The following is a 115343-nucleotide window of genomic DNA, read 5'->3' as shown; positions in this document are numbered from 1 at the left end:
GCGGCAAAATTGATCGTCGGCACCAGAGAGCCGAAGAAGCCGACCGTGCCCTTGGTGAAATTGAGCCTTTTTCCGAGCACCGAGAGCCGGCCGCGCCGAAGCGTGAACTCGCCGACCGCCTGAGGCTCGGCCGACGAACCGGTCAGCCGCAGCGTGCCGCCGAGTTCGGCGTCGAGGCCGCGCCCCTGGACGAAGATCTGGTTGGGGGCATTGACGGTGACGTCGAGCGTCAGCGCGCCGCTGCCGCCGCTCGCCTTCTCGGCGGGGCGCATGGCGTCCTGCTGCGCGATGACCGCCTTGGGCGCGTTCTTGTGCTTGACGTCCACCGCCGTCAGCCCGCCGGGGAACTTTTCCGGGATGTTGATGACCGTCCGCGCCAGATTGATAGTTCCCGACAAAACCGGCGCCGAGACCAGCGGCCCCTTGATGACGATGTTGCCGCCGAGATTGGCGGTGACAACGCGGCCATCGGTATAGCGGCCGTCTGTCAGCCGGATCGCGATATCGGCTGGGAAGCCCCTGGCCGCATCGATGCCGACCGTTCCGCTGGCCGACAGCGAACCGCCGGTCGAGATCTTGCCGGTGAGCCTGTTGATGCGGGCGACGCCCGAGGCGATGCCGACATCGAGATTGATGTCGTTGATGGCCAGGCCCATCTGCGCGGCGAGCAACCGCGCGCCGGACGAGCGCACGGTGCCGCCGATGACGGGTGCGCTGGCGGGCCCGCGCACCTGGATATTGACGTCGGCGGCGCCGGTGAGCTGCAGGCCCTGGGCGGCGAGCGTCCGCGTCAGGAAGGCAAAGGGGACAGGCCCCGTGAAATTAAGGTCGAGCGTGATCGGCGCGTTGGTGACGACGGTTCCGCCGCCGCGCAGCGCCAGCCCCGCGCGATCGGTGATGGTCGACTGGAAGGTCAGCCTGCCGCCCGAGAAGGTGCCGGTAGAGGCGATGTTCATCGCGCCGAAGCCGGCGCTCGTCGTCTGCGAAACCGCAGCACCGGTGACGTTGAGATCATAGGCAACGGTCGGGTTGGCGGCCGCACCGGTGACATTGACCGTGCCGGAGATCGTGCCCGCCGCGCCGAGGCCGGGCGAAAAAGCGTTGGCCAGCGATGCCGGCACATTCGCCAGCGTGGCGGAGAGGTTGAGCGTCGAACCGGCCGTGCCCGAAACGGTGGCGGTGCCGCCGCCGAGATTAAGCGTCAGCCGGTCGAGCGTCGTCGTGCCGCCCGATATCTGCACCGTGCTCGGACGCGCCAGCGCGGCGCGGATGCCGCGGAAGGTGCCCTCGCCCGAGGCAAGCTCGATGGTCGTATTGCCGCCTGCGATCTTCAGCCGTCCGGCCGCCTTGGCCGGAATGTCGGCAACGGTCGCGCCGCCGGAGAAGCCGGTCCACTCGCCGTCGCGCTTGAGGTCGACGTCGATGCCCTTGATGACGGTCTTGCCCGAGGTCAACGACTGGGCCCTGATCGTGCCGGAGATCGCCGGCGCCTTGAGGTAGTTGAGGATGTCGGCATTGACCGCAACCGCATTGGCCGAAATGTCGCCGCGCCTGAGCTTGGCCGTCGTTGCCTCGACCGTCAGCCTGGGGACATCGCCGCTGCGGGTGAAGTTGATCTTGCCGCGCACGTCGCCTTCAGCCGTCTCGAGCGCGAGGGCCGCGAGCGGGCCGATGTCGGGCAGGTTGAAAGTGATGGTGCCTTCGGGCACGAAATTGCTGTCGAGCACGAGGTCGCCCGAAAGCTTGTTCTGGCCGAGCGACAGCGACAGGCCCTTGACCTCGCGCGTGCCATCGGTGGTGCGCAGCACGGCGTTGCCCTCGAGCTTCTGCCCCGCGACATTGCCTGACAGCGCGACGTTTGCGGCGGGATTGGCCGGGTCGACGGTGCCGGAGGCGGTGAGGTTGGGCCCGGTGATCTCGCGCGACGCCGCCTCGATCCGGTCGCTGGTGACGGTGAGCTTGACCTCCGGCGCGGTGCGCGCGCCGCTCGCGGTCAGCGCGAAGTCGACAGCACCCTTGGCTTGCTTGGACAGCAGCGAGATGTCGGCGAAGGAGCCCTTGAGGTCGGCGTCGATCTCGCTGCCCTTCATGCGCGCGGTGCCCTCAGCCTTCAGCGCACCGGAGGTGAGTTCGATGGCGTTGGCAGCGATAGCGCCTTCGGCATCGCGGCTGGCGGTCGCCGAAAACTGCGTCCGCTCGGCAAGCGCTGTGCGGACCGGCGCCGGCAGCGCGCTCGAGAGCACGTCAGCCTTGAGGCCGAGTTCCACCGCGAGGTCGGTGAGGTTGACGCTGGCGTTCAGCTCGCCATTGAGCGCGTCGCTGCGGATCGCACCCTGATCAACGACGATCTCGTTCTTGCCAATCGAACCGGCCATGTCGACGGCCACGCGGCCGGCAACCAGCGGCGCAAGCGTGGCGACATCGGTCTTGAGCTCGCCGATGCCGAGATTGATGGCGACCGGGCCGGTGCGGGAAGCGATGTCGAAAGCGTCGGAATGCGCTGTCGCCTCGATGTCGCGCAGCTCGGTGTTGCCGGCAATGACCGAGACCAGCGAGGCGGCGAAATCGACTGCCGGTGCCTTGCCGTCGCCAAAGGCGCGCAAGGTCGCGCTGTCGACGGCAACCGTGACCGGCTGGGCATCGCTGCCCAGGCTGAGCACGATCGGGCCGGCATTGGCCATGACGTCGACGGACAGGTCGGCGGCACCTTGCGGGTTGAGCGAACCGGCGGCCGATGCGGTCAGCGCCTGGCTGGCAAGCGTGGCGCGCTCGATGTCGATGCCGCCTGACGTCGTGCGGGTGCCGGCGATGTCGAAGGTGGTGTTGCCGGCGAGCAGCGGCTTGAGCGCCGCAGGCAGGAAGCTTTCGAACACGCCATCGCCCTGGGCGGTGATGACATTGCCCTGGTCGGTGAGCCGGTGCGTGCCGGAAATGCGGGTGACGACGGTGCCGTCGACCGCGAAAGTGGCCTTGCCGCTCCAGTCGGCGGCAGGGCCCTCGCCCTTGACGACCAGTTCCACGGCGGGCTGGCCGGGCAGCTTGAGCATGTTGGCGATGATGCCGCCTGCCGGCTCGGCCGCGCGCAAGTTGAGCGTCAGGCGATTGTCGGCGGGTGCAAAGGCGATATCGGCATCGACCGAGCCCTGCTTGCCGTCGCTGCGCGAGACATGGAGCCTGGTCGTGATGGCAAGCGGCGAACCGCCAGCGCGCAGCATGCCGTTGGCAGACAGCTCGGCAATACCGGCACCTGCAAGCTCTTCGCCGAGCGCGATCTCGGGCAGGTCGATTTCCTCGATGTCGAGGGAGACCGGCAGCGAGATGCCGCCGCCGCTCGATTTGGCGCTCGACGCGCCGGCCCTGGGCAGACGGGCCAGTTCGATGCGATCGACGGCGACGCGCTCGGCGCGGAAGGTGGCGGAAAACAGCGCCAGCGGCGACCAGTCGACCGACACACCGCGCAAGGCGAGCCAGGCGCCCTGGCTGTCCTCGACCACGACGTTGTCGAGGGTCAGATTGCCGGTCCAGATGCCGTCGATGCCGGTCAGCCTGACCTTGCGGTCGTCGGTCGAGGCAACGCTGGAGATCAGGCCATCCAGGTTCTCACGGCCCTTGGCGGTGAGCGTGAACACGCCGACCGCGCCGACGACCAGGGCCAGCGCCACGAGCACTGCGAAGGACAGGATACGCAGGATTTTCTTGAGCATGGCCATCGTCGTCAGAATGCCTGGCCGATGCCGGCGTAGATGCCGTAGTGCGGATCGCCGGGGCGTCGATTGAGCGGCATCGCGACGTCAACGCGCAGCGGGCCGAAAGGCGTCAGATAGCGGACGCCGACGCCGGCGCCGACGCGCACGGTGCCGAAATCGGGGAATTGCTTGGTCGAGACCGTGCCGGCATCGACGAACGGCACGATGCCGATCTTCTCGTTGACGGCGTAGCGGATCTCCGCCGAGGCCTCGGCATAGGACAGACCGCCGATCGGCTTGCCGTCGATTTGCGGGCCGATGCCCTGGTAGGGATAGCCGCGCACCGAGCCGCCACCGCCCGCATAGAAGCGCCGGTCGGCCGGCACCTCCTCAAGGCTGGCGCCGAGAATCGAGCCGAGCGCGGCGCGGCCGGCGAGCACGATGCGGTTGTTGGCGCCGAGCCCGTAATAGGTTGCGCCCTCGCCCTTGAGCTTGACGAAGGCGTTGGAGTTGAGCGCGTCGTAGGTCGGCTCGACATAGGCGAGCGCGCGGAAGCCGCGCGTCGGGTTCAGCTTGTTGTCACGATTGTCGAATGCATATTGCAGCGGCACCGAGACCAGCAGGTAGTCCTGGCCTCTAGGGTTGAGCGCGTCCTCGATCTTGGAATAGTCGATGGAGAGCTCGGCCGAGACGCGTTGCTCCTTGGTCAGTTCATAGGACAGGCCGGCGCCGCCCTTGACCGAGAATATGTCGTAGGCGTCGGGATGGTCGAACGCCACCTTGGCATTGGCGAAGAACTTCGACGCGGGGCCGATGACGCCGGGCTTCTCGAACATGATGCCGGCATTATAGTTGAGCTTGCCGAGATTGGCAGTGTCGCTGATGCGGCCGATCGAACCGCTGATGCGCAGTTTTTCGGCGCGGCCGAACAGGTTGCGGTGGCCCCAATAGCCTTCAACGCCGGCGCCATCGATGCTCGAATAGGTCACGCCGCCGCCGAAATAGCGCATCTTGCGCTCGCTGACCTTGACGTCGATCGGGATCATGCCGGCGGCGTCGAGGGCTGCCGCCTCGCTGATCGCAACGCTGCTGAACACCTCGAGCGCCAGGAGCCGGGTGCGCGCGTCATCGATCTCCTTCGGCGAATATTGCCGGCCGGGTTCGAGGCCGGTCATGTAGACGGTGAAGTCGCGGTCGACCGCCTGGGTGCCTTCGACATTGGTGTCGCCGTAGCCGGCGATCGGGCCGGCGGCGACGTCAAGGGTGACATCGAGCGTGGTGGTGGCGTGGTCAGCGACGATGGTGCGGTTCGCGATGTGGGCTAGCGGCCTGCCCTCTTCCTTGAGCGCGCGTACGATGGCGGCCTCGGCCTTGAGGATGGCGTCGGAACTGGCGTCGCCGCCTGATATCAGGCCGAAATGAGCGCCCATGATCTTCGCCCCGTCGCTCTTGAGGGCGACGTCGCCGAGGGTGAATTTCGAGCCCGGCTCGATCGTCACCGTGACCGGGATAGGCTGCAGGCCGGTAAAGACCGCATCAGGCTGAAGATCGTCGAGCCGCTTGCCCGCGATGGCGATGTTGACGACACCGTCGTAGCGCGCCTTGGAAAAGAGTGCGGCGACCAGTCGCTCGCGATCGTTGCGCGCCTTGGCAAGCAGGCCGAGCGAGCCGGAGACGGGGCGCTTTTCTTCCGATTTCAGCAGGGAGGCCCGTTCGAGCGCCTTGCGCAGCTCGTCGTCGGCGCCGACGACGTCGAAAGTGACGCTGTAGCGTAGCGGATCGACGATGTCGGCATCCTCGTTGCTGGCCGAGCCCCACAGCCGGATGCCGAAGATCGAGAAGGCCGCGGCGGAACGCATTTCGGCGGCGAGCATGGCGGTCGACAAAAACGCTGCCATACCCGCGCGCAACAGCACGCGGGCGCTTGCAGGACCGACTTTTCCACGCATACGCCGCACAAACATTACGCCAAGCTAACCGCCAATCCTAAAATTGGAATGAAGTTTCCTGGTATTCGTAAAGCAGCTATAATTGAAATGTTAGAATTCATTGGTCCAATGGATGAGCGCCGCGTTAGGGATTCGGGTATGGTCATCGAGGCAACCCGCATGGCTGGGGGCAATACCATGCACAGCGTCCAAGACAAGCATTAAGGTTGCATTCAGGCGTACGGATTCTCGCATTGACTGTGCGGGACAGGGCCTGAACATGGCTACAGCGCCGCGCGTCCTTTGGGACGCGCAAAGGACGCTGTAGCACTTTGAATTGGTGCATGATCCTTCCCGAAAATCGATTCCGATTTTCGGGAAGGATCATGCACTGGCCGAAGCTGAACACGACTTGAACGGCGGCGACACAGGTGGAGAGACAGATGATGCGTGCGGTGCGCGGTTTTCCGGTAGTTGTTGTTCTGATTCTCGCCTGGACGGTCGCTGCGTTGGCAGCCGAGCCGCGCCGGGTGGTGACGAGCGAGAACGGCGACTATTTCGGCTTCGACCTGCGGTCGGAGCAGAATGTGACGCTCGACCAGTGCCAGACCACGTGCCTGGGCGATCAGGGCTGCCGCGCCTTCACCTACAACACCAAGGCGAAATGGTGCTTCCTCAAGTCCGACTTCGCCACGATGAAGCCCTTCGTCGGCGCGGTCGCCGGCAAGGTCGTCGCCGCCAGCGGTGATCCCGACATCGGCGCGCCGGGCGCGCTCGCCTACTTCCCGGCCGGAATGGTCGAAGAGGCCCGCCAGTACCGCACCGGCCTCACCAACGGCTCGGTGGCCGTAGGCGAGGAAGGCCTTGCCGCCCTGACCGATGCAGGCGAGACCGCCCTGCAGGGCAACGACGGCCGCACGGCGATGCAGAAATTCCGTTCGGCCGCAGCCATCCTGCCCGACGACGTCGCGATCTGGACCCGGCTTGCCCGCGCCGTTCTGGCGGTGGAGCCGGCCAATGGCGACGAAGGCGCCACCCTGCAGCGCGACGCCACCTCGACGGCCTACAATGCCTATCTGCTTTCGCGCACGGCCGCCAACCGGGCCGAAAGCCTGGCGCTGCTCGCCCGCGCGCTCGACCGCCGCGAAATGTTCCGCCCGGCGCTCCAGGCCTATGAGGCGAGCCTGACACTCGACAATTCGCCCGCCATCCGCGCCGAATATGAGGACCTCAAGGCGCGCAAGGGCTTTCGTATCGTCGAGCACACGATCGACGCCGACAACACCTCGCCGCGCGTCTGCGCCCAGTTCTCCGAAGCTTTGGTCAAGGCCGGCGTCGACTATGCCCCCTTCGTGACCGTCGACGGCGCCGCCCCCAGGGGCATCGAGGCCAAGGACCAGCAGATCTGCATCGAGGGACTGGAACACGGCAAGCACTACCGCGTCACCTTCCGCTCCGGCCTGCCGGCGGCAATCGGCGAGGTGCTGCAGGCCCCCGTCGTGCTCAGCGTCTATATCCAGGACCGGGCGCAGTCGGCCCGCTTCACCGGCGAGAGTTTCGTGCTGCCTTCGTCGGCGCGCCGCGGCATTCCCGTGGTGACCGTCAACATGGATGCGGCAGAGATGAAGCTCTACCGCATCGGCGACCGTTCGCTGGCGCAGCTTCTCTCCGGCTACCAGTTCCTGCGACAGCTCGACGGCTATGATCTCTCCAACATCTCCGACCAGATGGGCGAGCCGATCTGGCAAGGCCAGATGACCGTCGCCAACGAGCTCAACAAGGAAGTGACGACCTCCTTTCCGGTCGACACCGCGCTGCCCAACCGCAAGCCCGGCGTCTATGTGCTGACCGCGCAGCCGGTGAACGACAAGAGCGAGACCTGGAACTCGCGCGCCACGCAATGGTTCGTCGTGTCCGACATCGGGCTTTCGACCTATACCGGCCAGGATGGGCTCAACGTCTTTGCCCGCTCGCTGGGCTCGGCCAGGCCGCTCGCCGGCGTCGAGTTGACATTGCTTGCCCGCAACAACGAGATTCTGGGCACGGCGAAGGCCGACGCCGACGGCCGCGCCACCTTCAATCCGGGCCTTGCCCGTGGCGAGGGCGGCCAAGCGCCGGCGGTGCTGATGGCCCGGCAGGGCGATGCCGACTTCGTCTTCCTCGACATGACCCGCGCCGGCTTCGACCTGTCCGACCACGGTGTCACCGGCCGCGCCGCGCCTGGCGCGCTCGACGTCTATGCCTGGACCGAGCGGGGCATCTACCGCGTCGGCGAAACCGTGCATGCGGCGGCTCTGGCCCGCGACGATAGGGCACGAGCGGTGGACAGCCTGCCGCTAACCTTCATCTTTACCCGGCCCGACGGCGTCGAGGACCGGCGCATGGTGAGCCAGAGCGGCAAATCAGGCGGCCACACCGTCGACCTGCCGCTGTCCAGCTCCGCCATGCGCGGGACCTGGACCCTTGCGATCCACACCGACCCCAAGCAGCCGGCGGTTGCCAGCCAGATGTTCCTGGTCGAGGACTTCGTGCCGGACCGCATCGAGTTCACGCTGACCGCCGACGCCAAGGAAATGACCGTCGGCGAAACTGCCAACGCCACCGTCGACGGCCGCTTCCTCTATGGCGCGCCGGCCGCTGGCCTCGAACTCGAAGGCGAACTGACGCTTTCGACCAAGCGCGAATGGGACGCCTTCAAGGGCTATTATTTCGGCCTCGCCGACGAGCAAGAGGGCGAAGCGACGCGTATCCCGCTGAGCGACCTGCCGGTGGTGGGTGACGACGGCAAGGCGACCTTCCCGGTCAACGTCAACCAGCTGCCCTCGACGACGAGGCTGATCAATGCGGCGCTGACTGTGCGCATGCGCGAGAGCGGTGGCCGCGCGGTCGAGGAACGGCTCGACATCGGCATCCGCCCACAGGCCACCATGATCGGCATTCGTCCCGACTTCTCGGGCAACGAGGTACCGCAGGGCGGCACGGCCAAATTCGGCCTGATCGCCGCCCAGCCCGACGGCCGGCGCACAGCTCTTTCCGGCGCGCAGTGGTCGCTGGTCAAGGTCGAGCGGAACTATCAATGGTACCGCTCGGGCAACTACTGGAACTACGAGCCGGTGACCTTCACCAAGTCGGTGGCATCAGGCCAGGTCGACATATCGACCGATGGCAAAGCCACCGTGTCGCTTCCGGTCGACTGGGGCCGCTACAGGTTGGAAGTCGAGACCGCCGATCCCACGGGACCGGCGTCGAGCTACGAGTTCGACGCCGGCTGGTATGTCGCGGCGACCTCAACGGAAACGCCAGACGGCCTGGAAGTGGCGCTCGACAAAGAAAGCTACAAGGCAGGTGAGATAGCCAAGCTGCAGGTGTCGCCGCGCTTTGCCGGCGAACTGCTGGTCGCCATCGGCTCCGAGCGACTGCTCAAGACCATCACCGCCAGCATCCCGGCTGAAGGTGGCACCGTCGACATTCCCGTCGGCGACGACTGGGGTGCGGGCGCCTATGTAACCGCAACTCTCTACCGGCCCGGCGATGCGCAGGAATCGCGGATGCCGGCGCGCGCCATCGGCCTGAAATGGCTTTCGGTCGACCCGGCGGAGAAGAAGCTGAACGTCGCGCTGGCGCTTCCCGAGAAGACCGTACCGCGCAAGGCGCTGTCGATCCCGGTTTCAGTCACCGGCGCCAAGGAAGGCGACAAGGCCTATGTGACCGTTGCCGCCGTCGACGTCGGCATTCTCAACCTCACCAGCTACAAGGCCCCGGATCCGGAAAACTGGTACTTCGGCCAGCGCATGATGGGGCTCGAACTGCGCGACCTCTACGGTCGGCTGATCGACGGCTCGCTGGGAGCCATGGGCAAGCTGCGCACCGGCGGCGACGGCGCGGCCATGACCTCGCAGGGCAGCCCACCCAAGGAAAAGCTGGTCGCCTTCTTCTCCGGCATCGTCGAGCTCGATGCCGATGGCAGGACGACGGTCGAATTCGACATTCCGCAGTTCAACGGCACGGTGCGGGTGATGAGCGTGGCCTGGACCAAGGACGCAGTTGGCCATGCCAGCGGCGACGTGATCGTGCGCGATCCGATCGTGCTGACCGCCGGCCTGCCGCGCTTCATGGCGCCAGGCGACTTCGCGCAGATGACGCTCGACATCGCCAACACGGATGCACCATCAGGCGACTACAAGCTGTCGATCGACACGACGGGCGACCTTTCGACAGGCAACGCCGCCCTGCCCGAAAAGGTGACACTGGAGCCGGGCAAGCGGCAGACGATCTCGATCCCGCTGATGCCGCTGACGGCGGGAACCGCTGGACTGACGGTCCGGCTCGCCAATGCCGATGGGCTCACCGTCGAACAGGAGCTTTCCTTCCCCGTGCGGCCCGGCCAGTTGCCGGTGACCACGCGCATGGTGGTGGACCTCGCGCCCAACGCATCGCTGCGCATCGACAGGGAATTGCTGGCCGCCAGTCTGCTCGACGACGCCCATGTCAGCATCGGCGTGTCGCAATCCTCGGCCTTCGACGTGCCGTCGATCCTGATGACGCTCGACCGCTACCCTTATGGCTGCGCCGAGCAGACCACCAGCCGGGCCCTGCCGCTGCTCTATGTCAGCGAGCTCAGCGCTGAGGCCGGCATGGCCGACGATCCGGCCCTGCGCGAGCGCATCCAGGGCGCGATCTGGCGCGTGCTCAACTACCAGTCCTCGTCGGGCAGCTTCGGCCTATGGTCGCCCGGCTCGGGCGACCTCTGGCTCGACGCCTATGTCTCGGATTTCCTGACCAGGGCGCGTGAAAAGGGCTTCGAGGTGCCACAGCAGGCGATGATGCAGGCGCTGAACAATTTGCAGAACGCCATCGGCTACGACGTCGATGTCGAGGACCGGGGCTCGGAGATCGCCTATGCGCTCTACGTGCTGGCGCGCAACAAGAAGGCCTCGGTCGGCGACTTGCGCTACTTCGCCGACACCAAGATCGAGGCTTTCAAGAGCCCGATGGCGGTGGCGCAGCTTGGTGCGAGCCTGGCGCTCTACGGCGATGGCCAGCGCTCGGGCCAGGCCTTCGATACTGCCCTGCAGCTCGCCAGGGCAACGCCCGAACACAACTGGTACCGGTCGGACTACGGCTCGCGCCTGCGCGACGGGGCGGCGATGCTGGCGCTGGCGGCCGAGAGCAAGCCCGTGCCCTCAGTGGTGCCGGCGCTGGTCAAGATGGTGGCGGACGACCGGGCCGCGGCCAGGTGGACCAGCACGCAGGACGACGCCTGGATGCTGCTGGCCGCACGGGCACTGAAAGCCGGCAACGACGCCATTGCGCTCGACGTCAATGGCGCCGCCCACAATGGGGCCTACTCCGAGCGGATCGACGGCGCCGACCTGCTCATCAACCCGGTGACCATCGCCAACCGGAGCAAGGATCCACTGCAAGCGGTGGTGACGACGGTCGCAGCCCCTGTCCAGCCGCTGCCCGCCGGCGGCGACGGGTTCGAGATCAGCCGCGCCTACTACCGGCTCGACGGCAGCGAAGCCAATGTCACCGAGGTGAAGCAGAACGAGCGCTTCGTAGTCGTGCTCAAAGTCAAGGAACTCAACGACTGGCCGGCGCGGGTCATCGTCGCCGACATGCTGCCGGCCGGTTTCGAGATCGACAATCCGGGGCTGGTGTCCAGCGCCGAGCTGTCCAACTTCTCCTGGCTGGCGCAGACGGAGGCCGCGCATCTCGAATTCCGCGACGACCGTTTCGTCGCCGCCATGGACCGCGGCGGCGGCTCGGGCCAGGAGTTCACGCTGGCCTATGTCGTGCGCGCGGTCACGCCTGGCGTCTACGCGCACCCGGCGGCGAATGTGGAGGACATGTACCGGCCGCAATATCAGGCGCGGACGGCAACCGGCATGATGGAGGTGAAGGCGGAGTGATCCGCCTTCGGATGCCATGACACGGTTACGGCGCATCGCCATTGTCGGGACCGCGGGTGCGGCGCTGGCCGCCCTCGCCGTCGTCGGTCTGCTTGCGCTCGACCGCGCCTATCCGCCGCCGTTGCCCGAGAAGATGATCGTTTCCGCCGAGGTGGTGGACCGCGACGGGCAACTTCTGCGCGCCTATGCGACGGCGTCAGGGCACTGGCGCCTCGCCGTCCAGCTCGACCAGGTCGATCCGCAGTTGCTAAAAATGCTGGTCGCCTATGAGGACAAGCGTTTCTGGGAGCATGAGGGCGTAGACCTGCTGGCGCTCGGCCGCGCCGCCTGGCAGTTCGCCGCAAACGGCCGCATCGTCTCCGGCGGCTCGACGCTGTCGATGCAGCTGGCGCGGCTGATCGAGCCGCGCGAGGAACGCAGCATTGGCTCCAAGCTCAAGCAACTCGCCAGGGCGCTGCAGATCGAGCAGCGGCTGTCGAAGCGCGAGATCCTCGAGCGCTATATGACGCTGGCGCCCTACGGCGGCAATCTGGAGGGTGTGCGCGCGGCATCGCTCGCCTATTTCGGCAAGGAGCCGAAGCGGCTGACTGTTTCGGAGGCAGCATTGCTGGTGGCGCTACCACAATTGCCCGAAAGGCGACGGCCGGATCGCAACGCGAAGGTCGCCCAGGCCGCGCGCGACCGCGTGCTAGCCCGCATGGTCAGCGCCGGCCTGCTCGGCGAAAGCGAAGCGGCGCGGGCCGCACTCGACGACGTGGACGCGATGCGGCTTGCCCTGCCCGCTCTGGCGCCACATGCCTCGGATGCGGCACTGCGCAATGCGCCGGGCGCCGACCGGCATCAACTGACGTTGCGCAAGAGCGTCCAGGCCGGGCTCGAGGCGGTGGCGCGCGAGGCGGCCACCCGGCTTGGCCCGAAAATCTCGGTCGGCATGGTGCTGGCCGACGCGATGACGGGCGAAATCCTCGGCGAGGTCGGCTCGGCCAATTATTTCGACGCCTCGCGCTCGGGTTGGATCGACATGACCAGGACCGTGCGCTCGCCCGGCTCGACGCTGAAGCCATTCATCTACGGGCTTGCCTTCGAGCAGGGGCTGGTGGCCCAGGAGACGCTGATCGAGGACCGGCCGGCCGATTTCGCCGGCTACCGGCCCAAGAATTTCGACATGAGCTACCAGGGCGACGTGTCGGTGCGTCAGGCGCTGCAGCTGTCGCTGAACGTGCCGGCGATCCGCCTGCTCGACGCGGTCGGGCCGCAGCGGCTGACCGCACGCTTCCGCCAGGCCGGTGTGACCCCTTCCCTGCCAGCGGGCGAAAAACCCGGCCTTGCCATCGGCCTGGGCGGCGTCGGCGTTTCGCTGCGCGACCTCGTCCAGCTCTACACCGGACTTGCCAATGGCGGCCGCGCCAAGATTCTCCGCGACGGGTCGGAGGCAAGTACGCCGTCCCCGCTCGCTAACGGCGCCATATTGGAAGAACAGGCCGCTTGGCAGATCAGCGACATCCTATCCGGCGTGAAGGCGCCCGAAGGGGCGGCAAAGCGTACCATCGCCTACAAGACCGGCACCTCCTACGGCTATCGCGACGCCTGGTCGATCGGCTATGACGGCCGCTATGTGCTGGGCGTCTGGGCCGGGCGACCCGACGCCGGGGCCGTGCCCGGGCTGTCCGGCTATGTCTCGGCAGCGCCCATCCTGTTCGAGGCCTTTTCGCGCTCCGGCCTGCCCGCCATGCCCCTGCCGCGGCCGCCGGCGGGCACGCTCCGCACGGTGCGCGCGGACCTGCCGGTGACGCTCGAGCGGTTTTCTCCGGCAGGCCAGTTGCCGACCGTTGCGTCGACTGCCGTCACTGAACCCGCGCCGCAGATCGTCTTCCCGCCCGATGGCGCCCGTGTCGAGCTCGGCGCCGCCTCCGAAGGTGCAGCACCCCTGGTGCTCAAGCTACAGGGTGGACGCGCGCCGTTTCGCTGGCTCGCCAACGGCAAGCCGCTCTCCACGCTAGAGCGCCGCCGCGAGGCCACCTGGCAACCCGACGGCGCTGGCTATTCGACACTGACCGTGATCGACGCGGCGGGACGGGCGGCAAGCGTGAAGATCTTCGTTGAGTGAGCGTCGGCGCAGCAGCATCGGGCTGCGGCGCGTCGCCAGTGCATGACCCCGAAAGGCAAAATCGATTTTCGGAAAGGATCATGCACATATTCAAAGTGCTACAGCGTCCGCTGCGCGTCCAAACGGACGCGCAGCGCCAGACTCAGGCAGATTTGAGGGCGACAACGGGTTCCTTGTGGCTCCCCTGCCCATGCCGGAAATCCTCCGCCGGAGCCGGACGCCCGACGAGGAAGCCCTGGACCTGATCGATACCGAACTCACGCATCAGTTCCATCTGCTCTGCGGTCTCCACGCCTTCGACCAGTATCTTGTGGCCGCGATTGCGCACCAGGCCGATAATGTCCTGCAGCATGGCCCGACCGCGCGCGTCACTGGAGGCATGCAGGAACGAGCGATCGATCTTCACCGTGTCGAAATCGATCAGGCGCAGCCACGAAAGACCAGCGAAACCGGTGCCGAAATCGTCGAGCCATATCCTGATGCCGAGCAGCTTGAGGTCGGCGATGCAGCGCAGGATGCCCGAATCCATCTCCATCTCGAGGCCCTCGGTGATTTCGAAGGCGAGCCTGCTGCCGTCCACGCCCGTTTCGCCGAGAATGGCAGCGATAGATGTGGCGAAACCGGGCGTCTTGAGCTGGATGGGCGAGACATTGACCGAGACGACCCGTATCTGACTGTCGGACAGCAACTCACGGCACGCGGTTCGCACCGTCCAGCGCCCGAGTTCCAGGATGGCGCCGGTACGCTCGGCTATGGGGATGAAAAGGCTGGGCGAAACAGGCGTGCCATCGTGCATTTTCAGGCGCATCAGCGCCTCGACGCCTTCGATTCGACCCGAGGCGAGGCTCATGATCGGCTGATAGACCAGCGAAATGAGGTTCTGACTGGTCGCGATCTTCAGCAACGCGGCGATGTTCTCGCTCTCGTCGCTGCTTTGCGGGTCGTTCGGATCGAACAGCCACGTGCAATTGCGGCCACTGGCCTTTGCCAGATAAAGGGCGCGATCGGCCTCGTAGATGATTTTTTCCAGCTTCGTATCGCCGGCCTGCTTGCGGGTGAATGCGGCACCGACGCTGACCGTCACCACCGACATGCCATCGCGCCTGTAGTCGTGCATCAGCCCCAGATTCTCCACGGTCAGGCGAATGGATTCGGCGAGTTCCTCCACCTGTTGGCGGCTGTCCATGCGGGCCAGCGCGATGAATTCCTCCCCGCCATAACGGCCGATCGTGCCATGGTACTGCTCTATGGTCTCGCGAAGCGCCTCGGCGATGAGGACCAGGCAGCGGTCGCCCCTCTGGTGGCCGTAGGAGTCGTTGAACTTCTTGAAGAAGTCGACGTCGATGAGAACCGCCGCGAAGCCGATGCCGGCGTGTTGCCAGTCGTTCCAGTAGTCGCGCAGCTTTTCGTCGATGGCGCGGCGGTTTTCCAGGCCGGTCAGGGGATCGGTCCGTGACAGCCTGAGCAGCGCCTTGCCGCGCTCGGTCGCCTCATGCTGCTGGGCCTTGGCCTCGAGCGCGTTCAGGAAGACGTTGAAGCGCTCGTTGTTGAGCTTCCAGTTCACGAAGGACGTGAAGGTGAAGCACGAGACGTAGAACGTCGCGAATGTAAGCTTGTAGGCCGCGCTTCCATGGAGGAAATACAGCGCGACGAAGAACGTCGCGAGGATTGTTCCCGACGCTACCACCGAAAGGCGGAACTGCAGGTTGAAGAACAGGTTGGCGCCCATCATGAAGATGGCACCGAAGATCATGTAGTACGAGAAATTCAAGGACTGCTCGGTCAGGATCGCCAGGCTCAGCCAGCCTGCATAACCAAGCACGAGGGCAATGGCGCAAGTGCCGTCGAGCCACGCAGTCCTGACGTCCAGAAGGACCTGAACCTCAAGCAAGGTAAGCACGAACACGCAGATCACCAGCCGCGCGACAATGGTGTAGGTCGAAACGTCGGGGATCAGCAGCACATCGGTGATGGCAAAAAGCAGATAGACCGCGACCGCGACCCACAAGCCGTGCCTGGCAGCAGCCCTGCGGGCGCCGTCGCCTTCCATGCGGTAAAGCGCATACAGGTCCGCCTTCGACGGCTCGCCCCTTCCAGCCTCATGCATGTCCACCCCAACCATGTTGGCCAACGCAAGGGTACTGCACTGATCCATCGCGCTACGCCCCCCGTTCAACGGGTATATCCGCGTTTCCAGCGATGGACGATGCCGCCAACCCTAATCACGTGCCATCCCCTTTGCGCGCTGCACCTCCCCTGTGCAGTACGTCGCAGAAATTTGCATTGGTGCATGGTTTCCCATGGGGCCAGTACTGATCCCTTTGGCCATGCACCAGGCTTCGCAACACCACGGTAACTTGTGGCTCTTACGGAATGTTACCGACGGTTCAATAAATTTTAGTAAAATTAAATATCATAGGCAGGCAGACGGCAGAAAAGCTTATGAGGCCCGCTCGTGACAATTCCTGACTTGCCGCAAGGCAACAATGGCACCGGCCGGCGCATATACACGCCCCACGCGCGAACTAATTCATCGTTAACATCTGAATTGTAGAGTCAACGCATTGTTAATGCGTGGGGTATCGCGTGAACAGAGTTGTATTGGACGGCGAAAGTCTTATCACTCCTGCAACCATCGGGGCCGAGTTGGTATCGGCAAGGGCCGATTTCGGCAGCGAAACGTTTGAGATCGCAAAGGCTCACCTTGCACTGATCCTCAATGTCGCAAACCAGGGCTTTGCGAAAGGCAGGGATCCGGCGGCCATCATCCATCGACTGGCCGCGGAACTTCACCAGACGCGCGAGAGATTCGACCCGGCGGTCTGGCAGGCGCTCATCCCCATTGCCCAGGAACATCCGGTAGCGGAGTATTTTCTCCAGGATCCGTTCACGCGCTGGTCATTCGAAAAGCCCAGAGGCTATTCCGGCGACGCCCACCTGCTCGACTTCATCTATGGCCACGCCAACGTGGCCGAAGACATTGCGGACGCCTCGCCGATCGGGAAAGCGCTCTACAACTACACCAAGGATGCTTCGTCGTCGGTTGCGGTGCGCGAACGACGCGATCTGCTGACCAGGCATGTCGACGAGATCGCGGCCATCCGCGGACCGGAGACGGAAGTGTTGACGATTGCCGCCGGGCACCTGCGCGAAGCCAAAGGCTCGGTGGCGTTGCAGAAAGGCGCCATCAAGCGCTGGGTAGCCCTCGACCAGGATCCACACAGTGTCGGATCGATCGCACGCGACTTCAGGGGAACCTGCGTCGAGGCGATCGATGGCTCGGTGCGCGGGCTGCTGACCGATCGCTACCGGCTCGGCCATTTCGACTTCGTCTATGCGGCGGGCCTCTACGACTATCTCGCCCACAATGTCGCGGTGAAGCTGACGAAGAACTGCATGAAGTTGTTGAAGCCGGATGGGGTCTTCCTGTTCGCCAACTTCGCCCAGGACATCGTCGTCGACGGCTACATGGAGACATTCATGAACTGGGCGCTACTGCTGCGCTCGGAAGCCGACATGTGGGCCATCATCAACGACAGCGTTGACCGCAACACCGTCGAAGCCAGCGTCGAATTCGGCGAAAACCGCAACATCGTCTACGGTATCATCAGGAAGCGCGGCTAAGCGCTGATTGCGCCGCCGGCGACGGCGGCGCGCAAGCGACTGCTGGCTCGTGCGCTGACCGCTGCCCGGCGTAGCGCCGTCGCAGTATGGCGCGGTCGTTCCTTGCCCCTTGCCGGCGCGGCGCGCGCCGCTACCTCTCGTCCTGGAGCCGATGAACGTGGCGGCACGGCCGTCACACGGAGCGGGAACAAATTTCTTCGCTCGTCATTTCTGCTTGGCCGAATTTTGCCCGTGCGAAGCAAAATTCGGAACGCTCGCCGCATCTAATTTCTACCAGTTCGATAGACTATGACCATATTCGAACGGAGGCGGAAATGACGACTTCACGCAGATCAATACTGCTCACGGCGCTGATCGCCGGCGCGGTCCAGTTCGGCGGCCTGGGCTTTGCCTATGCCGACACGACGCTGCTCAACGTGTCCTACGACCCGACCCGCGAGCTCTACAAGGACTACAACGACGCCTTCGCCAGGCACTGGAAGGCGGAGAGCGGCGAGACGGTGACGATCCAGCAGTCGCACGGCGGCTCGGGCAAGCAGGCCCGCGCGGTGATCGACGGTCTCGATGCAGACGTCGTCACGCTGGCGCTTGAAAGCGACATCAACGCGATCGTCGAGCATTCGAAGAAGATCAATCCGGACTGGCGCAGCCGGCTGCCCAACAATGCCTCGCCCTATACTTCGACCATCATCTTCCTGGTCCGCAAGGGCAACCCCAAGGCGATCAACGACTGGGGCGACCTGGTCAAGGACGGCGTCGAGGTCATCACGCCGAACCCGAAGACCTCGGGCGGCGCGCGCTGGAACTATCTTGCGGCCTGGGCCTGGGCCAACGGCCAGTTCGGCGGCGACGAAGCCAGGATCAAGGACTATATCGGCACCCTCTTTTCCCATGTGCCCGTGCTCGACACCGGCGCCCGCGGATCGACGGTGACCTTTGCCCAGCGCGGCCTGGGAGATGTCCTTCTGGCCTGGGAGAACGAGGCCTATCTGGCGCTCGACGAATTCGGCGCCGACCAGTTCGACATCGTCTTCCCGCCGTCGTCGATCCTGGCCGAGCCGCCGGTCGCGGTCGTGGACGCCAACGTCGACGCCAAGGGCAGCCGCAAGGTGGCCGAAGCCTATCTCAACTACCTCTATTCGGCGGAAGGCCAGACCATCGCCGCCAAGCATCACTACCGCCCGTCCAAGCCGGAACTGGTGCCGGCGGCGGAACTGCAAAAGCTTCCCGAGTTGAAGCTGGTCACCATCGACGATCCGATTTTTGGCGGCTGGGCAAAGGCGCAGCCACACCACTTCGGCGATGGTGGTATATTCGACCAGATCTACAAGCCAGCGCAGTAGACCAGGGAAGTCAGGACGACATGAATTCAGCTCCCGCTCCGGCGGGGTGGCGGTTCAGGCAGCCGAGCGTCATTCCGGGCTTCGGATTGACGCTCGGCTTCACGCTTGCCTACCTCACCCTGATCATCCTCATCCCGCTTTCGGGACTGGTCTGGCGTTCGGCCGCGCTCGGCTGGACCGATTTCTGGGCCATCGCCACCGACCGCCGCACCGTCAGGGCGCTCGAGGTCAGCTTCGGCACGGCCTTCATCGCAGCTGCCATCAACGTGGTCTTCGGCACCCTCGTGGCCTGGGTGCTGGTGCGCTACCGATTTCCCGGCCGCCGCGTCATCGACGCCATGGTCGACCTGCCCTTTGCCTTGCCGACGGCAGTAGCCGGCATAGCGCTGACCACGCTCTATTCGCCCAAGGGCTGGATGGGCAGCCTGCTTGCGCCGCTCGGCATCAAGGTCGCCTACACCCCGCTCGGCATCGTCATCGCACTCGTGTTCATCGGCCTGCCTTTCGTCGTGCGCACGGTGCAGCCGATCATCGAGGAGATCGACAAGGAGGTCGAGGAAGCCGCCGCCACGCTGGGCGCCAGCCGCTTCCAGACCATCACCAGGGTACTGTTCCCAGGCCTGGCGCCGGCCGTCACCACCGGCTTCGCGCTCGCCTTCGCCCGCGGCGTCGGCGAATACGGCTCGGTCATCTTCATTGCAGGCAACCTGCCCTACGTGTCGGAGATCGCGCCGCTTTTGATCGTCATCCGGCTCGAGGAATACGACTACGCCGCAGCCACCGCGATCGCCGCGATCATGCTGGTGCTGTCGTTTGCAATGCTCTTCGTCATTAACCTCATCCAGGCGTGGACCCGCAAGCGTTATGGCTGACCCGGAATTCTACCCCGCCGACCAGACGCACGCGCACGCCTCGCTGGCGTCCAGCGAAGGGCCGTTTGCGCGCCTGCTGCTGATGGCTTCGGCCTTCGCCTTCCTTGGCATCTTCCTGCTGCTGCCACTGATCGTCGTCTTCGCGCAGGCCTTCGCCAAAGGTCTTGGCCCGTTCCTCGCCGCCGTCGGCGAGCCGGACACCGTCGCGGCGATCAAGCTGACGCTGCTGGTAGCTGCGATCTCGGTGCCGCTCAACCTGGTCTTCGGCATCGTCGCTTCCTGGTGCATCGCCAAGTTTGAATTCAAGGGCAAGGCCTTTCTCATCACCCTGATCGACCTGCCCTTTTCGGTCTCGCCTGTCATTTCCGGTCTGGTCTATGTGCTGCTGTTCGGCGCATCGAGCCTGCTTGGGCCGTGGCTCAAGCTGCACGGCATCGTCATCCTGTTTGCCGTGCCCGGCATCGTGCTGGCGACGATCTTCGTCACCTTCCCCTTCGTTGCGCGCGAACTGATCCCGCTGATGCAGGAACAGGGCACCGGCGACGAGGAGGCAGCGCTCTCGCTCGGCGCCAATGGCTGGCAGACCTTCTGGCACGTCACGCTGCCCAACATCAAATGGGGCCTGTTCTACGGCGTGCTGCTCTGCAACGCGCGCGCCATGGGCGAGTTCGGCGCCGTGTCGGTGGTCTCGGGCCATATCAGGGGCCAGACCAACACCATGCCGCTGCAGGTCGAGATCCTCTACAACGAATACAATGCCGTCGGCGCCTTTGCCGTGGCCTCCGTGCTCGCCGGCCTGGCGCTGGTGACGCTTGTGCTGAAAACCCTTCTCGAGCTGCGCTACGGCGCAGAGATCGCCGCCACGCGCGGACACTGACAGAGGCATACTGATGGAAGTTCGCGTTTCCAATGTGCGCAAGGAATTCGCCCAGTTTCCGGCGCTGCACGACGTATCGCTGGACATCAAGTCCGGCGAACTGATCGCGCTGCTTGGACCTTCCGGCTCGGGCAAGACCACGCTTCTGCGCCTGATCGCCGGTCTGGAGCGGCCGACCCGCGGCAAGATCTATTTCGGTGACGAGGATGCCTCGCACAGGACGATCCAGGAGCGCAATGTCGGCTTCGTGTTCCAGCACTACGCCCTGTTCCGCCACATGACGGTGGCCGACAATATCGGCTTCGGACTCAAGGTCAGGCCGTCGGCCAAGCGGCCGACGAAGAAGGAAATTCGACGCCGCGCCTCAGAACTGCTCGACCTGGTTCAGCTCTCGGGGCTGGAAAAACGCTATCCGGCGCAGCTTTCGGGCGGCCAGCGCCAGCGTGTGGCGCTCGCCCGCGCCATGGCGATCGAGCCCAGGGTGCTGCTGCTCGACGAACCCTTCGGCGCGCTCGACGCCCAGGTGCGGCGCGAGTTGCGGCGCTGGCTGCGCGAGATCCACGACGCCACCGGCCATACCACCGTCTTCGTCACCCACGACCAGGAGGAAGCGCTCGAACTCGCCGACCGTGTGGTGGTGATGAGCCAGGGACGCATCGAGCAGGTCGGCACCGCCGACGAGGTCTACGACACGCCCAATTCGCCCTTCGTCTACGGCTTCATCGGCGACTCGAGCTCGCTGCCGGTCAAGGTGGAGAACGGCGAGGTCTGGATGGACGACCGGCCGATCGGGCTGTCCGTGCCCGACCTGGCCGATGGCGAGGCCACGCTCTATTTCCGCCCGCACGACGTCGAGCTGCTCGACGAATGCGGCGGCTGCATCGCGGGCACCGTGGCGGCGAGCCGGCGCGTGGCGGGAACCCGCCGCGTCGAACTGGAGATCGGCGGTGCCCGCGAGCGCGTCGAGATCGAGCTGCCCGTCGGCCACCCGGCGGCGCAGAAGAGCCGCGTGGCGTTCCGACCGAAGCGCTGGAAGGTGTTTCCGAAGGCGAGGTGATCAGTCGGCCGGGCCGGGGGCTTACACGAGCGCGACCACGCGGGTTCGGAGCGTGCCCGGATGCAATCCTCGGTGGCCGCGATGAGCGCTTACCCAGGGTGACCAGTCCTCATGTCGCAGGGGCGCGATATGGCCTTTCGAAGTCGAGCGGCTAGATAGGGGGAAAGAAGAAAGGATCGAACCCCCATGATCGAATTCATCCGAAAGAGGCCCGTGTTGGCGCTCGTGGTCGCCGCGTTCCTGGCTGCGGTGGTGGCAGTTGCTGCCACTATCGGGGTTCTGCCAACCCTCACCCTCCTCGCGACGATCGGCACTGCCTTGGTCATGGCCGGTCTCGTCATCGGATCGTTCGCGGGGTAGGCATTGCTGACACCGTGGGCACCCTGCGCGCCTGTACGGAGCGGCCCGATTTAGTTACCGCCAATCAGGGCAAGGACAGCGTTACCGAACTCTGTGAATGGTTTCTGTCCAAAGGCGTCGGTATTGAGGCCAGACTGCCGTCTATAGACGATGCACGCAAGTTCATGACCTCGTCCATACGCACGCGCTGCCGGCGCGTGCTGATCGAGCCATCGGGCCGGCGGACGGACGAAGCTAAGGCCTTTCAGTATCGTTGGGGGCTAGACCCGGTGACCTCTGGCCAATCTGCTCCAACTGATCCGCTATCCGCTCAAGTGCGGTGACCGATTTGCGTTGGACTTTGACAAGCTTCATCACGAAGAAGCCGAAGATCCAAAGGATTCCTATGATTGGTATCCAAGCAACTATGTAGCCGATTATAGTATCGTCCATTCGAGCAGATCCCCTCACCTAAAGCATGCCGAAAATAAATCAGAGCAGTTAGCATTAGACAAGAAGCCGGATGGTCACCAGAAGTACACTGCCAAGCATGGACGCAAGACGTCCAAGTCGGACACGACGCCACTGGATCACACCCTCTAAACTCAAGGAGCAAGGCTACCGCTTGAACATGGTCCGCCGCCTCTTTCTTCAATGTTCCGGCATGGATTCCCGACACTCTCCGCTCGCTTTGCTCGCTCACGAGGTCGGGAATGACGAGCTTCATTTTCCGCGAACGCCAATCGCAAACGTTGGAGACTGGCGAAAGCGCCCCCGCCATCCGTCATTCCCGACCTCGTGAGCGAGCAAAGCGAGCGGGCAGTGTCCGGAAGCCATGCCGCAGCCTATCCAGAACAATGTCGGTGCCGAATGAGGTCAACCAACCGACGCAGCAAGGTTGACGGACATGCCTTGGCCGCGACGTTGGCCGGACTGTGTTGTCTCAGTCAGATCCCACCCTACCCCCTCACAACCTCGTCCAGGCCGCGTTCTTTTTCGACGAGCGCACGCAGGCCTCGATGAAGGCAACCCCTTCGACGCCGTCCTGGACCGTGGGAAAAATGACGTCCTTACCCGGCTTGCCGCCCGGCTTCCGCGCCGCGCGGATGGCGCGGGCTGCTTCCTGGTAGATGTTGGCAAAGCCTTCGAGATAGCCTTCGGGGTGGCCTGACGGCACGCGCGTCACCCGCGCCGCGGCAAGCCCTGCGCCGGCGCCGCCGCGGGTGATCATCTGCCTGGGCTGGCCGAAGGGCGTGTACCAGAGATAGTTCGGGTCGGCCTGCACCCACTCGAGCCCGCCCTTCGAGCCGTAGACGCGCAGCTTGAGCCCGTTTTCGTGGCCCGGCGCCACCTGGCTCGCCCAGATCATGCCCTTGGCGCCGCCCTTGAAGCGCAGCATGACGTTGACGTTGTCGTCGAGCATGCGGCCCGGCACGAAGGCGTCGAGGTCGGCCGAGAGGCTGTCCAGCTCCAGCCCCGTGACGAAGCGGGCGAGGTTGTAGGCATGAGTGCCGATGTCGCCGGTCGCGCCGCCCGCGCCCGACTGTTTCGGGTCGGCGCGCCACGCCGCCTGCTTCTGGCCGGTGGCGGCGAGGTCCTCGGTCAGCCAGTCCTGCGGATACTCGGCCTGGACGACACGGATATCGCCGAGCAGCCCCTTTTCGACCATCTCGCGCGCTTGCCGGACCATCGGATAGCCGGTGTAGTTGTGGGTCAGGACAAAAACCTTGCCGGTCTTTTCGACAAGGGCTGCGAGCTTCTTCGCTTCAGTGAGCGTCGCCGTCAGCGGCTTGTCGCAAATGACGTGGATGCCGGCTTCGAGGAAGGCCTTGGCTGCGGGAAAATGGATGTTGTTGGGCGTGACGATGGCCACCGCCTCGATGCCGTCGGGGCGTTTGGCTTCGGCCTTGGCCATCTCGGCAAACGAGGTGTAGCTGCGTTCGGGATTGAGGCCGATCTCGGCGGCGGAAGCCCTGGCGCGCTCCGAGTTGGACGACAGCGCGCCCGCCACCAGCTGGAAATCGCCGTCCATGCGGGCGGCAATGCGGTGCACGCCGCCGATGAAGGCACCCTGCCCGCCGCCGACCATGCCGTAGCGGATCGGGCCACTGCCGCTTTCGGATTTCGATGCACCGACCATTTTTCCCCTCCCCCGTTAAATTGAGCCCCCTCACCCGGCCTCCGCTTCGCTTGGCCACCCTCTCCCCGTGGGGGAGAGGAGGTCTGAGGCGTTGCCGCTTGCCTCTTCTCCCCCACGGGGAGAAGGTGGCCGCGCAGCGGCCGGATGAGGGGGTAAATTGTGTGCCTATTCGATGCCCATCATCTTCCTCAGCATCGCCCGGTCGCTCGACCCGCCGGCAAAATCGTCGAAAGCCTTGTCGGTGACGCGGATGATATGACTCTCGATGAAGGGCGCGCCCTCGGCGGCCCCGTCCTCCGGATGCTTGAGGCAGCATTCCCACTCCAGCACCGCCCAGCTGTCGTAGCCATATTGCGCGAGCTTGGAGAAAATCCCGGAAAAGTCGACCTGGCCATCGCCGAGCGAGCGGAAGCGGCCGGCGCGATTGAGCCAGCCCTGGTAGCCGGAATAGACGCCCTGGCGGCCGTCGGGGTTGAACTCGGCGTCCTTGACGTGAAACGCCTTGATGCGCTCGTGGTAGATGTCGATGAAGGCGAGATAGTCGAGCTGCTGCAGCAGGAAATGCGAGGGATCGTAGTTGATGTTGCAGCGCTTGTGGCCGCCGACCGCGTCGAGGAACATCTCGAAGGTGGCGCCGTCGAACGTGTCCTCGCCGGGATGGAGCTCGAAGCAGAGGTCGACGCCGGCCTCGTCATAGGCGTCGAGGATAGGCCGCCAGCGCTTGCCGAGTTCGGCGAAGGCCTCCTCGATCAGCCCCCCTGGCCGCTGCGGCCAGGGGTAGAGATAGGGGAAGGCAAGCGCGCCGGTAAACGAGACGCAGGCGTTCAGACCAAGGTTCTGCGATGCCCGCGCGGCAAGCTTCATCTGCTCGACCGCCCATTGCTGCCTCTCCCTGGGCTTGCCATGCACCGCCGCCGGCGCAAAGGCATCGAACTGCGCGTCATAGGCCGGATGGACCGCCACCAGCTGGCCCTGCAGATGGGTCGACAGTTCGGTGATCTCGACGCCGGCATCAGCGCAGATGCCCATGACCTCGTCGCAATAGGCTTTTGATGTCGCCGCCTTCTGGAGATCGAACAGGCGCGCATCAGGTGTCGGGATCTGCACACCCTTGTAGCCGAGCCCAGCCGCCCACGATGTAATCGATTTCAGCGAATTGAACGGTGCCTCGTCGCCCGCGAACTGGGCGAGGAAGATCGCTGGTCCTTTCATGGTCGACGGCATTGCTGTTTCTCCTCGTGCGATTCCGCCTGTAACGTTGCAGGCCAGATGATCATTATTCGGGCCGGCTCCGCAAGTGGCCCCGCAAGCCTGGTCACCGCGATGTCCTATGCGTCGCGCAACAAGGCTTCGACGGCAAGCCCAGCGGCAAGCACCCGGCGGTCGTGGCCATGGCGGCCGACCAGCATCAGGCCCACCGGCAGTCGGTTGCCCGGCACAGGCAGCGACAGCGCGCAGAGGTCGAACTGGTTGGCGACCTGGGTGTTGCGGAGAAGCAGCCCCTCGGTGCGGTCGGCGTGCATGTCGTCGGCCAGCATCTCGGCAATCGGCTGGGCAACGATCGGGGTGGTCGGCAGCACCAGGAAATCGACAGCCGACAGCCGCGCGTCCATGGCCGCCGCAAGCTCGGCGCGCCGGCGCATGGTGCGGATATAGGTGACCGCCGGAACCTGCATGGCGCGGCCCAGCGAACCGCTTACGTTGCGGTCGACCGCCGTCGGGGCGCCTGTTGTCAGCCAGTCGGCGTGGATTTCGGCACCTTCGATGGCCGCGATCGAGGCCGCCCGCGTCGCCTCGCGCATGCCCGCCAAGAGATCGTCGACCGCGATATCGATAATTTGAGCGCCGGCGGCGGCGAGGCGCGCCAGCGAGCGGTCGAAGGCGGCGGCGACGATCATGTCGCAGCCCTCCATCAGCCGGCCCCGGGGAACGGCGATGCGCAACCCAGTCAACGCCAGCGGCGCAGGCGCAAACGCTTCCTTGCCGGCCATGACGGCGTCAGTGGCGATGCACTGCGCTACGGTCCTTGCCAGCGGGCCGAGCGAATCGAGCGACGGCGCTAGTGGGAAAGCACCGTCGAGCGGGACGCGCCGCGCCGTCGGCTTGAAGCCGACGACGCCGTTGAGGGCGGCCGGAACGCGGACGGAGCCGCCCGTATCCGAGCCGATTGATATGTCGGAGGTGCCTTCGGCCGCCGACACACCGGCCCCCGACGACGAGCCGCCCGGGATCAGCGCCGGATCGGCGGCGTTGCCGGGCGTGCCGTAATGCGGATTGATGCCGAGTGCCGTAAAGGCGAACTCGGTCATCGCCGTCTTGCCGACAATGACCGCACCGGCGCGGCGCAGGCGCCTGACCACCAGCGCATCCTCCATCGCTGGGGCGGCGTCGCGGCGCATCAGTGAGCCAGCCAGCGTCGGCTCGCCGGCGACGTCGAGCAGGTCCTTGATCGAGACGATGGCGCCGTCGAGGGCCCCCAGCGAAACACTGGCGCGAACCCGCGCATCTGCCGCATCGGCTGCCGCACGAGCTGACTCGCCATAGATCTTCATGAACACGCGCTCGTCCCCGGCCCGCGCCGCAAGCTGCGCCAATATCGCTTCGAGCCTGTCCCTGGTCGTCATGCACGTTCCCCTCGCCGTCGCCCGATCGAATAGCACGGCCTGGCATCATGCAACATGGTTGTCGGCGGCCGCAAACACCTTACATTCGCCTTCCCATCTCTCGGAGCAACCATGACCGCCCATCTGTTTTCACCGATCACCCTCGGTAACCTCGAACTCCCCAACCGCATCGCCGTCGCCCCGATGTGCCAGTATTCGGCCAATGACGGCTCGGCCTCGGACTGGCATCTCCAGCACTGGATGAACCTCGCCATGTCGGGCGCCGGCATGATCACAGTCGAGATGACCGACGTCGTGCGGCGCGGCCGCATCAGCCACGGTTGCATGGGACTTTATTCCGACGCCAACGAGGCGGCGGCCAAATGGGCGCTCGACGCGGCCAAGCGGGTCGCCACGCCTGGCGCGAAGTTCGGCACCCAGCTTGCCCATGCCGGCCGCAAGGGCTCCAACCGCCGCCCGTGGGAGGGCTCGGGTCCGTTGGGCGCCGACGAAGACGCCTGGCCGGTGGTCTCGGCCTCCGCTTTCGCCTATGCCGATGGCTGGCAGGTGCCGCAGGCGCTGAGCGAACAGGGCATCGAAGAGACGATCGGCCATTTCGTTCAGGCAGCGAAGCGGGCCGAACGCGCCGGCTTCGACTTCATCGAGCTGCATTCCGCGCATGGCTACCTGCTGCACCAGTTCCTGTCGCCGCTGTCCAACCAGCGCACAGACAAATGGGGTGGCTCGCTGGAAAACCGGATGCGTTTTCCCATCGAGGTGGCGCGCCAAGTGGCGCGGGCTGTGCCAAAATTGATGCTCGGCGCGCGCATGTCGCTGACCGACTGGGTCGACGGCGGCTTCACGCTGGAAGAGGCCATCGAGGTGGCGAAAGCCTACCGTGACGTGGGCGTCAGCTATATCTGCTGTTCAAGCGGCGGCAACTCGCCGCTGCAGAGCCTGCGTACCGGCCCCGGCTACCAGGTCCACCTCGCCGAAGCCGTCAAGAAGGCAACCGGCATTCCGGTGCGTGCCGTCGGCATGATCGACCAGCCGGAGCAGGCTGATGCGATCATCCGCGAAGGCCGGGCCGACATGGTGGCGCTTGGCCGCGCCCTGCTCGCCGATCCGCGCTGGCCGTGGCGGGCGGCAGCGAAGCTCGGCCACGAGTTCCATCCGGCACCGCAACTGGCGCGCTCGGCGGCGCTGATGAAGCAGTGGGCGACTGCCGGCTGACTTTCGGCTAAAGCTGGCGCCGCGACTTGATCCGGCTGGATCAGGACGCGGCGCGGCAAAGCAGGTTAATCGCCGGCCAAAACACGCGTGCAGTTACCAAGGGGAACAAAAGATGGAAAAAAACGTCGAGACGATCAGGGGCGACCGCGAAGGCATCGTTTACGAAATGCCGGTCTACCGCATTGCCGGATCGTCTGACGATGCGCCCACAGCCTATATCCAGGCCGCACTCCACGGCGACGAACTGCCGGGCGTGGTTGCCATCGACGCGCTGATGCCAAAGCTGCGGAAGGCCGAAGGCGAAGGCCGCATTCTGGGCAGCCTGACCATCGTGCCGCGCGCCAACCCCATCGGCGCCAATCAGCAGTTCTTCAGCGCGGTCCAGGGGCGCTTCGACCTCGCCTCGCGCGTCAATTACAACCGCGACTTCCCACTGCTCGCGCGGCCGGACGTTTCGCTGCTGCCCGGCGACGAGGTGGCGATGCCGGCCGACCAGCGGCTCAAGGCACGGCTGCTGAAGCTTTCGGTCGGCCACGACATCGTGCTCGACTTGCATTGCGACGACGAGGGTGTGGCCTATCTCTACGTGCCAAACGCGCTGTGGCCGGCGATGGCCGACTGCGCCGCCGCCATGGGCGTCGACGCCGTCATCCACTGGGGCGGCCAGTCTGGCTCGTCCTTCGATGAAGCCTCGCTGCATCCCTGGCTGCAGATCCCGCGCGAAGAGGCAAGGCTCGATCGGCGTGTGGTTACGACGGTCGAATACCGGGGCACGTCGGACGTCTATGCCGACACGGCGGAAGCCGACGCCGAAGGCATCTACAGCCTGCTGGTGGCGCGCGGGGTGATTTCCGACCCCGCCGTCGCCGCTCCTGGACCGTTCGCGGGCGTCGCAGCACCAATCAGCCATATAGAGATGGTGCCTTCGCCTTGCGCCGGCGCGATCCTCTATGACGTGAAGCCCGGCGACAAGGTGAAGGCCGGCGACCGCCTCGCCACCATCGTCCGCGCCCCCGGCGAAGAAGGCGGCCGCGTCGAGGTTTTTGCGCCGCAGGACGGCTTTGTACTCACCCGCCGCTCGCATCGCTCCACCGGTGCGGGCGACGATCTCGTCAAGCTGGTCGGGGTAGCACCGAGCAAGGACGCAAGGTCGGGCGCGCTGGAGGCGTAGGGACGGCGTCTGTGTTGGCTACGCAGTCAGCACTGGCGTTTGGCGTCGTGTCCTGCACCGAGACATGCGGAACAATGTTTGGGCGGCCGCCAGCCGCCCAAAACTCGCGCCAATGAGCGATCAGTTCGGCAGGGTGTCCTTGTAGACGCGGCCGTCCTTCATGATGACCAGGAAGTTCTTGTCGGGATCGGCGACGAGCTGGATGTCCTCGAGCGGATTGCCATCGACCAGCAACAGATCGGCCAGCGCCCCCTCCTCCACTACGCCCAGATTCCCCGGATAGGGGTTGCGCTTGCCGGAAAGCTTCAGCACCTCGGCATTGGTCCCTGTCGCCATCACAAGTGCTTCGGCAGGCGTGTACCACCTGATGAGCGAAGCTAGGATTGCCCCCTGTTGCCGCGCCAGTTCGCGGGAGAACAGCACATCCGTACCCCACGCCGTCTTGATCTTGTACTTCTTCGCCAGTTCGTACGTCCGGGCGATGCCTGGCCATACCTCATCCGCCTTTGCTCGCTCGACCGTTCTTTCACGAAGACCCACCCTCATCAGCTCCGGAAGCGGCTGCAAGCTCAGCCAGATATCCTTCTCGGCGATCAGCTTGGCGGTTGCCTCGTCCATGAGGAAGCCGTGCTCGATACATTTCACGCCGGCCGCAATCGCCTTTTTGGTCGCATCCGTCGTGAAGGCGTGCGCAATCACGTAGGTGCCCCAATTATCGGCAATTTCGACCGCTGCCCGCAATTCGGGCTCGGTGAAGGTGGTGACATCGAGCGGACTGAATGGCGAAGACACCCCGCCGCCGGCTGTTATCTTGATATGGGCGGCACCTTGCATGAACTGCTCGCGCGCACGCAAACGCACCTCGTCGGGGCTGTCCACGACTATACTGCCGCCATTCCTCTCCATGGGCGTGAACGGGCCGCCGATCTGCCGCGGCAGATCGCTGAATTGTCGGAAGTCGCCGTGGCCGCTGGTCACGGTGATCATGGCGCCGGATGGATAGATGCGCGGTCCCGCGATGATGCCGCTGTCTATCGCTCGCTTGAGGCCGAACACAGGCCCGCCCACATCGCGAACCGTTGTGAAGCCGCGCATCAGCGTATGCGTGGCCTCGTCGCCCGCAGCAAGATTGGCGAAGCCGACGTCGCCCATCGCCTCTGCTGGGGTAGATGCGATCAACATCGCATGCCAGTGAGCATCGATCAGCCCTGGCATCAGCACGCGCCCGCCGCCTGATATGACTTCGGCGCCCTCAGCTTCGATGGGAGTTGCCGAAATGCGCTCGATGACGTTGCCCTTCACCAGCACATTCGATGCGGGCGAGAGCGTGCTCGCCTTGCCGTCGAAGATCCGGACATTTTCGAAGAGGACCGCGCCGCTCGGGGCGGGCAGAGGCTCGGTCTCCGCCACCGCTACCTCGGCAGCGTAGTCATGCGCGCGGCTGGCGCCGCCGAAACCGGCAAGAAGTGCAGGTACAAGGAGCAGGAAGCTCAAGAGGTAGGTGCGCATGCCCGTCATCTCATGGATCCCCAATATGCGAAACCGCCTGACGAACGCTATTGCCGCCAGCTTGGCCATGCAGCGGCAATGCACTTCGCAACAGGGCAGCGAACTCGCCATGAGATTGGCACGCTGGCAGCGAACTATCCACCGGCGTCAGCGACGGTCAGCAATGATGGTTACCATCGGCTCTACAGCGCCGCGCGTCCTTCTGGACGCGCAAAGGACGCTGTAGCAGTTTGAATCTGTGCATGATCCTTTCCGAAAATCGATTCCGATTTTCGGGGTCATGCACTGGACGCGCGCAGTATATGGACGCGCGGCGCAGAACGATCAGCCATACACCAGTCTGTCCTGCCGCGCTCTCAGCTCGGCGATCTTCGAGCCGGGAGCGACGGCCGCGTTGGCGTAGCTGATCAGCTCGCCCTTCCTGATCGGGGCGGTGACCGTGCCACCCTGCAGCAGGCCGCAAGGGATCGCCTTGGCCGCACGCGCTTCGGGTGCGGTCATGATCCAGGCGCGGTAGCAATATTCGCCGATGGCATCGAGTTTTTCGCCCGGGGCCATGTCCTTCTTGGCGACCGCGCAGACCTCGGCCACGGGCTTGGCCAGCGGCACCATGTCGGCCTTGCCGTAGAGCACGACGCGCGCACAGGTCAGCGGCACCTCGAGCGAGGTCAGGTGATAGGGCCGGTGGAAGGTGAAATACGGGCCATGGCCCATCTTCAGGTCTTCCATGCGCTCGCGCACGCGCGGATGTGACATGTCGGCGACGACGAAGACGCCGGGCGCGACCCCCTTGCCGATGGTGTAGTCGACGACGCCGACCTTCGACAAAACGCCGCCGTCCTTTTCGGGGACGAGAACCTTGTTGAGCTCGCCCAGCGTTGCCGCCGGGCCGTGCATGCCGGCCTTGTCGGGCACGAGCCCGGTCGCATTGGCGATCGCCGCCATCTCGACCATGGTCTTGGAGCCGTCGACGAACTCGACCAGCATGCGCACGTTCATGTTGCGGCGCTTGGCTTCCTCGGCATAGTCGTGCGGCACGGCATCGATGTTGAGCGGGTTGTTCTTGCCCTTGCCGGCGGCGACGATGGTGTGGCCCATCGCCGAGACGAACTCGATCAGCTCCATGCACGACGACGGCTCGTCGCCGGCGCCGAGCGAATAGGTGACGCCGAGCCGGTCGGCCTCGGACTTGAGATAGGCGCCGATGGTGACGTCCGCCTCGACATTCATCATCACCAGATGCTTGCCGTGCTCCATGGCGCGCAGGCCGATCTCGGCTCCGACCGCCGGCACGCCGGTGGCGTCGATGACGACGTCGATCAGGCCGCTGTTGAGGATCAGGTCGGCGTCGTTGGTGACGGCGATCTTGCCGGCCTCGATGGCATCGCTCAGTGCCGCGGCGGTTCCCACCTCACGCGCATGGCCCGGCTCCTGATAGGCGATGTCGGCGGCGCGGTGTGCCGCCTCGGGGTGGAGCTCGGAGATCGCGCCGATCTCGATGCCGGGCATGTGTGCGACGCGGGTGACGATGTCGGTGCCCATCTCGCCGCAGCCAATCAGGCCGATGCGGATCGGCTTGCCCGATTTTCCGCGCTCGACAAGGTCACGCGCCAAGCCGACCGGAGCGACGTTGATAGCCATCTGAATGGTCCTCCCGAGGAAGCGAAGCATATATCTCTAACGCTGGACGGGTATTGAATTATGGCACCGTGTCAACATGAATGTCGGCATGGCCGATAGAGGTGTTGCGGAGCCCGTTTGTCAGTAGAACGCTGACAGAAGCTGGTCCGGCCGTGCGTTTGCCGATACTATCGCGCATCCTTGCCCGCCGGGACGCGGAGTTGCCCTGGAGAGCAGCCACGGCAGGACACCAAGACGCGAGTGATTTCAGAGCGATAGCAGTCGAACCAGATTCAACTTCTGAAGACATGACTCCGTGGGAGGAGACTTATGGCACAGAAAGTCCTTATCCTGCTTGGCACCAAGAAGGGCGCCTTTATCGCCGAAAGCGATGTGGAACGGCGATCGTGGAGCCTGCGCGGTCCGTTCTGCGAGACCTGGCCGATGAACCATGTCGTCGCCGACGAGGCGACCGGCACGATCTGGGGCGCCGGCGGCAACGAGTGGTTCGGCCCGGCCGTGTGGAAATCGACAGATCTCGGCGAGACCTGGACGCATTCATCCGAAGGGCTCGCTTATGCCGAGGGTGAGGAGCCGATCAAGGCGGTGTGGAGCCTCGGCAAGGGCAATGGCAGCCTCTTTGCCGGCGTGCAGCCCGCCGGCCTGTTCCGCAGCGACGATGCCGGCCAGTCCTGGCAGCACATCGAGGGTCTGCAAAAGCACCCTTCCCGGCCCCACTGGAACCCCGGCGGCGCCGGCCTGATCCTGCATTCGCTAGTGGTCGATCCTGACGACCACGACCGCATCTGGATCGGCATCTCGGCGGCCGGCGTGTTCTACACCGGCGACGGCGGCAAGACCTGGGAGCCGCGCAATCTCGGCACCCGCGCCGACTTCCTGCCCGAGGGCGAGAACTATCCGGAATTCGGCCAGTGCGTGCACAATCTGGTGATGGCACCCGAAATGCCCGAGCGGCTCTACCAGCAGAACCATTGCGGCATGTACCGCTCCGACGACGGCGGCAAGCACTGGGTCAGCATCGAAAAGGGCCTGCCCTCGACCTTCGGCTTCCCGGCCGCCACCCATCCGCGCGATCCGGAAACGCTCTATCTCGTGCCGCTCAATGGCGACAGCGCCGGCCGCTACGTGCCCGACGCCAAGGCGGCCGTGTGGCGGACGCGCGACGGCGGGCGCGAATGGCAGGCGCTGCGCAACGGCTTGCCGCAGGAAAACGCCTATATCGGCGTGCTGCGCCAGGCGATGGCGACCGATCGGCTGGAGCCTGCAGGCGTCTATTTCGGCACCAGCTCGGGTGCGCTGTTTGCCAGCGCCAACGAGGGTGAAAGCTGGAGCAACGTCGCCCAGCACCTGCCGTCGATCCTGTCGGTGGAAACACTCGTCGTCGACGACTGAGTTCGAGGGCACAAGACGATGCTGGACGCCCCATCGCGTGCAAACAAGCTTGAGGCGGAAGTCGCACCCGTCGTGGTGCGGCTGCCGGGCGTGCTGGTCGATCTGTTTCCCGGTGCGCCGCGACGCGTTGAAATGCGGGTCGCGACCGTCAGGGAAATGGTCGATGAACTCGACCGTCGCTGGCCCGGCATGCGCGACCGCATCTGCGATTCAAGGCCTGCTATCCGCAAGCACATGAATGTCTTCGTCGAGGGCGAGCGCGCCACGCTGAAGAGCAAGCTCCGGCCCGGCGTCGAGGTGTTCGTGCTGACGGCGATCAGCGGCGGCTGAACGCCGCCGGCAATCGCTACTCCACGAACGCCTCCTCGCGGGCCCTGGAGAATTTCGGCAGCAGCACCAGTAAGATGACGCCGAGTGCCACGGCCAGCAGTATAGCGCTGACCGGGCGCGTGACGAAGATCGTGAGATCGCCGCGCGACAGCGCCATGGCGCGGCCGAAATACATCTCCAGCATCGGCCCGAGGATCATGCCGAGCAGCAGCGGCGCTGGCTCGCAGCCGCTACGGGTGAGCAGGACGCCGAGCACGGCAAAGCCGCACATCAAGAGGATGTCGAACTCGCTGTTGTTGATGGCGAAGACGCCGACGCAGCACAGCACCAGGATGAACGGATAGAGCAGGTTGTAGGGCACGCTGATGATGCGCGCCCACAGCCCGACCAGCGGCAGGTTGAGGATCAACAGCATCGCGTTGCCGATCCACATAGACGCAATCAGGCCCCAGAACAGTTCCGGCTGCTTCTCGATCATCGATGGCCCCGGCTGCACGCCCTGGATCAGCATCGCCCCGATCATCATCGCCATGATGGCGTTGGATGGGATGCCAAGCGTCAGCATCGGGATGAAGGAGGTCTGTGCTGCGGCATTGTTGGCGGCCTCGGGAGCGGCAACACCCTCGATGGCGCCCTGGCCGAAGCGGCTGGGGTCGCGGGCGATGCGCTTTTCGAAGCTGTAGGAGATGAACGAAGCCAGAAGCGCGCCCGAACCGGGCAGCACGCCGAGGATCGAACCGATGACGGTGCCACGCAGGATCGGCGGGGTGACGTCACGGACATCCTTGCGCGACAGCAGCAGCGAACCAACCTTGTGGGTGCCGCGCGCCTCGTCGGACTGGCCGGAGAGGTTGGAAATGATCTCGGTCAGGCCGAACAGGCCCATGGCAGCGGCAACGAAGCTGATGCCATCGCCAAGGCCGGGAAGACCGAACATGAAGCGCTCGACGCCGGTATTGGCATCGACGCCGACGGTGCCAAGCAGGATGCCGAGCACCACCATGGCAAAAGCCTTGAGCACCGAGCCATGCGCCATGACGATGCAGGTGACGATGCCGAGCACGACGAGAGAGAAATATTCGGGCGCGCCGAACTTGAGGGCGAGTCCAGCCACGGGGGCAGCGACCGCGGCGATGACGATGGTGGCGACGCAGCCGGCGACGAAGGAGCCGATCGCGGCCGTCGCCAGCGCCTTTCCGGCCTTGCCCTGGCGCGCCATCTTGTAGCCGTCGACGGCGGTGATGACCGACGAGGATTCGCCCGGCAGATTGAGCAGGATCGCCGTGGTCGAGCCGCCATATTGCGAGCCGTAATAGATGCCTGACAGCATGATCAACGCCGGCAGCGGCTCGATGCCGAATGTGAAGGGCAAAAGCAGCGAGATCGTTGCCGCCGGGCCGATGCCGGGCAGCACCCCGATCAGCGTGCCCAGCAGCGCGCCCAGCAGGCAGTAGAAGATCGCGTCGGCCGTGAGCACCGCACCGAAACCGATCTGCAGATTGGCGATGAGATCCATTTTCCGAGCCCCTCCAGCGACGTCAGGAGAACCAGGTGCCGAGCACGGGCATCTGCAGGCCGAGCCCGACGACGAAGACCAGCGTGACGAAGGCGGCGACGCCCACAGCCAGCGCCAGCGCCGAAAGCCAACCGAGCGAGCGACTGGCCAGGGTGGACAGCAGGACCAGCAGCATGGCGGAAAGCGGCAGGCCGAGCGGCCGCAGCAGGAAAGCGAACAACAGGCTCGAGCCGACGATGACGAGGATCGGCAAGGGTGCGAGCGAAACCGGCGCGGCCTGTTTGCCCGCGAGACTACGCAGCAAAAGCACCAGCCCGAAGCCGGTCAGCACGGTCGCCGCCACCAGCGGAAAGAAGCCGGGGCCGACATGCGCCAGCGTGCCGAACGGGTATTTGCGGGCGACGGTCAGCGCTGCCACGCCGACGACGCCGAAAACGATGCCGGATACGAAATCCTGTTGATTGCGGATAGTCAGTGTCATGGGGTCCTCCCATCGCGACCACTGTCGCCGCCGCCTTGCGACAACATCGTCCGAAAAGACTATTTTTCACTGAAATACCAATTACCGTACCTATCAAACCCCGAATAGATCGCCATTTTTGCCATAACGAGCGACTTCACCATCTATTCCAGCACACTCATTTCAAACAAACGGTCGAGTTGCTTTCGTATCGCCTTGGTGAGTGGCCACGCAAAAAAGACCGACAGAAGGCCTCCAGCGGTCGCAACAGGTGCCCAAACCGGTGGGCCGGCTTATGAGTTTCAGAGATTTAGAAATCGATTCATATCATTGGCGGCATCAATCGGTTTCGCGATATCTTCGAATTCGACCACGAATTTACTGGGTTTTGGAGGAAACCATTGGTCTGCGCGGGAGGCTTTGCACTCGATGACGGTTGACGGGACTATGCAGCGGCGGCATGGAAGCTCCGCTCCGCGCTTCCCCCTGCCCGATCCTGATTGCATCGGCCCTGGGCGAAAGGCTCTCCTCGGGGGATACGGAACCTAGAGATTGCAATACAAACAATACTGAAAAATACAAATTTATACTTAAGACCTATGCGACCATCCCGCGACCTGGAGACCGGGATCGAAGCCGAACCACCATCAATCCGGGGGAGAAACCGATGAAGTTCACACAGTTCGTTGCGGGCATGGCATTTGCCCTTGTGGCAGGCACGGCGCAGGCCGAAGACTATCCGAGTAAGCCGATCACCCTGCTGGTCGGCGCGGCCGCCGGCGGTCCGACCGACATTCTGGCGCGCATCGTCGCCGACGGCCTGAAGACCAGGTTGCCGCAGCCGGTGGTCGTCGAAAACCGTCCCGGCCAGGGCGGCCAGCTCGCCAACGTCCTCATCTCCAACGCCGCAGCCGATGGCTACACGCTGGCCGTCACCAGCGGCGGCATCGCTGCCCTGCCCTTCACCGGACAGGACTTCAAGCTCGACCCGGTCGAGGACTTCACCGACGTCGCGCTGATGGCTTCGGCCACGCGAATCCTGCTCGCCAGCGCCGACGCACCGTTCAGCGACGCCAAGGGCCTGATCGAATACGCCAAGGCCAATCCGGGCAAGGTGAATTACGGCGACATGGGCGGCACCAACACGCTCGACATCGGCCTGCTCGCCTCGAAGGCCGGAATCGAGATCTCCTCGATCCCCTATGCTGGCAGCGCCAGCCAGGTGCAGACGGCGATTGCCGCAGGCGAGGTCGACATCGCCCTCGACACCTATTCGAGCGCCCGCAACTTCCTCGAGCAGGGCAAGACCAAGGCGCTCGCCGTCGGCACCGCCGCCCGCTACGAAACCTTGCCCGACGTGCCGTCGATCGGCGAATTCGTGCCCGGCTCCGAGAGCAGTTCGGCCTGGTATGCGATCATTGGCCCGAAGGGGATTCCAGCCGAGATCGTCGGGAAGCTCAACGCCGAGATCAACGGCGTGCTCGAAGAGGAAGGCAACCGCAAGAAGATCGCGGCCCTCGGCCTCGACCTGAAGACCGGCAAGCCGGCCGATCTCGAAGCGCTGATGAAGAAGGACAGCGCGCTGTGGGCCGAAGCCGTCAAGGCGACCGGCTACAAGGCGCCGCAATAGTCTTGGGCCCGGAGCGCCGCATCCTGGCTCCAGGCGCTCCAGTTTCAACGCCGCCGCAAGCGCCATCAGGCGCTTGCGGCGGCGTCTTCTTGCTTGATCCGCCTGATCGTTTCGAGCAGGCGCTGACGGGTCGGCGAGTGCGCCGCCTGCTTCCAGATGAAACTCGGATAGGCCGGCAGCGAAAAATCGCTGACATGGCGCAGCACGATCTCCTTCGACCGCTCGCCACCGATCGGCCCGGGCAGGAAGCAGAGGCCGATGCCAACCTCGATAAGACCGAGCAGAAGTAGCCGGTCGGATGCGGTCTGGACGATGTTGGGTACCAGCCCGCCATTGTGGCAAGCCGCCAGCATCCGATCGTGCAGGATCGGCGAGACGTGCCGCGGCAACCAGATGAATGGCTCGCCAGTCAGGTCGCGCAGGCAGATTTCTGGCATCGTGGCGAGCCGATGCCCCCTGGGCATGGCCAGCAGCCATTCCTCCGGGCTCAGCCGTTCAAACGCCAGTTCAGGATAGGTCATCGGCGCATAGACGAAGCCGCCGTCGACGGAGCCCGACCGAACCGCCTCGACCACCTGCTCGCCCCCCATCGGCAACAGCACCAGCTCGACATCGGGGTTCTCGCTCTTGAACAGCTTGATCGACCGGAGCACCGTCGGACGGTCGAAGGCGGCGACCTGCAGCGCCACCCGCAAGATGCCGAGCTGGCCCTTTGCCACCATGACGGCATGGCTGCGCGCCTGCTCGACATCGGCCAGGATGCGCTGCGCCTGTGCCAGGAACTGCACGCCGAAGGCCGACAGCCTCACCCGCTTGCCGATACGGTCGAACAGGTCGCAGCCGAGCTGGAGCTCGAGTTCGCGCACCTGCCGCGAAACCGCGGACTGAACGACATTGAGCTTCAGCGCCGCCTGGCTGAAATTCTCGGTCGCCGCAACGGCAACGAAATATCTCAGATGGCGAAGCTCCATATCGTCCCCCAGACAGGAAATGTCGTGCCTGCTTATCCTTTTTCGAGATAACGGCAACTGAATATGTCGTTTAAGCCGCAGTCATCTCGCGTGTTAGGCCATGCCCAGGCAATTGCGGCAGGCCCCGCATCGGTGGCCAGGGCCGCCATGCGTGGCCGCTCCCGCAAGCCCTCATCAGCCCAAGGGAGAAGACATTTGGCAAACAACCCGTTCGACCTCACTGGCAAGGTGGCGCTGGTCACCGGTTCGACGCAAGGCATCGGCAACGGCATGGCAACGGCACTTGCGCGCGCAGGCGCCATCGTCGCCATCAACGGCCGCGACCAGGCCAAGGCGGAGGAAGCCGCCGCCCGCATCCGCGCGCTAGGATTCCAGGCCGAAGCCTGCGCCTTCGACGCCACCGATGCCGAAAGCATCGACCGCGGCGTCTCGGCTCTCGAGGCCAAGGTCGGCCCGGTCGACATCCTGATCAACAATGCCGGCCACAACATCCGCGGCGACCTCGCCACCTATCCGCTCGCCGACTTCCACAAGGTGATGGCGCTCAACCTCGATGGCGTGCTGCTCGTCTCGCAGCGCGTGGCGCCGGGCATGATCGAGCGCAAGGCCGGCAAGATCGTCGTCACCGCCTCGCTGAGCGCCGACTTCGCCAAGGCCGGCGGCGGCACCTACGCCACCTCCAAGGCGGCGGTGAAGATGCTGGCCAAGGCGATGGCCGTCGAATGGGGCCCGCACAACATCCAGGTCAACGCCATCAGCCCGGGCTGGAACAAGACCGACATCATGAAGGCGATGCTGGAAAAGAACCCGGCGCTGGAAAAGTGGGTGAACGAGCGCACCCCGCTCGGCCGCTGGAGCGAGCCGGCGCAGGATCTCGGCGGCGCTGCCGTGTTCTTTGCGTCTTCGGCCTCGGACTTCATCACCGGCCAGACGCTGTCGGTGGACGGCGGCTTCGCCTCGACGTTCTGACCCACTCGCGCCCATTGCAGCGCCGCGCGTCATTCATGACGCGCCAGAACGCTGCAACACTTTGAAAATGCGCATCGTGCTTTCCGAAAATCAATTCCGAATTTCGGGCCGATGCGCAAGGGCGCGCGTGAACTGCCTGACGGTCGAAGGACCGTCAGGCTCTTTTGCTTCTGTATATCGCCACCTTGCCGTCGCTGCAGGGCAACTCGTTGGTCCTGACCAGCCAATGCTGCCACAGGATCTGCTTTTCGAAGAACTTGTCGGCACGCACGTAGATGATGGAGATCTGGCGCGGCGCCTCGGCCAGCGACCGGCGGATGTTCTCGAATACCTTGGCCAGAACGCTGCCCTCGAAGGGGTTGAAGAAGAACAGCACGGTGGCGTCGTCGGGGATCTTCCATTGCGACGCATCGGCCAGCACCAGCTCGACATCAGTGCATTTGAGGTTGCGAGCGGCACGCAGGTTCCTTTGCGCAACCTCGTGGAGTTGCGGCGAGAACTCGACACCGATGACCTTCCGGAAAGGACGCTCCGCCGCCAGCAGCACGGCGCGTCCCTTGCCGGAACCGAAATCGACGAAGACATCGACCCCGGGGCGCACCTTGATGCGCTGCATCGCCGCCAGGAACACGTCATAGTCGGTGGCGACATAGGCATGGTTCTGCGGATCGGCAAAGCCAAGTTCCTGGTCGGCCACCTCCTGCGCCGTCGAGATGCCGCGAAGGGCATCCTGCCGGCGCGCCACCAGCTCCGAGCGCAGTCGGCGCGCCGCCAGCCAAAAGGTGTGGGTCATGCCGTCCTGTCTGATACGGCCCAACAGGGTTTGCAGTGGTGCAGGCGTCGTCATCGCGGAGCCCTTTCCGGACACGATGGAGGTGGCTGGAATGCACAGCCTGGGGTGCGATCCCTAGGCTGCCGGCGCGAAGACGGGGGCCGCGGTGTGCGAGGCGGAGGCGGCAAGCGCCCGCGCCACGGTCCTGGCTGCGAAATCGGTGCCATGGACGAAGCGCTGCAACGGCCCGAAGGTGGCGGCACTCGACAGACCGACGAAATAGAGGCCCGGCACCGAGGATTCGAACGACCGCGACAATGCCGGGGCGCCCGATCCCGGAACCCGGCGAAGCCCCCGCCGAAGGCCCGCGTCGAGGAAGTCGAGCCTGCCGACATCCACCTTGTAGCCGGTAGCGGCGAGCACGTGGTCGACGATCAGCGCCGATGCCGCGCCGGCGCGGTTGCGCAGGTTGAGCACCGCCTTACCGTTCACCTCGCGCGCAACCACGACCTCCGTGCCGAGACGCACGTCGATGGCGCCGTCGAAGCGGCCGCGCAGCCACCAGGAGCCCGACGGGCCATAGGTGCCATGGGCGAGCAGCAGCCGCAGGTTGGCCGGCAGATAGGTGACCAGCTCGGGTGCCCGAGTGAAGAAGAAATGCGACCATCCCGGCCCGAACGGGGTGTTGGGCTTGACGAGGGAGCGCAGCAAGCCGTCATCTTTCGACGGCGGATCGATCCATTCGAGGCTCGAGCCGCGGACCACGAGATGCACCTTTGCTCCAGCCTCGCGTAACAGCACTGCACTTTCCAGTGCCGACTGGCCGGCGCCCACGATCGCCACCGACTTGCCGGCGAAACGATCGAAATCGTCATGGTCGCCGGCATGCGTCAACAACCCGGGTTTACTCTGCCCCCTGGCAAGATCGGCCAGCGTGTCCGGCGTATAGGCGAAATACATGTGCCCCGCTGCCGCGACCACCTTGCGGGCGGCAAAGCTCTCGCCATTGTCGAGCGAGACACGGAAGCCGCCGGACAAGGGCACGATAGAGTCGACTTTGACTTCTTCGACTTCCTTGACCAGGCGCCGCTGAAAATCGAGCCCGTAATTGATGAAGGTATCGATCGGAAGGGGGTGGAAATCGTCGATTTCGGTGATGTGGTTCTCGTCGCAATAGTCCGCCAAGGACAGCCCGCGCCCCGGGGCCGAAATGCTCGTCGCCAGAAATGCCGACTTGAGGAACATGCCCTTTGGCATGTTGTCGCGCCATGCGCCCATGGGCCGGCCGAAGGTTCGGATCGAAAGGCCCGCGCCCCGCAGATGGGCTGAAACCGCGAGCCCGTATGGGCCTGCCCCTACAACGGCGACATCGACTGCTTCATTTCCACGCACAAGCATGTTCGAACTCCTGATGTCTGCGACTAGATTGAATTCTCCACTTCGTTTCCCGGCTGGCCGAACGCCCCGGCGCGCCAGCCGGTCACTAAAAGGCGTAAGACAGCATGTCCGCCGTGGGGCTGCTCATCGGGCTGCCCCGGCAAAGCTCGCCTGCGCCCGTCCGCTTGCAATATGAGCGCATCGCCCTGATCGTTTGCTGATCGAGCACCCCGGTCGCTTGCGAACGCAGCAGGCCGAGTTCCCTGAGGCGCGCCTGCGCTACATAGATGTAGGCTGCGGGGCTCGTATTCCTGAGCGCGCGCACCAGCGACTGCCGGTCGGACGGAGCCAGTTCGTCGATCCGGTCGAGGATGGTCTGATAGCCGGCCTTCTTTTTCGAAGCGGCGGCGAACATCAGATCCTCCAGGAGGAGGTCGCTACGCGTCAGGTCTTGCGACACCTGGGCAAGGACGATGCGTGCCTGGTCGGGCTTCGGCTTGACCAGCAGCACCCCGCCGGCGCGGTAGCCGTCGCGATAGAGCCCCACCAGATGCTTCGCCGCCTCGATATTGCCGGCGAGCATCTCCGTCTGGAGCAAGGCCAGCGCCTGCCGCGTGCCACGGCGCGAACCCTGAATATTGATGTAGCTGTCGGCCAGCGGCCGCACCGCCTCCGCAAGCCCCGAGCGTTGGGCCTGCAGCAAGGTCTTCTGGCCCTCGGCCGGATTGCCGGTCCGCCCGAGCGCACGGTCGGTCATGCCCTGGCCGAGCGAATAGAGCCCATAGGCATCGCCGAGATCCGCCGCCTGGCGATAATATTCCGCCGCACGTTTTCCGCTTTTCTTGACCACCATGCCATCGCGATATAGATCGCCCAGCCGCAGCAGCGCCTGCGAGCTGCCGAGCGCGGCGGCCTCGGTGTAAGCCTTGACAGCCCCCTTGGCATCGACCGGGCCCGCATCGCCACGGCTGAGCAGATCGCCCAGCACGATCAGCGCATTGGCGTCGCCGCTGGCGGCCACCTGGCGCACCATCTCCCTGCCCGCCTTGATGTTGCGTTCGGTGCCTTGTCCGCGCGCGATCATGGCCCCGGCCTCGACCTTGCCGGTCAGGTCGCCGGCGGCTGCCGCTGCACCGAAATAACTCAGCGCCTTCGGCAGATCGACCGCAACCGTGCCGCCATCGCTATAGAAGGCGCCAAGCCGGAGCAGCGCTGCCGTCTGGCCAAGAGACGCTGCCTTTTCATAGGCTGCGATCGCGCCGTCCTTGTCGATACTGTACGATCGCGGGTCGCGCAGCAGGTCGCCTAGAACGATCAACGCGTATGGATTGCCCGCATCAGCCACCTGACGGACCATGGCGCGCGCCGCCCCGGCGTTCCTCGCCGTTCCCTGCCCGCGCGACATCATCTCGCCGGCCCGCAGGGCCGCCGCAGGGTTTCCCGCATCGGCAGCGCGCCGAAAATAGGCGAACGCCTTGGGCAAATCGGCAGGGACTACGGTCGATCCGCTGGCGGCGTAGAGATTGCCGAGAAAAAGCAGCGCGTTGGCATCGCCCGTGCCGGCGAGGCTATCCAGAACCGCAAGTCCGGCGTCGACGTCCGGCTTGGTGCCCTGGCCGCGAATGGTCATTTCGGCGACGCGCAGCCGCCCGGTCGCGTCGCCTTGGGCGGCGGCACGGCGGTAGTAATCAAGGGCCTTGCCGTAGTCGGCTGGCACCGGGCCGCTTTCACTGTAGAGATCGCCGAGCCGCAGCAGCGCCTCGGGCCGACCGAGCGCGGCAGCCTTTTCCAGGACGTTAGTGGCCCCCGCAACGTCGACCGGGCCGGCATCGCCGCTGCTCAGAAGACCGCCAAGCGCAACCAGAGCGAAGGGATTGCCGCGCTCGGCCAGCCCTTTGACCGCTGCCCGGCCGGCTTCGACATCCTGCTCCGTGCCTTGGCCGCGGGCGCGCATTTCGCCCATGCGCAAGGTGGCGCTGTCACTTCCGGCTTCGGAAGCACGCCGATAGTATTGATAGGCGCGTTTGAGATCGGGCGCAGCGATACCCAGCTCGGGGCGGCTGTAGAAGCCGCCAAGCAACGTCAGTGCGCCGGCGTCGCCGTTGCGTCTCAGCTCGTCGATGATGGCAAGCCCCGTCTCGACATCGCGCGGAGTGCCTTGTCCCAGCGCCAGCATCTCGCCGACGCGCAGCCTTGCACCGTCGCTGCCTGCATCCGCGGCGCGTCTGTAGTAGTCGAAGGCCTTGATCAGGTCGCGGTGGGCGTTGGCCTCGTCACTGTAGAGATCGCCCAACCGCAGCAGCGCATTCGCATTTTCCGGCACCGCAACCCGAACCGCATTGCCGGCCGCACTTGCATCCAGCTTGACGTCTGCCGCGGCAGCGCCCGGCAGGACGCAAGCGACCATAAAACCAGCGACGAACAGACATGCGCTACGCATCGTACTATCACCCGTCACCATTCGCCCGGCATACCGGGCGCACCGTCCCATCACGCGGCGGAAGGTCCGCCGCCGCCACTCAGTTCGGCGTATTCGGCTGCTGCGCGGACTGCGCGAAGCTGCCCATATCGACCGCCTTCAGGTAATATTCGGCCGCACGCTTGCCGTCGGCCGGCACGCCCCTGCCATCACGATAGAGATCGCCGAGCCGCAGCAAGGCGTCCGAAAGTCCGCCGGCGACGGCCTTCTCATAGGCAGCCACCGCCGCCTGACCATCGACGGGGCCGGCAGCCCCGGTGCTGCGCAGATCGCCAATCAGCACATAGGCATATTGGTCACCAGCCTGACCGACCTCGGTCAGCAGCGCCAACCCGGCGGCGATGTCCTGGGTCGTGCCCTCGCCGCGCGCCATCATTTCGCCGACCCTGAGCTTGCCGGTCCCGTCGCCTGAGGCCATGGCCCGGCTGTAGTAACCGAAGGCCCTGGCCGCATCGACCGGAACGGCAGCGCCTTGCCGGTACAGGTCGCCCAACCGGACCAGAGCGTCGTTGCGCCCGAGCGCAACAGCTTTTTCGTAGTCGGCCACCGCCGCTGGCCCATCGAGCGGCCCGGCACTGCCATCGCTCGCAAGATCGCCCAGCGCCACCAGCGCGAACGGGTTGCCGGCATCGGCCAGCTTCCGCAGCAGCGCCCGCCCGCCGGCCACGTCCTGAGCCGTCCCCCTGCCGCGGGCCAGCATCACGCCCGCGCGCAACGTCCCCATGACGCTGCCGAGATCGGCCGCCTGGCGATAAAAACCAAAGGCCTTGGCCGGATCGGCAGCCACCGCGCCGCGGCTTTCCGTGCTGAAGAAATCGCCGAGCAGCACCAGCGCATCCCGATTGCCGCTGCCGGCAAGCTCGGAGATCATCCGCAGGCCGGCCTCGACGTTCTTCGCCGTCCCCTGCCCCAGCACCGTCATCTCGCCGACCCGCAGCGCGCCAGCAAATTCGCCCGCGCTGGCGGCCCGGCGATAATAGTCGAAGGCGCGCACGTGGTCAGGCGCGAACAGCGCGTTGAGGCTGAACAGATCGCCCAGCCTGAGCAGCGCATCCGAACGGCCCAGCTCCGCCGCCCGCTCGTAGGCGTCGGCCGCAGCGCGGAGGTCGGCCGGGCCAGCCGTCCCGTCGCTGAGCAAGTCGCCCAGCGATATCAGCGCGAAGGTGTTCCCCTTGTCGGCAAGCCGGCGCACCATGTCGCGCCCGCGCGCGCCGTCCCGAGCGGTCCCTTGCCCGCGCGACAACATTTCGCCGGCGCGCAGGATGCCTGTCTCGTCGCCGAGCTCAGCCGCGCGCTTGAAATAGCCGTAGGCGACCGGCAGATCGATCGCGATCACGCCGCCATCGGTCCGGCTGTAAAGATAGCCGAGTAGCACCAGCCCACTGGTGTCCTTCGATTTCGCGACGGCATCGCTGATGATCGCGACGCCGCCCTTGACGTCCTTTGCCGTTCCGAGCCCAAGCGCCGTCATCTCGCCGAGCCTGAACTTGCCGGTGTTGCTGCCCAGCCTTGCGGCGCTGCGATAGTAGGACACCGACTTGGCCGCATCCTTGGCGACCTGGCTGTCGTCGCCGGGGCGATAGAGATCGCCAAGCAGCACGAATGCGTCGCCGTTTCCTGCTTCTCCCAGCCTTTCCGCCATGCCGAGACCGCCGGCAATGTCGCGCGCGGTGCCTTGTCCCCGCACCATCATTTCTGCGACCCGCAACTTGCCTTCGTCGCTGCCCGCGTCGGCCGCGCTGCGATAATAGAAAAAAGCCTTCTTCGGGTCTGCCGCCACCGCCCGGCCGTCGCGGTAAAGGTTGCCGAGACGCAGATAAGCATCCGGACTGCCCTTGTCGGCCGCTTCGTGATAGAGGCCCTCGGCCGCTTGCGGATTGGCGGGCACATTGGCAGTCCTGCCGATCAGGTCGACGGGCGAGATCATCGCATAGACCGAGGAGCTTCGGCCCTTGTCGGACAAGGCGCGATAGTAGTTCAGCGCGCGATTGCCGTCCGCCATGGCGACCTTACCATCCAGATAGAGGTCGCCGAGGCCGATCAGCGCGGAAGCAACCTCCAGGTCGAGCCCGCTGACCACCTGCGGCAAGCTTGAGGAGCGCGTGGTTCCGACCGGGTTCGACAGGGGCCCGGAACCGTTTTGAGCAACGGCTGGAAGCGCCTCGGCGGTGCCGGCCGTAGCTGGCATTCCATTGACCAGGCCCCCAACACAGACAAGCCAAGCGACACGCATCGACGCCACCCTCCCATCAGTCGCCTCTAATATTAACAATGTCAAATATGATGACCAGCCGGCAAGACCATTTTCGCAATAAAACAATATGTGATCGAACCGGATCGTCTCGGATGACTTGCGCCACCCGCCCGAAGGCTATTTGACCCAATTTCCGACTACGCCGGCCTGACCGTTGGTCGAGAATATCTTGGCATCTACCGTGGCATGCACGAGCCGGAAGTGCGGCGAGGCGGCAAGGGCCGCTTCGACGGCCGTCAGCGCCCCCCTGGGCATCACGCCAAGATCGTCGACATAAGCCTTCTGGCTACGGGTAATGATCACGAAGCCGGCGCCAGTTGGCGAGCCTTGCAGCCATCGGCCGAGTTCTCCCGCAGGTTCTGCGAGTATCGCCGCCACCGACGGCTTGGCCTCGTCGGAGATGGTGACGAAGGTGAAGTTCTCGTAGCTCCGGAATTGATAGGGGTAGTTGTTGGACCCTTCGACAATCAGTGCCCCTTTGGGCGCGTTGCGATAGAGCCAATCGGCGGCCTCCACCTCGGCCGGCGTGAAGCGGTACTGCCGGTCCTTGCCGTTGTTGGCCATCACAAAGCCACAGGCGAACAGGATCCCAATCGCGCCGATCAGGCCGCGCCGCCAAAGGTCACGGTCATTCCAGGGCGCGGGATAAAACAGCGCCGCCGCAAAGAAGGCCAAGAAAGGCAAAGCGAAAAGATAGACCCGAAAGACGATCTCACCGCCATAGGCGGTGGCGACCAGCAGAAACGCCGGGGCGAGTGTAAGCACGGCCGCCGTGCTGTCGCGGTAGCCGGCCACGAGCCTGCGCACGCCTCCCCACAGCGCCATCGCCGCGATCGCCGCCGTCAGCGACCTCGACGCGAAAGAAACCATCATCTGGCCATAGCTGACCGTCGAGGTGTCGACGAGCCTGATATCCCCTGTTGTATTCCCGAACTGCCGCACCACGTCGGGCAGCACACCGGCCAGATAGCTCGACGCGAAATAGGTCAGCCATGCCGCCTCGACGAAAAACGCAAACAGGAAGTAGCCGACACTCAGCTGGCCGACAAACGCCAGCCCGGCCAGAGCCAGGATGAGCGCCATCGGCGTCAGGGGATGTATCGCGGTGGTGGCAACGATCAGCAGCAAAGTCGCCGCCGCCCAGAACATGCGCCAGGGCCGCGAGACATCCTGCATTGCCGGAGGCTGGCCGCCCGAAAGAGCGGAAATCGCACGGCAGAAGCTCCCCAAAAGCCCGGGCCCGGCATAGCGGAGCCAACCTGCTGAAATGCGAAGCGGCCCAAGGCAGATCGCAATGACACAAAGATAGAACAGATAGGACAAGCCTTGCGGGGAAAAATAGTCCTGGCCGATCCAGTTGCCGAGCACGAAGAACCAGATGGCCGCCCAGATAAGGCGCCAATCGGCCGTCAGTTGGCGGAAGATGAACTGCAGCACCAGCACGTAAAGAAGATTGAACGCAAACGGCGCAAAGCGCGCGAATTCCGCGACGTCGAGCGGCCGAAGATGGAAGAGATTGGCTACCCAGGCGCTGGCCAGGAAGAAGCCCGGCCAGTTCTCGTAAATTGCGAGAAATGGCGTGGCTGCATCCAGTTCGCCGTAGCGCTGGGCATAGTCGACGATGCCGACATGCTTCCACGCCCAGGCATAACGCAGCGTCTCGTAAGCGATCGCCGGCGTGCCATGGAGCAGCAGCACCAGCATCACCACATGCGCGAGCGGCAGGGGCGTTGTGGCAAGGTCCCGCCGAAGGCTGAGCGTAAACCCGATGGCGACAAGCGCATAGGCCACCCAGATTGACGGCGGCAGGATCGAGATAAGTCCGAAATCGTCAAGTGCGTCGGGATCGATGCGCGGCAGGCTGTAGAGCCACACCGCCGCCGCCGCGGCAAGGCAAAGCAAGGAAACCACTGCCGCCGTCGCCGGAATTCGGTGCACGCGGGCGTCGCCGGGCAGAGCCTGGCCGATCGGCCGGAACAGCTGGATTTCGGGTTCGTTGACTGCGGTCATGGATGCGCTCCTTTCCGGGCGATATCGACAAGCACGCGGTCGACGTTGGAGGCCACCCAAAGGCGGCTGTGGCAAAGACCGACCGTGTCTTCCAGGCGCGCGGCAACGTGGTTCAGCCAGGCCAGTCCCACCCGCGCCCTGGTGGCCCGCTCGTCATAAACCCAGGCGGAACTTGCCGCCCCCTCCAGCGCCCCGGCGAGAAGCCACTCCCGCTCCTCGGCCTCCCAACAGCCGGCGCACACCAGTTCGCGGGCGACGTCGCCGATTTCCGAGCCACGCAGCAGCATGCGCATCGACAAGGCGAAATGGCAGGCGTCGAAGCCGTCAGGTGCATCGCTCCGTGCCCGATCCCAGCCGGATATCCCCGCGAGGCTTGGCTTGGCAGGCGCGTGCTTCCGAGCGCGCCTGACCTTCGTGGAGAAGGTGATCTTCGACGCATCGAGCGCCCCATGACACCATCCGAGCCGGCTGTACCCATGCCAGAAGGCGCGCTGTTCGCCCAGGAAGGCCTCGATGGCCCGATGTCGCTGCGCCGACGGCAGAAATGTTTGCGCCGCCCTTTCCAGCCGTCGCGCAGGCAGTTCGAGCCACTCGCCGATCCAGTCCTCGCCGACCACGGCGCCGGCCGTCGCGCGCTCGTGCATGTCACCAATGGCGCGCGCCACGACCGCAAGCGCGGCGGGCCGCTGGACTGGATTGCGAAGTACGATCGCCCCTCCCTCGCCCTCGGCAAGCGCCTCGAGAGATTCGACCGTCTCGTGCGATCGGCGGATCGCCAGGATCTGGGGAATCTCGAATGCGAGCTTGTGGCGCCGGGCTTCGGCGCGAAGCTCGGCCGACTTCGCCGCCGCCTGCTCCAGCATGCGTATCGCCCCAGGGCCGCGCGCTACCTTCAATACCGCGCGCGCCTGTGCCCGCTTCGCTCCGATCAGAAGACCGGAGCGAGAGGGCTTGCCAAGATAGATCATATCGAGGTCAGGGCCCGCTTCGGCTTGCAACGGACGCCAGTCAGACGCCTCGGGCGATCCGCTTTGGCCGAGCAACGAAAGGAGGCCCTGCTCCGAAGGCATCACGAAGACCGGCGCGGCGCGGTGCGGTCGAAAATGCGCGGCCAGGCCCGCGCTGGATCTGGCGAGCGCCAACAGACCGTCGACCACGCCTTGCGGGCCGCTCCGGATGATCATGTAGACGGCAATTCCGGCCAGGATCATGAGGTAGGCGGCAAGCCAGCCCACAGCCATGCCGATCGGCCCGTAGCGATACAGCAGGATTGCTCCAATGCCTTGCGACAGCACGAACACGGCAAAACCAACCACCGCGACCGAGGCCATCCAACCCTTGGTGCGCGCAAAGGCGAGGTAGAGCGCCACCAAGCCCGCCGGCAGGCTCGCCAGTGCGAACAAGCGCAGGATCGAGGCTCCGCCGGTGACATAGCTTGCGCCGAAAAGCCCCATGATCAAGGGTGCAAAGACGACGACCGCAACGGCAAAGCCTGCGAGCGGCAGAACGGTCAGGACCACCGCATCGGCGGCCAGCAAATGGAGGCGGCTCTTGTCGCTCGCCCCCTCGGCCAGGAGCGAAGTGCCCATCGACTGACCGACATAGTAGAGCGAAGTGAAGATCGTCCAGGCGACGTAGAAATGGGCGCTCGCCGTGGCCCCGGAGATGTTGAGCACCAGCAGCGGCGTGCATATCCAGGCCGCCATGATGGAGATGGCGCAAACATAGTCCCAGCCGAAAAACCTGGCCACGGAACGACGGTCAAGAACCTGGCCCGCCTTCTGGCCGCGCGCGTGAGCCGGCAGCAGCCATCCAAAGATCAGGAAGTTGACTGCAATGACGAACACCACGATCGGCAGTGTCCAGGCAGCCAGGAGCGCCTGCCAACCCCAACCGGTGCCGGCGAGCAGCACCACCAGCGCAATCTTGGCCAGCGCGTAGCCGGTATTTTCGAGCGGCACCCAGACGGACTGCCGCAATCCCGAAAGCGCGCTGTCCTGAAGCGCAAATATGGTCCAGAGCATCGTGGCGGCGACGAACAGGAACGCAAAGCGCAACTCGTGGGTAAGCACGCCGAACTGCGGCATGAAGGCATTGGCAAACAGCAAGAATACCCCGCCCGCGACGACGGAGACCACTGCGCCGACCGCAAAGGAAAACAGGATCAGCCTGCCCGCACCACGGCCCGCGCTGGGCACGAAACGGACCAGGATATTGCCGAAATTCAGCTGGGCGAAGCTGCTCAGACTCATCATGGTGGAAATGGCGACCCCGCCGATCCCCACCGCCTCCTGCGGATAAAGGCGCGCGGCCAGCACCCAGAAGGCCATGCCGAGGGCAGCCGTCAGACCGGTATTGGCGACCAGCGCATAGCCGTTCAGCAGCAGCGACGACTTCAGCAGTTGAACCACCGCGCCGACGACCGACGACCTCGTCGCCAGGCCAGCCGGCTCAAGCTGCGGAGACACGTCGGGGCGGATGCTCGGCGGACGGATGTTCATCAGTCGCCTCGCTGCCAGACGCGGACATAGTCGACCAGGAATTCAGCCGGAAATACCGTCTTGTCATCGGGAGCGCCCGGCCAATCGCCTCCCACGGCCAGATTGAGCAACAGGTACATCGGCTCGTTCGGGATTCCCGGCGCGTTCTGGTAGCGCCAGGCTTCCTTGCCGTCGAGGTACCAGATCACGGCATCGGGCCGCCACTCCAGGCCATAGACGTGCCAGTCGGCGGATAGGTCCACGGTCCTGATGTTCGAGCCGACGCTCTGCTTCTGCCCCTTCTCGTCCGTGTAATGGAGATGCATCTCCAGCACGTCGGGCGCATTGCCGATGACTTCCATGATGTCGATTTCGGGTCGCGCGTCCTGCGTCGACGGCAGCAGCCAGAACGCCGGCCATAGTCCCTTGCCGCGCGGGATCTTGGCGCGGATCTCGAAATAGCCCTGGCGCGCAGCGAAGCGGTCGGCCCCTGCCCGCTGGGCATAGAGGCGCCCTGACGTGACCATTCCGGACGTGTAGGCGAAGGTCTTGCCCTCATGCCCGATCACCGTTTCCGGTAGGGCCGTCAGCCGCAGATTACCATCGGCAACAGAGACGTTCCGCCGCTGGTACCATTGCAGCTCGTTGTTGGCGAGGTTGGTGCATCCGCCATCGTCCCACCAGTAGCAGGTCGTCCATTTGGACCTGTCGAGCGCCGAACCGTCGAACTCGTCGCTGAAGACGCGGACCCAGTCGCCGCCGAGCAAATAAGGTGGGGAGTTCGCGGCCGCCTCGGATGTCGGCAAACCGCCCGCGCCAGCCGCGCAGGCAAGTCCCGTCAGAACCGCTGCCCAATATCCGATGCCCATTCAGGAACCCGCGCCGTTTCCCCAAATTTAATTCGCCGGAGCGGGCGTCAAAGGCAAAGCGTCAGGCGCGAAACGAGATGTTGTAAAGCGCCTGACTGCCGTAACGCCGTCAGCGTATCAATTTCGTCTGCGATACCTACTAGGACTTCTTGCAATCGACTTCGTCAAGGTATTTGCGAAAGTGCTAATACAAAAGTGAAGCACAAGCGCGTGGCTGCCCGTCAAATGACGCGGCCCCATCAAGTCGGGAAGGCGAATTCACCGAGGCGCAGCAGCACGAATGCTGCAGCAGCCAAAAATAGCGGCAACAGGACGATATCCATTGCGACCATCGCACGCCTTCGCTCCGAAGGCCCTCCCACAATGGCCAACTGCCGGAACGCAAGCGCGAAGATGGCAAAGGCAAGCGCAGCCGCGCCGACCGAACCGACAAACGCAATTCCGGCCGGAACAGTCGCGCGTTCAGCGATTTGCACGTTCACAGGGATGCGGCCGTCAGGGCTCTGCCTGTCGGCCAGGTGCACTCGCGCCGAGGCGATCCCCGGCATGGCGTTCAGCGCCTGTGCGAACCGACCCAGAAGCTCCGGATCGTAGGGCGAGCCCGACGAGAAGGGAGCGATGCTCTCCAGTTGCTTGCTCGAAATGTGCTTCAGCCCGTCATATGTCACCGCGCCGAACCTGGCGGCCGGCCCCTTGTCGATGACGAGACGGACCGAGGCCAGTTGCGTGGCCGGGTCGGGAACGACCTCGCGCCCGCTCACTCGCGCGAGCGGATAGGAGGCGCCCATCACCCGCCAGAGGACCTCGCTCTCGAGATACGACAGCAGATCAGCCTGCGCCGGCTTGCCAACGATATTGGCCATCTGGCTGCGCACATCGTCCCGCAGCGCAGCCAGGCCGCTGTCGTCAATGCCGGCGACCTCCACGGATCCGATCCGGAAAAGCGGCCCGGGAACGGGTCTCAGTTCCAGCGGCGGAAGCGCGGCGGGCTTACTTATGGCATCGAGGTGCGAGAGGTTGACGGTGCCCTGTAAATATCCGCGGCCTTTTAGAATCTGAGCAAGCCGCAGCTGCTCGGTCCGCAACGTCGACTGCCAGTCCTGCTGTGCGTTGGCAGAGTTGGGGTCGACGACATGCACCAGTTCGGGAACGTTGAGGGATGACCTGAGGGCATCATCCAGCGCCTTGTCGCCAGTGGGCATAAGCACCACGTCGGGCGCGGCATAGACCAATGTCGCATGCACAAGCAACGCGATGGCCGACACGCATATTCGCGCGATCGTTCCGCTGATATTGCGCCAACACTGATGTCGAACGCTACGCTGAACCATGACCATACCAATACACCCGACTTGCTCCGAAGGGAACTCCCACTTGTGTGAAGAAAAAAGTGCAGGTTGGTGCTCGACGGATTTGCGCGTTAGTGTAATCATTGCGACGGGGTCGGATGCGCAACGGCGCTGCCCGTTTCGGGTACGATCGATCTGGAGAGGCGTCTGTCGTGTGGCTTAGCTCCGCTCGAGTGCTTGCTCTACTTTCTGCTGTCCACAAAATGCCGAGGGTCAAGCTTGGCCCCGCGATCGGGAATGGCGTGGCCCGGCCGGCCCGCGTGGCAGCCCGAACATGCACCGATTGTGTCATTGCGGTCGGAGCCTTAGCCTGCGCCTTCGGTGCTGTCGTGCTGATATGCGCCGCCGCTGGCGCTGAACACGTCACCCACATGGCCTGGACATCGGCGCTGCCGCTGGCCCTGGCGCTCGACGACAAGGTTCCCGCCCTGTTGTTCAAGGTCAGCCGCTATCCGCTGTCACATGGCAGCCTCGGCGCCATACGATCGCTGGGCCGGCTCGGCGTGCCGGTGCATGCCGTGGTCGAGGACCGCCTGGCGCCATACTCCTTCTCCCGCTACCTGACGTCGTGCATCGTGATGCCGGCTCATGCGATGCGCGACCCGCTTGCCATTCCCGCGGAACTTATCGGCGCGGCGCGCGCGCTTGGCGACAAGCCGATCCTGATACCAACCGACGATGAAGCGGCGCTTCTGATGTCGCGGCACGCCGATGAGTTGCGGCCGCATTTCCGCTACCACGACCTCAATCCGGAACTTGTCTCGGCACTCACCAGCAAATTCGGGCTCAGCAAGCTTTGCCGCAAACACAACGTTCCCACCCCGCAGACCTGCTTCGCGCGATCGCCCGGCGAAGTCGCCGCTGCTTTGCGAGCCATGCAGTTCCCGGTCGTCGTCAAGAACAGTGAACCGTGGATCAGGCTGTCGACGCCGGCGGTCGGCGCCACCACGGTCGTGGCGACCCGCGACGAACTGCTCGCCATGGCGGCGAAATGGGAGGGCAACCCCCAAGTCGTCATCCAGGAATACATCCCCGCAGAGGAAGCGGAAGACTGGATCTTCCATGCCTGTTGCGACTACGCATCGCGTCCGCTCGTCGCATTTACAGGGCTGAAACAGCGTTCGTGGCCGCCACGCGCAGGCGTGACGACGGCGGCGATTTCGCTGCCCAACGAGCAGCTCAGGGAACTCGCGACCGGCTTTCTCCGGGCCATCGGTTACCGCGGCATCGTCGACATGGACTGGCGCTTCGACCGGCGCGACGGGCAGTACAAGCTGCTCGACTTCAATCCCAGGACCGGCGCCAATTTCCGCCTGTTCACCGACGAAAACGACCTGGATGTCATCCGCGCCATGCATCTCGACCTGACTGGCCGACCGGCACCATACGCTCCCCAGCGTTCGGGGCGCCGGCTGATCGTCGAAAACCTCGACATGCCCTCCCGGCTATTCGGCGGTCGCGGCGACGGTGCCGACAAATGCGCCAAATCGGTCGAGTATGCCTGGTTCGCCGCCGACGATCCCCTGCCCTTCGCGGCCATGGCCGTTCGCTTCGGCGCCACCGCCCTGAAGCGCCTGCCGTCGATGATTTTGGGTGCGACAGGCTTTTCAGCACGCGCGCGCATTCGCCCGACCAAGGCTCCGACGACTTAGGATTTCAAACTACCGTTCCAGCGGCCTATGACTTGTTCCAGCGATTGCCCGGACGACCGCAGCGCGCGGCTCAAGGTTTGGAGGGCGGCTCGCTCGTCCTGTCGGCATCGTCCGGTCCACCCTCACCGGCGCTGATCGTGCCCACGACGATCGTCTCGCCGAGAGGCGAGCGCTGCTGGCGCGTCGCAGTGACCAGCCGATCCATTTCCGACTTGATCTCGGCCAGCGTCGCGAGCTCGCGCGCTTCATCTGCCTGCAACCCTGTGTTGGGAATACCCGATGCGGCTTCGTCGTCCTCACGGGCGCTGCGCGCCGACACATAGGCCTTGTAGGCGAGATCCCACCTTTTCGTCAGAAGCACCCAGGCTTCGACAGGGTCCGGCGTGGGCGGATCTTCCGGCAGATGCGAGTTGGCCAATTTCGTACCTCAAACAATCCGGCATCCCCGATCGAACTGCCGGCCCCTTCGAAATCGCGCGACGATAGAGCTGCAGAGCCCCCTGTAGTCTATGGCTACCGGGCAAATTAGCATGGACTTCGGGAGGCGTCATGGGCCGGTGCGCGCAATCCGTGCCCTTGCCAACAAACTGTTGTGGACAGGCAGTGCGCTGCCCCTCCCGACGGCTGCGACGACATGGAAAAGCGCCCCGCAAGGCGTGTCGGGAAGGCGCCGGCAGGCGCGCTCGTTCCGATCACAATATTGCGACTGACTGCACCACCGACATTCGCGCCTGCAACCATCGCGGGTCTTTTCTTGAGCAATCGGCTGCCATGATACGTATCGCTAGATATCAGCGCCAGAAAGAGATAATAAAGCGATCTCTAATATATAAGGCATGGATCGGCATGCCGAATACGTTAACCGTCGTGGCACGCGCTCAGCCGGAATGAGCTAATCTCGACGAACTGAATTCTAGTAAAAATTGCACATCAGACGGTCTCATACATCGTCAGAGCCCACATAGATTTCGGATTTCGCAAAAAATACTTACTATATCAAAGTATTACTTGATATGGTTTACAAGGCGTAAACAGATTGGTAGTGTTATTTTTGCGAGTGGGGTCTCAAAGCACTTGCGTCCAGATTTTCCGCAGGAACATCCTGGGTCTGAACTCGTGGTTTCCAACAGGAAAGATGTTCCGCATGCGGCTATTCTGGCACGCATGATCGCTGCGCAATGCCACCACACAGAGTTGGAGCAACCGGTATGACAGCGGCAGCATTTCCGCATCGGCCTGCAACGGAAATATTCAAACTGGCAGGCATGCCCCTGGGCGGAGCACCTCGCATAAGCGTCGTGGTTCCGGCCATGAACGAAGCCAAGAACCTGCCTCACGTGCTTCCCAACATTCCCGCCTGGGTCGACGAAATCATCCTGGTCGACGGCAACTCGACCGACGACACAATCGCCGTGGCGCGGGCACTGGTTCCTGACATCGTCGTGGTTCAGCAGAGCAGCCGTGGCAAGGGCGCCGCGCTTTGCACCGGCTTCAACGCGGCCAGCGGCGACATCATCGTCACCATCGACGCGGACGGCTCGGCCGATCCCGGCGAAATCCCCGCATTCGTTGGCGCACTGCTTGCCGGGGCCGATTTCGTCAAGGGCTCGCGCTTCATGCAGGGCGGCGACACCACCGACATGGAATGGTATCGCAAGCTCGGCAATTGGGGCCTATTGCGGCTCGTGCGCCTGCGCTTCGGCGGCAAGTTCACCGACCTGTGCTATGGCTACAACGCGTTCTGGCGTGATGTGCTGCCTTACCTCAATCTCGAGCAGGCAACCGGCTTCGAGATCGAAACCGAGATGAACGTGCAGGCGCTGCGCGCCAACCTCAACGTATTCGAGGTGGCGAGCAAGGAGTTCCCGCGCATCCACGGCGTGAGCAATCTTCGCACCTTCCCGGACGGCTGGCGCGTGCTGAAGACCATCGTCAGGCTGGGCATTACGCGACGGACCAGAATTCCGCCGCGCACCCGTGGCATGGCAGGTCTGCAGCAACCCAGCATCTAGGCGGGCGACCATGGTTGCGTTGGGGCTAACGGTATCCGTCATTATCTGCGCCTATTCCGACGACCGGCGCGAGCAGCTTCACCGCGCCATCGCCTCGGTACTGGCACAGCGCATCAGCCCCATGGAGGTGATTGTGGTCATCGACCACAACATGCCACTGTGGGTGCGCTTCTTCACCGCCTATCCGGAGCTCAAGGTCGTCGCAAATGAAGGCCTGCGCGGTCTCTCCGCCGCTCGCAATACCGGCATCAGGCGGGCGCGCGGCGACATCCTGGCCTTCCTCGACGACGATGCGGTGGCTGCTCCGGACTGGCTGGAGCGCATGCTGCCGCACTATGACGACGATGCCGTCATCAGTGTCGGCGGCAAGGTCACTCCCCTCTGGCAAGTCGATCGACCCCGCTGGTTTCCCGAAGAGTTCCAATGGGTCGTCGGTTGCAGCTATCGCGGGCAGCCGGAGAGAGTCGAGCGGGTGCGCAACCCGATAGGCTGCAACATGTCGTTTCGGCGCCACGTCTTCGACCTGACCGGCGGCTTCCGCGAAGGCATCGGCCGTACCGCGGCCGACGCCGCCGGTTGCGAGGAGACCGAGCTTTGCATCCGGGCACAACAGGCCATCCCGGAAGCAAAGATACTTTATGACCCGAACATGGGCGTGCAGCACCAGGTGACCGCTGAACGCGCCGGATGGCACTATTTCCGCAAGCGCTGTCTTGCCGAAGGGCGCTCGAAGACGCTGGTCGTCAACGCCGTCGGATCCGAAGACGGGTTGGCCAGCGAGAGCCGCTATGTCATGCGCGTCCTGCCTGCAGGGGTGGCCCGCGCCATCGGCGAGGCTATATTCAAGCTGGACCCCTGGGCCCTGGCCCGCGCCGGCGGCATCTTCTTCGGCCTTGGCTACACGGCGGTCGGCTACATCGGCGCGCGACTGGCCAGCGCACGGAGGCAAGCATGAGCGATCCGGCCTTCCGACCGATCAAGATTCTTGACGTCGACGTTTGCAAGCCGATGGCCGATCTCGCGATGATCGAGCCGTCGAGCGGCAAGCGCTATGGCGGCGTTTTCTGCCTGGTCCGGCGCCAGGGTCGTCCGATCGCGACGACGGAGTTCCAATTTGACGGCGATGTCTTGACCAATGCCGAGCTACGCGCCCGCATCGGCAGCGATACCGCCGTCCAACAGGCCGAGTTGCAGCCCGACGCACCGCTGCCCAAGACGGACGGGCCATTCGTCAGTGTCGTCATAGCCACCCACGACCGTGCCGACAGCCTGGCCCGATGCCTGGATTCACTGATCGCCCAGACCTACCAGTCGTTCGAGATCGTCGTGGTCGACAACGCGCCGTCCTCGTACCAGACCGCCGACCTGATCGCCGCCCGCTATGCCGGACCAAAGGCGGTCCGCTACGTCCGCGAGAACATTCCCGGGCTCGGCCGCGCCCATAATGCCGGTCTTGCCAACCTTTCCAGCGAGTTCGCCCTCTTCACCGACGACGATGTCGTCGTCGACCCCAATTGGGTCGCGGCGATGGCGGCGAACTTCGACCAGGCCGGACGGGTCGGCTGCGTCACCGGGCTGATCCTGCCGGCCGAACTCGACACCCGCGCCCAGTTCTGGACCGAACGGCATGGCGGCTTCGGCAAGGGCTTTGCGCGCAAGGTATTCGATCTCGCCGGCAACCGGCCGTCCGGAACATTGTTCCCCTTCACCGCCGGCCAGTTCGGATCGGGGGCCAACATGGCCTTCAGAACCGAAGCGCTGCGTCAGATCGGCGGCTTCGATTCCGCCCTGGGTGCCGGCACGCTGGCCCGCGGCGGCGACGACCTCGCCTCCTTCTATGCCGTTCTGCAGGCCGGTTTCCAGATCGTCTACGAGCCGCGCGCGCTGGTCTGGCACCACCATCGCCGCGGCGAGGAAGGCATGCGCCGCCAGGCTTTCGGCTACGGCATGGGCCTTGGCGCCTATCTCACCAAGGTCGTGGTCGAAGACCCTTCGGCCGCCCTGCGGCTCGCTCGCGCCCTGCCCGCCGGCATCGCCCACATGGCCGGTCCCTCGTCGCCCAAGAACCAGCGTCTTCCGGGCGACTATCCGGGTTCGCTCGTCTGGCGCGAGAGACTTGGCATAGCCGCCGGCGTGCCCGGCTATGTGCGCAGCCGCATGGCGGCAGCGCGCAGCCCAATGCCAGCTTCTGCGCAAGCATTGGACTCACAGGAAACCCTCAAGGGAGGAGCCTCGCCCATGCGTCCGTCCGTGCCCATCCTCCTCTACCACAGCATCGACACCGAATGCGCCCCAGCCTACCGGCGCTGGATGATGCTGCCGCAAGAACTCGACCGGCATATGCGGGTGCTTGCCGAAGGCGGCTTCCGTCCGGTGACGATTTCGGCGCTCGCCACCATCTTCCGCGAGCGCAGGCCCGTGCCACCGGGCACCGTTGCCATTACCTTCGACGACGGCCTGCATGACTTTCTGACCGGAGCGATGCCCGTCCTCGAGCGCTACGGCTTTGCCGCGACGCTCTATGTGGTCTCCGGCCTCGTCGGCAAGACCAGCCAGTGGCTCGCCGCCTCGGGCGAAGGCAAGCGCAAGATGCTCAATTGGGAGGAACTTCGCACGCTTAGTTGCGAAGGCATCGAAATCGGCGCGCACACGGTCAGCCATCCCCAGCTCGACATCCTGCCGGCCGACCAGGCCGCGCGCGAGATCCACGGCAGCAAGGTCACTCTCGAGCACGGCCTGAAGCGGCCGGTGCAGAGCTTTGCCTATCCGCACGGCTATTCCAGCCGCACCACCCGAGCACTCGTCCGGGGCGCAGGGTTCCAGTCGGCCTGCCGCGTCCGACACGCCCTGACCACGACGACGGAAGACCCCTTCACGCTGTCACGGATCGTGCTTACGAGCGAAATCGGCCCAGCCGAACTGCGCCAGTTCCTGACCCAGCCGGTGCTGCCAGTCGCCCCGCCCGCCGACAGGTTGGTCGCATCGGGCTGGCGCATGGTCCGGCGCTTTCAGCATTATGCCCATGTCGGCGGCTGACACGCCCAGCCTTGGTGCCGATCGAGATCGCCCCTGCGCGATTGAGTTGCCAAGTGTAGAACCTTGGCGCCATTGGCGCGTGCCCCTGCGCTTGAATTGCACGGCAACGCCGCCGAACGGCGACGACAATCTGTTCCGCTATTTGTGCGTCGCCGGCTTCTTGCGAGTTGGCTTCTTGGCAATGGCCAACGGCTCCTGGGTCGCCTCCATCTCCAGCCGGGCAGCCTTGAGCCGTGCTGTCTTGGCCTCCCTTGCCGCGATCTCCGTGTCGATGATCGACTGGGCGACCCGCGTCGTCACGTCGCCCTTCGCCTCCGACTTGTTCAGAGGGGTTGCAAACATGTTTTCCTTGGTGATGGATCGCGCCATCGCGAGCTCTCCTTCAAACAGAAAAGGCCGGGGAGTCCCCGACCTTCTTCAGATTGTCTCGACGGTATTGCCAGTACATCCGTGGTCAATGACCGGAGACCATGTCGTTATGCGGCTTGGATGTTCTCCGCAGCACTCTTGCCACTACGGTTGTCGCGAACAACATCGAAATTCAGCTTCTGACCTTCGACGATGGTGCGCATGCCTGCGCGCTCGACCGCCGAGATGTGAACGAAAACGTCCTGTTCGCCGGAATCCGGTTGAATGAATCCGAAACCCTTGGTGGAATTAAAGAACTTTACAGTGCCTGTAGCCATGACGATAACCTTTCAATCGACATAGTGAAGTATTCGACAAACAGAATGCTTGACGATTGTTTCAGCTCGATTTTGAGGGGGAAGATCGTAGGGGCGCTCAGCGCTCGGAACAAAGTTCAACAGCAAGATCGATTTATTTAACATAACCCCCAAATGCGCCGACATCAAGGCGTATTGGGAAATAGATTGCAAAAACGGCCTTTTCCTGTGTCGCCTAAGCCGAACATTATACACAAAAAATACACCAAAAACGCCGACCAACGTAAGCGACGCTGTTTAAGCTTTCGATCCGGCAAAAAACTATTTCCTTGCCATCCGGCGCGCCATACCCCATATCAGACCCATCGGCTGGTTCGCCGGGAGAGGAACGCTCATCGAGATACGATGTTGGGTTTCGCCTTGAACCGTCGCATTTGCCCTGATTGATGGCACGCCGACCACGAATGTACCGGCGGCATGCAAGTCTCAGGCGCCAGAGGGAAGCGGGCATTTGCCCGCTTTTTTCATTTTCCGGCCTGGAACTCCCAGGACCAGGACGGCCGGCAAACTCCAGTGCCCGGTTTTTTGCCTTTCTTGACCAAGCGCAATGCCGCCATGGCGTCTTCGGCTTATGGTCGATCACGTATGCGGGCGGTGCGTTTGGTCATTCCGCCGAAGCCCGGCAGCGATCCCGCAACGAAGGCAGAAACACAATTGCAACTGGACGGGCCCTCGCGGCCCGAAGGCAAGGAGTTTCCCATGACGGCAAGATCATTGACCAGTGGCGTAGCGTTGGCCGCAATCCTGGCCATCGGCATGACGGTTGGCGCCAAGGCTCAGGAAGGCCAATGGCGCGGAGACGAGCCAGGAATGCGCCAGCAATGGCAAGGAGAGGGACCCGGCAGGTTTCAGCGCCAAGGACAGGGCGAAAGGCCAGGAATGAGCCAGGACGACGGGCAGGACGAGGATTCCGGACCGCCTGAAGGATGGCAAGGCGACGGACAGCGGATGCGCCCCGGTGAATGGCGCGAAGAGCGGCCCGGCATGCGCATGATGCGCGAGAAGATGATGGGCCATGCCATGATGCGCAAGCATGCCCCGCTCAAGATCATGTTCGCCATTCTGGACACGAACGGCGACGGAGCCCTGTCCTTCGAAGAGATAATGACCGCCCACAAGCGGATCTTCGACGCCATCGACGTCAACAAGGACGGCAAGATTACGGTGGAAGAAGTCGAGGCCTTCCTGCGCAACTAGGGCGGGGCTCGATGCAGTGTCATGACAGCGTGGGCCACCTGACTGGAAATGCTGCGCGAATGCGCTGAAAATATTGGCCATTTCCAGGCCTGGCGACGACGAAGTCGCTAGATGGCCCACGCCATTCTGGCCAATGACGAGGCCCTCCAACTCGGAGCAACGGCACGGCAGCTCTCTGGCTCACGGGAACCAATCGCCAACCGCGCCGTTTCTCCGGCGTTGCTTCCTCAGAGGAAAGACGGATGGCTGACACACTCAAGGGCGAACTCGCCAACGCCGAAAACATTCAGAAGGCGTTCGAGAAGCAGATATCTGAACTGCGGCGGGAGATCGCCAAGATCAACAGATCGATTGCCGAGCGCGGCGGCGAGATGCTCGACGAAGCCAAGCTGGTAGCCGGCGACGCCTACCAGACGGCGTCGACGCGTGCAGCAAGAGCTGCGAGACAGTTGCGAACCCAGGCCCATTCGGTCTCGGAGGTGGCGAAGGAGCACCCACGCACCACGACGGCGTTGCTCGGCATGGTCGGCGTGCTCGGATTCCTGCTCGGCATCGCGGTCGCCAGGGCGGCAAATCAATCGGAACGGCGCTGGCACTAGCCTTCGGCCGCCTATGCCGACCGCCTGTCGTAAATCGACGAGGGGAACTGCGTGGCCGCTTCATTGGTGTTGAACATCCTGACTACCTTCCTGGTGATCATCCTGATCGTCTACCTCGTCGAACGCCTGCCACTCGACCCAAAGATCCGACGGATGGTGCAGGTCATCGTTCTCCTGATCGGCATTCTCTCCCTCTTCAGGTTTCTCGTAGCATCCTGATGCCGGCATCCGGGCCGCCACCAGGCTGCCCCCATGTGGCTTGCGATCCCAAGGATTGGAAATATCCTGGCGGCGCGCTAGGCAAGTGACAGCCCCGAGTCGCAAGCAACAAGGTCTGTCATGCACAAGGCGATCGCCTCATTCGCTTTGATCGCCATCCTGACGGCCCTTCTGATGGCGCTTAGCTTCATGGTGGCGCGCCAGGGCTATCCTTTCGGCATGACCGGCATGAAACGGTTGGACGGCATCGCAAGTGCCGACAGCTTCATTCCACTCGCCGCGGTCTATTTCTTTGCTGCGATGCTGATGATGATCCTGCCGCTCAAGGCGGCGAGCCTGGTCCTGCTCAATGCGGCGGACACGCTCTACTGGACCGTCATTGCCCTGTTCGCGACCATTGTCGGCACCCTCGCCGCGCGCTGGGCCTTTGGCCAATCAAGCGCGCCCTGGGCGCTCCTCAACTGGCGTTTCCTGTTCGTCGCGGCCATCGTCGGCTGCCATTTGGCAATGAACGAACTCAGGCGCAACGTTCTGCTGCGCAGCCTGTTCTTCGCCATCTTTGCGGCAGCTACGCTGGCCTGCCTGTTCTGGTCGTTCCGCGCCTGACTGCCCCAATCTCCCGATGAAAAAGGCGGCCCCGCAGAGCCGCCTTCCGACCAATCTTCTGAACCCAGCTTAGCGACCGGCAACGGCCGCAGCGATGATGCCCGAAGCCATGCTGATCAGCAGGAAGTCGTTGTCGACCTTGACCCAGCGCTGGCCATGACCGGGCCGCTTGAGGCCGTAGCGGTGATAGTCGCGCAACGCCTGCTTGCGGCGCCAGTCCGGCACGCGCTCGCCCTTCGACCAATGATGCTTCTTCTTGTGCTGGTTGTACTGGTCGCGACCATGCTGCTTCTGGCCGTAGTGGGGCTGCTGTTGCTGCTGCCAGCGCGGGGCGTCATGCCGCTGCTGGGCCTGCGCCATCGGAACGGCGAACATCGAAAAGGCGACAGCTGCGAGAATTACACGTTTCATTTGGGAGGCTCCTTCACGTTGACGCCCTAGGTCTAGACGCCAGCGCGTGAACCCAATGTGAACGCCTCCATTACATTTTCGTAACATTTTCAGACGCTTATATAGGTCCCCATCCCTTCGAAGAACGGGCATGCGCAAGCCTGGAGCCCCAGCCGTCGCAGTTGGGGCGCTACATCTCAGGCAAGCTGCGCCTACCTAGCTGCGCAGTCCCGGCGCCTCCTGGCCGGTGCGCTCGACATATTCGGTATAGCCGCCGCCATAGGTGTGGATGCCCTCGGGCGTCAGCTCCAGCACCCGATTGGACAGGGCTGCCAGGAAGTGGCGGTCGTGCGAGACGAACAGCATGGTGCCCTCATACTGCGACAACGCAGTGATCAGCATCTCCTTGGTGGCGATATCCAGATGGTTGGTCGGCTCGTCCAGCACCAAAAGGTTCGGCGGATCGAACAGCATCATCGCCATGACCAGGCGGGCCTTTTCGCCGCCTGACAATACCCGGCACTTCTTCTCGATTTCGTCGCCGGAGAAGCCGAAGCAGCCGGCGAGCGCGCGCAACGGCGCCTGCCCAGCCTGCGGGAACGTGTCCTCGAGTTGCTGGAAGATGGTGCGGTCGCCGTCCAGCACATCCATGGCGTGCTGGGCGAAATAGCCCATCTTCACGCTGGGTCCGCGGGCAACCGAGCCGGTGTCCGGCTCGGAGGCGCCGGCAACCAGCTTGAGCAGCGTCGACTTGCCCGCACCGTTGATGCCCATGATGCACCAACGTTCCTTACGGCGAACCTGGAAATCGAGACCCTCATAGATGGTCTTGCTGCCATAGCGCTTGTGCACGTTCTTCAGCGTCACCACGTCCTCACCCGAGCGCGGCGCCGGCTGGAACTCGAACGAAACGGTCTGGCGGCGCTTGGGCGGTTCGACCTTGTCGATCTTGTCGAGCTTCTTGACCCGGCTCTGCACCTGGGCGGCATGTGAGGCGCGCGCCTTGAAACGTTCGATGAAGGCAATTTCCTTGGCAAGCATCGCCTGCTGGCGCTCGAACTGGGCCTGCATCTGCTTGTCGGCCAGCGCGCGCTGCTGCTGATAGAATTCGTAGTTGCCCGAATAGGCGGTCAGTGCGCCGCCGTCGATCTCCACCACCTTGTTGACGATGCGGTTCATGAACTCGCGGTCGTGCGAGGTCATCAGAAGCGCGCCGTCATAACCCTTGAGAAAATCCTCGAGCCAGATCAGGCTTTCCAGGTCCAGGTGGTTGCTCGGCTCGTCGAGCAAAAGCGCGTCGGGACGCATCAGCAGGATCCTGGCGAGCGCCACGCGCATCTTCCAGCCGCCCGACAGCTTGCCGACGTCGCCGTCCATCATCTCCTGGGAGAAGCCAAGGCCATCCAGCACCTCGCGCGCGCGCCCGTCGAGCGCATAGCCGTCCAGTTCCTCGAAGCGGCCCTGCACCTCGCCATAGCGGGTGATGATCTCGTCCATCTCGTCGGCGCGATCGGGATCGCCCATGGCGGCCTCGAGCTCGCCCATCTCGGCGATCAGGGCGCTGACCGGACCGACGCCGTCCATGACCTCGGCGACGACGCTGCGGCCGGCCATCTCGCCGACATCCTGGCTGAAATAGCCGATGGTCACGCCGCGATCGACGGAGACCTGGCCCTCATCGGGGTGCTCCTGGCCGGTGATCATCCTGAACAGCGTCGTCTTGCCGGCACCGTTGGGACCGACGAGGCCGACCTTCTCGCCCTTCTGGAGCGCTGCCGAGGCCTCGATAAACACGAGCTGCTTACCGTTCTGCTTACCGATGTTTTCGAGACGTATCATTCACGGGGTCCAGGGTGCGGGGAGTTTCCCCGGGCCAATACGACATGGGTCGCGCCTTAGGAAGGCTTCGTCCGCAAATCATTCGGTGCCACGTAGTCGCGCCTCAGGCGGCGCTTGCAGATAACAAGTGCTGCGCTCACAATTCCCTGATGGTGATGAAGGCGATGTTGCTGGAGCAAACCGGCCAGCCTCTGAGGCTCGTCGAGCTGCCCGAACCCGTGCCAGAGCGCGGCGAGGTCAGGGTCCGCATTGAGGCCTGTGCTGTCTGCCGAACCGATCTACACGTCGTCGATGGCGAGCTTCCCGACCCGAAACTTCCACTGATCCCCGGCCATGAAATCGTCGGCCGGGTAGACGCGCTCGGAGGCGGCGTGGAGCAAATCTTGCTTGGCCGCCGGGTCGGCGTGGGATGGCTGGGCGTTGCCTGCGGGCATTGCCGCTTTTGCCTGATGGGCAGCGAGAACCTGTGTGACAATCCGCAATTCACCGGCTACACGCGCAATGGCGGCTTCGCCACGCATGTGATTGCCGATGCGCGCTTCACCTTCGAGCTCGATGCCGCCGCAGATCCTGTCTCGCAGGCGCCCCTGCTCTGCGCCGGGCTGATCGGCTGGCGCTGCCTGAAGAAGGCCGGGGACGGCAAGCGCTTTGGGCTGTTCGGCTTCGGCGCGGCTGCTCACATCATCACCCAGGTGGCGAAGTGGCAGGGCCGCGACCTCTACGCCTTTACCCGTCCGGGCGATCGTGCCGCGCAGGAACTCGCCATGTCGCTCGGCTGCGTCTGGGCTGGGGGCTCCGACGACAAGCCGCCTGATGAACTCGACGCCGCCATCATCTTCGCCCCGATCGGCGGCCTTGTGCCCACAGCACTCGGCCTTGTCAGGAAAGGCGGGCGCGTCGTCTGCGGCGGCATCCACATGAGCGACATTCCGGCCATGCGCTACCAGTTGCTGTGGGGCGAGCGCGAGCTTGTTTCGGTCGCCAACCTGACTCGCAGCGACGGCCAGGAGTTTTTCCCCGTGGCCCAGCAGGCCGGCGTTCATGCCCACACAACCGCCTATCCGCTGGAAAGCGCCAACGAGGCGCTCGACGATCTTCGGTCCGGCAAGATCAGCGGCGCGGCCGTGTTGGTGCCCTGACTTCCTGCCCTCTCGCCGCTGCGATCACGCCGGCTACCGTCGGCAGATCCGGAGGATCTCGGCGACGATCTCCGCCGGGGTTCGGGCGGCGTCGAGCTTCATCCAGGTCGTCTCCTTGCCGTCCCTCTGCAATTGCCGCGAAAGGATGTCGACGGTGGCATCCGACGGCCCGCCCCTGCGGTCGCTGACCCTTTGCCACAGCAGCTCAGGGCTGGCCTCGAGCCAGAAACCGGAAAACGGGACGCGGCTGCCGATCGCGCTGCGCTCCATCCTTTGCCTGTCGGCGGCCCGGTCGAACACCGCGTCCGCAACCACGCATGCACCTTCGGACAGGATGAGGCTCGCGCGCCAGGCCATCTCGGCGTAGACACGCTCCGACACTTCCGGGCGATAGGCCCGGGCCGGCAGCGGGGTTTCCGCCGGTACGCCGTGAAGCGCCTTCCTGATGCGGTCGCTCTCGACGATGCGTGCGCCCGGCGGCGCGCCGACATGGGCTGCGAGCGCTTCGGCCACGGTCGTCTTGCCGGAACCGCTCAGGCCGCCGAGCGCCACTAGTCGGGCAGGTACTGCGGCAAGCAGCGTCCGCGCCAGCTCGAAATAGGATCGCGCGTCCTCCACAAGCCGTTGCGCATTGTCGCCGCCGCCGGCGGCCTGCGTCGCCGTAACATGGGCGCGCACCTCCGCGCGGATCGCCATGAGAGTGGGCAGCAGGACGAAGCCATCCTCGTCGTCGGCTTCGTCGAGATAGCGGTTCGCCACCAGGTTGGCGAATTCGGGCAGGCCGCGATGCCAAAGATCCATCAGCAGGAACGCGAGGTCGTAGAGAACATCGACCGTCGCGATCTGGTCGTTGAACTCGATGCAGTCGAACAGCCTCGGCTCCCCGTCGAGCAGGCAGATATTGCGCAGGTGCAGATCGCCGTGGCAGCGCCGCACTTTGCCCGCTCGTTCCCGACGCTCGAGCAGGCTGCCGTGCCGAGCGAGCGCCACGCGGGCGAGCCTGTCGAGCGCTGCGACGTCGACCGTGTCGAACACCTGGCTCGTCCTGAAGCCCGCCAGATTGATATCCAGCACCCTGGTCAGGTTGAGCAGGCCGCTGCCCGTGTGCGCGACCGGGGCGTCGCGATGGAACCGCACCACCATCCGTGCCACCTCGGTCATCAGTCCTGGCGTCAAGTTTTCGGCGACGGCCATCCGGTCGAGCAAGGCCTGCTGATCGAAGCGCCTCATCTCGACGACGGCATCGACCAAGTCGCCCGGGCCGTCGAATTCCAGCCCGCCGCCGTTCCTTGAGGTCAGCCGGCGGACAGCGAGATAGAGCCCCGGCGCGGTCTGCGCGTTGCGTTCCAGTTCCTCCTCGCAGGCGGCAAGCCGGAGGGCCGGAGTGGAGAAGTCGGCATAGGGAAGCTTGACCGCGCGTTTCATCTTGAAGGCGCGCTGTCCGACAAGAAACACGCGCGAGATATGGGTCTCGATCAACTCTGCATCGGCGGCATCGGCATGGGTTGCCGGGCTCGTCAGGAATTCGATGGCCGCTGTCTGGTCCTCGGTGATCATCACGTCGTCCCGTTCTGATGGATCGGGCGGAGAGGCTCGCCGGCCGCTACTGCCTTTGCAGTGTCCGGATGTATTGAGCGAGTTCGCTGATCCTTTCCTCGGTCAACACTTCCTTGTCATGGAGCCCATGGAGGCGTTGGTCACCCTCCAGGAACTTGCGCCCCCAGATGGGCATTTCGCGTTCGCCATGGCCGGGCACGATGTGGCGCCCGTCGATCGTAGCAACGACGCGCCTGAAGGGGAACTCGCCGCCGTTTCTCTGCGCAAGCCGCGTCAGGTCGGCCGGTTTCTTGAGCAACTGCTCGGCCATGGGGCCGTCACCTCTCCCACCCTTCCCGTGACACACCGCACATGACTCCATGAAATCGTGCTGGCCGATCCTGGTGTCCTGCGCCGCGGCCGGGACGCTGCAGCCTGCTGCCAGCAATATGATCGCAGGAATATGCCGGTTCATCGGAATGACCTCCCGAACGACACCGGCAAGTTTATCCTGACGCAGCAGAACAACCTTGATCCCTGTCAAATGCCTGCCACGCGAAACAGGCTATGAATTGGCCCATGCAAGAAAGTGAAGCTCAGCAGTGACGGCCTGCCGTCGTGCACAATGAGAGGAACCGACCATGGCATACAAGACTGTTCTTACGATCACAGGCGTCAGTGGCGGTGATCGCGACATCAAGCTCGCAGCCAAGCTCAGCGAAGAGATCGGCGCCCACCTGTCGGTGCTGGTCGTAGCCCTGGCCGCCCCGCCGCCGATCGGCGACTATGCTGCCCCGATGTCCGACACATGGATGGAGGAGCGGCAAGCGGACATCGACCGCTTGGAGCAACGCACCGCTGCTATCTCCGACTTGCTTGCTCCGATGGAAATTTCCGCCGATGTGACCAACACATATCCCGAGATTGCCTGGGCCGACGAGATCATCGGCCGGCGCGCCCGCTACGCCGACATGACGGTCGTCGGGCCGGACCTGCTGTCGGGAGAGACGCTGAAGGAAAAGACCATCGAAGGGGCTCTGTTTTCATCCGGCAGGCCGTTGTTGCTGGTGCCCGAAGGCGCGACAGCCACCTTGCGCCCCAAGAACGTGATGGTTGCCTGGGATTCGCGCATCGAGGCCTCGCGCGCCATGCGCGAAGCGCTCGCCCTGCTCGTCGCCGCCGAAGATGTGCGGCTGGTGCTGGTGGACCCCGTCGAAGGCGAGAGCTTCCAGGGCGAAGAGCCCGGCGCGGACGCCGCCACCTATCTGGTGCGCCACGGGGTCAAGATCACCGTCGACAGGCTGCCGAGCCTGGGCAGGAGCGTTGCCGAAATAGTGAAGCGGCATGCCATCGACACCGGCGCGGATCTTCTCGTCATGGGCGCCTACGGCCACTCGCGGCTACGCGAGAGGATATTCGGCGGCGTCACCAAATCCATGCTGGAGGAAGTTCCGCTTCCGATCCTCATGGCTCGATGAATGTCCTTCGCCACGGCACCGGCTGAAAATCCCTTGCAGATCAAGGCGCGTTGTCTTCCCTGGCTTCGCGCCCCGACACTTGGTCCACCGAAATCCGCCAGAAGAGATGGGACGAGTGATGGACGACAGGCCGCTGGGCGGGCTTTAGCCCGCCGGGCTCCCACCAGTTGACATGTTTGCTGAGCAAGCTCCAGGCCCGTTGCTGCACATCCTTTTGCGCGGGCAAATCGGAAAGTTCCTCGTAACGGCCCTCGGCAAGCACGCTGCGCCATTCGCGGCCATGTCCCCGTTCCTCGACGAGAACGCAGGCGCTCGCATTGGCGCGCATGTAGTCAATCTTCCTGCCGGGCATCGAGAATGCGTAGATGTGATTGTCGTGAAAAGCGAAATAGATGGGAACGATGTAAGGCTTGCCATCCTTCGCGCAGCCCAGATGAGCAAAGTGATTGCGAGCCAGGATCTTCGTGCAGTCAAGGGCCGTCAGCTCGCGAATCCACATGACATGATCTCCCGATCAAGGTGCCTCGCCACTGGGAGCGACAAGTGCACGGGGCTCCAATCCCCCTCAATGCGACATCAGGATCGGCATGCGGAGGTCGGACAAAACTCCGTCCGTGGCGCCGCCAAGAACGAAGTCGCGGACACGCGAATGTCCATATCCGCCCATCACCAGCAGATCAGCACCTCTTTCGATCGCCTGGTCCTGAAGCGTGACTGCGATCGGACAGTCTTCGGCGCTGATGGCCGCGAAATCCGCGTTCAAGCCGCGCCTGCGAAGCGAAACCGCCAGCCTCTCGCCATCGTCGGAGGGCTTCAACGGCTTCTCGTCGACGACAGTGAGGATGTGAACCTTCGAGGCACGTGCGAGCAACGGCATTGCGTCGGCCACCGCACGCGCCGCGACCCGGCTGCCATCCCAGGCGATCGCGATATGCTCGATCGTCGCCGCACTCGCGGAATCCGGCAGCAACATCACGGGTCGTCCTGCCCCGAAAATCATTCCTTCAGCGATCATCCGGGCAGTCCCATTGTGGGGCTCCCACCCCGTGATGGCCAGATCGAAATATCGCGCATGTTCAGCGGCAGCCTCCCCTTGCATGGCCAAAAGCACGGCTGCGGAAGCGGTCGTGACCGAGCCGCCCTGCCGCGTGCCTTCCTCCACCACCTTGGCGAGAAGCCGGCCGCCGGCTTGTCGGCTTATCGCTTCCGCCTCGCGGATGCGGGCCGGGACATCCAGCAGCAGATGCGAAAAGGCCGTGGATACCTCGGGAATCTTGGCATGCAGCGCCAGCACGTGCAGATCGGCATGGAGTTGGACGGCGACGGCGACCGCATTGGCTGCCACCGCATCGGAATTCGCATCGGGATAGGTCGCCAAAGGTAGAAAGACCTGCATCTTCATTCCGTGTCTCCCGCAGCAAAGTGATCGCGGCACGCCGCCTTTTTACAACTTTTCCAGACTGACCGGCTCTGCCGGACGGCGCATTGATCTGAAACAAATTGCTTCAGCTAAACCGCTGGCGGCGCCCCGCTTCGCTGCATCCATGAGATGCGGGCAAGAACGCCCTTGGTATGATCATTTCCTCGGATGCCGAGCTTTGCGCTCCTCGGCCGCACGTTCGAGCGCGTCCGTCACCTCCTTGTCGGTCAGTTGCGGAAAGCTGATATAGTGGTAGCTCAGCGCCATAAAACGTCCCGGCCGGCTCAGGCAGACGACCCTGTCGGCTTCCTGTTCCAGGCTCGCCAGCACGTCGGGTGGCGCAACCGGAATGGCGACGATCACCTGAAGCGGCTCGCGGCGCCTGATGGCGCGCAACGCCACTTTCATGGTGGTGCCCGTCGCAACTCCGTCGTCCACCACGATCACAGTCTTTCCTGCAAGCGACCTGGGTCTCGCGTTGCCGCGATAGATCGTTCTGCGCCGGTCCAGCTCCGGGCGCTCATTCTTGACTAGGGCGGCCAGTTCTTCGTCGCTTAGCGAATAGGCCTCGACGATCTCGCGATTGACAACGACATCGGGCGGATCGCCGTCGACGATGGCGGCAACCGCCAACTCGCGGTTTCCGGGCGCCCCGACCTTGCGAACGATGAGAACATCGAGCGGCGCATCAAGGGCCCGCGCGACCGCGGCGGCAACGGGTACGCCCCCGCGAGGCAGCGCGAGCACCACCGGATCGCGTACAGCGCTTGCCAGAAGTTCCTGCCCCAGCTTCTCGCCGGCCTCTTGCCTGTCACGAAACATGACGCTTCATTTCCGCCAACATTCCATGTGCCCGTGAATTCAATCGACGTTGTCGCCGATCACATGACGTACCGAGAACAGGTGTGAAGTTTGCCTGCCCCATAGGACCGGTTCGACTAGGCGGGCTTGACCGAGATCTTCTTCTCCGCCTTCTGAGCGTCGGCTGTCTTCGGCAGCTTCACGCTCAAGATGCCCTTGGCGAAGGTTGCATCGATCTTGTCCACATCGATGCCCTCGGGAATCTGGAAGGAGCGTTCGAAGGAACCGTAGCGCCGTTCCGAAAGGTAATAGTCCTTCTTGTGCTCTTCCTTCTCTTCGGTCTTTTCACCCTTGATCGTCAGGACATTGTTGGAAACCTTGAGTTCGACGCTGTTCTCGTCCATTCCGGGAAGCTCGGCGGTGATCTCGTAGTCCTTCTCCTTCTCCACGAGATCCATTGCCGGAACCACCGGCCACTGGGCACGGCGGGCTCCCCTGTCGAAGACGCTGAGGCCGCGCGGAAAAGCCCCGCGCCAGCCGAATGGATGAAAATCGTCGAACAGCCGATCGACTTCGCGACGCAGGCTTTCGAAAGGCATCCACTCCCCTTGCCGGGCGGGTACAGTCGACGTCTCGGGCTTCACGGAAAGATTGGTCGGTTTGTCAGCCATTGTCTTGCTCCTGATGCGTTGGATTTCCGTCGCGATAGATGCTGCGCACGGTCGGGTGGCAGATCACAAGCCGATGGGCCGAAACAGGATTTTGCCAAGGGAGCGACCGACATGCAGGGCCTCAAAGCGGCATTGAGCCAATATGCGCCCGGCAACTGAAAGTCTCATTGATGCAGGTCAAATTCCGGCCGTTACAGGGTCAGCAAGGCTTCGAAGCCGTCCCTCCTTCCAGTCGCCGGCGAATTGAGACGCAGCTCGCCTCCCATGTGGCCGGCAAGCTTGCTCGCGATCGCCAGCCCAAGGCCGGAACCGGCCGACTTCGTCTTGCCCCTCTTGAACCGATCGGTGAGTCCGACGAGTTCTTGCCTGGGGACCACCCTGCCCGCATTCACGACCGACACGCCGGAAGAACCTGAAAGTGCGACCGTGACGGGCTCTTCCGGCGCACCGTGAACAAGAGCGTTCTCGATCAGGTTGCGCAAGGCGACGGCAAAGGCATCCACATCAACGCGCCGAACCAATCTGGCGTCAGGGGCGATGGCAATGACGAGACGTCCGGCATATCGATCGTCGCGGACGAAATCATCAGTGACCAGCCTGATGACCGGCACCAGGTCACTCGCCGCCTCGGCTGCGCCGATGCCGGCATCGGCGCGGGAAAGCTGCAGGAGCTTTTCGGCCAGATGGCCTAGACGCTTGAGGGATGCCTCGGCCTCGCCTGCCTTGACAGCTATCGCCCGCGGCGGATGCCCGTCGAGGATCAGTTGGACCTGTGCCAGCGCGCCGGCGATCGGCGTCCGCAGTTCATGGGCGCTGTTGGAGGCGAATTCACGCTCGGCCTCCATCGCGCTGCGGAGACGGCTTAGCAGGTGATTTATGGAGCCGGCGATCGGAGCTAGCTCGCTCGGCAGTCCGGCGGAATCGACAGGCGCCAGATTGGCGCCATCGCGCGCCCCGATCTCCCGGCGAAACGTTTCGATGGGCTTCAGCGCCCGCCTGACCACCAGCCAGATGACCAGCAGGCTGACGGGAGCGAGCGGCAGGCCTGGAATGAGCAGTGCGAGGGCCGTCTCCCGCCCCGCTTCGCGCCGATGGTCCAACTCTTCGGCGACTTGCAGGAACAATGTCCCACTCAAGCTGGTCTCGGTGTAGATGCGCTGCGTTTGCGTCTGGAAGAAACCTGGCACAAGCGGCGCTTCCAGGGGCGTTGTCGGCGCATCGTGGGATCGCAGCAACACCCGGCCGCTGCTGTCGCGGACCTGATAGACGAGATATTCCTGATGGGCCGCGGTGGCATTGTCCATGCTCCTCGTCGTCGGCGAATCTTCGCGACCGTAGAGGTGATTGACCACCAATGGCATCAGCCGTTGCGCAGCCTCCTGCAGATTGCTGTCGAAGACCTCTTCATACTCGTGATGCATGACGAAGGCGGCCAGGCCCGCAGCCGCCAGCCAAAACAGAACGGCAACGCCGATCAGCCATCGCATCAGTTCCCTTGTGATGCTGGAAGACTTATTCATGACCCGGCGATCCTGTAGCCAACCCCACGCACGGTGGTGATCAAGCCGCGTCCCAGCTTCTTGCGCAGCCGGCTGACATAGACCTCCACCGTATTGCTCTCGACTTCGGTGCCGAGCGCATAGAGGGCATCCTCGATCTGGGGCTTCGACACGATCGCGCCCTGTCGCAGAAGCAGCCGTTCGAGCACCGCCCATTCGCGCCCGGTCAACTCGACAGGGTGGCCGTCACGGCTCAGCGCGCGCTCCGCGGGCACGATCGAAAGCGGTCCGATGGACAGCGTGGGATTTGCGTTCTGGGCATAGCGCCTTGCCACGGCACGAATGCGGGCGGACAACTCCCCGAGGTTGAACGGCTTCACCAGATAGTCGTCAGCGCCCGCGTTCAGGCCGGCGATCCGGTCCGAGATCTGGTCGCGCGCCGTCATGATGACAACCGGCACGGTGTCCGCCTTGTCGCGAAGCGCGCGCAGGAAGTCGAAGCCGTTCCCATCCGGCAGATGCAGGTCGAGCAGGACGAGGTCATGCGCAACGACCCGGGCGAAGTCCCGCGCCTCCTCGAGGTTCCTGGCCCAGTCGACAGCATGGCCGTCGGCAACGACATGGGCCTTCACCGCACTACCGATCGCATGCTCGTCTTCAACAAGGAGTATCCGCATGTCTCTCCCGCTTTCATCGCACTATCCGGCTGGGGACACTGCGATGAAGACCTGACATCTGCCTGAATGCAATGGCGCAAGATGTCCTTGGTCCCATTCAGGTTGCTGTCAGCTTTCGGCTCCAGAAATCGGTTGTTGGAACAACTCGAAAGGAGTTTGCAATGAAGACCATCCTGATTTCCGCCGTTGCACTGGGCACGCTGACTGGCGCTGCCTTCGCCGGTGACAAATGCAATGTTCCGGTTGGCGAATGGCAGCCGCGGGAAGCCTTGGAAACAAAGCTGAAGGCCGATGGTTGGCAGGTTCGCTCCGTCAAGACCGAAGACGGGTGCTACGAAGCCTACGCCATCGACGCCAAGGGCAAGAAGGTCGAGGCCTATTTCAATCCCAAGACTTTCGAACGGATCGACGGCTCCAGCGAAGACAGCGAGGGCTGAGACATGCGCGCCACCGTCAAAGTCTGGGATCCTCTCGTCCGCCTGTTCCATTGGAGCCTCGTGGCCAGCTTTGCGGTGGCGTGGCTCTCGGCCGACGAGGTCAAGAACCTCCACGAGTGGGCTGGCTATGCCGCGGCCGCGCTCATCGGCTTCCGCCTCGTCTGGGGGGTGATCGGCCCTCGATACGCCCGGTTCACCCAGTTCATTCGCAGCCCGGGTTACACGCTTGGCTACTTCCGCGACCTCCTGGCAGGCAGGGAGGCGCGCTTTGTCGGCCACAACCCGCTCGGCGGGCTGATGATCGCGGGACTTCTGCTGACCATGGGGACAACCGCCTTGACCGGATGGATGCAGACGACCGACACCTACTGGGGCATCGAGTGGGTCAAGGAACTCCATGAAACCTGCGCCAACGCCATGCTGGCCCTGGTGGTCCTGCATGTCGGCGGCGTCGTCTTCTCCAGCGTCCGCCATGGCGAAAACCTCGTCAGGTCGATGCTGACCGGCCGCAAGGCTGCGGCGGGCGCAGAAGACGTCGCCTGACGCGGCTCACGTCCCGGCATTTGCTCAGCCCGTTCCAGCAAATGCCGGGGCCAAGGACAGGCCCTGCCCCCCAACTTGGCATGTCATCATGGGGATGAAGGACCTGGCATCCACCGCCCGGGTTGATCCCCCCGGCGTCCGTCTATACGACGGCATCTCAGCATGGACGGAGCGGAAATTGGCTATCAGCAGGCGGTCAGGGTTGTCTTTCTGGAAGACGTCATCAGAAGCAACCAGGCAGGCCGCGCGCGGCAGGCTCTCTACGATCGTGCGCCAGAACATCGATGGGTTGGTGGCCACCTTCTACGAGACCTTCCTCCGCGACGAAGAGGCATCGGCTTTCCTGAGCCATACGGTCGTGCATGAGCGCCTGAGCCATTCATTGCGCAACTGGTTGCTCGAGCTTATCGAAGCGGACCCGTATTCCGACCTCGATGCGTTCGACAAGCGCCAGACCAAAATCGGCGAGATCCACGCCCGGCTCAAGATCCCGAACCACGTGGTCATGGAGGGCGCGAGCCTCCTCAAGACGGAGATCGCCTGCAAAGTCGCCGAACTCGACTTGGACGCGCTGTCGACTGCCCACACCTTGATCTTGCTGGACGAGATCATCGACTACGCCATGAGACTGATGGGTGCCGCCTATGTGTCTGACACCAAGCGCAGGGTCCAGACCGACGAAGCTTTTCGCTTCCTCTCCTTGGGGCAGGACATCAATCTCGAGCGCGAGACTCAGCGTGCCACGCTGATGGAATGGAGCCAATCCGTTCTCTTCAGCCTGCTCGGTCACGGCAAAAATTCAACGCCGGGCTATCTCGCAGCGTCTCCATTCGGTCTTTGGGTTCGGCATCGGGCAGCACTGCTTTTCCAGGGCTCGCCCATCCTCACCAGCATCGAGAAGCTGATCGGTGAAATCGATGGCGAAGCACTACGCTCGATCGACGGCAGTCAGCCGGCATCGGTTGCCGAGTTCCAGCGTCGGATCGAGGAGATCAAGTTCCTGCTCAACGATCTCTTTCAGGCCGCAGCCAGCCTTGAGACCGGCCGCGATCCCCTGACGCGGGCCCTGAATCGGCGCTTCCTTCCCTCGGTCCTGGGGCGCGAAATCACCCTCGCCAAGAATGCGAAGACCCCGCTCAGCGTCCTGATGATAGATGTCGATCACTTCAAGGCGATCAACGACAAGTATGGTCACGCCGTCGGCGATATCGTTCTGAGGCATACCGCAGAACTTCTTTTGAACGCCGTCAGGACCAGCGATTTCGTCTTCCGTTACGGCGGCGAAGAGTTCCTGATCGTTCTGGTGGAGACCGACGGGACCGAAGCATCAGACATTGCAGAGCGCATCCGCGAGCAGCTGGCGGATCAGGAAGTTTCCGTGCGGGATCGCGACGCAGTGTCGGTCACTGCATCCATCGGCGTTGCGACCTACGAAGGCCATCCAGACTACGAGTATCTGGTCGACGCTGCCGACAAGGCTCTCTATCGCGCCAAGAACGAAGGCCGCAACCGTATCGTCGTGGGTGCGGCAGGCTAGTACATCAGGCAAGCGGGACCGTTCGCGTCCCACCCCTGGCTTGGATGTTTCGGATTGCAGCCGGTTTCAAATGGACCGCTTTGATTTCATTCAGGCTGATTGGGCGAAATACCAAAGCAAAGCGCGCTGAAGCGCTGGCGCGCTGCTCGCCGTCTGCGGATCCTGGGCGAGCACGCCGCCCCCAAAATTGGCTGTCATTGAGAAAAAGTGGCCCAGCTCGGGTCGCGATTCACCCGGCTTCTCCCTCGGGGTGCTACAGGGTTTCTCCTTCTTCATTTGACAAGACAGCGCCCTCAATCGGCCGTCGCGGAGTGCCCCACCGAGCTACAGCCACTCACTTGGCCAAGATGGCGCTCAATAAAGTTGCCGACAGGTCCGTGGAAGCTGGGTTGCTCGGTTTGGATCTTCTGGTCGCTCCATTCCCACCAACGAATCGCGAGAAGCTGATCAATTTGCTCCCGGGGAAAGCGAAATCGAATGTGCTTGGCAGGGTTGCCTGCAACAACTTCGTAGGGTTTTACGTCCTTTGTGACGATTGACCCGGTGCCTATGACTGCCCCGTCGCCGACTGTGACGCCGGGCATGATAGTTGCGCGGCGACCGATCCAGACATCATTGCCGATCTGCATCGGCCTGCTTGGCAACAAACCCTCCATGTTCGGCAGTTCCTTGGTGATCTCGGTCTTGAAGGGGAATGTCGATACCCCGCGCATGTCATGGTGCCCTCGACACAGGAAAAGCACTTCATGGGCAACTGAACAGAACGCGCCAATGGTCAAAGGAGTGCTTTGGTCGTTCCCTTTCCACCCCGTACGTGTGCCGACCTATGGTTGCATGAGGCGGATACAGCGGCTCGGGTGCTCGTAGCCCCAACTTGATCCTGAGACCTCGTAAGAAACCCGTCGTCGACTCTCCGATATCAACCGCCCTATCTAACACTCTCTAAAGCGTATCGCAGTTTTTTGAGATTCAGGATTCCCAAATCGGTTGAGGCGTGATTCGCTTTGCTTCTGAAGGGAAAGCGGCCATGGGCCTGGCCAGCCCCCCATCGGGTGATCCATGTTGTGTGTTAGTGCAAGCTTGGTCTTGGCGCTATGGCTGGGGTGGCCGGCGAAGCTGGGCCGGGTTGCACAGCCGGCCACAAGATGGCTTCTGGTGCCGGGGATCTGTAGTCCAAAGATGAATGCGGGCGCACCGTATTGTAGTGCTGCCGCCATCCTTCGATGACGATCTGGGCTTGCTTCAGCGTGTAGAAGATTCCGCCATCAAGCAGTTCGTCACGAAGCTTCGAGTTGAAGCTCTCGCAATAACCATTTTCCCAAGGACTGCCGGGCATGATGTAGGCGGCCCTGGCACCGACGGCGGCGATCCATTCACGCAACGCCTTAGCGATGAACCCGGGGCCGTTGTCGGAACGAATGTGGCCGGGGATGCCGCGCAGGATGAACAGATCGGAGAGGACGTCGATCACGTCGACGGCCTTCAGCTTCCGGCTCACCCTGATGGCGATGGGTCGGATGCGACGTTCTGGCCCCATACATATGAATTGACGCCTGGCAGCGGGAAGTATGGACGGCACCAATCCCGTATCTTTAACCTCATCGTCGTCGGCGGCGACACGCTCGATCCCGGCGAGCTGATGATGCACGAGAGTCTTGCGTGCCACGTGGCTGATTACCTGCAGATAATCAGCCAGTGCCAGAGGTGCAAGTCGGCGGACTATCCAGCTCTCCTTCCCTACATATCCCGTGGTTTCGCATGGCTGGAGCTGAAGCGCTTCCTCAAAGAGGCCGAGGTATTCGCGTCGAGACTTCGGCTATATATGACGTTTACGAAGGAGATCGACACGATCTACAGGAATGCGTTCAGGTCAAACCTCGACGGAACTGCCGACTTGAACAAGGTAGAGAGCGACATTGCTTGAAGCGGGAGTCTGTAGTTCCTTCACACATGGAGAAATGGGAAAGAGAGATCATTGCTAGGGATGTCGCCTGGATCGCAGCGCGCCATCTCGGCGAACGGCCTTCGCGCTTGGAGCATGTTGGAATCGTTTTCGAGGAACTGGTCGCGAAGGAACTGGAGAGCCAAGGATATCTGGTCGACCGCACCCTGATGGCTGCGCATTTGCCAGACTGCATGTGAGTGCGCTCGCCCTCATAGCTGGATAAAGATCTCCGACCAGGACTCATGATTGGCTCCGCAGTCCAGAGCAGAGAACGCTCCAGCCTTGACCTCAGTGACGTGATAGCCTGGCCTCACCGCCTGCCCGCCATAGCTGAACACCAAGGGCCTGTCCTTGTGATCTCCGAGGAAGTCGAGGAGTTCACCGATGGTGATGCCGTCAAAAGCTGATTTGGTAACCTGTTCAAAATCCCGGTTGTCAGGGGGCAGCATCTGCGTTATTCCGGATTCGACATTTCTAGGATTATTGAAATATGGATGAACGTCAAGCACTGATCGCTTTCGGGGCAATGTCCCAGGAAACGCGGCTCAAGATCGTCCGCCTGTTGGTGAAGGCAGGCCCAGACGGCATTGCCGCCGGCAGCATCGCGGAAGCCGTCGGGGTCTCGGCCTCCAACGTCTCGTTCCACCTGAAGGAGCTCGAACGCGGCGGGTTGGTCGCTGCACGCCGCGACTCCCGTTCGATCGTCTACTCCGCGGAGTTCGATGCATTGAGCGGGCTGATCCGCTTTCTGATGGAGGACTGTTGCGCAGGCAATCCGGCGATCTGCGAGCCTGCGCTTGCCCCTGCTTGCTGCGCACCAGCAATCAAAGAAGCTGCCCAATGACCGACCGCGTCTACAACGTCCTGTTCCTGTGCACGGGGAATTCGGCTCGCTCGATCCTCGCCGAAGCCATTCTGCGCAAGGATGGTGCTGGGCGCTTCACCGTCTGCGACGACGCGGCCGGAGAAGTCTGCCCCGTCTGGCCAGGCCAACCGTTGACCGCGCATTGGGGTATCGAAGACCCTTCCAGCGTCGAGGGAAGCGAAATCGAGAAAGAGCATGCCTTCGGCACGGCCGCTCGCTTCATGAAGAACCGGATCACGGCGTTCCTCAACCTGCCGCTGACCTCAATCGATCGGATGGCTGTCGACCACCATTTGCAGAGGATCGGCCGCATGGAGGGAACGACCTCGAAGAACACGGACGGTGCCTGACCCATGTCGAAATTTGAACGTTACCTGACCCTGTGGGTCGCCCTGTGCATCGTCGTTGGGATCACGCTTGGCCATCTGATGCCGGGTGTGTTTCAGGCGATCGGCGGGGCAGAAATTGCCAAGGTCAACATTCCTGTTGCCGCACTGATCTGGCTGATGATCATCCCGATGCTGCTGAAGATCGACTTCGCTGCCCTGGGTGAAGTCGGCCGCCATTGGCGCGGCATCGGCGTCACGTTGTTCATCAACTGGGCGGTCAAGCCGTTCTCGATGGCGCTGCTCGGCTGGCTGTTCATCGGCTGGCTGTTCCGCCCCTATCTGCCTGCCGACCAGATCGACTCCTACATCGCGGGCCTGATCATCCTGGCCGCTGCCCCCTGCACTGCCATGGTCTTCGTCTGGTCGAACCTGACCAAGGGCGAGCCGCATTTCACGCTGTCGCAGGTGGCGCTGAACGACGCCATCATGGTCGTGGCCTTCGCCCCGATCGTCGGCCTGCTGCTTGGCCTGTCGGCCATCACGGTGCCATGGGACACCCTTGTTCTGTCGGTAGTGCTCTACATCGTCATCCCAGTGATCATCGCCCAGTTGATGCGTCGCCGCCTACTCGCATCGGGCGGTCAGAGCGCCCTCGAGCGTCTACTAAGGACGCTCCAGCCGCTATCACTTGTCGCGCTGCTGGCAACCCTGGTTCTGCTGTTCGGTTTCCAGGGAGAACAGATCATTGCACAGCCGATGATCATCGCCCTGCTGGCAGTTCCGATCCTGATCCAGGTCTATTTCAACTCAGGCCTTGCCTATCTGCTCAACCGCATTTCGGGCGAACAGCATTGCGTGGCCGGACCGTCCGCACTCATCGGCGCATCCAACTTCTTTGAGTTGGCCGTAGCCGCCGCAATCAGCCTGTTCGGCTTCAGCTCCGGTGCCGCACTTGCGACCGTCGTCGGCGTGCTGGTTGAAGTCCCCGTTATGCTGTCGGTGGTCTGGATCGTGAACCGCAGCAAGGGCTGGTACGAGCGCGGCTCGGCAGTCGCTGCAGTCAAGGAAGCAGAAAGGACGACATGATGGACGTCACCATCTACCATAACCCCGCCTGCGGCACGTCCCGCAACACGCTGGCGCTGATCCGGAATGCGGGCATCGAGCCAACCGTCATCGAGTATCTGAAAACCCCGCCCACGCGTTCGGTCCTCAAGGATTTGATCGCCAAGGCAGGCCTGACAGTGCGCGAGGCTATCAGGCAGAAAGGAACGCCCTACGCCGACCTTGGGCTCGACGATCCAGCGCTCACTGATGATCACCTGATCGAGGCCATGCTCGAGCATCCGATCCTGATCAACCGTCCATTGGTGGTTACGCCGTGGGGCGTACGCCTTAGCCGTCCGTCTGAGATCGTTCTCGACATTCTCCCACTTCCCCAGAAAGGACCGTTCGCCAAAGAGGATGGCGAATTGCTTATTGATGCCGAAGGAAACGGAACCATCAACCCCATTGTTTTTATTGAGTTTTTAGTGGGCCCAAAAAGCCAGTTTTCCCGTTGAGTTCCGTACAGGCTGGGCCCACTCTGGGCCCACTCTGAGTAGGCCCAGAAGCAAATTTCTCAATAAAAACAATGACATGGTGGGCCCGGAGGGAACTTAAAATATAGATATTTCAATGATTTACGGAACAAATACCACGAATTCTTGCCACACCGCGTTGGGATGCATTGGGACTTATTCAGACTTAGACGGCCACTAGCCGCGCTGAAGTACCTTGCACCCGCTGCTTGTGTCGCAGCAACCAGGCCAAACCGCCGCCCGACCTATTCCGAGTTGCCGGACAATTCGCTGGGCCCGACACCTGCCGCGCGCGCCGCCAGTTGTGGCAACCCTCTGTGGAAAACCCAAAGTCGTCTAGCAAAGACTGGCACAATTCCCCCCAAGGTTGCAGACTAGGCCCCAACAGAATATCGAGGTTCCGGGGGGGGGGGAACACATTGGCCACATCAACAAAATTGCTACCGCTCCGTCAGCTACGCTTTGGCAACGTGGACGCTCGGTATGAGGTGACTTCTCGCAACCCTAAAGAGGTCGAGCACTTCAGGAGGTCATTTGTTGAGCCTGCAGGGATGAACACTGAAGAGTTCATCGAAGGCCATCGCTTTTTTGTGCACGGCGTCAAGGGTGCTGGAAAAACTTCTTTCTTGCGCTTCGTTCAACTAAAGACCTCAGAACAAGGGTCTCTCACCAAATTCATCTCCTTTGCTACCGAGATTTCGGACGCCGAACGAACAAAGATCAGTTCCCTATCTGGGATTGATGTCTACGAACAGGGTGGCGTCGAGATCACTAATAATAGCGCTGTAGATGTGTGGATTGTTTTTATTCTTCGACACCTAGCACGACTAATTGAAGACAACAGGCAGTCATTTACGACTCACAAGAGCATTACTGTCTTCTGTGAATTGATGAGGAAAGTCTACGACGGAGAGGACAGCAAAGGTCTCCTGAAATGGCTATCTGACGCATTGAAAACTGGACAATACAAGTTCAAATCAAAACATCTAGATGCAACCTTAAAGGGAAAGGCCGGCGAGGAGGAAAAATTATTTCCAACAAGCTACGTCATAGAGCAGTCATTTCGACTACTCAAAGATCTTGGGTGGGAAGAAATAAGCAGTATCTATATTTTCTTCGATGAAATTAATTTGTCTTTTGCGTCAAAAGCGACCCACAAGAGAGATATTATACTTATTCGGGACCTTATAATTGCGATTGACAGAATCAACGCGTATTTCATTGAGGAGCACAAACCGATATATGTACTCGCTGCCGCACGCTCAGAAGTATTGAATGCGCTCAATGCACCAACTCACGAGATCAACAAAATTCTCGCAGATCGCGGACGAGAGCTTCGCTGGTTTGCAAAGAATGCCGGTACCGATTGGCCAATAATAAAACTGGTCGATAGCAAAATATTGGCGTCAGAGGCACTCGAAGGAATGAAGCGTGAACCAAGCGCAATAGACAGATATTTCCATCGTGAAATATTTGGATTCGCCGTGCGCGACTTTATTATTGAAACAACGTGGTGCAATCCTAGAGATTTAGTGCTCTTGTTTGGTGAAGCAGTTGCGAACGCAACCTACCAAGAAACGATAATTGGTAGTTCAGTTATCTCAAGATCACTTGAAAATTATAGCGCTTCGGCTTGGAGAGAAAAGGCGGAAGAACTTAGCGTTGAATATGCCCCACAGGAAATTCAGGGAATAAAGAAGATTCTTCTGAACATGAGCCGGCATTTCAAGATATTAAGCTTTGAGCAGAGTTGGAAGTCAAAATCCGACACGGACAACACCCTTGTAGCAATGAAGTCTAAGTACAAAGCCGGGAAGATCTTAGATGATCTGTATAGGGTTGGTATTCTCGGACAATCATCCAAGGAACCGACCGACAATGCGCACTCTTTCACTCAACACTGGGCGTATCGAGGGGATACCACATTCGACGCCTCTGCCTGGTTCGTGGTACACAAGGCGCTTTGGCCGGAGCTAAGATTAGGAAAGCTGAAAGCGCAGTCCAATGAGCGCTGAACGGGCGCGTTGTCCTGCTGTGAAGTCTTGCTGGAACGAGCTTCGGGTTTGGGTGCTCCACCGTGCCGCGCGGGAAGACGAAGACGCAAGGCGTGGCTCGGCCTCCCCCTCCCCTAATTGGATTCCAGTCAAGCAGCAAAACCACTTGGTCGCTTTGAATTGTCGACTCGAATGCAGATCGCACATCCAGTGCCGAGCAAGCTAACTGCAAAAGCTTGATGTGGTTTCGCCAAAGGGACTCGAACCCGCAACGCATGACATCAACAATTTCAAAAACTTATATGATTAACAATAAGTTAATTGCATAAGCCACACTCGATTTTTGACGAAACGTGGTATCGAGCAGATCGATACCACACGCGATACCACACTTGAGCTTCTGCTGCACTTCGGCGCGTCGCCGATAGGGGAATAGTCTTCCAAAGGAATGGAAATATTGCCCGAACTGCGCAATATTCGACTTCATTCCGGCGGTCAGTGGGGATATTTTTTCTCAGAAACAAGATAAAAATAGAATAGAATTCTATTGGTGGGCCCGGAGGGACTCGAACCCCCAACCAAGCGGTTATGAGCCGCCGGCTCTAACCATTGAGCTACAGGCCCCACCCCGGGCTGGATAGTGTCTTTTTCGAGCCGACACAAGCCATCTTCGCAGCTCACTTGCGCGCCGCCGCAATCCACCCATAATCGCCACCTATCGGCTTTCCTGGAAGGGCCTTCCAGAAGGAGAACATTATGAATCGCAAATACATGGCGCTCGCACTTGCAGCAGCGCTCACGCTTCCGGCGGCAGCCGCCCGCGCCGACACCCAGCCGCCGCCGCGCATCATCGTGTCGGGCGAAGGCCAGGCCAGCGTGGCGCCCGATCTGGCGCTGCTTTCGTTGGCGGTGATGCGCGAGGCCAAGACGGCGCGCGAGGCGCTCGACGCCAACAACGACGCCATGGCCGCCGTCATCGCCGCCATGAAGGCCGCCGGCATCGACGAACGCGACCTGCAGACATCAGGCATCCAGATCCAGCCGCGCTACAACTTCACCAACAAGCCCGACGGCAGCCAGACGGCGGAACTCGTCGCCTACCAGGTCACCAACACGCTGTCGGTGCGCATCCGCGATGTCGCCAAGACCGGCGAGATCCTCGACAAGGCGGTTTCGCTCGGCGTCAACCAGGGCGGCGGCATCACCTTCTCCAACGACAACCCGGCCAAGGTGATCACCCAGGCGCGCAAGCTTGCGGTCGCCGATGCCATCGACAAGGCCAAGGTCCTCGCCGAAGCGGCCGGCGTCAGCATTGGCCGCGTGCTCGAGATCACCGACCAGTCGTTCTCGCCGATGCCGATGCCGATGGAAGCCAAGTCCTTCGACCGCGCCATGGGAGCTGCGCCCGTGCAGGCGGGCGAAAACGCCTATCGCGTGCAGGTCAACGTCACGTTCGAAATGAAGAACTGAACTTGTTTGCCCGGCGCATCGTGCCGGGCAAACGTCCCTGCATTTCACTGGATCGCAACAGAAAGCCCCAGAGGCACGGCCTCCGGGGCTTTTTTTGGAGCCACGCCCGTCCCGCCTGAGGGACAGGGGCTCGCGCTGCTCGCGTCTGTTACCAGCGCACGATCGGGCAGTTCGGGGCACGGGCAAAGGTCAGCCGGATGCGGTCGCCATGCTTGCGGCCGACGACACTGATCGTGCGGCGGTCCACATCGACAATCCGGGCGCGGCGAACGCCCATGCGCTCGGCCTTGTCGAGAGCGCGGTCGGGCGTGCAACGACGGTCCCAGCCGCCATGGTCAGGACGCCCGCCCCACTGGCCGCCATGACGGTTGTCGTCGTAGCGGTTGCCGCTGTAGCGATCCTGGACATAGATGCCGACCGCCGGCTCGCTCTGACCAAGGTTGAAATAGATGCCTTCCGCCTGCGCGGTGGCGGGGATGGCGGCCAGCGTGCCGAGGCCGACGAGGGCCGAAAGGGCTGCGGTCTTGATCTTGTTGAGCATGGTCTTCTCCTTGAATTCCGGGGCATCAAGCCTGCATGGCCCGAGCGATGTCCAAACAATACGCCGCTCAAGCTGAACCGATATCGAACCGCGCATTCATTTTCGGTTCATCCGGCAATCTTTTGCTTTTACAGGGGTTTTTGGCTTGTCAACGGCCCGGCGAAAAGCACCGACGCCTACGGCTCTTCCTCGAGCACATGCTCGAAATAGTCTTCCGGTTCGGCCAGATCGTCCTCGGATGCCGTCAGCCTTCCGCGCACGGAGATGCCGGCTTCATGCACCGTCTCAGGGCTACCCGAGATCAGATGATGCCACCAGTAGAGGTCGTGGCCCTCGGCGACGAGGCGGTAGGCGCAGGTGCTCGGCAGCCAGTGGATGGTCCGCACATTCTCAGGGGTCAGCCCGACGCAATCGGGCACGCGCGCCAGCCGGTTGGCGTAGTCCGAGCAGCGACAGGTGGCGCCGTCGAACAGACGACAGCCGACGCTCGTCCAGTAGATGTCGCCGGTATCCTCGTCCTCGAGCTTGGACAGGCAGCACTTGCCGCAGCCGTCGCAAAGCGATTCCCATTGGGCGGGGCTCATCGCCTCAAGCGGCGTTGTCTTCCAGAACGGCTCTTCCATGATGCGGCATGTGGCGCGCGGCGCGCGCGACGTCAAGCGCGACGGTGGAGAAGCGGCTCGCCAGGCCAAAGATGTCACGATATTGCCATGTTGCTGTCGGGCAAAAGCCGGGAAGCGATGCGACTGCCGGGGGGAGCCATCGACGGTTCCGCATGTTCGGGCGGGGACGGGACACTACTTCAAGGAGACTTCCTAAGATGAAACGCCAACCACGGATACTCGCAGGCACGGCAATCGGCCTGTTCATGGCGTCCGCACCTTTGGGCGCGATGCCGCTGCCCGACTCGCTGTCGCAGACGGGTTCAACGCCGCTGGTTCGTGTCCAGGCCGAATGCCAGGAAGGCGAATCGGCGGAAGCCTGCGCCGCGCGCCTGGGTGGCGGCCAACAGCAGGAGCAACCGCGTCGCAAGAACAAGCAGCAGGCGGAGGAAGCTGCCCCGCAGGAGCAGCCGGCCGCCGAGCCGCAGGCCGAACGGCCCAGCCGCAAAAACAAGCGCCAGGCGGTAGAGGAAGCTGCTCCGCAGGAACAGGTAGCGCCCGAACCCCAGGCCGAGCAGCCTAGCCGCAAGAACCGGCGCCAGGCGATCGAGCAAGCCGCTCCGCAGGAACAGGCAGCGCCCGAGCCGCAGGCCGAACGGCCGAGCCGCAAGAACAAGCACCAGGCGGAGGAAGCAGCCCCGCAGGAGCAGCCTGCCGCCGAGCCACAGGCCGAGCAGCCCCGCCGCAAGAACAAACGCCAGGCGATAGAAGAAGCTGCCCCGCAAGAGCAGCCGGCACCCGAGCCGCAGGCCGAACGCCCTAGCCGCAAGAACAAGCGTCAGGCGGTAGAGGAAGCTGCCCCGCAGGAGCAACCTGCCGCCGAGCCACAGGCCGAGCAGCCGCGCGCCAAGAACAAGCGCCAGGCGGTAGAGGAAGCTGCCCCACAGGAGCAGCCTGCCGCCGAGCCGCAGGCCGAACGCCCTAGCCGCAAGAACAAGCGCCAGGCGATAGAGGAAACTGCCCCGCAGGAGCAGCCGACCGTCGAGCCACAGGCGGAACAGCCCCGCCGCAAGAACAAGGACAAGGCTCCCGTCCAGGAAGCGTTGCCCGAGGTGCAGCCGGTTCCGACACCTGAGGCAGCCCCCCTGCCCCAGGCTGAAAAGCCTGCCGAACAACCGGCGGAAAAGCCGGCACTGCCGACACCGGAGCAGGTGCCGACCCCTGCCCCGTCACCCGAAACGACCACCCCTGCTGGCGAAGCCCCTTCAGGCGAGGCCCCTGCAGCCGGCGCCCCGACCCAAGGCGAACAGCCGGCCGTCGGCGAGCAGCCGGCCAAGCCAGGCAAGCCCGGCCGCCCCGGCAAGAAGCCGAGCGAACAGCCCGCAACTGGCGAACAGCAGCCGGCGGCAGGCGAACAGCCCGCGCAGCAGCCTGCAACGGGTGAGCAACCGGCCCAGCAGCCTGTGACAGGTGAGCAGCCCGCCGCTGGCGAGCAGCCAGGCCAACGGCCGTCGGAACCTGGTCGGAAGCCTGTCCTGCAGGGCGAGGCGCCGGTCAATCCCAACGAGGCGCCGCTGCTCGACAGCGAGAAGGACGCCGCTCCGGCCGAAGCCGGCGACAAGCCAGCTCGCGGCGAAAGGCCGGCACGCCCCGGCAAGGGCGACAAGGGCGGAGACCAGGGCGGCGAACAGGTCCGGCCGCGGCCTGCACCCGTCGACCAGGGCCCGCCCCCGGTAGACGACCGGGCAGCCACCGAAGCGGCCCAGCCGATCGACGTCCAGCCGGTGACCGCCGAGCGGGGCAAGCGCCGCGACCGGGCCCCCAATGAGGACATCCGTCGCCGGCCGCGGCCCGAAGGCACCGAGGTGCTGCGCGAGTTCGGCGACCGCCTCATCATCCAGATCAACAATCAGGTCATGGTCGAGAGCAACGAGCGTCCGCGCATGACGCGCAACGCCCAGGAGGTCTATTACGAAGACCTGCCGCGCGGCCGCACGCGTGAGGTCATCGTCCGCGACAACGGCAACCAGATCATCACCATCCGCAACCGTTACGGCGACATCGTCAGGCGTTCGCGCATCACGCCCGACGGTCGCGAATATGTGCTGAGCTATGTCGACGACCGGCACTACGAGGACATGGACCAGTGGCGCGACCCGGGTCTCGACCTGCCGCCGATGCAACTGCGCATCCCGCGTAACGAGTACATCCTCGACGCCCAGTATGTCGAAGATCCCGAGGCCTATTACGACTTCCTCGAACAGCCTCCGGTGGAGCGCGTGCAGCGCCTCTACTCGGTCGACGAGGTCAAGCGTTCGGCCCGCGTGCGCGACATCGCCCGTCGTGTCGACCTCGACACGCTCAACTTCGAGTTCGCCTCAGCCTCGATCTCCGAGGGTGAAATCGCCAAGCTCGAGGGCGTCGCCAACGCCATGGAGAAGCTGCTCGCCAAGAATCCGGCCGAGACCTTCCTCATCGAAGGACACACCGACGCCGTTGGTTCGGACCTCGCCAACCTGGCGCTGTCCGACCGGCGTGCGGAATCGGTGGCCGATGCGCTGACCAACGTCTTCGGGATTCCGCCCGAGAACCTGACGACCCAGGGCTATGGCGAGCGTTACCTCAAGGTGAAGACGCAGAAGCAGGAGCGCGAGAACCGTCGCGTCGCCATCCGCCGCATCACCCCGCTGGTGGCGCCGGTCGCCAGCGCCAGATAGGCGCCGGCGGCATTGCACGACGGCCCGGAGCGGAATGGCGTTTGACCATGCCGCTTCAGGCCAACATTGGCCCCGATCCGCGTCCCGCGGGTCGGGGCTTCGCTATTTTGCAACGGCTGCCGGTAACATTCGCGCGAGCAACAGGCTTTCGCCATTGATTCGCTGGATTTTGCTGGCACTTTGAATGCGACGTGGTTCCCTGCCCCGTCCCGTCTCCAGCAAGGAGACATAAGGCCCGGCCGATCCCCCCCTCCAGCGGCCGGGCCTTGTTTTATCCGGCCGCCCGTTGCATTCGTTCGGCCACAGCCTCAGTTCCCAACCTTGAAAATTCGGACGTCTCATGAAACGCCTCGAACACGCCGTCGAATCCATCATCCTTGCCTCGCGCTGGCTGCTCGTGGTTTTTTACCTAGGCTTGGCCGTCGCACTTGGCATCTACGCGCTGTCCTTCGCCAAGAAGCTCTACGAATTCGTCGCCAAGGTGATGATCCTCGACGACACCGACACCATCCTAAAGATACTCGGGCTGATCGATGCCGCGCTCGTCGCCTCGCTGGTGGTGATGGTCATCATCTCCGGTTACGAGAATTTCGTCAGCCGCTTCGACAACCATGACGGCGAAGTCCACTGGCTGGGCACGATCGATGTCGGTTCGCTCAAGATCAAGGTGGCGTCCACCATCGTCGCCATTTCCTCGATCCACCTGCTGCAGGTCTTCCTCAACCACCAGCAGTACTCGTCTAGTCAGCTGATGTGGTTGACCCTGATCCACCTGACCTTCGTGCTGTCGGCGTTGCTGCTCGCCTATATCGACCGGCTGACCGGCCTCAGCAAGAATGCCAAGAAGACAGCGGGCGAGGTCGAAGGCCCGAGCCTCTAACTAGAGCAATTTCGCTGAACTCGGAGTCGGATTTGGGATTCCTGCGATAGGCTGTATCTGATTCATTGAACCTCGTGATTTGCGGGGAGAGTGACGATGACACGCAGCCTGAGCGCGGACTTTCGCGGGCGAGTGATTGTGGCAGCCGAGGAAGGGCTGTCGACGCGGGAGGCGGCACGGCGTTTCCGGGTCGGGATCTCAACGGCGGGCAACTGGTATCGCCGCTATCGCCAGACGGGCGAGAAGACGGCCCGCAAGCAGGGCCAGCCGTCACGTTCGAAGCTCGATCCGCATGAGGTGTTCATTCTTGGCCTGATCGAGGCGACGCCGGATACCACCCTTGCCGAGATTGCCGAACGACTGGCCGGCGAGCACGGCGTGCGGGTGGTTCCGTCGACGGTCTGGGTGTTCCTCGATAGGCGCGGCGTCACGTTCAAAAAAAGACGGCGCATGCCTCAGAGCAGCAACGTCCCGACATTCTGCGTGGCCGCAGAGCCTGGTTCGAGGGCCAACTCGATCTCGACCCCGAGACGTTGACCTTCATCGACGAGACCGCCGCGTCCACGAAGATGGCGCGGCTGCGCGGGCGGGCCAGACGCGGCGAGCGATGCCGAGCGGCTGTCCCTCATGGGCATTGGAAGACCACCACCTTCACCGCCGGGCTGCGACTGAACGGTCTCGCCGCGCCGATGCTTCTCGATGGTCCGATGAACGGCAATACCTTCCTGGCCTATGCCGAGCAGATCCTTGCGCCAGAGCTTCGGCCCGGCGATGTCGCGGTCATGGACAATCTGCCGGCACACAAGATCAGCGGCGTGCGCGAGGCGATCGAGAAGGCAGGCGCGCGACTCCTCTTCCTGCCGCCCTATTCACCAGACTTCAACCCAATCGAGATGGCGTTCTCCAAACTCAAGGCCCTGCTCAGAAAGGCCGCAGCCCGCACCATCGATGAACTCTGGGCAGTCATCGCAAACTGCTTGTCCGCATTCACACCAGACCAATGCCGAAACTACTTCAACGCAGCCGGATATCACCCGGAGTAAATCGAATCTGCTCTAGCACTCGATCCTGGCGGCGCGGTAAAGGTACATCCACCGGCTGCGGATATGCCATATGCTGATTTCGCTCCGCTTGCGTCGGTTGAAACGCTCCAACAACAGCGGTGCGCAACGGACGGTGCAGCGGTGAATGATCGTGTGGTCAACGGCAATGCCCCGCTCGGCCATTATCTCTTTCAGATCACGCAAGTTCAGACAGTAGGCCTGGTCGAACTGGCGGCCCTTGAACATTTAATCCTCCGAATATGTCAGAGGCTCTCCTGCCACAGTGCCGCTATTTAAGACGTTGCAACACAACCGTCCCGTCTCATTGAATGTCCGCTATTCGTTTTTGGATGAAGGTGGCAGTCCGCTAACGTGCCACTTGAAGAATGACTGGGCAAACGCAACCCCATACTGCGAGGTATGCTCTCGTCGCCAGCAGACCGTGATCGAGCCTGCCACTGGTCTGCCCCCATTGGGTGATCCGAATTGAAATCGTCTAGCCACCTCATCTGGATGCCTAAAACGTAAACCGCGACGGGTGACCTGCGTATGAGTGCGGTCTCCCGGCATTTCCGGCGGGGCCAACTTGTCCATCTCGCGACGGCCGGAAAGGTGTGGATGTTTCCTTTGTGAAGCAGCCACCACTTTCATTGACATCCACGATGCTATCGATCGGAGTCGACCGTCCGCCGATACCTTTCGCCCCTCCGACACCTCCAGACGCCGCCCCCTCTTGCGTCCGGCCTCCGTCGCTCAATTTGCCTGGCTTGGGGGTCAGCACGATAGGCTCCACGTCGGCAACCGAACGGGAAAGGAATACCTTAACCATGCCGCCATCACCGCCGTTCTGTCCACCGGTACCGTCGCTTCCGTTCTCTCCGCCACCCTGTCCGGCACTGACGTCGCTAAGAACCAGCGGTGGGGGAGTATAGAGGCAAACAGGGAACTCATACTTGGGGCAGCCGCCGGTTTTCTGGCACGCGTCCGCCCAATCGAGGAGTTGCTGTACTGTCGCCTGACAATCGCTATCGCATTTGGCCCCGAGTGGCGATTTACGAAACTGGTCGATATCCCACTTGAGCTTGCCGACACCAGCCGGCTTACCTACGTTGATGTTTACTCCGTACGCTTCCCTAGACGCGAGCCTGACCTCTTTGGGAGCAACACCGTCTTTCCCGTTCGCGCCGGACATTCCATTCGATCCGTCTGCGCCACGTAAATCCACTTCCAGCGGTGGCCCAACTAACTCATCCGTCACGACGAGGGTAAAGTTTCCTGCAGCTAGGGCCTGATTGGGATTGTCCGTGTAGCGCGTTGTTTGGTTACGTGGAAAGGCGATAATCTTGCTGCCCTTGCCAACAGTCAGCTTTTCCGCGACGAGCACGAGGTTTGATTGCCCAATCACAAGTTCGGTTTCATCGTCTAGGACTAGGTCTCTCGCCCCAACAACGATAACTTTATCCTTGGCGGAACGGTGGATGATGTCGATCTTGCCGATAAATCGCACATGGTCTCTGAGGGTCGCAGCAGACATGACGTCCGCCACTAACGGGACGTCGGCTCGGGTCGGGTACCAACTGATCACGTCACGGGAGAGGTGTTCAAACTCAAGCACATCGTCAGCTGTTGTGACCGTTGTCTCACGTTTTAAGGCGGGAATATGCGGTGTGATGGCGGCCGCCGACATATTGCTGTTGATCTCGTATAGGTTTCTCATTGCCCAGTCGGTAAGCTTAACCGGTATTGTTCTACGCAATTCTTGTGAAGCCTGCTGAAAACCGACGACGAAAATCCAGCCCAGCGCCACAGCAAACGATCCCAGCACTGCCGAAGCAAACCGCTTCCGAAACCCTCCTCGGCCATCCGACATAGAAAGAGCCGCTTGGATGACACTTAGCGAAGGGCAAAGTGCCGCACTCGAAGCGGTGCTTGTCAATATTCCAGGTGGCAACCGTCGCTCTCGCGAACTGTTGCCATTTTCGATCAACGACATGGATTTTGAGGTGCTCGATCTGACAGAAGCCAGTATGGCGAGCTATGCTGGTGCATTGGCCTTTTCAGCCGCCCTTGACCCAGTTCAAACCTTTGAACCCTATCTCGGTTTTGCCAAGGCAACGCAAGAATGGCTGGCCCATAACACCGACCAACAGCGTGGCCGATGCGCGCGTGAACGGGTCCGCTCAGCCGTCGCAGAGGTTCTTGGCGTTATCGCCTCCGCTCGCACCGACCGTGGCCTTGCGCCTCTCGACCCTGCTGACCAAATGCTCCTCCAGCATCTGGCTGCGATCGGCTACGGCGAGCCGTTCAATCAAACACTAAATCATGTACCGACAAAGAACGGGGCCCGCATCGCCGCGGCAACCGACGTCCTCAAAAAGTTTCAGGGCAATCCCGATGAACCCTCGCAGGGTGCAGCATTCGAGTTGATCCTGACGAGCCTAGATGATAGCGAAGCCGCCAAAATTCTCGTCGACGCAGTCGACTTCGAAGACAGTGAACTCGCTCGAATTCTTGCACATCGCGTCTCTTGATCGCCGCTGCAGACCAGCGCGCTTTGTCGGCCGGCTTGATCAACGAGCTCCTCCGTCAGGCACGTAAAGCCCTGTCGAAATCAGAAACCGACTCGTTTTATAGCTACTTGGGGCGTTCCCGGCTTGGGCGAATGCAGAGACGATCCCCAGGCACGGCCAATTTGCGCTTCCACGATGATAGCGCCAAGTGCGATGCGAAGCTCAGGTTCTCGAGTATCTGCCCGTGCCGTTCGCAAGCGTTCGAGCAACAAATCGAACATCGCCCGCGGCTTTGCTGCCAAGGCCCTTGCTATGATCGCCTGTTCGACACCACGTGAACGAGCATCGAGCCGCAGTGCCGCCAGCCGAGCGATCCAGGATTCCGCGGCAGTTTCGACCGGTTCGATGCCTTCCTGACGTCCGAACTTGTCGACCGCTCGATACAGGTAGCCCCACTCACCTCAAACCCGAACGTAGGTCTCGTCCATCTTCCAGGATGCGTCGGTTGGCCGCTTGCGGCGGCGGGCCTCTTCGGCGATCAGCCCCGCATAACGGCTGACCCAGCGGTTCAAAGTGGCATGGTCCACCTCGACCCCACGCTCCGCAAGGATTTCCGCGAGATCTCGGTCTGACACGGTGTAGCGCATGTAGAAGAACACGGTATGCAGGATGACATCCCGCGGGAACTGCGTGCCCTTGAACGAGATCACTGCTGCCTCCTGTCGTCGTGAACCTGTATCGAAGATCAGCCTACAGGCTCAAACCCGTCAACAGCCGAAACTTTGCGACAGAGCCCGGCTCGGTGGCCCTCATGGAAATAACCCGCCTGGCCGATCAGATAACCGAGCTTGGTGCCTTCAAAGCCGCGAGACACCCAATCGATTTCCGAGACCGAGCAGGCCCAGGCTTTTCCAGCGAAGATGGGCGAGAAAGCCTCGCAGAACGGCCGATCGAAGCCGGCATTGTGGGCGATGACGAGATCAGCAGGTTCGACGACGGCGCGAAGCCGGTCGACATCGATCCTCTGACCGGCGACCATGTCGTCGATAATGCCGGTCAGACGCGTGATCTCCGATGGGATCGAAATGCTTGGTTGCTGCAATCCACCGTAGACGCCGATGACATCGCCGATATTGCCAGCCGCATCAAATGAGAAGGCAATGGCGCCGAACTCAATAATCTCGTCCTTGCGATGATTGAGGCCGGTGGTCTCGGTGTCGAGGATCACCCCCTTCAGGGGAAATCCAAGCCGCGCGACCGCCGTGACAGAACGAGGCTCGAGCATTTTCAAGATGCGGTAGCGGCCGGTCGCCTGCAGTAGCCGCGCCATGTCGTGTTCGCTCAATACCGGCGATGGTTGGTGTTGCATCGACTACCGCTCTATCCAATTCTCTAACGCCTTGGACATATCTTGTGCCTTCTGACTATGCCAAGCGCCACCAACGGGCAGTCCGTTTTGGAGTTCTTGGCGAACCGCAGCTGCAGTGCTACCGCTTCCTACTGTAGCATTAGTTCTAAAGAGCTAGTCCATTATGTTACCGAGTTTCGCGTCCTTGACAGCCGGCCTACTCATTACGGCCCGGAGCTCGTTCTTATACAGTTCGAATTTTGCCACATTGGCTGCTAGTTTCGCATTCTGGGCACCGTCCGATGTTATCTTCGCAGCCTGTTTCACCAGCCCGGCAGCACCTCGCGCTGCGGCCCCCAGAGCAATCGACAGGCCAAGTCCGCCCGCACCTATTGCAGCCTTCTTGTAGTTCTTCTCCTTAAGACCGTCGTAGATGTCTAAGACATCGCCCACTGGCGTAACCGCTTTGACGACAGCGACGGTCTTGTCTGCCGTCTCGCTGGCTGTCCGCTCTATCGCCGACTTTGCCGTGTTCAGCTCTCTACTCAGGAAGCTGCTAATTAGGTCTGAAACAAAGCTATGCCCATTCGGATCACTCTTATTGACGGGATCGTTCTGGGCATAAGCGTATCGGTTGGTGCCGACGCCGGGCTGGGTGGGGTCCCAGTCGTCGGGCGAGATGAAGCGGCCTAGGACGGGGTCCATGTAGCGGGCGTTGAGGTAAAGCAGGCCCGTCTCGGGATCGTGGCGCTCGCCGATGTAGCCCTTCTGGGTCTGGAAGCCCGAGACGAAGCGCTCGCCATAGGCGGCATAGCCGGTGGCCTCGACGACAGCGCCGGCGGCATCGGTGACCAGCCGGACCGAGGCGAGATGGTCGCGGTGCAGGAACTGCTTGGCGGTTCCCACCACCCTGAGATCGGGGTGCGGACCTCGGCGCCCACGCTCGCCGGATCGATCTCGGTGGCGGCATCGGGATAGAGCGTGGCGGCAAAGGCCGAGGCCTTCTTCGCCCTGGCGCCGTCGGGACCGTAGAACAGGTTGACGCTGTAAGGGCAGGAAATCACATTCGATCTGGCAGTTTGCCTCAGTCGCCGGCCAACAAAGGGCCGGCGGCTCCCTGCCGGAAGACCATGCTCCACATAGACACGCGCCAGCATTTCGAGCGCATCGACGCCGCCGGGCCATTGGCGGCCCACGCCCAAGGCGATTGCAAAAGGCGCCAACAGCACGCATTGCGCGCATTCGCCAATCCTGAACAATCAGCAATTGAAAATAACTACTATTGCTGTTTAGCAACTTGATAAGCATTTTAATAGAATACTATGAGCTCACACATAGTTATCCGACACCAACGGCAGTACGTGGCTCGTCGTGTTGGTTTTGAAAATCGCCCGGTAATCTGTTTGATGACTTTTCGAGGTAATTCATGAAACTTGCAGGAGCTGCGCTCAGCGCCTCAGTGTCGGTTGCAGCGATTGTATTGGGCATCGAAATAGCACGAGCGGCCGACCAAAACACGATCAATTTTGAAATTTGCATCGAAGATTCCTGCAACGAATCCAGTGACGACGAGTACTTTGGTGAGGGTCGCGACTGGGCTATTGACAGCAGGAGAGTAGAAGGCGCGGTCAATCGGACCCATTCGGTCGATCTGCCCCATTTAGAAGATCTCAATAGCGCTTATGACTATGGCTGGGGTATAATCTACGGCGCGTCGACTGACAGAGACCCCAACGACCACCCCGACGACTACCGCATTAACAACGCCACCGCATATGGCGAAGAATTCAACGGGCTGCACGCCTGGCGCCGGACCCAAGCCTATACGGCGTTGCCGGGGCTTCCCGCCAATTCGGTTCGCTGGTTCGACAGCTTCGAAAACACCACCAACGACACGATTGTTGCCAACATCGTCTTCAGCGGCGCTCTCGGCTCCAGCGACGATACGTATGTTCACCACGATGAGGGGGATGGCTATGTCGTGACCGGCGCGTTTGGGCCTCACAGCGAGTCCTGGAGCCCGGTGATCGCCCATCTCTACGGCAACAACGCCTACGCCTTCACCGTGGTCAAAACGAATTTCGAAAACCACGACCGCAATCCATTTATCGTCTTTCCGGTGACCGTCGCGGCGGGCGAGACCGTTTCGATCATGAACGTCAACCTGCTCTTCGCCGAGGAAGGGCGCTATGATGATCATGGAGGCACGCTGTACGACGCCGACGTGGCACGGGCCATCGAGCAGTCGGAACTGTTCATCAACAGCCCGATCTTCGCCGGCCTGACTGCCGCCGACGTGCAGCGCCTGATCAACTGGAGCGTCAACGACGTAAGTCTTGTCGCAGCGGGTGGCCCCGTCGCCCTCTCCCAGCGCCTGCACGAGGCCTACGACCTCATGCTTACCCGCGGCACCGGCTCGGCCGGCGGCCAGGCGGCGGCACAACTCGCCGCCGGTGCCTTGCAATATGCCGAGGAAAGCAAGGCCGGCTCGGACGGAGCCGCCGCGCTGGCCCGCACCATCGGCGATGCCGGCGGCAATGTCGTCCTTGCTGGCTTCGACGGCAGCCGCGCCTTCCTGTTCGGCGGCTACACCACGGGCACGCAGGACTTCTCGGCCGGCCAGCTCGATTTCTCCGGCTATGTCGCAGGCCTCGGCATCGAACGCGCCTACTCGCCCGAATTGCTCGTCGGCCTCGCCGGTGGCTATGCCAGCGGCAACGGTGATATCGAAGGCGTCTATTCCGACATCGACAACCGCCAGTTCACGGCCTCGCCATACATCCGTTGGCAGGCGCCGACCGGCACCGTCTTCGACGCCCGGCTTTCCGCCTCGACCGAGCGCTGGGACTATTCGCGCACAGCGGGGGCTGCCACGGCCAGCGCCGAGATCGACGGCTACAGCCTTGGCGCGCATCTGCGCGGCTCGCACGACGTCGAGATGGGATGGGCCAAGGTAACGCCCTTTGCCAGCCTGACCTACCTGCGCACTCATGTCGACGCATATGAGGAAACGGGCGCTGCCCAGGCCAATCTCGCCGTTCCATCCTATGACGTCGACCGCCTCGAGGCCCTCGCAGGCATCGGCGCTTCCCGCGCCTGGCTGCTCGAAAGCGGCACCACGCTGCGCGGCTTCGGCAGCGTCGGCATCGGCGGTGCCTTTCTCGGCGATGACGGGACGATCTCGACCCGCTACACGACCTCGGCTACGGCCTTCCTCAGCCAGATCGAAACGGGCGAAGGCACATTTGGCCGCGTCGAGCTTGGCCTTGCCGCCGATTTCACCAACAGCCTCAGCCTGATCTCGAGCTACGCCGGTTCGTTCGGCGCCGAGCGCGACCAGCATACCTTCAACGTCGGGCTTTCGGGCAAACTCTGAGGCCCGGCGGCCCCGGCTGCAAACGACGCGGAGGCGACGGTCTCGTCACCTCCCGCCAGGGCTGGACAGGAAAATCAACGGCCCTATCTTGTCGGCAAGCGGGGGCAATCTGCGTGATTGAACTGACCGACAAGGAAAAGCGCTTTCTCAAGCGTGTCGAGACCATCACCCACTTTCCCTGGGCGGACAAGGTTGCAGCCGCTGACGCCAAGGGAAAGGCCATGCGGCTGTCGCGGGCAACCTTCCAGAGACTGAAGAACGACGGCATCATCGTCAGATCAGCAAGTGACCTTACCTCCAACACCTACGTCGTCACCTCGGTCCCGGTCACGCCCGAGGTGAAAGAAGTACTGGACGCGTCCTGAGCACCATTGTGCCGCCTCCCTCCAGGGCCAGGTCGCGCCTCAATTGAAAACCGCCTCCTGCGCATAGTTCGCCAGAAACTCAGCACTCGGCGGTATCGGCTTGATCACGTCGATCAAAACGCCATTGGGGTCCTTGGTAATGAAGTGGCGCTGGCCGAAAGGCTCGTCGCGCAGGGTCCTGAGAATCGGCAGCCCCGCAGCCTCGATCCGCGCGTAGACCGCATCGACGTCCTTGACCTCGAAATTGATCAGCAGCCCGCTTGTCCTGCCCCGCCCCTCCGCGGGAATCGTCTCATGATCGCCGTCGACGATGCCGAGATTGACGCGCCTGTCCTCGGTCGAGCGCAGATGCACGTACCAGTCGCTTTCAAACAGCGATTCGAAGCGGAAGTGCTCGACATAAAACGCTGCCGTGCCGGCCACGTCGCCGGTCATCAGCACGGGATAGTAGCTCGTCGTCTTCATGGCTTTTCTTCCTCTCGAAAAACACATACAGTCTGCATGTTGATGCATTTAACATACAGGCTGAATGTATGCAAGTAAGGACCGAACGGCGATCCAACCGCGACCGCACCGAGGCGACACGCGCGCAACTGATCGCGGCGGCACGCAAGCTTTTTGCCGAAAAATCCTACGCCGAGATCGGCACGCCGGAGATCGTCGCCTTGGCCGGGGTGACGCGCGGGGCGCTCTATCATCACTTCGCCGACAAGCAGGCGCTGTTTGCCGCCGTGGCCGAAGCGGAAGCTGCGGCCGTGGCCACCGAGATCGAGCAGGCAGCTCCCGACGATCTTAGCCCGCGCGAGGCGCTGCTGGCCGGCAGCAGCGCCTATCTCGAGGCGATGCAGGCGCCCGGCCGAACACGGCTCCTGCTGCTCGACGGACCAGCCGTGCTCGGCCGGATCGGCATGGACGAGATCGACGACCGCCACGGCAACCGCACCTTGCGCGAGGGGTTGGCAATGGCAATGCGCGCCGGCGCGCTCCGCAAGCTGCCGCTGGCAGCACTCACCAGCCTGCTGGCCGCCGCCTTCGACCGCGCAGCGCTCGCCGTCGACGCCGGCGCGCCGGCCGCCGAGCAGATGGAGGTGATCACCGCCCTCATCGACGGCCTGATGCTGCCGGCGAGGCCTTGATACAAAAAGGCCCGGCGCAATGGCCGGGCTGGTGCTTCCAATTGTCGGTCGGCAGGACTAGCCGAACATGCGTTCGCCCTGCTCGTCGACCAGTTGCCGGCCCTTGGTCAGCGACACCTCGACAGCGTCGTCGAGTGCTGCGAAGCGGTCGGCGCGGATGAACTTGTGCTCCTTGACCACGCCGTCGATTTCCTTGGATACGACACCGCAGGTCTGGAACTGGCCCTCTTCCTTGTAGGGCGTCGCCTTGACCGAAAACCCCTTGTATTCGATCTCCTTGGCAACAGCCGATGCTGGCGCCTCGGTTGCACCGCCTCCGCCGCCAAAAAGCCTCTTCAGAAACGACATCCTGGTTCTTCCCGTTGTTTTTCCGCAGCTTAGACGGTCGTCTTGATTCAGTCGAGGCGTTTCGACCTGGGAGGAACCGCAGCCCCCGTAAGGTGCGGGCGCTGCGGTACCGCCCTGGCAAGCTGCTATCCCATCGAAGCGATGATCTCGCGGTAGGCAAGTTCCGGGAATGCCTTCATCGTGCGCGTCCGGACATTGCCGCCCTGGCCGAGCATCAGCGCGAAGCGCGCCACCACCGCGTCGTCGGGCGCATCGACGATCCCGACCATGTCATAGTCACCCATGGTCAGGAAAAACTGCTTGAACGAGCCACCCATGTCGCCAAGCAGCTTCTTGGCGGCATCAAGCCGCTTGGGCGAGGACCTGACGTCACGCACGCCCTGGTCAGTCCAGTTGATCAGCATGATGTATGTCGTCACGGCACACCTCCCTCCGGTGCCACGGAGCACGGCAAAACGCCGGGGCGGGCATCCGGGTGATCGCCCTGAAATGCATCCACGCGCTAAGTATCCGCCCCTGCCGCACTGTCCGCAAGGCAAGGCGAAGCCTTGTCGCACCATTTGATCGGAAATCGCCGACCGGCATAGCCTGCTATGTCAGAGGCAGTCTTCCGCCTGCTGCCTTCAGCGTTCGGTCAGCGCAAGCTTTGCCCCGAGCATGACAAACGCGGCCGCGAATGTGCGGCGCATCCAGGTCATCACCCGTGGGCTACCCGTCACCTTGTCGCGCACGGCCGCTGCACACAGGCCATAGATCGTAAAGATCACGAAGGTGGCAGCCATGAACACGCCGGAGAGTTCGAGCATGCGCATCAGCACATGCGGCTCGTTCGGCGCGATGAACTGCGGCAGGAAGGCCACGAAGAAGATCGACAGCTTCGGGTTGAGCACATTGATCAGGACGCCGTCGACCAGCACCTGCCGGGCGCTACGCGGGTCGGCACCGGCGTCCACCTTCAGCGCGCCCTGCTCGCGCAGGCTCTGCCAGGCCATGTAGAGCAGATAGGCGACGCCGGCATATTTGACGATCTCGAAGGCAAGCGCGCTGGCATGCAGCAGCGCAGCCAGTCCGGTCAGCGCGGCAACCAGATGCGGCACGATGCCGAGCGTGCAGGCGAAGGCAGCGAGCACGCTCGCTCGCCCGCCGCGCGAAAGCCCGGCCGCCAGCGTGTAGACGACGCCGGTGCCCGGTGAAGCGACTATGATCAGCGTGGTCAGCAAGAACTCGATCGACATGGCCCCTCCCCCGAGCGCGTTCAATCCTTCGGCGCGACGCATTTGCGGTCGCGGAACAGCGCCCACTCCTCGCAGACCTGCCCGTCCGGCATATGGCAGTATCCAGTGGCGTTCCCAACGGCATCCCTGGCGATCTCGGAACGCCCGCCGATCTTGGCGCAATGCGCCGAAGCGGGGTTGGGCATGCCAATCGGTTCCTTTGGCGCGGCACCGGCGCCAATCATGACGAATGAAAGTGCCGAAAGACCTGTCGCTGTCTGCACAAGCTGTCGCATTGCACTCCCCTTAACAAAAAAAGCCCGGGAACATGCCCGGGCTTTTGATCCATTCTCAGCTGTCGAGGAAGCTTCTCAGCTTGCGCGAGCGGCTCGGGTGCTTGAGCTTGCGCAGCGCCTTGGCCTCGATCTGGCGGATACGTTCGCGCGTCACCGAGAACTGCTGGCCGACCTCTTCGAGCGTGTGGTCGGTGTTCATGCCGATACCGAAACGCATGCGCAGCACGCGTTCCTCACGCGGAGTGAGCGAGGCGAGCACGCGCGTGGTGGTCTCGCGCAGATTGGCCTGGATCGCCGCGTCAATCGGCAGGATCGCCATCTTGTCCTCGATGAAATCGCCGAGGTGCGAATCCTCCTCGTCGCCGACTGGCGTTTCGAGGCTGATCGGCTCCTTGGCGATCTTCAGCACCTTGCGCACCTTTTCGAGCGGCATGGCGAGCTTTTCGGCCAGTTCTTCCGGCGTCGGCTCGCGGCCGATCTCGTGCAGCATCTGGCGCGAGGTGCGAACGATCTTGTTGATCGTTTCGATCATGTGCACCGGAATGCGGATGGTGCGGGCCTGGTCGGCGATCGAACGGGTGATCGCCTGCCTGATCCACCATGTGGCGTAGGTCGAGAACTTGTAGCCGCGACGGTACTCGAACTTGTCGACCGCCTTCATCAGGCCGATGTTGCCTTCCTGGATGAGATCCAGGAACTGCAGGCCGCGGTTGGTGTACTTCTTGGCAATGGAGATGACGAGGCGGAGATTGGCCTCGACCATTTCCTTCTTGGCAATCGCTGCCTCGCGCTCGCCCTTCTGCACCTGATTGACGATCTTGCGGAACTCGAGGATCGAGATCGCCGTCTCGGTGGCGAGGTTCTGGATCTCGGCGCGCAGGTCGCGGATGGTGTCCTTCTCGTTCTTGGTGAACTCCTTCCAGCCGCGGCTGGACAGGTTGGCGATCGAGCGGGTCCAGTTCGGATCGAGCTCGGAGCCCTGGTATTCGCGCAAGAACTCTTCGCGGCGCACGCCATAGCTTTCGGCGAGGCGCAGAAGCTTGCCCTCGTTCTGCACCAGGCGCTTGTTGATGTCGTAGAGCTGCTCGACCAGCGCCTCGATGCGGGCCTGGTTGAGCGACAGCGACTTCACCGCCGTGATCAGCTGGTCCTTCAGTTCCTTGAGGCGACGGTCCTGGCTCGGCGACAGGGTGCCGGCGGCAGCAAGACGGTTCTCGACCTGCTGGTCCTGCAGCTTGCGCAGCTTCTTGTAGGTGTCGGCGATGACGTCGAGCGTCTCCATCACCTGCGGCCGAAGCTCTGCTTCCATGGCCGCCAGCGACAGGCTGGCCTCGTCCTCGTCTTCTTCCTCTTCCTCGCCGCGGTTGTCGCCGCCGACATTGGTGATGTCGTCTTCGTCGTCACCGCCGCGACGGCGCCCAGCCTTCGGCTCTTCCTTCGGCTTGGCGTCCTCGTCGATGCGTTCGACGATCGGCGCCTGCTTGGCCTCGGGGCCGGCATAGGTGGCTTCGAGGTCGATGATCTCGCGCAGCAGGATCTTGGCTTCGTTGAGCTCGTCACGCCAGATGATGATGGCCTGGAAAGTCAGCGGGCTCTCGCACAGGCCGGCGATCATCGTCTCGCGGCCGGCCTCGATACGCTTGGCGATGGCGATTTCGCCTTCGCGCGACAGAAGCTCCACCGAACCCATTTCGCGCAGATACATGCGCACCGGGTCGTCGGTACGGTCGGTCGGCTCTTTCTTGGTCGTGGTGGCGGCAACAGCCGTGCCAGTCTGCTCGGCAAGTTCGTTGGCATCTTCCTCGGCGTCGCCTTCGGAAGCTTCCGCCTCTTCGCCCTGCTCGTCGTCCTCGACGACGTTGATGCCCATGTCCGAGAGCATCGCCATCGTGTCTTCGATCTGCTCGGAAGTCACTTCCTCCGAGGGCAGCACCGCATTGAGCTCGTCCATGGTGACATAGCCGCGCTTCTTAGCGAGCTTGATCATCTTCTTGACAGCGTCATCGGAAAGGTCGAGCAAGGGGCCGTCAGGGGCGCCTTCGCGTTCGGTCTCGACCTCTTCCTTTTCTTTTGTCGCCATTCTTCGCTTTCTCCAGGCGGCCCGTCAGCCGCTTATACTCTCGGACAGTGCAAATCAGATGGGCTCATCCAACCTGCGCCTGAACTGCCAGTAGCTGCACCTGTGTTAAGTCCAGATTAACCCTGATATCTGTGGCGGAATATCTTCCTGTCCAGTGACAAGCGCCCCGATCCGCATTTTCAGGCCATCGACACGGTCGGCAGCCATGCTGCCGGTTAACTTTTTCGAATCGACCTGATTCCGCCATTCTGGCGGAAGGTCAAGCGCCTGTCGCATGATTCGCACCAAAAAGGCGAATCAATTGCGGCAAACGGGTCAATCCGCCTCAGTTGCGTCCGCTTCGGCCCGAGGACACGCCGAAGCCTTCGATAAGCGCTTCGGTAGCCTGCACATCGTGAAACTGCGCCTGAACCTCCACCAGATGCCTGTAGTTCTCATCTGTCGGATCGGTCGCCAGCGCCGCCTCGGCCTGTTTCAGCTCCTTATGTAAGGTGCGCGCGCTGCGGTGCAAGTGCAACGCCTGCGCGAAGGCATCGCGGGCGTCCTCGAGGGCGGCATCTTCCAATGCCGTCCACTGGCGCGCCTTGCGCACCAGCGCCACCGCCCGCTCCCATATCTCGGCGCAGCCGGCCCGCTCGATCGCCGCCACGACCTGGTCGCGGCTGTTGGCCTCATGATGCGCCATCGCATCGATCAGCACCGCATGCAGTTGCCTGAGTTCGCCATTGCTGAGGTCGAGCCTGTCGACATGGTCGAAATTCTCGTCGATCAGCATCGGGTGGTTGACCAGGGCGACGACCAGCGCGGTCTCGCGCAGCGGCATGATGCTGCCCGCCCGCTTGACCATGGCCGAACGCGCCAGGCTTTCGGAGACGGCGAACCGGCCGGCGGCTGACCCTGCCCCGCCCTTGCCCCACTGGCCTCGTTCACCCTTGCCGAACGAGCCCTTGCCACGCTCGCCCTGGCCCTGCTGGCGTCCGCGCTGGTTGCCGAAGAAGCTGAGAACGCGGTCGCGCATCTCCTGCTGGTAATGGTAGCGGACGCTCTCGTCCTTGACCCGGCTGGTCAGCTCGCGCAGCGTCTTTTCAAGCTCGGCCCGCCGCTCGGGCGTATCGAACACGCCACCAGAAGTCTCGCGCATCCACAACAGGTCGGCCAATGGCCGCGCAGCCCCAAGCACCGCGCGGAAGGCTTCCGGCCCCTCGGCCTTGACCAGGTCGTCGGGGTCCTTGCCCTCGGGCAGCAGCGCAAAGCGTGCGGTGTGGCCCGGTGCCACCATCGGCAGCACCAGATCGGCAGCGCGATAGGCTGCCTTGAGGCCCGCCTTGTCGCCGTCGAAGCACAGCACCGGCTCGCCCGACATGCGCCACAGCAGTTCGAGCTGGTTTTCGGTCAATGCCGTGCCCAGCGGCGCCACCACATTCTCGAACCCGGCCTGGGCAAGCGCGATGACATCCATGTAGCCTTCGACGGCGATCACCGCCCCGCCCTTCTGCAGCGCCTTGCGGGCGCGGGCGAAATTGTAGAGCACGTTGCCCTTGTGGAAGAGCTCGGTCTCCGGCGAGTTGAGATACTTGGCCGAAATCTCCGCCGACATCGCCCGCCCGCCAAAGGCGATGATGCGGCCGCGCGAATCCGGGATCGGAAACATGATGCGGTCGCGAAACCGGTCGTAGGACACCGGCACGTCCTCGAAGACGGTCAGCCCGCAGGCTTCCATCTGCGCCTTCTCGACCCCTTTGGAGGCCAGAAATTCCTTGAGCGCGTTGCGGCTGTCGGGCGCATAGCCGAGCCGGAACGATTGCTGGGTTGCCGGCGCCAAGCCGCGGTCGCGCAGATAAGCCCGGGCCTTGGCCCCGTCGGCAGCCTGCAGCCGCTCCTGGAAGAACTGCGTCGCCAGTTCCATGACGTCGTGCAGCGTGGCGCGCTCGCGCTCGCGCCGCTCCTCCTGCGCGTCGCGTGCCGGCATCGGTACGCCCGCCATCTCGGCGACGCGCTCCACCGCCTCAGGAAAGCTCAGGCCGTCGAGTTCGGTAAAGAAGCGGAAATGGTCGCCCGACACGCCGCAACCGAAGCAGTGGTAGCGGCCCTTGCGATCCTCGCAGTGGAAGGACGGCGATTTTTCGCCATGGAACGGGCAACACGCCCAATAGTCGCCGCGCTGGGCGTTGGTCTTCTTGCGGTCCCAGGTCACGCGCTGGCCCACCACCGCCGAAATCGGCACGCGGTCGCGTATCTCGCTCAAAAATCCATCGGAAAAGCGCATCGGGCCCTGCTTGTTTCCACCTCATATAGTCGAGCCAACCGATACCAGCGACCCTTATTCACGCCCATGCCCGGTATTCACAGCCCGGTGGCGGACTGCCGTTCAAATTGCGGCGCTCCGGCGTCGCCGGCAATCCACTGCCCGATCGCAATTTCGATACGATGCGCAATCCCCGTTTGCCGCAATTGCACAGCCGTGCAATATGGACGAAAACTATTATCCGGCTAATCTAATCGGCATGGACATGACAGTGATTCGCTTGAACACGCAGACGCCCGCGCCCACCGACTCCCGGTGCATCCGGTGAGCGGCTCGGTCGTCCTCATCCATCTTGCCGGCGCGATCGCGCTGCTTTTGTTCGCCACCCGCATGGTCCGCACCGGCGTCGAACGCGCCTATGGCGACGTGCTGCGCCACAAGCTGCGCGACACCATGCGCAACCCCTTGATGGCCGTGCTTGCGGGCACAGCACTTGCAATCGCCTTCCAGAGCTCGACCGCCGTCACCCTGCTGGTCGGCTCCTTTGCCGGTTCAGGCATCGTCAGCGGCATGGCCGGCCAGCTCGCCGTGCGCGGCGCCGAGATTGGCTCGGCGCTTGTCATCAAGATCCTGACCTTCGACCTGTCGCTGCTGGTGCCGCTGTGCCTGATCGCCGGCACCACGATGTTTCTCGCCACGGAAAGGCGCAACTGGCAGCAGAGCGGCCGCATCCTCGTCGGCATCGGCCTGCTCATCCTGTCGCTCGAAATGGTCGGCCAGGCGTCCGAGCCGCTGCGCGAAAGCCAGCTTCTGCCCATCATCGTCGACTATTTCGCCGGCGACCCGGTCACTGCCTATCTGCTCGCCGCCCTCGTCACCTGGCTGTTCCATTCGTCCATCGCCGCCGTCCTGCTGATCGTCGCCCTGGCCGGACGCGGCTTCGTGCCGCCCGAACTTGGCATTACCTTGGTGCTGGGCGTCAATCTCGGCAGCTCGGTCATCGCCCCCTTGCTGACGCGCCATGCCGAGCCGGCCGTGCGGGTCGTTCCCGTCGGCAACCTGTTGATGCGCGGCGCGGGCTCGTTGGTGATGCTCGTCCTGTTCCTCACCTTCGAACCGTCGGTCGCCTTCCTCGGCTCGACCGTGCCCGACCAGATCATCAACGCCCACATCCTGTTCAACTGCATCATCCTGGTCGCCGGCATTCCGCTGGCCAAGCTCGTCTACAGCGCCTCGCAAAAGATCGTGGCGCTGGGCGCCAAGCCCGACCCCGCCAAGGAGATGGAGACTACCGAGCTCAGCGCGCTCAACGAAAGTGCGCTGACCACGCCGTCGCTCGCGCTTGCCAACGCTACGCGCGAAGTGGTGCGCGTCTGCGAAACCGTCGAGATCATGCTCCAGCGCATCATCGAGCTTTACGAACAGGCCGACGACGACAAGATCAAGGCGCTCGCCGCGCTCGACGACCGCGTCGACCGCAAGCACGCCGCCATCAAGTTCTACCTCGCCAGGGCCACCATCCAGCAGATGACCGAGGACGAGGCGCTGCGCTGTCAGGAACTGCTCGGCGCCTGCGTCAAGCTCGAGCAGGTCGGCGACATCATCGTCCGCAACATGCTCGCCCATGTGCAGAAAAAGCTCGATCGCGGCCTGGAATTCACTCCGGAAGGCTGGCGCGAACTCACCAGCTTCCACGCCGCGGTGATGGCCAATGCGCGTCTCGCCTTCAACGTTCTGGTTTCCCGCGATCCGCAAACGGCCCGGCAACTGGTGCTGGAGAAGGACCGGCTGCGCGACGTCGAAAAGGAAACCAGCCAGAGCCACTTCCTGCGCCTGCGCGACGGCACCATCAAGAGCGTCGAGACCAGCTCGATCCATCTCGACACCATCCGCGACCTCAAGCAGATCAACTCGCTGCTCGCCTCGATCGCCTATCCGGTCCTCGAGGAGCGTGGCCTGCTGCAGGGCTCACGCCTCAAGGTCAGCTGATCGGCTGTAAGCTCGGCCGCTTTGGTGCCCTGCGAATACCTTATCGAGCGCGGGTATCAGGGGCTAAGCTGACACGCTGTCTTCCCTAAGAAGGCGGAGCGTCCTGGCTCTTCGTACGCAGGTCGATCACCCGCTTGGCCTTGCCATGGGAGCGTTCGATCGTGCCGGGATCGACCACCCGCACCCTGCTTGCAATGCCGACAAATGCCTTGATGAAGTGTTCAGCCCTGTGCTCGAGCGCATTGTGCTGGGCCGCCGTCAGCTTGCCGGAAATTTTCCGGCGCGCTTCGACGACGACCTCGAGCTCATCGAGGTGGCCGTGCCGATGCAGCTCGAGCATGTAGTGCGGGGCAAGATTGCGCTCATGCGCCAGCGCCGCCTCGACCTGTGAGGGGAAAATATTGACGCCGCGGATGATCAGCATGTCATCACTGCGTCCCTTGACCCGTTCCATCCGGCGCATCTGGCGCGCCGTGCCGGGCAGCAACCGGGTCAGGTCGCGGGTCCGATAGCGGATCAGCGGCATGCCTTGCTTGGTCAGCGTCGTGAGAACCAGCTCACCGGCCGTGCCGTCGGCCAGTGGCGCACCACTTTCCGGGTCGATGATCTCAGGAAGAAAATGGTCCTCCCAGACGGTGAGACCGTCCTTGGTCTCGATGCACTCCTGGGCGACGCCCGGGCCCATGATCTCCGACAAGCCATAGATGTCGAGCGCGTCCAGCCCCATGCGCTTCTCGATTTGTGCTCGCATGCCCTCCGTCCAGGGCTCCTCGCCAAACAGGCCCAGCCGCAGACTGCTCGCCCGCGCATCAAGCCCCTGGCGATGGAATTCGTCGGCGATTGCCAACATGTAGGACGGCGACGCCATGATGATGTCGGGTTTGAAATCGTTGATCACCTGCACCTGGCGTTCGATTGAGCCAGCGCCGATCGGGATCACCGCCGCGCCGAGATACTCGCCCCCGTAGTGTGCGCCAAGACCGCCCGTAGACAGGCCGTAACCATAGGCGACATGGATCTTGTCGCTTGCCCGCCCGCCTGCCGCTCGAATGGATCGAGCCATCAGTTGCGACCAGGTGTCGACATCCTTGCTAGTATAGGCAACCACCGTCGGCCGCCCTGTCGTTCCGCTCGAGGCATGGATGCGGACAATCTCGTCCATCGGCACTGCCAGCAGCCCGAACGGGTAGTTTTCGTTCAGGTCGGCTCTGGTCGTGAACGGAAACTTGGTAATGTCGTCGATCTGCTTCAGGTCGGAGGGATGAACCTCGGCCGCCGCGAATTTCGCCCGATAGTAGGGAACGTTTTCATAGGCGCGGCTGACTGCCTGTTTCAGGCGCATGAACTGGACGGATCGAAGTTCATCCAGGCTTGCGGACTCTATTGCCTCCGGACCCTGTGCTGCAACCATGATCTCTCCTTCTCGCTTGGAGCGGAAAGAATAGCATCACCTATGACAAACCATATAAATCCTTCGATAAGTCGCATAGCACATTGTGTCTATTGCGGCAGCGAATGCCGATCATTACCTATATTAGGCAACAAATCGTCACAAGCTTTCAAAACAAGAACTTTACGCTCATAAAGATTGCGAGGATCGACGCATTCTATTTGCGCTCGTCGGCATAGGCCAGTCGAAACTCGGCGTGTCCGACGCGCATTTGTGCACCCTTTTGCGCTCGTCGGCATGCCAGGAAAGATGTACTTCAGTACGTTCGATCTATGCATGTCCGGAAGATCGATCCGCCTTCCGGGCATGCACATCGCGGCATCAAAACGCGGATTGTACGCCGCCCTACTGCAGCAGTTCCTTGATGATACCGCTCGCCTTGCCGAAATCCATCTGGCCGGGATAGCGCTCCTTGAGCACATTCATGGCGCGCCCCATGTCGCGCAGGCCCTCGGCGCCAACCTCGGCGATCGCTTTGCGCGCCGCCTCGCGCACCTCGTCCTCGTTCATCTGCTTGGGCAGGAACTCCGAAATGATGACGCTTTCCTCGCGCTCCTGCGCTGCCAGTTCCAGCCGGTTGCCGTCTTCGAAGGCCTTGGCCGACTCTTGACGCTGCTTGACCATCTTGGTCAGGATCTGCAGGATATCCTCGTCGGTTACCGGGCCCTTTCCGGCGCCGCGCTGGGCGATATCGCGGTCCTGGATGGCGGCCTGGATCAGCCGCAAGGTCGAGGTGCGGCGCTTGTCGCCAGCCTTCAATGCAGTCTTCAGCGCCTCGGCGAGTTTCTCGCGCATGGCCAATTCTCCTCAACACGTCACGAACAATAGCGCCGATCTGCCACAGCGGCAAACCGAATGCCAATGGCCAACTTCCTGTTTTTAATGAGAAAAAATATTAACCACTAATATTGCCGCAGTCATTGACCCAAAAGCGGCCTTCCCCTATTGTCCGCGCCTTGCAAGGACTAATTTGGTTTGTGCACGGGGCTCGCAATATTGCGGTCGCCCGTGCTTTTCGCTGCGCGAAAATGGCCCCTCCCAGCCATCTTTCAAGTCGCGGCATCCGCTACGCAGGAGCATCGACATGGCCTCAGAGACCGCCCCCTGGGCAACCGAAGCACCGACTGCCGTTCTGGTTCTGGCCGACGGCACGGTGATCACGGGCCGCGGCCTTGGCGCGACCGGCAGCGCCGTCGCCGAAGTCTGCTTCAACACCGCGCTCACCGGCTACCAGGAGATCCTCACCGACCCCTCCTATGCCAGCCAGATCGTCACCTTCACCTTCCCCCATATCGGCAACATCGGCACTAACGACGAGGACATCGAGGACCTGAACCCCGCGGCCCGCTTCGGCGCGGTCGGAGCGGTGTTCAAGGCCGACGTCACCAACCCGTCCAGCTATCGCGCTGCCGGCCATCTCGACCAGTGGCTGAAGCGGCGCGGTATTGTGGCGATGTCCGGCGTCGACACCCGCGCGCTGACCGCGCTGATCCGCGAAAAGGGCTCGCCCAACGCCGTCATCGCCCATTCGCCCGACGGCAAGTTCGATCTCGACAATCTCAAGGCGCAGGCTCGGGCCTGGTCGGGTCTCGTCGGCCTCGACCTCGCCAAGGAGGTGACATCAGGCCAGTCGTCGTCCTGGACCGAGACGCCCTGGGTCTGGAATGAAGGCTATGGCGAGCGCAATGAAGCCACGATGCACGTCGTCGCCGTCGATTTCGGCGTCAAGCGCAACATCCTGCGCCTGCTCGCCGGCCTCGGCGCCAAGGTGACCGTCGTTCCGGCCAAGACCAGCGCCGAAGACATCCTGGCCATGAAGCCGGACGGCATCTTCCTGTCCAATGGCCCCGGCGATCCCGCGGCAACCGGCGAATATTCGGTTCCGGTGATCCGTGACCTTCTCAAGACCGAACTGCCGGTCTTCGGCATCTGCCTCGGCCACCAGATGCTGGCGCTCGCCCTCGGCGGCAAGACCGAGAAGATGCACCAGGGCCACCACGGCGCCAACCATCCGGTCAAGGACCACACCACCGGCAAGGTTGAGATCGTGTCGATGAACCACGGCTTCGCGGTCGACGCCGCCTCGCTGCCTGAGGGCGTGGAGGAAACCCACGTCTCGCTGTTCGACGGCTCCAACTGCGGCATCGCGCTGACCGGCCGCCCGGTGTTTTCGGTCCAGCATCACCCCGAGGCCTCGCCCGGCCCGCAGGACTCGCACTATCTGTTCCGCCGCTTCGCCAACCTGATCCGCGAACGGCAGGGCGAACCGGCGCTGGCCGAGCGCTGATCGGCTCTTTCACGGCTTTCGTCAAAAGAGGCTCCGCTTTGCGGGGCCTCTTTTTTTTCATGGGGACAGCGCCGCACTGGCGGAACCGCTCACTGCTTTGCCTGGTACAGCTCCGAGGCAGCCTTCTTCAGCGCGCTGCGCCCTTCAGGCCGGAAATACATCATGTGGCCACCTTCCAGCACCTCGGTGCGGATCGGCTTGGCGCCGGCAAGGCTAGGCAATTGGCCGACGAGATAGCTGGAGGTCATATAGGGTGTGATCAGATCGGTGTAGCCGTTGACGATGAGCACGCCGAGGTCCGGGTTCAGCGCCCGCGCCTGCTGCAGATCCTCCATCACCCCGGCATATCCCTGGCGCGTCGAACTCGTTCCGAAATCCCAGTTGCCGCTGACGTCGCGATTGAGAAGCCAATAGCTGAGATCCGTGCGGAAATTGAGCTCGTCACGGACATAGTCGACAAAGGCGGAGGTCAGCACCGGCACGCTTCGGTCGAGCACCGGGTCGGGGCCGCGAAGTCCCGCGTCATCGGGGGCAATATCAGCGGTTTCGATCGTGCCGTCATAAGGGCTCACCACCTTGCCCTTTGCCCGGGCAAACTCCTTGGCGAAAAGCGATGTCGGGATGCGGGCAAAGTTCCGTTGCACCAGTTCCAGCGGCAGGCCGGTGATCTCGGCGACACGCTGGCTGGCCTGGCGCCCGCCCTGCTCGAGGCCGCCTGCAATTGCCGTGAGATAGTCGCCGAGCGCATAGCGCTCGATTTCGGCCAACTTTCCCCGCAATTCCGAACCGCTGACGCCCTGGCTGCCCAAGCGCACGGCTGCCAGCGAAGGAAGCTCGAGCGCCCAGCGCAGCGGCTGGAACTCGTCGCCGTATACCAGCGCGAACTCGAGCGCCGGCGAAATGAGGATGATGCCGCTCGGGTTGATGCCGACATCTTCCTGCAGCGTCCTCGCAAGCAGGGCTGCCCGGAACCCGCCATAGCTTTCACCGGCAAGGAACACCGGCGATGCGGTGCGGCCCGCCTGGGCGAGGTAGAGCCGGATGAAGGCGCCTATAGACGAGGCGTCCTGCTTGACGCCCCAGAAATTGTGCGCCTCCTGCCCGGGTGCCTCGCGGCTGTAGCCGGTGCCGACGGGATCGACGAAGACCAGGTCGGTCATGTCGAGCCAGGTGCTGTCATTGTCGACCAGTTTCTGCGGCGGCGAGAGGAAACGTCCATCCTCGGCCGTCGCCAGGACGCGCGGGCCGATCGCGCCGAGATGCAGATAGGCGGACGCCGCACCCGGCCCCCCGTTGAAGACGAAGGTGATCGGCCGCTTGGGATCGGGTTCCCGATCCGCGCCGGTGAGGAGCGTGTAGGCGACATAGAAAATTTCCGCAGTCACCTCGCCCTTGCCCGACAGCAACGACAATGTGCCAGCCGTTGCGCGGTAATCGAGCTTCCGGCCGGCCACTGTGATCGAGTGATCGGTGGTTTTCGGCAGCGGCAGCAGTGACAGGATCCCGCCCGTGGGTGCCGGTCGCTCGGCAACATTGGCATGGGTTAGGCCTACGCCTCCGATCAGGAGCAAGAGTACGAGGAACAATTCCTGCAGCCTGCGCATGATCCCCTCCCGGGCGGAACAACCGCCTGGAAGGTTAGCACAGCATTCGCCGCGCCGAAGTCACAGGAGCGTGCGGTCGCCCGGCTGACGATGGCTCACGAGGTGGCGGTCGCCCGCTTTGCCGGTTTTTCCACCTTCACCACGAACACCAGCAGCGACAGGGTGAGAAACACCCCGCCCAGCGCGAACGGCGCTCCGGCAAAATTGACCGGCGCATTGGGCCCGGTGAACCATGCGAAGATGCCCGTGTAGAGCAGCGGCGTGATGATGCTGGTGATCGAAAACAGGCTGCTCATGGCGCCCTGCAATTCGCCCTGCGCCGAAGGCGGCACCTTGGCGGCTGCCAGGCTGCGCAGCGGCGGGTCGGCCAGCGCCTCGAGACAGGTCACCAGGATCACCGCATAGATCATCCAGCCTTCCCAGGCCGCGGCGTAACCGAAGGCGGCGATGGCGGTGAATGCGAGCCCCACCGCTGCCGTGTGCCATTCGCCGAGCCTGGGGATCACACGCGGCAATACCAAAGCCATCACCACCGCGCCGCCGATGCCGAACACCCCGAGCGAAAAGCCGATCTGCTGCTGGCTCCAGTCATAGCGATAGCTGGTGACGAACGACCAGACCGCCGGATACATCATGTGGCCGAGCGCCATCAGGAAGAACACCAGCCCTATCCAGCCAATGCCCTTGTAGTTGCGCATCTGCTTCAGCGCGCCGAGCGGATTGGCGCGACGCCACTCGAACTTGCGCCGATGATGCTCGGCCAGCGTCTCGGGTAACAGGAAATAGGCCAGGACGAAATTGAGGAACGCGAGTCCAGCGGCGAAGAAGAACGGCACGCGCGGGCCAAACTCGCCGAGCAGGCCACCCAGCACCGGGCCGATGACAAAGCCGACGCCGAAGGCGATGCCCAGAAGGCCAAAATTCTTGGCCCGGTTGTCGTCATTCGAGACGTCGGCGATGAAGGCGGCCGCCGTCGAATAGCTCGCACCGCTGATGCCGGCCAGCACGCGGCCGATGAACAGGATCGAATAGGACCAGGCCAGCGCACAGATCAGGTTGTCGATGGCAAATGTCAGCACCGAGGCGAGCAGGATCGGGCGACGACCGAAACGGTCGCTGAGGTTGCCCATCAGCGGTGCAAACAGGAACTGCATCGCAGCATAGGCGAAAAGCAGCCAGCCGCCTTCGATCGCCGCCTCGCCGACCCCGACGCCGGTCAGTTCCCTGAGATAGGCCGGCAGCACGGGCATGATGATGCCGATGCCGATGATGTCGAGCAGCAGCGTCATGAAGACGAGCGCCAGGCCCCGTTTGGCGGATTTTTGATCAAGCATGTCGCACTCGCTCTTTTTCAGCCGCCCGGGGGCAAGACGGAGGCAGGCTTATAGGCGAAGAAGGGTGCTGGAACAATGCAGGAACGCGTCGGAAAAGGTCAGCTCCTGACAAATGGCGCAGGCGACCTACGCCACCGCGCGCCCCTCGCTGGCCTCGAGGATCGAGAACCATTGCTGCCGGTCCAGCCTGACATCGAGCGCCGAGGCCAGTTCGGCAAGTCGCTCCGGCTTCATCGTGCCGAGTACGGGGACCAGCCGCGCTGGGTGCCTGAGCAGCCAGGCAATGGCGATGGTCGCGATATCGGGACAACCGGTTTCGCCAGCAACCACCGTCAGCGCTGCGCGCACCTTGTGCTCCCGCGCACCGTCGCCTGTGAGCAACGAGCCGCCTCCAAGCGGCGACCAGATCATCGGCGCGTAACGCAGCCGCTGCGCATGGTCCAACCGGCCATCGGTCAGCGCCGAGGTCTCCAGCACCGAATGCTCGATCTGGTTGGTGACAAGCGGAATGGACAGGCGCGAGGCCAGCAGATCGAACTGATCAGGCGTGAAATTCGACACGCCGACGGCACGCACCTTGCCTGCCTCGACCAGTTTTTCCAGCGCCGCCGCCGTTTCGTCGGCATCCATCAGCGGGTCGGGGCGGTGGATCAGCAACAGGTCGAGATAGTCGGTCCTGAGGTTGGCCAGCGACCGCTCGACCGACGCAGCGATATGTTCGGCACTGGTATCATAGTGTTTCAGCCGGTTATCCGGGCGATTGGGCGATTTCAGCATGATGCCGCATTTGCTGACCAGTTCGATGCCGTCGCGCCTGCCGGCCCAATGCGCCAGACCTTCGCCGAAGGCCTCTTCCACGGTGTAGCCACCGTAGATGTCGGC

94 protein-coding genes, 1 tRNA gene and 4 pseudogenes (2 of these 99 running past the window's edge) are annotated in these 115343 nt (G+C 63.2%); 44 read left to right on the top strand and 55 right to left on the bottom strand.

Annotation, left to right across the window (positions count from 1 at the left end; all coding sequences use genetic code 11):
• Together ABSY17_RS09895 and ABSY17_RS09890 are read right to left on the bottom strand one after the other, a co-directional pair.
• Positions 1-3704 carry the 5' portion of a translocation/assembly module TamB domain-containing protein gene (locus ABSY17_RS09895; protein ID WP_378949825.1) on the bottom strand. It extends 466 nt beyond the left edge of the window, so the window shows 3704 of its 4170 coding nt (coding positions 1-3704); it begins with the start codon at positions 3702-3704; its stop codon lies off the left edge, out of view.
• A gap of 11 nt (positions 3705-3715) precedes the next feature.
• Positions 3716-5650 (bottom strand): autotransporter assembly complex family protein, encoded by a 1935-nt coding sequence (locus tag ABSY17_RS09890; RefSeq protein WP_378949823.1) that lies wholly within the window; start codon positions 5648-5650, stop codon positions 3716-3718.
• A gap of 410 nt (positions 5651-6060) precedes the next feature.
• Between ABSY17_RS09890 and ABSY17_RS09885 the strand changes: the two genes are divergently transcribed.
• Both ABSY17_RS09885 and pbpC read left to right on the top strand, forming a co-directional pair.
• A complete protein-coding gene (locus ABSY17_RS09885; protein WP_378952560.1) occupies positions 6061-11526 on the top strand; it encodes an alpha-2-macroglobulin family protein in 5466 nt (1821 codons plus the stop codon).
• A 16-nt stretch (positions 11527-11542) separates the two neighbouring features.
• Positions 11543-13633 carry a penicillin-binding protein 1C gene (gene pbpC / locus ABSY17_RS09880; protein ID WP_378949821.1) on the top strand — a complete coding sequence of 697 codons (2091 nt, stop codon included), beginning with the start codon at positions 11543-11545 and terminating at the stop codon, positions 13631-13633.
• Between the two features lie 142 nt (positions 13634-13775).
• Here the strand turns inward: pbpC and ABSY17_RS09875 are convergent, their stop codons facing one another.
• The gene (locus ABSY17_RS09875; RefSeq protein WP_378949819.1) at positions 13776-15788 is read right to left on the bottom strand and encodes a putative bifunctional diguanylate cyclase/phosphodiesterase; all 2013 of its coding nucleotides are present in this window, start codon (positions 15786-15788) and stop codon (positions 13776-13778) included.
• Between the two features lie 431 nt (positions 15789-16219).
• Between ABSY17_RS09875 and ABSY17_RS09870 the strand changes: the two genes are divergently transcribed.
• The 6 genes from ABSY17_RS09870 (at position 16220) to ABSY17_RS09845 (ending at position 21766) form a co-directional block, all read left to right on the top strand.
• Positions 16220-17257, top strand: a complete 1038-nt coding sequence (locus ABSY17_RS09870) for a class I SAM-dependent methyltransferase (RefSeq protein ID WP_378949817.1) — start codon at positions 16220-16222, stop codon at positions 17255-17257.
• A 314-nt stretch (positions 17258-17571) separates the two neighbouring features.
• The gene (locus ABSY17_RS09865; RefSeq protein WP_378949815.1) at positions 17572-18600 is read left to right on the top strand and encodes a sulfate ABC transporter substrate-binding protein; all 1029 of its coding nucleotides are present in this window, start codon (positions 17572-17574) and stop codon (positions 18598-18600) included.
• Positions 18601-18620: 20 nt separating this feature from the next.
• On the top strand, positions 18621-19472 hold the full coding sequence (gene cysT, locus ABSY17_RS09860; protein ID WP_378949814.1) for a sulfate ABC transporter permease subunit CysT: 852 nt from the start codon (positions 18621-18623) through the stop codon (positions 19470-19472).
• The gene (cysW, locus tag ABSY17_RS09855) at positions 19465-20349 is read left to right on the top strand and encodes a sulfate ABC transporter permease subunit CysW (protein ID WP_378949813.1); all 885 of its coding nucleotides are present in this window, start codon (positions 19465-19467) and stop codon (positions 20347-20349) included. The genes cysT and cysW overlap by 8 nt, the downstream gene beginning before the upstream one ends.
• A 13-nt stretch (positions 20350-20362) precedes the next feature.
• Positions 20363-21406, top strand: a complete 1044-nt coding sequence (locus tag ABSY17_RS09850) for a sulfate/molybdate ABC transporter ATP-binding protein (RefSeq protein ID WP_378949812.1) — start codon at positions 20363-20365, stop codon at positions 21404-21406.
• A 186-nt stretch (positions 21407-21592) separates the two neighbouring features.
• Positions 21593-21766, top strand: coding sequence for a hypothetical protein (locus tag ABSY17_RS09845; protein ID WP_378949811.1), 174 nt, complete (start codon positions 21593-21595; stop codon positions 21764-21766).
• Positions 21767-22712: 946 nt separating this feature from the next.
• Here ABSY17_RS09845 and ABSY17_RS09840 read toward each other — a convergent pair.
• The 3 genes from ABSY17_RS09840 to ABSY17_RS09830 all read right to left on the bottom strand — a co-directional run bounded on the left by ABSY17_RS09840 (position 22713) and on the right by ABSY17_RS09830 (position 26509).
• Positions 22713-23885 carry a Gfo/Idh/MocA family protein gene (locus tag ABSY17_RS09840; RefSeq protein ID WP_378949810.1) on the bottom strand — a complete coding sequence of 391 codons (1173 nt, stop codon included), beginning with the start codon at positions 23883-23885 and terminating at the stop codon, positions 22713-22715.
• A 165-nt stretch (positions 23886-24050) separates the two neighbouring features.
• A complete protein-coding gene (locus ABSY17_RS09835) occupies positions 24051-25109 on the bottom strand; it encodes a sugar phosphate isomerase/epimerase family protein (RefSeq protein ID WP_378949809.1) in 1059 nt (352 codons plus the stop codon).
• 104 nt (positions 25110-25213) lie between these two features.
• Positions 25214-26509 carry an amidase gene (locus ABSY17_RS09830; protein WP_378949808.1) on the bottom strand — a complete coding sequence of 432 codons (1296 nt, stop codon included), beginning with the start codon at positions 26507-26509 and terminating at the stop codon, positions 25214-25216.
• A 111-nt stretch (positions 26510-26620) separates the two neighbouring features.
• On the opposite strand from ABSY17_RS09830, the gene ABSY17_RS09825 reads away from it, so the two are divergent.
• Together ABSY17_RS09825 and ABSY17_RS09820 are read left to right on the top strand one after the other, a co-directional pair.
• Positions 26621-27721, top strand: a complete 1101-nt coding sequence (locus tag ABSY17_RS09825; protein ID WP_378949807.1) for an NADH:flavin oxidoreductase/NADH oxidase — start codon at positions 26621-26623, stop codon at positions 27719-27721.
• A gap of 112 nt (positions 27722-27833) precedes the next feature.
• On the top strand, positions 27834-28892 hold the full coding sequence (locus ABSY17_RS09820; protein WP_378949806.1) for a succinylglutamate desuccinylase/aspartoacylase family protein: 1059 nt from the start codon (positions 27834-27836) through the stop codon (positions 28890-28892).
• A gap of 120 nt (positions 28893-29012) precedes the next feature.
• Here ABSY17_RS09820 and ABSY17_RS09815 read toward each other — a convergent pair whose 3' ends face one another.
• Both ABSY17_RS09815 and ABSY17_RS09810 read right to left on the bottom strand, forming a co-directional pair.
• Entirely contained in the window at positions 29013-30410 is a 1398-nt protein-coding gene (locus ABSY17_RS09815; RefSeq protein WP_378949805.1) for an amidohydrolase family protein, read from the bottom strand.
• A 315-nt stretch (positions 30411-30725) separates the two neighbouring features.
• Positions 30726-32042: an NAD(P)H-dependent oxidoreductase gene (locus ABSY17_RS09810; protein WP_378949804.1), complete on the bottom strand. Its 1317-nt coding sequence runs from the start codon at positions 32040-32042 to the stop codon at positions 30726-30728.
• Between the two features lie 309 nt (positions 32043-32351).
• Between ABSY17_RS09810 and ABSY17_RS09805 the strand changes: the two genes are divergently transcribed.
• Positions 32352-33434: a WD40/YVTN/BNR-like repeat-containing protein gene (locus ABSY17_RS09805; protein WP_378949803.1), complete on the top strand. Its 1083-nt coding sequence runs from the start codon at positions 32352-32354 to the stop codon at positions 33432-33434.
• Positions 33435-33452: 18 nt separating this feature from the next.
• Positions 33453-33764 carry a MoaD/ThiS family protein gene (locus ABSY17_RS09800; protein ID WP_378949802.1) on the top strand — a complete coding sequence of 104 codons (312 nt, stop codon included), beginning with the start codon at positions 33453-33455 and terminating at the stop codon, positions 33762-33764.
• A gap of 16 nt (positions 33765-33780) precedes the next feature.
• Here the strand turns inward: ABSY17_RS09800 and ABSY17_RS09795 are convergent, their stop codons facing one another.
• Both ABSY17_RS09795 and ABSY17_RS09790 read right to left on the bottom strand, forming a co-directional pair.
• A complete protein-coding gene (locus ABSY17_RS09795) occupies positions 33781-35280 on the bottom strand; it encodes a tripartite tricarboxylate transporter permease (protein ID WP_378949801.1) in 1500 nt (499 codons plus the stop codon).
• Between the two features lie 22 nt (positions 35281-35302).
• Positions 35303-35761: a tripartite tricarboxylate transporter TctB family protein gene (locus ABSY17_RS09790; protein WP_378949800.1), complete on the bottom strand. Its 459-nt coding sequence runs from the start codon at positions 35759-35761 to the stop codon at positions 35303-35305.
• 646 nt (positions 35762-36407) lie between these two features.
• Here ABSY17_RS09790 and ABSY17_RS09785 point away from each other — a divergent pair.
• Positions 36408-37370: a Bug family tripartite tricarboxylate transporter substrate binding protein gene (locus tag ABSY17_RS09785; RefSeq protein ID WP_378949799.1), complete on the top strand. Its 963-nt coding sequence runs from the start codon at positions 36408-36410 to the stop codon at positions 37368-37370.
• A 65-nt stretch (positions 37371-37435) separates the two neighbouring features.
• On the opposite strand, the gene ABSY17_RS09780 is transcribed toward ABSY17_RS09785, so the two are convergent.
• Positions 37436-38341, bottom strand: coding sequence for a LysR family transcriptional regulator (locus ABSY17_RS09780; protein ID WP_378949798.1), 906 nt, complete (start codon positions 38339-38341; stop codon positions 37436-37438).
• A 195-nt stretch (positions 38342-38536) separates the two neighbouring features.
• Between ABSY17_RS09780 and ABSY17_RS09775 the strand changes: the two genes are divergently transcribed.
• On the top strand, positions 38537-39310 hold the full coding sequence (locus tag ABSY17_RS09775; RefSeq protein ID WP_378949797.1) for an SDR family NAD(P)-dependent oxidoreductase: 774 nt from the start codon (positions 38537-38539) through the stop codon (positions 39308-39310).
• Between the two features lie 154 nt (positions 39311-39464).
• Here the strand turns inward: ABSY17_RS09775 and ABSY17_RS09770 are convergent, their stop codons facing one another.
• The 8 genes from ABSY17_RS09770 to ABSY17_RS09735 all read right to left on the bottom strand — a co-directional run bounded on the left by ABSY17_RS09770 (position 39465) and on the right by ABSY17_RS09735 (position 52888).
• The gene (locus ABSY17_RS09770; protein ID WP_378949796.1) at positions 39465-40103 is read right to left on the bottom strand and encodes a class I SAM-dependent methyltransferase; all 639 of its coding nucleotides are present in this window, start codon (positions 40101-40103) and stop codon (positions 39465-39467) included.
• Between the two features lie 114 nt (positions 40104-40217).
• Positions 40218-41480, bottom strand: coding sequence for an NAD(P)-binding domain-containing protein (locus ABSY17_RS09765; RefSeq protein WP_378949795.1), 1263 nt, complete (start codon positions 41478-41480; stop codon positions 40218-40220).
• Between the two features lie 85 nt (positions 41481-41565).
• Positions 41566-43899 carry a tetratricopeptide repeat protein gene (locus ABSY17_RS09760; RefSeq protein ID WP_378949794.1) on the bottom strand — a complete coding sequence of 778 codons (2334 nt, stop codon included), beginning with the start codon at positions 43897-43899 and terminating at the stop codon, positions 41566-41568.
• Positions 43900-43978: 79 nt separating this feature from the next.
• On the bottom strand, positions 43979-46258 hold the full coding sequence (locus ABSY17_RS09755) for a tetratricopeptide repeat protein (protein ID WP_378949793.1): 2280 nt from the start codon (positions 46256-46258) through the stop codon (positions 43979-43981).
• A 51-nt stretch (positions 46259-46309) separates the two neighbouring features.
• A complete protein-coding gene (locus ABSY17_RS09750) occupies positions 46310-48202 on the bottom strand; it encodes a hypothetical protein (RefSeq protein WP_378949792.1) in 1893 nt (630 codons plus the stop codon).
• Complete coding sequence (locus tag ABSY17_RS09745; RefSeq protein ID WP_378949791.1) at positions 48199-50703, bottom strand: hypothetical protein; 2505 nt, start codon at positions 50701-50703, stop codon at positions 48199-48201. Before ABSY17_RS09745 ends, ABSY17_RS09750 begins: the two co-directional genes overlap by 4 nt.
• Complete coding sequence (locus tag ABSY17_RS09740) at positions 50703-51551, bottom strand: family 16 glycosylhydrolase (protein ID WP_378949789.1); 849 nt, start codon at positions 51549-51551, stop codon at positions 50703-50705. The genes ABSY17_RS09745 and ABSY17_RS09740 overlap by 1 nt, the downstream gene beginning before the upstream one ends.
• A 239-nt stretch (positions 51552-51790) precedes the next feature.
• Positions 51791-52888 (bottom strand): hypothetical protein, encoded by a 1098-nt coding sequence (locus ABSY17_RS09735; protein ID WP_378949787.1) that lies wholly within the window; start codon positions 52886-52888, stop codon positions 51791-51793.
• Between the two features lie 383 nt (positions 52889-53271).
• Here ABSY17_RS09735 and ABSY17_RS09730 point away from each other — a divergent pair, with 383 nt between their 5' ends.
• Positions 53272-54552 (top strand): hypothetical protein, encoded by a 1281-nt coding sequence (locus tag ABSY17_RS09730; protein WP_378949785.1) that lies wholly within the window; start codon positions 53272-53274, stop codon positions 54550-54552.
• A gap of 70 nt (positions 54553-54622) precedes the next feature.
• Here ABSY17_RS09730 and ABSY17_RS09725 read toward each other — a convergent pair whose 3' ends face one another.
• Positions 54623-54970, bottom strand: coding sequence for a hypothetical protein (locus tag ABSY17_RS09725; RefSeq protein WP_378949783.1), 348 nt, complete (start codon positions 54968-54970; stop codon positions 54623-54625).
• An 892-nt stretch (positions 54971-55862) separates the two neighbouring features.
• Here ABSY17_RS09725 and ABSY17_RS09720 point away from each other — a divergent pair.
• From ABSY17_RS09720 to ABSY17_RS09710, 3 genes are read left to right on the top strand one after another with little or no spacing between them, the layout of a single operon-like run.
• Positions 55863-56564: a glycosyltransferase family 2 protein gene (locus ABSY17_RS09720; protein ID WP_378949781.1), complete on the top strand. Its 702-nt coding sequence runs from the start codon at positions 55863-55865 to the stop codon at positions 56562-56564.
• 10 nt (positions 56565-56574) lie between these two features.
• On the top strand, positions 56575-57519 hold the full coding sequence (locus ABSY17_RS09715; RefSeq protein ID WP_378949779.1) for a glycosyltransferase family 2 protein: 945 nt from the start codon (positions 56575-56577) through the stop codon (positions 57517-57519).
• Positions 57516-59600 (top strand): glycosyltransferase, encoded by a 2085-nt coding sequence (locus ABSY17_RS09710; RefSeq protein ID WP_378949778.1) that lies wholly within the window; start codon positions 57516-57518, stop codon positions 59598-59600. The genes ABSY17_RS09715 and ABSY17_RS09710 overlap by 4 nt, the downstream gene beginning before the upstream one ends.
• Before the next feature lie 138 nt (positions 59601-59738).
• On the opposite strand, the gene ABSY17_RS09705 is transcribed toward ABSY17_RS09710, so the two are convergent.
• Positions 59739-59969 (bottom strand): hypothetical protein, encoded by a 231-nt coding sequence (locus ABSY17_RS09705; RefSeq protein ID WP_378949776.1) that lies wholly within the window; start codon positions 59967-59969, stop codon positions 59739-59741.
• A 107-nt stretch (positions 59970-60076) separates the two neighbouring features.
• Positions 60077-60286 carry a cold-shock protein gene (locus ABSY17_RS09700; RefSeq protein ID WP_378949774.1) on the bottom strand — a complete coding sequence of 70 codons (210 nt, stop codon included), beginning with the start codon at positions 60284-60286 and terminating at the stop codon, positions 60077-60079.
• A gap of 738 nt (positions 60287-61024) precedes the next feature.
• On the opposite strand from ABSY17_RS09700, the gene ABSY17_RS09695 reads away from it, so the two are divergent.
• From ABSY17_RS09695 to ABSY17_RS09680, 4 genes are all read left to right on the top strand, one after another.
• The gene (locus ABSY17_RS09695; RefSeq protein WP_378949772.1) at positions 61025-61522 is read left to right on the top strand and encodes an EF-hand domain-containing protein; all 498 of its coding nucleotides are present in this window, start codon (positions 61025-61027) and stop codon (positions 61520-61522) included.
• A 242-nt stretch (positions 61523-61764) separates the two neighbouring features.
• On the top strand, positions 61765-62121 hold the full coding sequence (locus ABSY17_RS09690; protein ID WP_378949771.1) for a hypothetical protein: 357 nt from the start codon (positions 61765-61767) through the stop codon (positions 62119-62121).
• Between the two features lie 51 nt (positions 62122-62172).
• Complete coding sequence (locus tag ABSY17_RS09685; protein WP_378949769.1) at positions 62173-62340, top strand: Thivi_2564 family membrane protein; 168 nt, start codon at positions 62173-62175, stop codon at positions 62338-62340.
• A 120-nt stretch (positions 62341-62460) separates the two neighbouring features.
• Positions 62461-62946, top strand: coding sequence for a hypothetical protein (locus tag ABSY17_RS09680; protein ID WP_378949768.1), 486 nt, complete (start codon positions 62461-62463; stop codon positions 62944-62946).
• Positions 62947-63015: 69 nt separating this feature from the next.
• Here ABSY17_RS09680 and ABSY17_RS09675 read toward each other — a convergent pair whose 3' ends face one another.
• Both ABSY17_RS09675 and ABSY17_RS09670 read right to left on the bottom strand, forming a co-directional pair.
• Entirely contained in the window at positions 63016-63357 is a 342-nt protein-coding gene (locus ABSY17_RS09675; RefSeq protein ID WP_378949766.1) for an RcnB family protein, read from the bottom strand.
• Between the two features lie 195 nt (positions 63358-63552).
• A complete protein-coding gene (locus ABSY17_RS09670) occupies positions 63553-65175 on the bottom strand; it encodes an ABC-F family ATP-binding cassette domain-containing protein (RefSeq protein WP_378949764.1) in 1623 nt (540 codons plus the stop codon).
• Between the two features lie 155 nt (positions 65176-65330).
• On the opposite strand from ABSY17_RS09670, the gene ABSY17_RS09665 reads away from it, so the two are divergent.
• On the top strand, positions 65331-66314 hold the full coding sequence (locus ABSY17_RS09665) for a zinc-dependent alcohol dehydrogenase family protein (RefSeq protein ID WP_378952557.1): 984 nt from the start codon (positions 65331-65333) through the stop codon (positions 66312-66314).
• A 33-nt stretch (positions 66315-66347) separates the two neighbouring features.
• Here ABSY17_RS09665 and ABSY17_RS09660 read toward each other — a convergent pair whose 3' ends face one another.
• Both ABSY17_RS09660 and ABSY17_RS09655 read right to left on the bottom strand, forming a co-directional pair.
• Positions 66348-67871 carry an AAA family ATPase gene (locus ABSY17_RS09660; protein ID WP_378949763.1) on the bottom strand — a complete coding sequence of 508 codons (1524 nt, stop codon included), beginning with the start codon at positions 67869-67871 and terminating at the stop codon, positions 66348-66350.
• 46 nt (positions 67872-67917) lie between these two features.
• A complete protein-coding gene (locus ABSY17_RS09655; RefSeq protein WP_378949761.1) occupies positions 67918-68394 on the bottom strand; it encodes a c-type cytochrome in 477 nt (158 codons plus the stop codon).
• 97 nt (positions 68395-68491) lie between these two features.
• On the opposite strand from ABSY17_RS09655, the gene ABSY17_RS09650 reads away from it, so the two are divergent.
• A complete protein-coding gene (locus ABSY17_RS09650) occupies positions 68492-69328 on the top strand; it encodes a universal stress protein (RefSeq protein WP_378949760.1) in 837 nt (278 codons plus the stop codon).
• Positions 69329-69368: 40 nt separating this feature from the next.
• On the opposite strand, the gene ABSY17_RS09645 is transcribed toward ABSY17_RS09650, so the two are convergent.
• The 6 genes from ABSY17_RS09645 to ABSY17_RS09620 all read right to left on the bottom strand — a co-directional run bounded on the left by ABSY17_RS09645 (position 69369) and on the right by ABSY17_RS09620 (position 74396).
• Positions 69369-69827, bottom strand: coding sequence for a pyridoxamine 5'-phosphate oxidase family protein (locus ABSY17_RS09645; RefSeq protein ID WP_378949758.1), 459 nt, complete (start codon positions 69825-69827; stop codon positions 69369-69371).
• Between the two features lie 66 nt (positions 69828-69893).
• On the bottom strand, positions 69894-70730 hold the full coding sequence (locus ABSY17_RS09640) for a universal stress protein (protein ID WP_378949756.1): 837 nt from the start codon (positions 70728-70730) through the stop codon (positions 69894-69896).
• Between the two features lie 174 nt (positions 70731-70904).
• On the bottom strand, positions 70905-71570 hold the full coding sequence (locus tag ABSY17_RS09635) for a phosphoribosyltransferase (RefSeq protein WP_378949754.1): 666 nt from the start codon (positions 71568-71570) through the stop codon (positions 70905-70907).
• 116 nt (positions 71571-71686) lie between these two features.
• Positions 71687-72220: an Hsp20/alpha crystallin family protein gene (locus tag ABSY17_RS09630; protein WP_378949753.1), complete on the bottom strand. Its 534-nt coding sequence runs from the start codon at positions 72218-72220 to the stop codon at positions 71687-71689.
• A gap of 191 nt (positions 72221-72411) precedes the next feature.
• Positions 72412-73740, bottom strand: a complete 1329-nt coding sequence (locus ABSY17_RS09625) for an ATP-binding protein (protein ID WP_378949751.1) — start codon at positions 73738-73740, stop codon at positions 72412-72414.
• Positions 73737-74396, bottom strand: coding sequence for a response regulator transcription factor (locus tag ABSY17_RS09620; protein ID WP_378949749.1), 660 nt, complete (start codon positions 74394-74396; stop codon positions 73737-73739). Before ABSY17_RS09620 ends, ABSY17_RS09625 begins: the two co-directional genes overlap by 4 nt.
• A 161-nt stretch (positions 74397-74557) precedes the next feature.
• On the opposite strand from ABSY17_RS09620, the gene ABSY17_RS09615 reads away from it, so the two are divergent.
• The 3 genes from ABSY17_RS09615 to ABSY17_RS09605 all read left to right on the top strand — a co-directional run bounded on the left by ABSY17_RS09615 (position 74558) and on the right by ABSY17_RS09605 (position 76913).
• Positions 74558-74833 (top strand): PepSY domain-containing protein, encoded by a 276-nt coding sequence (locus ABSY17_RS09615; protein ID WP_378949747.1) that lies wholly within the window; start codon positions 74558-74560, stop codon positions 74831-74833.
• Between the two features lie 3 nt (positions 74834-74836).
• Positions 74837-75376, top strand: a complete 540-nt coding sequence (locus tag ABSY17_RS09610) for a cytochrome b/b6 domain-containing protein (RefSeq protein WP_378949746.1) — start codon at positions 74837-74839, stop codon at positions 75374-75376.
• Positions 75377-75578: 202 nt separating this feature from the next.
• Complete coding sequence (locus ABSY17_RS09605) at positions 75579-76913, top strand: diguanylate cyclase (protein ID WP_378949744.1); 1335 nt, start codon at positions 75579-75581, stop codon at positions 76911-76913.
• Between the two features lie 293 nt (positions 76914-77206).
• Here the strand turns inward: ABSY17_RS09605 and ABSY17_RS09600 are convergent, their stop codons facing one another.
• Together ABSY17_RS09600 and ABSY17_RS09595 are read right to left on the bottom strand one after the other, a co-directional pair.
• Positions 77207-77626 (bottom strand): CatB-related O-acetyltransferase, encoded by a 420-nt coding sequence (locus tag ABSY17_RS09600; RefSeq protein WP_378949742.1) that lies wholly within the window; start codon positions 77624-77626, stop codon positions 77207-77209.
• 356 nt (positions 77627-77982) lie between these two features.
• A pseudogene (locus tag ABSY17_RS09595) lies at positions 77983-78423 on the bottom strand (integrase core domain-containing protein); the annotation flags it as partial.
• Between the two features lie 156 nt (positions 78424-78579).
• Between ABSY17_RS09595 and ABSY17_RS09590 the strand changes: the two are divergent.
• The gene (locus ABSY17_RS09590; protein WP_378949740.1) at positions 78580-78837 is read left to right on the top strand and encodes a hypothetical protein; all 258 of its coding nucleotides are present in this window, start codon (positions 78580-78582) and stop codon (positions 78835-78837) included.
• Positions 78838-78863: 26 nt separating this feature from the next.
• Positions 78864-79055 (top strand): hypothetical protein, encoded by a 192-nt coding sequence (locus tag ABSY17_RS09585; protein WP_378949738.1) that lies wholly within the window; start codon positions 78864-78866, stop codon positions 79053-79055.
• Positions 79056-79067: 12 nt separating this feature from the next.
• On the opposite strand, the gene ABSY17_RS09580 is transcribed toward ABSY17_RS09585, so the two are convergent.
• Positions 79068-79307, bottom strand: a complete 240-nt coding sequence (locus ABSY17_RS09580; protein ID WP_378949737.1) for a DUF6428 family protein — start codon at positions 79305-79307, stop codon at positions 79068-79070.
• 41 nt (positions 79308-79348) lie between these two features.
• Between ABSY17_RS09580 and ABSY17_RS09575 the strand changes: the two genes are divergently transcribed.
• The 5 genes from ABSY17_RS09575 to ABSY17_RS09555 all read left to right on the top strand — a co-directional run bounded on the left by ABSY17_RS09575 (position 79349) and on the right by ABSY17_RS09555 (position 83647).
• A complete protein-coding gene (locus tag ABSY17_RS09575; RefSeq protein WP_378949735.1) occupies positions 79349-79702 on the top strand; it encodes an ArsR/SmtB family transcription factor in 354 nt (117 codons plus the stop codon).
• Positions 79699-80073, top strand: a complete 375-nt coding sequence (locus ABSY17_RS09570) for an arsenate reductase ArsC (RefSeq protein ID WP_378949733.1) — start codon at positions 79699-79701, stop codon at positions 80071-80073. The genes ABSY17_RS09575 and ABSY17_RS09570 overlap by 4 nt, the downstream gene beginning before the upstream one ends.
• 3 nt (positions 80074-80076) lie before the next feature.
• Entirely contained in the window at positions 80077-81138 is a 1062-nt protein-coding gene (gene arsB / locus ABSY17_RS09565; RefSeq protein ID WP_378949731.1) for an ACR3 family arsenite efflux transporter, read from the top strand.
• Positions 81138-81614: an arsenate reductase (glutaredoxin) gene (arsC, locus tag ABSY17_RS09560; RefSeq protein ID WP_378952554.1), complete on the top strand. Its 477-nt coding sequence runs from the start codon at positions 81138-81140 to the stop codon at positions 81612-81614. The genes arsB and arsC overlap by 1 nt, the downstream gene beginning before the upstream one ends.
• A gap of 437 nt (positions 81615-82051) precedes the next feature.
• Positions 82052-83647 (top strand): P-loop ATPase, Sll1717 family, encoded by a 1596-nt coding sequence (locus ABSY17_RS09555; RefSeq protein WP_378949729.1) that lies wholly within the window; start codon positions 82052-82054, stop codon positions 83645-83647.
• A gap of 527 nt (positions 83648-84174) precedes the next feature.
• Here the strand turns inward: ABSY17_RS09555 and ABSY17_RS09550 are convergent.
• A tRNA-Ile gene (locus tag ABSY17_RS09550) sits at positions 84175-84250 on the bottom strand.
• 132 nt (positions 84251-84382) lie between these two features.
• Between ABSY17_RS09550 and ABSY17_RS09545 the strand changes: the two genes are divergently transcribed.
• Positions 84383-85096 carry an SIMPL domain-containing protein gene (locus tag ABSY17_RS09545; RefSeq protein ID WP_378949727.1) on the top strand — a complete coding sequence of 238 codons (714 nt, stop codon included), beginning with the start codon at positions 84383-84385 and terminating at the stop codon, positions 85094-85096.
• 148 nt (positions 85097-85244) lie between these two features.
• Here ABSY17_RS09545 and ABSY17_RS09540 read toward each other — a convergent pair whose 3' ends face one another.
• Together ABSY17_RS09540 and ABSY17_RS09535 are read right to left on the bottom strand one after the other, a co-directional pair.
• A complete protein-coding gene (locus tag ABSY17_RS09540; protein ID WP_378949725.1) occupies positions 85245-85637 on the bottom strand; it encodes a hypothetical protein in 393 nt (130 codons plus the stop codon).
• Between the two features lie 176 nt (positions 85638-85813).
• Positions 85814-86260, bottom strand: a complete 447-nt coding sequence (locus tag ABSY17_RS09535) for a YcgN family cysteine cluster protein (protein WP_378952551.1) — start codon at positions 86258-86260, stop codon at positions 85814-85816.
• A 197-nt stretch (positions 86261-86457) separates the two neighbouring features.
• Between ABSY17_RS09535 and ABSY17_RS09530 the strand changes: the two genes are divergently transcribed.
• The 3 genes from ABSY17_RS09530 to ABSY17_RS09520 all read left to right on the top strand — a co-directional run bounded on the left by ABSY17_RS09530 (position 86458) and on the right by ABSY17_RS09520 (position 90879).
• Positions 86458-88956 carry an OmpA family protein gene (locus tag ABSY17_RS09530; protein ID WP_378949723.1) on the top strand — a complete coding sequence of 833 codons (2499 nt, stop codon included), beginning with the start codon at positions 86458-86460 and terminating at the stop codon, positions 88954-88956.
• A gap of 340 nt (positions 88957-89296) precedes the next feature.
• The gene (locus tag ABSY17_RS09525; protein WP_378949722.1) at positions 89297-89836 is read left to right on the top strand and encodes a TIGR00645 family protein; all 540 of its coding nucleotides are present in this window, start codon (positions 89297-89299) and stop codon (positions 89834-89836) included.
• 96 nt (positions 89837-89932) lie between these two features.
• A protein-coding gene (locus tag ABSY17_RS09520; RefSeq protein ID WP_378949720.1) for an IS630 family transposase occupies positions 89933-90879 on the top strand; the annotation gives its coding sequence in 2 pieces (ribosomal slippage) (positions 89933-90272 and positions 90272-90879; 948 coding nt in all).
• A 30-nt stretch (positions 90880-90909) separates the two neighbouring features.
• On the opposite strand, the pseudogene ABSY17_RS09515 reads toward ABSY17_RS09520, so the two are convergent.
• Positions 90910-91125 (bottom strand): annotated as a pseudogene (locus ABSY17_RS09515) (IS6 family transposase); the annotation flags it as partial.
• Between the two features lie 271 nt (positions 91126-91396).
• Positions 91397-92704, bottom strand: a complete 1308-nt coding sequence (locus ABSY17_RS09510; protein ID WP_378949718.1) for a hypothetical protein — start codon at positions 92702-92704, stop codon at positions 91397-91399.
• A gap of 61 nt (positions 92705-92765) precedes the next feature.
• Here ABSY17_RS09510 and ABSY17_RS09505 point away from each other — a divergent pair, with 61 nt between their 5' ends.
• Positions 92766-93410, top strand: coding sequence for a hypothetical protein (locus ABSY17_RS09505; RefSeq protein ID WP_378949716.1), 645 nt, complete (start codon positions 92766-92768; stop codon positions 93408-93410).
• Between the two features lie 443 nt (positions 93411-93853).
• Here ABSY17_RS09505 and ABSY17_RS09500 read toward each other — a convergent pair.
• The 3 genes and pseudogenes from ABSY17_RS09500 to ABSY17_RS09490 form a co-directional block, all read right to left on the bottom strand.
• Positions 93854-94099, bottom strand: a pseudogene (locus ABSY17_RS09500) (IS6 family transposase); the annotation flags it as partial.
• An 86-nt stretch (positions 94100-94185) separates the two neighbouring features.
• Positions 94186-94758, bottom strand: a pseudogene (locus tag ABSY17_RS09495) (3'-5' exonuclease); the annotation flags it as partial.
• Between the two features lie 153 nt (positions 94759-94911).
• Positions 94912-95643 carry an RHS repeat-associated core domain-containing protein gene (locus ABSY17_RS09490; RefSeq protein ID WP_378949715.1) on the bottom strand — a complete coding sequence of 244 codons (732 nt, stop codon included), beginning with the start codon at positions 95641-95643 and terminating at the stop codon, positions 94912-94914.
• Positions 95644-96163: 520 nt separating this feature from the next.
• Between ABSY17_RS09490 and ABSY17_RS09485 the strand changes: the two genes are divergently transcribed.
• Together ABSY17_RS09485 and ABSY17_RS09480 are read left to right on the top strand one after the other, a co-directional pair.
• On the top strand, positions 96164-98113 hold the full coding sequence (locus tag ABSY17_RS09485) for an autotransporter outer membrane beta-barrel domain-containing protein (protein ID WP_378949713.1): 1950 nt from the start codon (positions 96164-96166) through the stop codon (positions 98111-98113).
• 113 nt (positions 98114-98226) lie between these two features.
• Positions 98227-98478, top strand: a complete 252-nt coding sequence (locus ABSY17_RS09480; protein ID WP_378949711.1) for a hypothetical protein — start codon at positions 98227-98229, stop codon at positions 98476-98478.
• 39 nt (positions 98479-98517) lie between these two features.
• Here the strand turns inward: ABSY17_RS09480 and ABSY17_RS09475 are convergent, their stop codons facing one another.
• Complete coding sequence (locus ABSY17_RS09475; protein WP_378949709.1) at positions 98518-98943, bottom strand: VOC family protein; 426 nt, start codon at positions 98941-98943, stop codon at positions 98518-98520.
• 68 nt (positions 98944-99011) lie between these two features.
• Between ABSY17_RS09475 and ABSY17_RS09470 the strand changes: the two genes are divergently transcribed.
• Complete coding sequence (locus tag ABSY17_RS09470) at positions 99012-99614, top strand: TetR/AcrR family transcriptional regulator (protein WP_378949707.1); 603 nt, start codon at positions 99012-99014, stop codon at positions 99612-99614.
• Positions 99615-99671: 57 nt separating this feature from the next.
• Here the strand turns inward: ABSY17_RS09470 and ABSY17_RS09465 are convergent, their stop codons facing one another.
• The 6 genes from ABSY17_RS09465 to dnaG form a co-directional block, all read right to left on the bottom strand.
• Entirely contained in the window at positions 99672-99962 is a 291-nt protein-coding gene (locus tag ABSY17_RS09465; RefSeq protein ID WP_378949706.1) for an HlyU family transcriptional regulator, read from the bottom strand.
• Between the two features lie 125 nt (positions 99963-100087).
• The gene (locus tag ABSY17_RS09460; protein ID WP_378949704.1) at positions 100088-100381 is read right to left on the bottom strand and encodes a GYD domain-containing protein; all 294 of its coding nucleotides are present in this window, start codon (positions 100379-100381) and stop codon (positions 100088-100090) included.
• Between the two features lie 204 nt (positions 100382-100585).
• Positions 100586-101197, bottom strand: coding sequence for a LysE family translocator (locus tag ABSY17_RS09455; protein WP_378949702.1), 612 nt, complete (start codon positions 101195-101197; stop codon positions 100586-100588).
• Positions 101198-101217: 20 nt separating this feature from the next.
• Complete coding sequence (locus ABSY17_RS09450) at positions 101218-101472, bottom strand: DUF333 domain-containing protein (RefSeq protein WP_378949700.1); 255 nt, start codon at positions 101470-101472, stop codon at positions 101218-101220.
• Between the two features lie 55 nt (positions 101473-101527).
• The gene (gene rpoD, locus ABSY17_RS09445) at positions 101528-103552 is read right to left on the bottom strand and encodes an RNA polymerase sigma factor RpoD (protein ID WP_378949698.1); all 2025 of its coding nucleotides are present in this window, start codon (positions 103550-103552) and stop codon (positions 101528-101530) included.
• 325 nt (positions 103553-103877) lie between these two features.
• Positions 103878-105818, bottom strand: coding sequence for a DNA primase (gene dnaG / locus ABSY17_RS09440; RefSeq protein WP_378949696.1), 1941 nt, complete (start codon positions 105816-105818; stop codon positions 103878-103880).
• Positions 105819-106121: 303 nt separating this feature from the next.
• Here dnaG and ABSY17_RS09435 point away from each other — a divergent pair, with 303 nt between their 5' ends.
• Complete coding sequence (locus ABSY17_RS09435) at positions 106122-107786, top strand: Na/Pi cotransporter family protein (protein WP_378949694.1); 1665 nt, start codon at positions 106122-106124, stop codon at positions 107784-107786.
• Between the two features lie 85 nt (positions 107787-107871).
• Here the strand turns inward: ABSY17_RS09435 and paaK are convergent, their stop codons facing one another.
• A complete protein-coding gene (gene paaK, locus ABSY17_RS09430; protein WP_378949692.1) occupies positions 107872-109197 on the bottom strand; it encodes a phenylacetate--CoA ligase PaaK in 1326 nt (441 codons plus the stop codon).
• A gap of 384 nt (positions 109198-109581) precedes the next feature.
• Positions 109582-110031 (bottom strand): GatB/YqeY domain-containing protein, encoded by a 450-nt coding sequence (locus tag ABSY17_RS09425; RefSeq protein ID WP_378949690.1) that lies wholly within the window; start codon positions 110029-110031, stop codon positions 109582-109584.
• Between the two features lie 289 nt (positions 110032-110320).
• On the opposite strand from ABSY17_RS09425, the gene carA reads away from it, so the two are divergent.
• Positions 110321-111523 carry a glutamine-hydrolyzing carbamoyl-phosphate synthase small subunit gene (gene carA, locus ABSY17_RS09420; protein WP_378949688.1) on the top strand — a complete coding sequence of 401 codons (1203 nt, stop codon included), beginning with the start codon at positions 110321-110323 and terminating at the stop codon, positions 111521-111523.
• 89 nt (positions 111524-111612) lie between these two features.
• On the opposite strand, the gene ABSY17_RS09415 is transcribed toward carA, so the two are convergent.
• From ABSY17_RS09415 to ABSY17_RS09405, 3 genes are all read right to left on the bottom strand, one after another.
• On the bottom strand, positions 111613-113127 hold the full coding sequence (locus tag ABSY17_RS09415; protein WP_378949686.1) for a S10 family peptidase: 1515 nt from the start codon (positions 113125-113127) through the stop codon (positions 111613-111615).
• Between the two features lie 95 nt (positions 113128-113222).
• Positions 113223-114461, bottom strand: a complete 1239-nt coding sequence (locus tag ABSY17_RS09410) for a TCR/Tet family MFS transporter (protein WP_378949684.1) — start codon at positions 114459-114461, stop codon at positions 113223-113225.
• A gap of 126 nt (positions 114462-114587) precedes the next feature.
• A protein-coding gene (locus ABSY17_RS09405) for an aldo/keto reductase family oxidoreductase (RefSeq protein WP_378949682.1) crosses the window boundary here: on the bottom strand, positions 114588-115343 show its 3' portion. The gene runs 165 nt beyond the window's last position; the window shows 756 of its 921 coding nt (coding positions 166-921); its start codon lies beyond the right edge, outside the window; its stop codon occupies positions 114588-114590.

It is taken from the genome of Mesorhizobium sp. ANAO-SY3R2 (assembly GCF_042466635.1).
In the GTDB taxonomy this organism is placed as follows: Bacteria; Pseudomonadota; Alphaproteobacteria; order Rhizobiales; family Rhizobiaceae; genus Aminobacter.
The sequence above is the reverse complement of the archived record's forward strand: the minus strand, read 5'-3'. Positions and strand labels throughout refer to the sequence as shown.

Excerpts from the sequence above, each read along its gene's own strand:
- ABSY17_RS09450 (WP_378949700.1), bottom strand. The coding sequence starts at position 101,472 with ATGCGACAGCTTGTGCAGACAGCGACAGGTCTTTCGGCACTTTCATTC.
- ABSY17_RS09715 (WP_378949779.1), top strand. The coding sequence starts at position 56,575 with ATGGTTGCGTTGGGGCTAACGGTATCCGTCATTATCTGCGCCTATTCC.
- ABSY17_RS09845 (WP_378949811.1), top strand. The coding sequence starts at position 21,593 with ATGATCGAATTCATCCGAAAGAGGCCCGTGTTGGCGCTCGTGGTCGCC.
- ABSY17_RS09835 (WP_378949809.1), bottom strand. The coding sequence starts at position 25,109 with ATGCCGTCGACCATGAAAGGACCAGCGATCTTCCTCGCCCAGTTCGCG.
- ABSY17_RS09710 (WP_378949778.1), top strand. The coding sequence starts at position 57,516 with ATGAGCGATCCGGCCTTCCGACCGATCAAGATTCTTGACGTCGACGTT.
- arsB (WP_378949731.1), top strand. The coding sequence starts at position 80,077 with ATGTCGAAATTTGAACGTTACCTGACCCTGTGGGTCGCCCTGTGCATC.
- ABSY17_RS09575 (WP_378949735.1), top strand. The coding sequence starts at position 79,349 with ATGGATGAACGTCAAGCACTGATCGCTTTCGGGGCAATGTCCCAGGAA.
- ABSY17_RS09535 (WP_378952551.1), bottom strand. The coding sequence starts at position 86,260 with ATGGAAGAGCCGTTCTGGAAGACAACGCCGCTTGAGGCGATGAGCCCC.
- ABSY17_RS09830 (WP_378949808.1), bottom strand. The coding sequence starts at position 26,509 with ATGACGACCAGGGACAGGCTCGAAGCGATATTGGCGCAGCTTGCGGCG.
- ABSY17_RS09465 (WP_378949706.1), bottom strand. The coding sequence starts at position 99,962 with ATGTCGTTTCTGAAGAGGCTTTTTGGCGGCGGAGGCGGTGCAACCGAG.
- ABSY17_RS09410 (WP_378949684.1), bottom strand. The coding sequence starts at position 114,461 with ATGCTTGATCAAAAATCCGCCAAACGGGGCCTGGCGCTCGTCTTCATG.
- ABSY17_RS09545 (WP_378949727.1), top strand. The coding sequence starts at position 84,383 with ATGAATCGCAAATACATGGCGCTCGCACTTGCAGCAGCGCTCACGCTT.
- ABSY17_RS09825 (WP_378949807.1), top strand. The coding sequence starts at position 26,621 with ATGACCGCCCATCTGTTTTCACCGATCACCCTCGGTAACCTCGAACTC.
- ABSY17_RS09665 (WP_378952557.1), top strand. The coding sequence starts at position 65,331 with ATGAAGGCGATGTTGCTGGAGCAAACCGGCCAGCCTCTGAGGCTCGTC.
- cysW (WP_378949813.1), top strand. The coding sequence starts at position 19,465 with ATGGCTGACCCGGAATTCTACCCCGCCGACCAGACGCACGCGCACGCC.
- ABSY17_RS09425 (WP_378949690.1), bottom strand. The coding sequence starts at position 110,031 with ATGCGCGAGAAACTCGCCGAGGCGCTGAAGACTGCATTGAAGGCTGGC.
- ABSY17_RS09785 (WP_378949799.1), top strand. The coding sequence starts at position 36,408 with ATGAAGTTCACACAGTTCGTTGCGGGCATGGCATTTGCCCTTGTGGCA.
- ABSY17_RS09805 (WP_378949803.1), top strand. The coding sequence starts at position 32,352 with ATGGCACAGAAAGTCCTTATCCTGCTTGGCACCAAGAAGGGCGCCTTT.
- ABSY17_RS09615 (WP_378949747.1), top strand. The coding sequence starts at position 74,558 with ATGAAGACCATCCTGATTTCCGCCGTTGCACTGGGCACGCTGACTGGC.
- ABSY17_RS09455 (WP_378949702.1), bottom strand. The coding sequence starts at position 101,197 with ATGTCGATCGAGTTCTTGCTGACCACGCTGATCATAGTCGCTTCACCG.
- ABSY17_RS09865 (WP_378949815.1), top strand. The coding sequence starts at position 17,572 with ATGACGACTTCACGCAGATCAATACTGCTCACGGCGCTGATCGCCGGC.
- ABSY17_RS09745 (WP_378949791.1), bottom strand. The coding sequence starts at position 50,703 with ATGAACATCCGTCCGCCGAGCATCCGCCCCGACGTGTCTCCGCAGCTT.
- ABSY17_RS09790 (WP_378949800.1), bottom strand. The coding sequence starts at position 35,761 with ATGACACTGACTATCCGCAATCAACAGGATTTCGTATCCGGCATCGTT.
- ABSY17_RS09640 (WP_378949756.1), bottom strand. The coding sequence starts at position 70,730 with ATGAAGATGCAGGTCTTTCTACCTTTGGCGACCTATCCCGATGCGAAT.
- ABSY17_RS09815 (WP_378949805.1), bottom strand. The coding sequence starts at position 30,410 with ATGACGGGCATGCGCACCTACCTCTTGAGCTTCCTGCTCCTTGTACCT.
- ABSY17_RS09600 (WP_378949742.1), bottom strand. The coding sequence starts at position 77,626 with ATGCGCGGGGTATCGACATTCCCCTTCAAGACCGAGATCACCAAGGAA.
- ABSY17_RS09635 (WP_378949754.1), bottom strand. The coding sequence starts at position 71,570 with ATGTTTCGTGACAGGCAAGAGGCCGGCGAGAAGCTGGGGCAGGAACTT.
- ABSY17_RS09850 (WP_378949812.1), top strand. The coding sequence starts at position 20,363 with ATGGAAGTTCGCGTTTCCAATGTGCGCAAGGAATTCGCCCAGTTTCCG.
- ABSY17_RS09625 (WP_378949751.1), bottom strand. The coding sequence starts at position 73,740 with ATGAATAAGTCTTCCAGCATCACAAGGGAACTGATGCGATGGCTGATC.
- ABSY17_RS09770 (WP_378949796.1), bottom strand. The coding sequence starts at position 40,103 with ATGACCCACACCTTTTGGCTGGCGGCGCGCCGACTGCGCTCGGAGCTG.
- ABSY17_RS09875 (WP_378949819.1), bottom strand. The coding sequence starts at position 15,788 with ATGGATCAGTGCAGTACCCTTGCGTTGGCCAACATGGTTGGGGTGGAC.
- dnaG (WP_378949696.1), bottom strand. The coding sequence starts at position 105,818 with ATGCGCTTTTCCGATGGATTTTTGAGCGAGATACGCGACCGCGTGCCG.
- ABSY17_RS09585 (WP_378949738.1), top strand. The coding sequence starts at position 78,864 with ATGGAGAAATGGGAAAGAGAGATCATTGCTAGGGATGTCGCCTGGATC.
- ABSY17_RS09820 (WP_378949806.1), top strand. The coding sequence starts at position 27,834 with ATGGAAAAAAACGTCGAGACGATCAGGGGCGACCGCGAAGGCATCGTT.
- ABSY17_RS09505 (WP_378949716.1), top strand. The coding sequence starts at position 92,766 with ATGACACTTAGCGAAGGGCAAAGTGCCGCACTCGAAGCGGTGCTTGTC.
- ABSY17_RS09530 (WP_378949723.1), top strand. The coding sequence starts at position 86,458 with ATGAAACGCCAACCACGGATACTCGCAGGCACGGCAATCGGCCTGTTC.
- cysT (WP_378949814.1), top strand. The coding sequence starts at position 18,621 with ATGAATTCAGCTCCCGCTCCGGCGGGGTGGCGGTTCAGGCAGCCGAGC.
- ABSY17_RS09780 (WP_378949798.1), bottom strand. The coding sequence starts at position 38,341 with ATGGAGCTTCGCCATCTGAGATATTTCGTTGCCGTTGCGGCGACCGAG.
- ABSY17_RS09475 (WP_378949709.1), bottom strand. The coding sequence starts at position 98,943 with ATGAAGACGACGAGCTACTATCCCGTGCTGATGACCGGCGACGTGGCC.
- ABSY17_RS09485 (WP_378949713.1), top strand. The coding sequence starts at position 96,164 with ATGAAACTTGCAGGAGCTGCGCTCAGCGCCTCAGTGTCGGTTGCAGCG.
- ABSY17_RS09580 (WP_378949737.1), bottom strand. The coding sequence starts at position 79,307 with ATGCTGCCCCCTGACAACCGGGATTTTGAACAGGTTACCAAATCAGCT.
- ABSY17_RS09840 (WP_378949810.1), bottom strand. The coding sequence starts at position 23,885 with ATGGTCGGTGCATCGAAATCCGAAAGCGGCAGTGGCCCGATCCGCTAC.
- rpoD (WP_378949698.1), bottom strand. The coding sequence starts at position 103,552 with ATGGCGACAAAAGAAAAGGAAGAGGTCGAGACCGAACGCGAAGGCGCC.
- ABSY17_RS09660 (WP_378949763.1), bottom strand. The coding sequence starts at position 67,871 with ATGATCACCGAGGACCAGACAGCGGCCATCGAATTCCTGACGAGCCCG.
- pbpC (WP_378949821.1), top strand. The coding sequence starts at position 11,543 with ATGACACGGTTACGGCGCATCGCCATTGTCGGGACCGCGGGTGCGGCG.
- ABSY17_RS09630 (WP_378949753.1), bottom strand. The coding sequence starts at position 72,220 with ATGGCTGACAAACCGACCAATCTTTCCGTGAAGCCCGAGACGTCGACT.
- ABSY17_RS09620 (WP_378949749.1), bottom strand. The coding sequence starts at position 74,396 with ATGCGGATACTCCTTGTTGAAGACGAGCATGCGATCGGTAGTGCGGTG.
- ABSY17_RS09705 (WP_378949776.1), bottom strand. The coding sequence starts at position 59,969 with ATGGCGCGATCCATCACCAAGGAAAACATGTTTGCAACCCCTCTGAAC.
- ABSY17_RS09610 (WP_378949746.1), top strand. The coding sequence starts at position 74,837 with ATGCGCGCCACCGTCAAAGTCTGGGATCCTCTCGTCCGCCTGTTCCAT.
- ABSY17_RS09540 (WP_378949725.1), bottom strand. The coding sequence starts at position 85,637 with ATGCTCAACAAGATCAAGACCGCAGCCCTTTCGGCCCTCGTCGGCCTC.
- arsC (WP_378952554.1), top strand. The coding sequence starts at position 81,138 with ATGGACGTCACCATCTACCATAACCCCGCCTGCGGCACGTCCCGCAAC.
- ABSY17_RS09740 (WP_378949789.1), bottom strand. The coding sequence starts at position 51,551 with ATGGGCATCGGATATTGGGCAGCGGTTCTGACGGGACTTGCCTGCGCG.
- ABSY17_RS09570 (WP_378949733.1), top strand. The coding sequence starts at position 79,699 with ATGACCGACCGCGTCTACAACGTCCTGTTCCTGTGCACGGGGAATTCG.
- ABSY17_RS09810 (WP_378949804.1), bottom strand. The coding sequence starts at position 32,042 with ATGGCTATCAACGTCGCTCCGGTCGGCTTGGCGCGTGACCTTGTCGAG.
- ABSY17_RS09645 (WP_378949758.1), bottom strand. The coding sequence starts at position 69,827 with ATGTGGATTCGCGAGCTGACGGCCCTTGACTGCACGAAGATCCTGGCT.
- paaK (WP_378949692.1), bottom strand. The coding sequence starts at position 109,197 with ATGGTTGCAGCACAGGGTCCGGAGGCAATAGAGTCCGCAAGCCTGGAT.
- ABSY17_RS09695 (WP_378949772.1), top strand. The coding sequence starts at position 61,025 with ATGACGGCAAGATCATTGACCAGTGGCGTAGCGTTGGCCGCAATCCTG.
- ABSY17_RS09765 (WP_378949795.1), bottom strand. The coding sequence starts at position 41,480 with ATGCTTGTGCGTGGAAATGAAGCAGTCGATGTCGCCGTTGTAGGGGCA.
- ABSY17_RS09680 (WP_378949768.1), top strand. The coding sequence starts at position 62,461 with ATGCACAAGGCGATCGCCTCATTCGCTTTGATCGCCATCCTGACGGCC.
- ABSY17_RS09730 (WP_378949785.1), top strand. The coding sequence starts at position 53,272 with ATGGCCTGGACATCGGCGCTGCCGCTGGCCCTGGCGCTCGACGACAAG.
- ABSY17_RS09720 (WP_378949781.1), top strand. The coding sequence starts at position 55,863 with ATGAACGAAGCCAAGAACCTGCCTCACGTGCTTCCCAACATTCCCGCC.
- ABSY17_RS09750 (WP_378949792.1), bottom strand. The coding sequence starts at position 48,202 with ATGACCGCAGTCAACGAACCCGAAATCCAGCTGTTCCGGCCGATCGGC.
- ABSY17_RS09525 (WP_378949722.1), top strand. The coding sequence starts at position 89,297 with ATGAAACGCCTCGAACACGCCGTCGAATCCATCATCCTTGCCTCGCGC.
- ABSY17_RS09800 (WP_378949802.1), top strand. The coding sequence starts at position 33,453 with ATGCTGGACGCCCCATCGCGTGCAAACAAGCTTGAGGCGGAAGTCGCA.
- ABSY17_RS09735 (WP_378949787.1), bottom strand. The coding sequence starts at position 52,888 with ATGGTCATGGTTCAGCGTAGCGTTCGACATCAGTGTTGGCGCAATATC.
- ABSY17_RS09890 (WP_378949823.1), bottom strand. The coding sequence starts at position 5,650 with ATGTTTGTGCGGCGTATGCGTGGAAAAGTCGGTCCTGCAAGCGCCCGC.
- ABSY17_RS09795 (WP_378949801.1), bottom strand. The coding sequence starts at position 35,280 with ATGGATCTCATCGCCAATCTGCAGATCGGTTTCGGTGCGGTGCTCACG.
- ABSY17_RS09470 (WP_378949707.1), top strand. The coding sequence starts at position 99,012 with ATGCAAGTAAGGACCGAACGGCGATCCAACCGCGACCGCACCGAGGCG.
- ABSY17_RS09760 (WP_378949794.1), bottom strand. The coding sequence starts at position 43,899 with ATGCGTAGCGCATGTCTGTTCGTCGCTGGTTTTATGGTCGCTTGCGTC.
- ABSY17_RS09675 (WP_378949766.1), bottom strand. The coding sequence starts at position 63,357 with ATGAAACGTGTAATTCTCGCAGCTGTCGCCTTTTCGATGTTCGCCGTT.
- carA (WP_378949688.1), top strand. The coding sequence starts at position 110,321 with ATGGCCTCAGAGACCGCCCCCTGGGCAACCGAAGCACCGACTGCCGTT.
- ABSY17_RS09650 (WP_378949760.1), top strand. The coding sequence starts at position 68,492 with ATGGCATACAAGACTGTTCTTACGATCACAGGCGTCAGTGGCGGTGAT.
- ABSY17_RS09700 (WP_378949774.1), bottom strand. The coding sequence starts at position 60,286 with ATGGCTACAGGCACTGTAAAGTTCTTTAATTCCACCAAGGGTTTCGGA.
- ABSY17_RS09415 (WP_378949686.1), bottom strand. The coding sequence starts at position 113,127 with ATGCGCAGGCTGCAGGAATTGTTCCTCGTACTCTTGCTCCTGATCGGA.
- ABSY17_RS09885 (WP_378952560.1), top strand. The coding sequence starts at position 6,061 with ATGCGTGCGGTGCGCGGTTTTCCGGTAGTTGTTGTTCTGATTCTCGCC.
- ABSY17_RS09670 (WP_378949764.1), bottom strand. The coding sequence starts at position 65,175 with ATGATACGTCTCGAAAACATCGGTAAGCAGAACGGTAAGCAGCTCGTG.
- ABSY17_RS09690 (WP_378949771.1), top strand. The coding sequence starts at position 61,765 with ATGGCTGACACACTCAAGGGCGAACTCGCCAACGCCGAAAACATTCAG.